At 39.0% G+C, this 110,542-nt stretch carries 96 protein-coding genes and 11 pseudogenes (1 of these 107 cut by a window edge); 47 read left to right on the top strand and 60 right to left on the bottom strand.

Features of this window, described 5'->3' with window-relative positions; genetic code table 11:
* Positions 1-205 precede the first annotated feature (205 nt).
* The gene (cobO, locus tag CA730_RS07200; RefSeq protein ID WP_096665661.1) at positions 206-892 is read left to right on the top strand and encodes a cob(I)yrinic acid a,c-diamide adenosyltransferase; all 687 of its coding nucleotides are present in this window, start codon (positions 206-208) and stop codon (positions 890-892) included.
* Positions 893-1,100: 208 nt separating this feature from the next.
* Here the strand turns inward: cobO and CA730_RS07195 are convergent, their stop codons facing one another.
* The 4 genes from CA730_RS07195 to CA730_RS07180 all read right to left on the bottom strand — a co-directional run bounded on the left by CA730_RS07195 (position 1,101) and on the right by CA730_RS07180 (position 6,387).
* Positions 1,101-1,799, bottom strand: a complete 699-nt coding sequence (locus CA730_RS07195) for a hypothetical protein (protein WP_096665658.1) — start codon at positions 1,797-1,799, stop codon at positions 1,101-1,103.
* 433 nt (positions 1,800-2,232) lie between these two features.
* Positions 2,233-3,216: an RNA polymerase sigma factor, RpoD/SigA family gene (locus CA730_RS07190; RefSeq protein ID WP_096665655.1), complete on the bottom strand. Its 984-nt coding sequence runs from the start codon at positions 3,214-3,216 to the stop codon at positions 2,233-2,235.
* 543 nt (positions 3,217-3,759) lie between these two features.
* Entirely contained in the window at positions 3,760-5,490 is a 1,731-nt protein-coding gene (locus CA730_RS07185; RefSeq protein WP_096665652.1) for a helicase HerA domain-containing protein, read from the bottom strand.
* 102 nt (positions 5,491-5,592) lie between these two features.
* Entirely contained in the window at positions 5,593-6,387 is a 795-nt protein-coding gene (locus tag CA730_RS07180; RefSeq protein ID WP_096665648.1) for a glutathione S-transferase family protein, read from the bottom strand.
* A 399-nt stretch (positions 6,388-6,786) separates the two neighbouring features.
* Here CA730_RS07180 and CA730_RS07175 point away from each other — a divergent pair, with 399 nt between their 5' ends.
* From CA730_RS07175 to CA730_RS07160, 3 genes are all read left to right on the top strand, one after another.
* Positions 6,787-7,434 (top strand): fasciclin domain-containing protein, encoded by a 648-nt coding sequence (locus CA730_RS07175; protein ID WP_096671342.1) that lies wholly within the window; start codon positions 6,787-6,789, stop codon positions 7,432-7,434.
* A gap of 581 nt (positions 7,435-8,015) precedes the next feature.
* Positions 8,016-8,696 (top strand): HEAT repeat domain-containing protein, encoded by a 681-nt coding sequence (locus tag CA730_RS07165; protein ID WP_096665645.1) that lies wholly within the window; start codon positions 8,016-8,018, stop codon positions 8,694-8,696.
* Between the two features lie 386 nt (positions 8,697-9,082).
* On the top strand, positions 9,083-9,649 hold the full coding sequence (locus tag CA730_RS07160; protein WP_096665642.1) for a phycobiliprotein lyase: 567 nt from the start codon (positions 9,083-9,085) through the stop codon (positions 9,647-9,649).
* Between the two features lie 137 nt (positions 9,650-9,786).
* Here CA730_RS07160 and CA730_RS07155 read toward each other — a convergent pair whose 3' ends face one another.
* Entirely contained in the window at positions 9,787-11,265 is a 1,479-nt protein-coding gene (locus tag CA730_RS07155; protein ID WP_096665639.1) for a site-2 protease family protein, read from the bottom strand.
* Positions 11,266-11,650: 385 nt separating this feature from the next.
* Between CA730_RS07155 and CA730_RS07150 the strand changes: the two genes are divergently transcribed.
* Entirely contained in the window at positions 11,651-12,361 is a 711-nt protein-coding gene (locus CA730_RS07150; protein WP_096665636.1) for an MBL fold metallo-hydrolase, read from the top strand.
* Between the two features lie 92 nt (positions 12,362-12,453).
* Here CA730_RS07150 and ctpA read toward each other — a convergent pair whose 3' ends face one another.
* Complete coding sequence (gene ctpA / locus CA730_RS07145) at positions 12,454-13,707, bottom strand: carboxyl-terminal processing protease CtpA (protein ID WP_096665633.1); 1,254 nt, start codon at positions 13,705-13,707, stop codon at positions 12,454-12,456.
* A 99-nt stretch (positions 13,708-13,806) separates the two neighbouring features.
* Positions 13,807-13,929, bottom strand: a complete 123-nt coding sequence (locus CA730_RS25995; protein ID WP_269076505.1) for a hypothetical protein — start codon at positions 13,927-13,929, stop codon at positions 13,807-13,809.
* Between the two features lie 173 nt (positions 13,930-14,102).
* Here CA730_RS25995 and petB point away from each other — a divergent pair, with 173 nt between their 5' ends.
* The 4 genes from petB (at position 14,103) to CA730_RS07125 (ending at position 16,720) form a co-directional block, all read left to right on the top strand.
* Positions 14,103-14,750 carry a cytochrome b6 gene (petB, locus tag CA730_RS07140; RefSeq protein ID WP_027404375.1) on the top strand — a complete coding sequence of 216 codons (648 nt, stop codon included), beginning with the start codon at positions 14,103-14,105 and terminating at the stop codon, positions 14,748-14,750.
* Between the two features lie 182 nt (positions 14,751-14,932).
* Complete coding sequence (gene petD, locus CA730_RS07135; protein ID WP_096665630.1) at positions 14,933-15,415, top strand: cytochrome b6-f complex subunit IV; 483 nt, start codon at positions 14,933-14,935, stop codon at positions 15,413-15,415.
* A 324-nt stretch (positions 15,416-15,739) separates the two neighbouring features.
* Positions 15,740-16,186 (top strand): ATP-binding protein, encoded by a 447-nt coding sequence (locus CA730_RS07130; protein WP_027404377.1) that lies wholly within the window; start codon positions 15,740-15,742, stop codon positions 16,184-16,186.
* Positions 16,187-16,348: 162 nt separating this feature from the next.
* Positions 16,349-16,720 carry a hypothetical protein gene (locus CA730_RS07125; RefSeq protein WP_053540298.1) on the top strand — a complete coding sequence of 124 codons (372 nt, stop codon included), beginning with the start codon at positions 16,349-16,351 and terminating at the stop codon, positions 16,718-16,720.
* Between the two features lie 46 nt (positions 16,721-16,766).
* Here the strand turns inward: CA730_RS07125 and rimI are convergent, their stop codons facing one another.
* Positions 16,767-17,288, bottom strand: coding sequence for a ribosomal protein S18-alanine N-acetyltransferase (gene rimI / locus CA730_RS07120; protein WP_096665628.1), 522 nt, complete (start codon positions 17,286-17,288; stop codon positions 16,767-16,769).
* Between the two features lie 125 nt (positions 17,289-17,413).
* Between rimI and lysA the strand changes: the two genes are divergently transcribed.
* The 3 genes from lysA to CA730_RS07105 all read left to right on the top strand — a co-directional run bounded on the left by lysA (position 17,414) and on the right by CA730_RS07105 (position 20,626).
* Positions 17,414-18,826, top strand: coding sequence for a diaminopimelate decarboxylase (gene lysA / locus CA730_RS07115; RefSeq protein WP_096665625.1), 1,413 nt, complete (start codon positions 17,414-17,416; stop codon positions 18,824-18,826).
* A gap of 100 nt (positions 18,827-18,926) precedes the next feature.
* Entirely contained in the window at positions 18,927-19,880 is a 954-nt protein-coding gene (cdaA, locus tag CA730_RS07110; RefSeq protein WP_096665622.1) for a diadenylate cyclase CdaA, read from the top strand.
* A complete protein-coding gene (locus tag CA730_RS07105; RefSeq protein WP_096665619.1) occupies positions 19,877-20,626 on the top strand; it encodes an isoprenyl transferase in 750 nt (249 codons plus the stop codon). Before cdaA ends, CA730_RS07105 begins: the two co-directional genes overlap by 4 nt.
* A gap of 83 nt (positions 20,627-20,709) precedes the next feature.
* Here CA730_RS07105 and CA730_RS07100 read toward each other — a convergent pair whose 3' ends face one another.
* Positions 20,710-20,976: a DUF3143 domain-containing protein gene (locus tag CA730_RS07100; RefSeq protein ID WP_096665616.1), complete on the bottom strand. Its 267-nt coding sequence runs from the start codon at positions 20,974-20,976 to the stop codon at positions 20,710-20,712.
* Positions 20,977-21,026: 50 nt separating this feature from the next.
* A complete protein-coding gene (locus CA730_RS07095; RefSeq protein WP_096665614.1) occupies positions 21,027-21,497 on the bottom strand; it encodes a J domain-containing protein in 471 nt (156 codons plus the stop codon).
* A 106-nt stretch (positions 21,498-21,603) separates the two neighbouring features.
* Between CA730_RS07095 and CA730_RS07090 the strand changes: the two genes are divergently transcribed.
* From CA730_RS07090 to CA730_RS26415, 3 genes are all read left to right on the top strand, one after another.
* Entirely contained in the window at positions 21,604-21,963 is a 360-nt protein-coding gene (locus tag CA730_RS07090) for a type II toxin-antitoxin system Phd/YefM family antitoxin (RefSeq protein ID WP_096665612.1), read from the top strand.
* Positions 21,964-22,103: 140 nt separating this feature from the next.
* On the top strand, positions 22,104-23,123 hold the full coding sequence (locus tag CA730_RS07085) for a transposase (RefSeq protein WP_053537527.1): 1,020 nt from the start codon (positions 22,104-22,106) through the stop codon (positions 23,121-23,123).
* Between the two features lie 45 nt (positions 23,124-23,168).
* Positions 23,169-23,297 carry a DUF29 family protein gene (locus CA730_RS26415; RefSeq protein ID WP_096671340.1) on the top strand — a complete coding sequence of 43 codons (129 nt, stop codon included), beginning with the start codon at positions 23,169-23,171 and terminating at the stop codon, positions 23,295-23,297.
* Between the two features lie 161 nt (positions 23,298-23,458).
* On the opposite strand, the gene CA730_RS07075 is transcribed toward CA730_RS26415, so the two are convergent.
* From CA730_RS07075 to CA730_RS26410, 3 genes and pseudogenes are all read right to left on the bottom strand, one after another.
* Entirely contained in the window at positions 23,459-24,262 is an 804-nt protein-coding gene (locus tag CA730_RS07075; protein ID WP_096665609.1) for a Uma2 family endonuclease, read from the bottom strand.
* A gap of 161 nt (positions 24,263-24,423) precedes the next feature.
* Positions 24,424-25,143 carry an iron uptake porin gene (locus tag CA730_RS25520; protein ID WP_231940018.1) on the bottom strand — a complete coding sequence of 240 codons (720 nt, stop codon included), beginning with the start codon at positions 25,141-25,143 and terminating at the stop codon, positions 24,424-24,426.
* Between the two features lie 8 nt (positions 25,144-25,151).
* Positions 25,152-25,639, bottom strand: a pseudogene (locus CA730_RS26410) (iron uptake porin); the annotation flags it as partial.
* A 113-nt stretch (positions 25,640-25,752) separates the two neighbouring features.
* Here CA730_RS26410 and CA730_RS07065 point away from each other — a divergent pair.
* Positions 25,753-27,150, top strand: a complete 1,398-nt coding sequence (locus tag CA730_RS07065) for a DUF4135 domain-containing protein (protein ID WP_096665606.1) — start codon at positions 25,753-25,755, stop codon at positions 27,148-27,150.
* A 232-nt stretch (positions 27,151-27,382) separates the two neighbouring features.
* Here CA730_RS07065 and CA730_RS07060 read toward each other — a convergent pair whose 3' ends face one another.
* Both CA730_RS07060 and dnaK read right to left on the bottom strand, forming a co-directional pair.
* Complete coding sequence (locus tag CA730_RS07060) at positions 27,383-28,375, bottom strand: DnaJ C-terminal domain-containing protein (RefSeq protein ID WP_096665603.1); 993 nt, start codon at positions 28,373-28,375, stop codon at positions 27,383-27,385.
* Between the two features lie 124 nt (positions 28,376-28,499).
* Positions 28,500-30,554, bottom strand: a complete 2,055-nt coding sequence (gene dnaK / locus CA730_RS07055; protein WP_096665600.1) for a molecular chaperone DnaK — start codon at positions 30,552-30,554, stop codon at positions 28,500-28,502.
* Positions 30,555-30,819: 265 nt separating this feature from the next.
* Here dnaK and CA730_RS07050 point away from each other — a divergent pair.
* Positions 30,820-31,674 (top strand): annotated as a pseudogene (locus CA730_RS07050) (M28 family peptidase).
* Positions 31,675-32,225: 551 nt separating this feature from the next.
* On the top strand, positions 32,226-32,660 hold the full coding sequence (locus CA730_RS07045; RefSeq protein WP_096665597.1) for a DUF29 family protein: 435 nt from the start codon (positions 32,226-32,228) through the stop codon (positions 32,658-32,660).
* A 90-nt stretch (positions 32,661-32,750) separates the two neighbouring features.
* Here CA730_RS07045 and CA730_RS25505 read toward each other — a convergent pair whose 3' ends face one another.
* The 9 genes from CA730_RS25505 to CA730_RS07000 form a co-directional block, all read right to left on the bottom strand.
* On the bottom strand, positions 32,751-33,089 hold the full coding sequence (locus tag CA730_RS25505) for a type II toxin-antitoxin system HicA family toxin (protein ID WP_231940012.1): 339 nt from the start codon (positions 33,087-33,089) through the stop codon (positions 32,751-32,753).
* Positions 33,090-33,091: 2 nt separating this feature from the next.
* Entirely contained in the window at positions 33,092-33,298 is a 207-nt protein-coding gene (locus CA730_RS07035; protein WP_039201429.1) for a type II toxin-antitoxin system HicB family antitoxin, read from the bottom strand.
* A 213-nt stretch (positions 33,299-33,511) separates the two neighbouring features.
* Entirely contained in the window at positions 33,512-34,207 is a 696-nt protein-coding gene (gene fabG, locus CA730_RS07030; RefSeq protein ID WP_096665594.1) for a 3-oxoacyl-ACP reductase FabG, read from the bottom strand.
* 273 nt (positions 34,208-34,480) lie between these two features.
* Positions 34,481-34,807: a thioredoxin gene (gene trxA, locus CA730_RS07025; RefSeq protein ID WP_096665591.1), complete on the bottom strand. Its 327-nt coding sequence runs from the start codon at positions 34,805-34,807 to the stop codon at positions 34,481-34,483.
* A 126-nt stretch (positions 34,808-34,933) separates the two neighbouring features.
* Entirely contained in the window at positions 34,934-36,241 is a 1,308-nt protein-coding gene (locus tag CA730_RS07020) for a dihydrolipoamide acetyltransferase family protein (protein ID WP_096665588.1), read from the bottom strand.
* Positions 36,242-36,511: 270 nt separating this feature from the next.
* Positions 36,512-38,134 carry an archaeosortase/exosortase family protein gene (locus CA730_RS07015; RefSeq protein ID WP_096665585.1) on the bottom strand — a complete coding sequence of 541 codons (1,623 nt, stop codon included), beginning with the start codon at positions 38,132-38,134 and terminating at the stop codon, positions 36,512-36,514.
* A gap of 1 nt (position 38,135) precedes the next feature.
* The gene (hpsJ-A, locus tag CA730_RS07010) at positions 38,136-38,912 is read right to left on the bottom strand and encodes an HpsJ-like protein, cyanoexosortase A-associated (protein WP_157749926.1); all 777 of its coding nucleotides are present in this window, start codon (positions 38,910-38,912) and stop codon (positions 38,136-38,138) included.
* Between the two features lie 654 nt (positions 38,913-39,566).
* Positions 39,567-40,016 (bottom strand): YlqD family protein, encoded by a 450-nt coding sequence (locus tag CA730_RS07005; protein ID WP_053537811.1) that lies wholly within the window; start codon positions 40,014-40,016, stop codon positions 39,567-39,569.
* Positions 40,017-40,104: 88 nt separating this feature from the next.
* Positions 40,105-42,069, bottom strand: a complete 1,965-nt coding sequence (locus CA730_RS07000; protein WP_096665578.1) for an AMP-dependent synthetase/ligase — start codon at positions 42,067-42,069, stop codon at positions 40,105-40,107.
* Between the two features lie 222 nt (positions 42,070-42,291).
* On the opposite strand from CA730_RS07000, the gene CA730_RS06995 reads away from it, so the two are divergent.
* Positions 42,292-42,528, top strand: a complete 237-nt coding sequence (locus CA730_RS06995) for a hypothetical protein (protein ID WP_096665575.1) — start codon at positions 42,292-42,294, stop codon at positions 42,526-42,528.
* Between the two features lie 177 nt (positions 42,529-42,705).
* Entirely contained in the window at positions 42,706-42,864 is a 159-nt protein-coding gene (locus CA730_RS24185) for a hypothetical protein (protein WP_157749925.1), read from the top strand.
* On the opposite strand, the gene recQ is transcribed toward CA730_RS24185, so the two are convergent.
* Positions 42,861-45,050 carry a DNA helicase RecQ gene (gene recQ, locus CA730_RS06990; RefSeq protein WP_096665572.1) on the bottom strand — a complete coding sequence of 730 codons (2,190 nt, stop codon included), beginning with the start codon at positions 45,048-45,050 and terminating at the stop codon, positions 42,861-42,863. The two genes, CA730_RS24185 and recQ, sit on opposite strands and share 4 nt — an antisense overlap.
* 209 nt (positions 45,051-45,259) lie before the next feature.
* Here recQ and CA730_RS06985 point away from each other — a divergent pair, with 209 nt between their 5' ends.
* The gene (locus CA730_RS06985; protein ID WP_096665569.1) at positions 45,260-45,769 is read left to right on the top strand and encodes a DUF29 family protein; all 510 of its coding nucleotides are present in this window, start codon (positions 45,260-45,262) and stop codon (positions 45,767-45,769) included.
* A 705-nt stretch (positions 45,770-46,474) separates the two neighbouring features.
* On the opposite strand, the gene CA730_RS06980 is transcribed toward CA730_RS06985, so the two are convergent.
* Complete coding sequence (locus tag CA730_RS06980) at positions 46,475-47,980, bottom strand: HEAT repeat domain-containing protein (RefSeq protein ID WP_096665566.1); 1,506 nt, start codon at positions 47,978-47,980, stop codon at positions 46,475-46,477.
* A gap of 146 nt (positions 47,981-48,126) precedes the next feature.
* Between CA730_RS06980 and CA730_RS06975 the strand changes: the two genes are divergently transcribed.
* Positions 48,127-48,411 (top strand): DUF427 domain-containing protein, encoded by a 285-nt coding sequence (locus tag CA730_RS06975; protein WP_096665563.1) that lies wholly within the window; start codon positions 48,127-48,129, stop codon positions 48,409-48,411.
* A gap of 270 nt (positions 48,412-48,681) precedes the next feature.
* Here CA730_RS06975 and CA730_RS06970 read toward each other — a convergent pair whose 3' ends face one another.
* The gene (locus CA730_RS06970) at positions 48,682-49,116 is read right to left on the bottom strand and encodes a TOBE domain-containing protein (RefSeq protein ID WP_096665560.1); all 435 of its coding nucleotides are present in this window, start codon (positions 49,114-49,116) and stop codon (positions 48,682-48,684) included.
* Between the two features lie 110 nt (positions 49,117-49,226).
* Here CA730_RS06970 and CA730_RS25500 point away from each other — a divergent pair, with 110 nt between their 5' ends.
* From CA730_RS25500 to CA730_RS06960, 3 genes are read left to right on the top strand one after another with little or no spacing between them, the layout of a single operon-like run.
* Positions 49,227-49,649 (top strand): DUF72 domain-containing protein, encoded by a 423-nt coding sequence (locus CA730_RS25500; RefSeq protein ID WP_231940011.1) that lies wholly within the window; start codon positions 49,227-49,229, stop codon positions 49,647-49,649.
* Positions 49,582-49,974 carry a DUF72 domain-containing protein gene (locus CA730_RS25495; protein WP_231940009.1) on the top strand — a complete coding sequence of 131 codons (393 nt, stop codon included), beginning with the start codon at positions 49,582-49,584 and terminating at the stop codon, positions 49,972-49,974. Before CA730_RS25500 ends, CA730_RS25495 begins: the two co-directional genes overlap by 68 nt.
* The gene (locus CA730_RS06960) at positions 49,971-50,399 is read left to right on the top strand and encodes a hypothetical protein (RefSeq protein ID WP_096665557.1); all 429 of its coding nucleotides are present in this window, start codon (positions 49,971-49,973) and stop codon (positions 50,397-50,399) included. The genes CA730_RS25495 and CA730_RS06960 overlap by 4 nt, the downstream gene beginning before the upstream one ends.
* 124 nt (positions 50,400-50,523) lie before the next feature.
* Here the strand turns inward: CA730_RS06960 and CA730_RS25490 are convergent.
* The 4 genes and pseudogenes from CA730_RS25490 to CA730_RS06940 form a co-directional block, all read right to left on the bottom strand.
* Positions 50,524-50,853, bottom strand: a pseudogene (locus tag CA730_RS25490) (amine oxidase); the annotation flags it as partial.
* Positions 50,854-51,293: 440 nt separating this feature from the next.
* Positions 51,294-52,067, bottom strand: a complete 774-nt coding sequence (hisA, locus tag CA730_RS06950; protein ID WP_096665554.1) for a 1-(5-phosphoribosyl)-5-[(5-phosphoribosylamino)methylideneamino]imidazole-4-carboxamide isomerase — start codon at positions 52,065-52,067, stop codon at positions 51,294-51,296.
* A 64-nt stretch (positions 52,068-52,131) separates the two neighbouring features.
* Positions 52,132-52,425 (bottom strand): DUF3593 domain-containing protein, encoded by a 294-nt coding sequence (locus CA730_RS06945; RefSeq protein ID WP_027403770.1) that lies wholly within the window; start codon positions 52,423-52,425, stop codon positions 52,132-52,134.
* Positions 52,422-52,757, bottom strand: coding sequence for a DUF2499 domain-containing protein (locus tag CA730_RS06940; RefSeq protein WP_027403771.1), 336 nt, complete (start codon positions 52,755-52,757; stop codon positions 52,422-52,424). The genes CA730_RS06945 and CA730_RS06940 overlap by 4 nt, the downstream gene beginning before the upstream one ends.
* 114 nt (positions 52,758-52,871) lie before the next feature.
* Between CA730_RS06940 and csaB the strand changes: the two genes are divergently transcribed.
* Together csaB and CA730_RS06930 are read left to right on the top strand one after the other, a co-directional pair.
* Positions 52,872-53,918, top strand: a complete 1,047-nt coding sequence (gene csaB / locus CA730_RS06935; RefSeq protein ID WP_096665551.1) for a polysaccharide pyruvyl transferase CsaB — start codon at positions 52,872-52,874, stop codon at positions 53,916-53,918.
* Positions 53,919-53,970: 52 nt separating this feature from the next.
* Positions 53,971-54,543, top strand: coding sequence for a Uma2 family endonuclease (locus CA730_RS06930; protein ID WP_096665548.1), 573 nt, complete (start codon positions 53,971-53,973; stop codon positions 54,541-54,543).
* A gap of 72 nt (positions 54,544-54,615) precedes the next feature.
* Here CA730_RS06930 and CA730_RS06925 read toward each other — a convergent pair whose 3' ends face one another.
* From CA730_RS06925 to purC, 7 genes are all read right to left on the bottom strand, one after another.
* Positions 54,616-55,953, bottom strand: coding sequence for a DNA cytosine methyltransferase (locus CA730_RS06925; protein ID WP_096665545.1), 1,338 nt, complete (start codon positions 55,951-55,953; stop codon positions 54,616-54,618).
* A gap of 12 nt (positions 55,954-55,965) precedes the next feature.
* Positions 55,966-57,132 (bottom strand): lipid-A-disaccharide synthase, encoded by a 1,167-nt coding sequence (gene lpxB, locus CA730_RS06920; RefSeq protein ID WP_096665542.1) that lies wholly within the window; start codon positions 57,130-57,132, stop codon positions 55,966-55,968.
* A gap of 204 nt (positions 57,133-57,336) precedes the next feature.
* Positions 57,337-58,149 (bottom strand): acyl-ACP--UDP-N-acetylglucosamine O-acyltransferase, encoded by an 813-nt coding sequence (gene lpxA, locus CA730_RS06915; RefSeq protein ID WP_096665539.1) that lies wholly within the window; start codon positions 58,147-58,149, stop codon positions 57,337-57,339.
* A gap of 257 nt (positions 58,150-58,406) precedes the next feature.
* Positions 58,407-58,907, bottom strand: coding sequence for a 3-hydroxyacyl-ACP dehydratase FabZ (gene fabZ / locus CA730_RS06910; protein WP_096665536.1), 501 nt, complete (start codon positions 58,905-58,907; stop codon positions 58,407-58,409).
* A 163-nt stretch (positions 58,908-59,070) separates the two neighbouring features.
* The gene (gene lpxC / locus CA730_RS06905) at positions 59,071-59,916 is read right to left on the bottom strand and encodes a UDP-3-O-acyl-N-acetylglucosamine deacetylase (protein WP_096665533.1); all 846 of its coding nucleotides are present in this window, start codon (positions 59,914-59,916) and stop codon (positions 59,071-59,073) included.
* Positions 59,917-60,075: 159 nt separating this feature from the next.
* Positions 60,076-62,436 carry a BamA/TamA family outer membrane protein gene (locus tag CA730_RS06900; protein WP_096665530.1) on the bottom strand — a complete coding sequence of 787 codons (2,361 nt, stop codon included), beginning with the start codon at positions 62,434-62,436 and terminating at the stop codon, positions 60,076-60,078.
* Between the two features lie 51 nt (positions 62,437-62,487).
* Positions 62,488-63,231 (bottom strand): phosphoribosylaminoimidazolesuccinocarboxamide synthase, encoded by a 744-nt coding sequence (gene purC, locus CA730_RS06895; protein WP_096665527.1) that lies wholly within the window; start codon positions 63,229-63,231, stop codon positions 62,488-62,490.
* Between the two features lie 200 nt (positions 63,232-63,431).
* Between purC and metH the strand changes: the two genes are divergently transcribed.
* Both metH and CA730_RS06885 read left to right on the top strand, forming a co-directional pair.
* Positions 63,432-66,974, top strand: coding sequence for a methionine synthase (metH, locus tag CA730_RS06890; RefSeq protein ID WP_096665525.1), 3,543 nt, complete (start codon positions 63,432-63,434; stop codon positions 66,972-66,974).
* A gap of 364 nt (positions 66,975-67,338) precedes the next feature.
* A complete protein-coding gene (locus tag CA730_RS06885) occupies positions 67,339-67,977 on the top strand; it encodes a transaldolase family protein (protein WP_096665522.1) in 639 nt (212 codons plus the stop codon).
* A 925-nt stretch (positions 67,978-68,902) separates the two neighbouring features.
* Here CA730_RS06885 and CA730_RS06880 read toward each other — a convergent pair.
* Positions 68,903-69,616 carry a rubrerythrin family protein gene (locus tag CA730_RS06880; RefSeq protein ID WP_096665519.1) on the bottom strand — a complete coding sequence of 238 codons (714 nt, stop codon included), beginning with the start codon at positions 69,614-69,616 and terminating at the stop codon, positions 68,903-68,905.
* Between the two features lie 172 nt (positions 69,617-69,788).
* Here CA730_RS06880 and CA730_RS06875 point away from each other — a divergent pair, with 172 nt between their 5' ends.
* Entirely contained in the window at positions 69,789-71,174 is a 1,386-nt protein-coding gene (locus CA730_RS06875) for an aldehyde dehydrogenase (protein ID WP_096665516.1), read from the top strand.
* Positions 71,175-71,290: 116 nt separating this feature from the next.
* Here CA730_RS06875 and CA730_RS06870 read toward each other — a convergent pair.
* The 3 genes and pseudogenes from CA730_RS06870 to CA730_RS06860 all read right to left on the bottom strand — a co-directional run.
* Positions 71,291-71,809: pseudogene (locus CA730_RS06870) on the bottom strand (RNA-guided endonuclease InsQ/TnpB family protein); the annotation flags it as partial.
* A 76-nt stretch (positions 71,810-71,885) separates the two neighbouring features.
* Complete coding sequence (gene rpmF, locus CA730_RS06865; protein WP_039202630.1) at positions 71,886-72,062, bottom strand: 50S ribosomal protein L32; 177 nt, start codon at positions 72,060-72,062, stop codon at positions 71,886-71,888.
* Positions 72,063-72,288: 226 nt separating this feature from the next.
* Positions 72,289-72,735 (bottom strand): annotated as a pseudogene (locus tag CA730_RS06860) (hypothetical protein).
* Positions 72,736-73,025: 290 nt separating this feature from the next.
* On the opposite strand from CA730_RS06860, the gene CA730_RS06855 reads away from it, so the two are divergent.
* Positions 73,026-74,873 carry a caspase family protein gene (locus CA730_RS06855; RefSeq protein ID WP_096665513.1) on the top strand — a complete coding sequence of 616 codons (1,848 nt, stop codon included), beginning with the start codon at positions 73,026-73,028 and terminating at the stop codon, positions 74,871-74,873.
* A gap of 71 nt (positions 74,874-74,944) precedes the next feature.
* Here CA730_RS06855 and CA730_RS06850 read toward each other — a convergent pair whose 3' ends face one another.
* Positions 74,945-75,322 (bottom strand): Mo-dependent nitrogenase C-terminal domain-containing protein, encoded by a 378-nt coding sequence (locus CA730_RS06850; RefSeq protein WP_096665510.1) that lies wholly within the window; start codon positions 75,320-75,322, stop codon positions 74,945-74,947.
* Between the two features lie 342 nt (positions 75,323-75,664).
* On the opposite strand from CA730_RS06850, the pseudogene CA730_RS25485 reads away from it, so the two are divergent.
* Positions 75,665-76,077 (top strand): annotated as a pseudogene (locus CA730_RS25485) (SLC13 family permease); the annotation flags it as partial.
* Between the two features lie 917 nt (positions 76,078-76,994).
* Here the strand turns inward: CA730_RS25485 and CA730_RS06840 are convergent.
* From CA730_RS06840 to CA730_RS06830, 3 genes are all read right to left on the bottom strand, one after another.
* The gene (locus tag CA730_RS06840) at positions 76,995-78,761 is read right to left on the bottom strand and encodes a ribonuclease J (RefSeq protein WP_096665507.1); all 1,767 of its coding nucleotides are present in this window, start codon (positions 78,759-78,761) and stop codon (positions 76,995-76,997) included.
* A gap of 209 nt (positions 78,762-78,970) precedes the next feature.
* A complete protein-coding gene (gene dapA / locus CA730_RS06835; protein WP_096665504.1) occupies positions 78,971-79,873 on the bottom strand; it encodes a 4-hydroxy-tetrahydrodipicolinate synthase in 903 nt (300 codons plus the stop codon).
* A gap of 106 nt (positions 79,874-79,979) precedes the next feature.
* Complete coding sequence (locus CA730_RS06830) at positions 79,980-80,993, bottom strand: aspartate-semialdehyde dehydrogenase (protein ID WP_096671336.1); 1,014 nt, start codon at positions 80,991-80,993, stop codon at positions 79,980-79,982.
* A gap of 1,010 nt (positions 80,994-82,003) precedes the next feature.
* On the opposite strand from CA730_RS06830, the gene tig reads away from it, so the two are divergent.
* Entirely contained in the window at positions 82,004-83,413 is a 1,410-nt protein-coding gene (tig, locus tag CA730_RS06825; RefSeq protein ID WP_096665501.1) for a trigger factor, read from the top strand.
* Here the strand turns inward: tig and CA730_RS06820 are convergent.
* The gene (locus CA730_RS06820) at positions 83,383-83,529 is read right to left on the bottom strand and encodes an alpha/beta hydrolase (RefSeq protein ID WP_096665498.1); all 147 of its coding nucleotides are present in this window, start codon (positions 83,527-83,529) and stop codon (positions 83,383-83,385) included. The two genes, tig and CA730_RS06820, sit on opposite strands and share 31 nt — an antisense overlap.
* A 109-nt stretch (positions 83,530-83,638) precedes the next feature.
* On the opposite strand from CA730_RS06820, the gene clpP reads away from it, so the two are divergent.
* The 4 genes from clpP (at position 83,639) to CA730_RS06800 (ending at position 88,407) form a co-directional block, all read left to right on the top strand.
* Positions 83,639-84,316, top strand: coding sequence for an ATP-dependent Clp endopeptidase proteolytic subunit ClpP (clpP, locus tag CA730_RS06815; protein WP_039203649.1), 678 nt, complete (start codon positions 83,639-83,641; stop codon positions 84,314-84,316).
* 30 nt (positions 84,317-84,346) lie between these two features.
* A complete protein-coding gene (gene clpX, locus CA730_RS06810) occupies positions 84,347-85,690 on the top strand; it encodes an ATP-dependent protease ATP-binding subunit ClpX (RefSeq protein WP_096665495.1) in 1,344 nt (447 codons plus the stop codon).
* A 92-nt stretch (positions 85,691-85,782) separates the two neighbouring features.
* Positions 85,783-86,622 (top strand): alpha/beta fold hydrolase, encoded by an 840-nt coding sequence (locus CA730_RS06805; RefSeq protein WP_096665492.1) that lies wholly within the window; start codon positions 85,783-85,785, stop codon positions 86,620-86,622.
* A 636-nt stretch (positions 86,623-87,258) separates the two neighbouring features.
* A complete protein-coding gene (locus CA730_RS06800; protein WP_096665489.1) occupies positions 87,259-88,407 on the top strand; it encodes a homospermidine biosynthesis protein in 1,149 nt (382 codons plus the stop codon).
* Between the two features lie 323 nt (positions 88,408-88,730).
* Here CA730_RS06800 and CA730_RS24175 read toward each other — a convergent pair whose 3' ends face one another.
* Positions 88,731-88,883, bottom strand: coding sequence for an Rpn family recombination-promoting nuclease/putative transposase (locus tag CA730_RS24175; RefSeq protein ID WP_231940008.1), 153 nt, complete (start codon positions 88,881-88,883; stop codon positions 88,731-88,733).
* A 278-nt stretch (positions 88,884-89,161) separates the two neighbouring features.
* On the opposite strand from CA730_RS24175, the gene CA730_RS06795 reads away from it, so the two are divergent.
* The 3 genes and pseudogenes from CA730_RS06795 to CA730_RS06785 all read left to right on the top strand — a co-directional run bounded on the left by CA730_RS06795 (position 89,162) and on the right by CA730_RS06785 (position 90,962).
* Positions 89,162-89,527, top strand: a complete 366-nt coding sequence (locus CA730_RS06795; protein ID WP_096665486.1) for a hypothetical protein — start codon at positions 89,162-89,164, stop codon at positions 89,525-89,527.
* Positions 89,528-89,983: 456 nt separating this feature from the next.
* Positions 89,984-90,157, top strand: a pseudogene (locus tag CA730_RS06790) (Dps family protein); the annotation flags it as partial.
* Positions 90,158-90,194: 37 nt separating this feature from the next.
* On the top strand, positions 90,195-90,962 hold the full coding sequence (locus CA730_RS06785) for a ChaB family protein (protein ID WP_096665483.1): 768 nt from the start codon (positions 90,195-90,197) through the stop codon (positions 90,960-90,962).
* 146 nt (positions 90,963-91,108) lie between these two features.
* On the opposite strand, the gene CA730_RS06780 is transcribed toward CA730_RS06785, so the two are convergent.
* Positions 91,109-91,387 carry an RpnC/YadD family protein gene (locus CA730_RS06780; protein WP_231940006.1) on the bottom strand — a complete coding sequence of 93 codons (279 nt, stop codon included), beginning with the start codon at positions 91,385-91,387 and terminating at the stop codon, positions 91,109-91,111.
* Positions 91,388-91,422: 35 nt separating this feature from the next.
* Positions 91,423-91,914, bottom strand: coding sequence for a Spy/CpxP family protein refolding chaperone (locus CA730_RS06775; protein WP_096665480.1), 492 nt, complete (start codon positions 91,912-91,914; stop codon positions 91,423-91,425).
* A 228-nt stretch (positions 91,915-92,142) separates the two neighbouring features.
* On the opposite strand from CA730_RS06775, the gene CA730_RS06770 reads away from it, so the two are divergent.
* From CA730_RS06770 to dnaG, 6 genes and pseudogenes are all read left to right on the top strand, one after another.
* Positions 92,143-93,345 (top strand): sensor histidine kinase, encoded by a 1,203-nt coding sequence (locus CA730_RS06770; RefSeq protein WP_096665477.1) that lies wholly within the window; start codon positions 92,143-92,145, stop codon positions 93,343-93,345.
* A gap of 24 nt (positions 93,346-93,369) precedes the next feature.
* A pseudogene (locus CA730_RS06765) lies at positions 93,370-94,045 on the top strand (IS66 family transposase); the annotation flags it as partial.
* 28 nt (positions 94,046-94,073) lie between these two features.
* Positions 94,074-94,259 (top strand): annotated as a pseudogene (locus CA730_RS24170) (type ISP restriction/modification enzyme); the annotation flags it as partial.
* A gap of 96 nt (positions 94,260-94,355) precedes the next feature.
* Positions 94,356-95,018, top strand: a complete 663-nt coding sequence (locus tag CA730_RS06760) for a response regulator (protein ID WP_096665474.1) — start codon at positions 94,356-94,358, stop codon at positions 95,016-95,018.
* Between the two features lie 86 nt (positions 95,019-95,104).
* Positions 95,105-95,206, top strand: a pseudogene (locus CA730_RS26570) (protoglobin domain-containing protein); the annotation flags it as partial.
* Between the two features lie 171 nt (positions 95,207-95,377).
* Positions 95,378-97,288 (top strand): DNA primase, encoded by a 1,911-nt coding sequence (gene dnaG / locus CA730_RS06750; RefSeq protein ID WP_096665471.1) that lies wholly within the window; start codon positions 95,378-95,380, stop codon positions 97,286-97,288.
* A gap of 381 nt (positions 97,289-97,669) precedes the next feature.
* Here the strand turns inward: dnaG and CA730_RS06745 are convergent, their stop codons facing one another.
* The 9 genes and pseudogenes from CA730_RS06745 to murC all read right to left on the bottom strand — a co-directional run bounded on the left by CA730_RS06745 (position 97,670) and on the right by murC (position 107,938).
* Positions 97,670-101,026 carry an Eco57I restriction-modification methylase domain-containing protein gene (locus CA730_RS06745; protein WP_096665468.1) on the bottom strand — a complete coding sequence of 1,119 codons (3,357 nt, stop codon included), beginning with the start codon at positions 101,024-101,026 and terminating at the stop codon, positions 97,670-97,672.
* A 71-nt stretch (positions 101,027-101,097) separates the two neighbouring features.
* Positions 101,098-101,415 (bottom strand): annotated as a pseudogene (locus tag CA730_RS06740) (Uma2 family endonuclease); the annotation flags it as partial.
* Between the two features lie 77 nt (positions 101,416-101,492).
* Entirely contained in the window at positions 101,493-102,083 is a 591-nt protein-coding gene (locus tag CA730_RS06735) for a hypothetical protein (RefSeq protein ID WP_096665464.1), read from the bottom strand.
* 5 nt (positions 102,084-102,088) lie between these two features.
* A complete protein-coding gene (locus CA730_RS06730; protein WP_096665461.1) occupies positions 102,089-103,360 on the bottom strand; it encodes an AAA family ATPase in 1,272 nt (423 codons plus the stop codon).
* Between the two features lie 68 nt (positions 103,361-103,428).
* Complete coding sequence (locus CA730_RS06725; protein ID WP_096665458.1) at positions 103,429-104,004, bottom strand: Uma2 family endonuclease; 576 nt, start codon at positions 104,002-104,004, stop codon at positions 103,429-103,431.
* 93 nt (positions 104,005-104,097) lie between these two features.
* The gene (locus CA730_RS06720) at positions 104,098-104,571 is read right to left on the bottom strand and encodes a low molecular weight protein-tyrosine-phosphatase (protein ID WP_096665455.1); all 474 of its coding nucleotides are present in this window, start codon (positions 104,569-104,571) and stop codon (positions 104,098-104,100) included.
* A 247-nt stretch (positions 104,572-104,818) separates the two neighbouring features.
* Positions 104,819-105,166 (bottom strand): YbaB/EbfC family nucleoid-associated protein, encoded by a 348-nt coding sequence (locus CA730_RS06715; RefSeq protein WP_096665451.1) that lies wholly within the window; start codon positions 105,164-105,166, stop codon positions 104,819-104,821.
* A gap of 138 nt (positions 105,167-105,304) precedes the next feature.
* Positions 105,305-106,303, bottom strand: a complete 999-nt coding sequence (murB, locus tag CA730_RS06710; RefSeq protein WP_096665448.1) for a UDP-N-acetylmuramate dehydrogenase — start codon at positions 106,301-106,303, stop codon at positions 105,305-105,307.
* A 174-nt stretch (positions 106,304-106,477) separates the two neighbouring features.
* A complete protein-coding gene (murC, locus tag CA730_RS06705; RefSeq protein WP_096665445.1) occupies positions 106,478-107,938 on the bottom strand; it encodes a UDP-N-acetylmuramate--L-alanine ligase in 1,461 nt (486 codons plus the stop codon).
* A 585-nt stretch (positions 107,939-108,523) separates the two neighbouring features.
* On the opposite strand from murC, the gene CA730_RS06700 reads away from it, so the two are divergent.
* On the top strand, positions 108,524-109,537 hold the full coding sequence (locus tag CA730_RS06700) for a type I glyceraldehyde-3-phosphate dehydrogenase (RefSeq protein ID WP_096665442.1): 1,014 nt from the start codon (positions 108,524-108,526) through the stop codon (positions 109,535-109,537).
* Positions 109,538-109,583: 46 nt separating this feature from the next.
* Here CA730_RS06700 and thiL read toward each other — a convergent pair whose 3' ends face one another.
* Positions 109,584-110,542 carry the 3' portion of a thiamine-phosphate kinase gene (gene thiL / locus CA730_RS06695; protein ID WP_096665439.1) on the bottom strand. The gene runs 109 nt beyond the window's last position, so only the last 959 of its 1,068 coding nucleotides appear in the window; the start codon falls outside the window, past its right edge; the stop codon is at positions 109,584-109,586.

The raw sequence follows: 110,542 nt of genomic DNA, 5'->3' as shown, positions 1-110,542 counted from the left end.
ATGCTAATAAGGAATCACTAGATACTGAATTCGCTCGATATCAAGAAGAATGTCAACGACTTGAAGCAGAATATAAAACAAGTTATTAAGATCGCAGCTAACAGAATTTATGTGATTTCTGGTCTATCATGACTAATGAATTTATCAAAGCAGAAAAATTATACTTCATTCTCTTAGTCTTAACAGTTATTTATCAACAGGGTTTATGAAAAGCGACACACCAGAAGAACTAAATACAAATCCAGCAGATCAAGAGATTTCGAGGTTAATTGATGAGGTGATTTCATCATCCCAAACTGATGAAAAATACCGTCAGAAAATGCAGCGACGGAAAGAAGTCCAAGATCAACGTATAGCTAAAGCCATACCGGAAAAAGGCTTAATTATCGTCAATACTGGTCATGGTAAAGGTAAAACTACTGCGGCTTTGGGAATGGTGTTGCGATCGCTCGGTCATGGACATAAAGTAGCCATAGTGCAATTCATTAAAGGCGCATGGGAACCAGCAGAAAAACGCGCTTTTAGCCACTGGGAAAACCAATTGGAATTTCATGCAATGGGAGAAGGCTTTACATGGGAAACTCAAGATCGTGATCGTGATCTTGATAAAGCTGCTGCTGCTTGGGAAAAATCCCTAGAATTTATCAACAACCCAGACTTTAAATTAGTTCTCCTGGATGAAATTAATATTGCTCTGAAACTGGGTTATTTACAGGTTCAAGAAGTATTAGCAGGTTTAGCTCAAAAACCAGCAGACAAGCACGTAATTCTCACGGGAAGAGGCGCACCACCGGCATTAATTGAAAAAGCCGATTTAGTCACTGAAATGACATTAGTTAAGCATCCTTTTAAGGATCAAGGGGTGAAAGCTCAAGCAGGAATTGAGTATTAATTCAAATTAGTCATTGGTCATTGGTCATTAGTCATTAGTCATTGGTCATTGGTCATTAAATTATTTCTCCCTGCTATATAGCATTTCCTAATCATATCGAGTATATTTATAGCCTCCTCCTCGCTTGCGGGGAGGGGGTTGGGGGTGGGGTTCTTGTACTTCACTAAAAAATGCTATATCCCAATGACAATTATTTACATCCACCTACTTATTTAAAACCATCGCTTCCTTGTTGGCATATCTGCAAAATTTCCCTATCATTAGAACTTACAGAACTCAACTGATGATAGTCTTGTAAAGTTACTGAGTAAGGATAAGTTGTGAACTCATTTTCATTAACTTTAGGGATTGTACTAGCTGTAGCAACCTCCACTGTACCAACTTCACCGGGAGAACTTTTCACCGTCATTGCTAATTCTCCTGACTTAGCCAAAGTTCCTTGAAAACAACTAAATTCAGAGTGAGGAACATACAAAGCACCAATAATTTTACCTTGTTGTTTTTGAAATAGAATGTAACCTTGTCCTAATTCATTTGGTGTGGATGATTGTCCATAAAGATAAGTCCCATCTTGTTCGGGAAATTGGATTTGTCCTTTTCTCCCCAATTCTCTCGTATTTGTAGATAATACTGTGATATTTTCTGTTAACTTATCAGTAGATATCTGATTAGAAATATTCACTGGTGATTTTTGCATAGCTTCCTCTTTAATCACAGCAGGATCAAAGTTAATCTGTCTTTGATTTCTAGGTACTACATAATTAGTAGTTAAGGCTGTTGATGAGAGGAGTTTGTAATGTTGTTGACTAGAATAACTAATACCCAAAATACCAGCCGAAACAATTAGTCCAAGAATGGGAAATTTAAATTGGCTAGAAGTCATTAATTTGGAAATATGATTAAGCATCGGATTTCTCCTGTAATAAAGTTAACTTTTGTTTCCTGGATTTTTGCCATAATAACTGAATACTCATTACTGACGATTCCCTCAAAAGTTTTATCTATATATTTAATTTTAAATTCAGCAAAAACTTACTATTTATGTAAATTTGGAGAATAATCTCAGATTATCATTAGTTAATAAATTTATCCATCACTTCATAAAATCCTCCACCGGAGGGATGTAAAATCGAGATTGAAAATTCTCAGCCTGTTTCATTGTTTAATTCTTGTATTGATCTGCCAGTAGATACAACTTCCCATCTACAGATTTCGCAAAATAAATCAGAAATTTGCAGAACCTTTTCTATTTCTTCAAAAAAAATCGCCCCCTGTTTTGAACTGAGGAGGCGCATCACCAAGAGGGATGTTTTGAAATACGATTTTGCGTGTCCACTTTTCTAGCTGGCAACGTATTCTTTGACATTAGCTCGACGGCGACGTAAATGTGCAAGGGCTTGATGCTCTAATTGACGGACTCGTTCCCGACTGAGGTTCAACCGTTCACCAACTTTCGCCAAGGACATTTCATTTCCATCTTCTAAACCAAAGCGTAAGGCGACAACTTGACGCTGTTGGGGTGTGAGTTCTGCAAGTAAATTATTCAAGTCTTGGCGCAGAAACTCCTGAGTGGTGTAATACTCAGGGGAAGGACCGTCATCTTCCAACATTTCTTGTAATTCGGTATCTTGGTTTTCGCCGACGCGCACATCTAAAGAGACTGGTTGACGCGCCATATTCAGATATTCACGAATCTGAGCCGGTTCTAACTCCAGTTCTTTGGCGATTTCTGTTGGTGAGGGTGATCTTCCCAGCTTTTGCGCTAACTCTCGTTGAACTTTTTTAATTTTGTTCAATTTTTCGGTAATATGGATTGGTAGGCGAATGGTTCGACCTTGTTGAGCGATCGCTCTAGTAATTGCCTGACGAATCCACCAATAAGCATAGGTTGAGAACTTATAACCCCGCATAGGATCAAATTTCTCCACACCCCTTTCTAATCCCAAAGTACCTTCCTGGATTAAATCCAGAAATTCCATATTTCGCTTTTGGTATTTTTTCGCAATAGCTACAACCAAGCGTAAATTCGCTTCAATCATTTTTTGCTTGGCTCGCTTACCTTGTAGCATCAGCTGATTTATTTCTGTTTCTGATTGATTAACACGGGCAGCCCATTCTGATAAACTAGGTTCATGATCAATTTCCTTGCTCAAAGCTTCTTTAGCTTCTATCAGCACCATCATCTGCTGTACTTGTTTACCGTAGATAATCTCTTGTTCACGGCTTAACAAAGGTACACGACCAATTTCTCGCAGATAGGTTCTGACCATATCAGCGGTAAATTTAGCATTGACATTCTCTGTATGATTTTTAACTGTAGGCATTGGTGCTTTTATCCTCTACTCCTTAAACATAATCAATATTTTTTTAACAAAGGCAATTCGTAAGCTTACAATATACATCACTGGATATGAAAAGCTACCATCAAGAATGATATTGATCCAACCTGTATTAAGATTTTGCTAGTCTAAAAATATGTCTCCTTACCCTCTCGATAATTTTGATTTTGGAGTTTTAGCAGAAATACATGAGGCTGGTTGCTAGAATTCTTTCGTTTAAGTTATCTAGTAGTCGTCTTGAAAACGGAGTCAGTATGAGTTTACTTTGGTTTTATGTTACGACAAACAGAGTCAATAGTAAAGTTCCCAGATGATAAATATTTCAGTAATCAAACCCAAAAGTTGATAACTATTTTTCTTTAACTTCCAAAAACTGTTTCGGTATACCCATAGTGACGCGAAAATCCCCTCTAAAGTTGCTTTCAATTAGCCGGATAACCGAACTTGAGCTACTTGGATAATGGAGGGATGTTACGAAATTGTTAGTTGTCCGTTGTCCGTTGTCCGTTGTCCGTTGTTGACTTGAAACTAAAAACCTAAATCTGCTTTTGCTAGTTCAGCAGCAGTGAATACTTCCTCATCTGTTTTTTCTTCCCAATCGATCGCACCAATTTCGGAATAAAAGGTAGAATCATAGGGACGAGTCCGCACGACTACTGGCATAGGAACAGCATGACCCAAAATTAGTGCTTGTTGTTTAGAGTCCAACTTAGCTAAAACTGAGCGTAAACCACCCGCACCAGATACACCTGTAAAAATAGCATCAATATCTTTTTCGTCATTCAGCAAAGCGGTGATTCGAGTCCCAATCTGAGACATGACTTCATTATCTATCCCTGATGGACGTTGATCAACTACCAAAAGCGTGACAAAATATTTTCGTAGTTCTCTAGCAATAGTTCCAAAAATTGTGCTTTGTACCACTCCTGGGTCAAGAAAGCGGTGTGCTTCCTCTATTGTAATCATTAATGGTGTCGGCCGATCCAAAGGATTTTTACTTTGGAGAAATTTATCAGCTTTTTTGACATAATGCTCATGTATCCGTCTGGTAATCATATTCGTCACCAACATATATGAGAGCATATTGGACTGGGAACCAAATTCGATAACTACGTTTTTTCCAGCTTCTAAAGATTGGACGATATTTTTAATATAATTTTGCGGACAAGCACTTCGCATATATTTTAAACTATCTAAGCGAAAAAGTTTCCGCTGTAATGCCATAATTGAGCCTTTGTGTCCGCGTTTTTCGTCACAAAACATCTCAATATCTTCATTACTCATATTTAGTAATTGAATAATCCACGATTTACCCAACTCTGTAAAGAGGATATTAGCATTATCTAAAGCCGCTTCTGAAAGTCCTAAATCACGATTACATAGTTTTATATCTTCAACTTCAACCTGTTCGTAGCTTAGATATAGTTCTTGTGCGTCTCTTACACCTCGGCGTTTAGTTGAATCTGGATCAAGTGTGTAAACTTCTACTTGTCCGGGAAATAGTTGTTTTAAACCCTTGACAGTATTAACGTTCTTTCCTTCGGCGACTGCTTCCCAACCATATTCTGAGTGCATATCAAAAATCAAGTTAACAGCCGCATTTTTACGAATGACCCCGGCTAAAATTAACCGTGTCAGGAAAGATTTCCCAGTCCCCGATTTCCCAAAAATCCCATTACTCCGTTCCACAAAGCGGTTTAAATCAATGCAAATCGGCACATCCATATCTAAGGGTTTACCGATAGAAAAGTTGTTACGTTGAGGGTCATCTTCCCAGCCAAACACCTTGCGGAAGTCCTCCTCATTGGCTTCGTAAACTTGGCTAAAGTGACTAGGAATAGTTTTCACAGGTAATAATTCCATCGTCGTACTGGTTTGGGGTTGAAAGGATGCTAAACCAGTGGACGATGGGATAAAAGAATTAGAAGATTTACCATTGTTAGAAAAGCTAGATTCTGGAGATTCAGGGGTAAACATCAACATCGGTGCTAGGTTGATCATCCCATAAGTACCGCTACCTGCTAATACTTCACGCAGAAAGCTATCTTCCCAATTGGGAGGACTAGCTGTAATGCGGTCATTCGCCATACCCAAGGATACATCTGTTAGCATACAGAAAAAGCGCGATCGCATCCCTTGTACCACGAGAAATTTACCTACCCGCATATCTTCGACAGAAATATCTGGGTGTAATCTGACCTCCAAACCCCCGGTCAGAGAACCTTCAATAACAGAACCTAATGGTAATCCCAAATTCATTTTTGTTTGTTGTCAGTTGTCAGTTGTTATAGCAGGGAACAGGGAGGACAGAGAAAGAAATTCTTACCAATTACCAATTACCAATCACCCATTACCAATTCTTTAATCAATTTGAATACTTGTTGGTGAATTTCCTACGGGTGGTGTGATTCCTGGTAATGGTTTTCTAAATTGAGAGTAGATGCGATCGCGCCAAGCGAAAAATGCTTCATAATCAGGATTATTGGCTATACTCGATAACCCTTTCCCTCTGAGAGATACTGGTAAATCCAAATAAGCGCCTTCGGGGAACTTCAAAAGCATGGATAAACTAGCAACTGTTAAATCAGCTAAAGTTGGTTCATCACCTGTTAAATAAGGACTACCCACCAACAATTGGGTAATAATATCCAAATCTTGTTTTAAGCTAGTAACAGCCGCATTTACCACATCTGGGGTAAAACCGACACCAAAACCCAGCGCCGACAGAAAATCACCAGGAACACCTTCCACAACACTTCTGAGAATATCTGGAGTAGAAATTGGTAACAACGACTTACGAAAACTCTGATCTTGACTAATAGCTGCAAATAGAGCCTTTCTACCTTTAACACCTATAGATTCATCAGCCCAATCTTCCAATAATAAAGTCAAAGCGCCTTTTTTGGGATCTATCGGTATCAGAGGATAATCCGGGTATTCTGAATCTAAATATTTAGCGATTTCTGTAGAATCAGCAATATATCTATTGCCATCTTTTAACACTGGAACTTGCTTTTGTCCAGTTAAACGAAATAATTCTAGCTGGCCAATTCCTGGAGCAACTTCGATTTTGCGATACTCCAGTCTTTTATAATCTAGGAGTAAACGAACTTTTTCGGAAAATTGAGATAGTTCCCACTGATATAGTTCTAGCATATTGTATATTCTGCAACTTGTTTAGTTGTTAATTTTATAATTGTATCTTTAATTCTTAGCATTTTTCCTGTGAATTTATCATTTTCTGGGTTGAGTTGCTGCCCATCAAGTTGAAAATTACTCCAATTTGTGTAACGATTAAATTCGGATTGTTATGCCCGTCAATTGATTTAGCATTTTTCCAGATACTTGAAATTTTCCCAATACTTTATAGCATAAAAGTGTTGAACTTGTTGGATATTATAAATATTCCTACTCCTGACCACCAATTTCTAAATTCTTTAATCACCTTACCTCAATTTTTGCGAAAAATCTTGTTCCTCAGTCAAGAACCTTTTTAGTTGGCAAAATGTAATAAATCTTGGTATAACTTGTATGCAATCAATACAAACAAAATTTATGAACGCTAATTACGGCAAATTATTGCCCAAAATCACTGCAATCATCGGATTAATGAGTATCGGTCTTTTGACTACTATCCCATCTCCAGCGAAAGAAGTCCGCTCCAGACCAAGTATTTTCAATGAACCACCTTACAATCGTGGTAGCAAACCTAGTGAAACCCCACCAGTCGGCGAACCCACCCAGCCAGCAACAGAAGTCCCCCCTGCACCGGTTAGCGAACCTACGCAGTCAACATTAGTGAATTTGCTTAAGAAGAATGAATCCTTTAAAACTCTCACTAAAGCCGTAGAAGCCGCAGGACTTACAGAAACCTTACAAGGAAAAGGTCCTTTTACCATTTTTGCTCCTACAGACGCAGCATTTGCAAAACTACCAGCGGACGCATTAAAGGATTTATTGAAGCCAGAAAATAAGGAAGTATTGGTCAAGATTTTAACCTATCATGTAGTCCCAGGTAAGGTACTCTCCACTGACTTAAAATCTGGGGAAGTAAAAAGCGTAGAAGGGGGTGCTATTAATGTTAAAGTTGACCCCGCTACAGGTGTAACTGTCAATGATGCCAAGGTAACTCAGGCAGATATCCAAGGTAGTAACGGTGTTGTTCATGCAATTGATAACGTAATTCTGCCTCCTGATTTATAGATTTTCGAGATTTGATTGGTAAAAATTCGCAAATTAAAATCCCCGAAACATGAAAAATCGGGGATTTTATTGTAGCCAGCTATCAGCCAAAAGTAGGAACAGCAAAGAAAATGAATACTTCTTATTTTTGAAGTTACAGCCACCTGCATTTTCATCCTGAAAGCTGATAGCTGACGGCTGAATGCTGAAGATACTAACGAGTCTTAGCAGTAGCCTTTCCTTCAGGCTGTTTTGCTTCTTGAACTAACTGCATCATCAACTGTTCTAGCTTTTGTGCTGTCTGTTCTTCTTGTTGACACGTTCCATTAACCCTACGTCTAGTCCGATCTATTCTCTTCTTACTAAAGACACAGTATAGGTGTGAAGTTTTACTGTTATTTAAGTGACGATATCAGACATAGGGAATAAGTCTGAACTATGATTTGTATAATTTGTGTGATTGATTTGATTTGGTTGATTTTGATGATTAATGGGTTTATTGTCGCCAAAATCATCCAAATCATCAGAATCACAAGAATCATAGTTGAGACTGCCCCAATTACGTTAAAGTAAATATAAATTAAGAAATTGCTGTCAAATAAATGGCTGCTCCAAGTTTAGAAGTAATTGCGACTCAGTTAGAAAGTCCAAATTTGCGCGATCGCATGATAGCTCTTGCTAGTTTGCGTCATATATCTGCCGATGATGCAGTCCCTTTAATTAAAAAGGTTCTAGATGATGAATCCCTGCAACTGCGCTCAATGGCAATATTCGCTCTAGGAATCAAAAAAACCCCAGAGTGCTATTCTATTCTGGTAAAAATTTTAGAAACAGATCCAGATTATGGCATCCGCGCTGATGCTGCCGGTGCATTGGGATATCTAGAAGATAATAGAGCCTTAGAAGTGCTATCACGGGCATTTTATGAAGATACGGACTGGCTAGTGCGATTTAGTGCTGCCGTATCTTTAGGTAATATCAAAGACCCTCGCGCCCATGATATTCTCATCCAAGCGTTAAATAGCGAAGAAATAGTCATCCAACAGGCGGCTATTTCAGCTTTGGGAGAAATCCGCGATATAAATTCTGTCACACATATTCTCCGTTTTGCTCAATCAGAGGATTGGTTAGTACGACAACGACTAGCTGAGGCTTTAGGTAATTTACCGACTCCCAAAAGTGTCTCCGCCTTAAAATATCTGGAAAAAGATAGTCATAAAAACGTTGCTGAAGCAGCCAGGATTTCTCTACAAAGACTTGAAGAAACCAACAACCTGAGTTGAACTTAAAGTCGCCTCCTACGTCACCTTCCCATATTTATGTCGCTGGAGGGAGGCTAAAGCCTCTGTCTGGCTTTCATCCCTTACCTAAAGGACAGTTAAGTTTTTCCGTCACGCTCCAAAACTTAACCTCAAGGGTTTTCAGTCTAGTGATCTGTCAAGCTTAAAATTGTCTGTATCCAATTTTGGGAATCTTTGATTTGGGAAGCGATTAAAAACAAAAACAAAATTGACAGATAACTAGTACAACACGGCATAAATAAACCAACCATTCTAAATCGTTAAAAAGCCTATACTGTCTTCGTTTTGACTTTTGACTTCCGCCCTGCAGTACTAGTCTCTTATAATAAAAGGCATTGTTAAAATTGTGATGCAGGACAACTTTATTTATGAACATTGAAGAATTTTTTGAATTAAGTGCTGGAAAGTGGTTTTCCCATCGCACCAGTCACCATTTAGCGTTCAAGCAGTCAGAAGACGGCAAATCAGACATCGTAATTGAGATGTTAGCCGCTGATCATCCAGAAGTAATTAAACTGTGTGAACAGTATGAAATTGCCCCAAATACAGCTTCCTGTGGGGCGCGAGTTACCTGGAATGGCACAATGGAATGGGACGAAGAAAAACATCAGGGTTCGACTGTTTTAGCTACAGTCCCCAATACAGATAACCCAGATGAAGGTAAATTACTCCGAGAAATGGGTTATGCCGAAAAAGCCCCCGTTGCTGGTAGCTATAAAATCGGTGATGATGGTGCTTTAACTCTAATTACTGAGTATGAAACCATGTGGTCTGAAGAAAGGCTATGGTTTGCCAGTCCTAATTTACGGATGCGGGTAAGTGTGCTAAAGCGTTTTGGTGGTTTTAGCATGGCTTCCTTCACTTCTGAAATCCGCATGGGTAGCACAGATGCTTCTAAAAAGGCTACTGAAGCCGCTAATTCACAAAAATCCTAGACTACAATATTGAGGTTGGTAATGGGTAATGGGTAATGGGTAATGGGTAATGGGTAATGGGTAATGGGTAATGGGTCATTAGTCCTTGGTGATTGGTGATTGGTCATTGGTCATTACCTCTTGCCTCCTGCTGTATCTTAAATCTGCAACAAATTGGCTAAAACTTTGGGTAATGGTAAAACAATCAACAGTAGCAAAGCCATTGACATTAATCCCATAAAATCTCGTTGATTATCTAATTCTGTGACATCGTTTAAAGCAGGTTCATCAACTAAGGGAACAAATAATAAAATAATTGCCCAAAATAAAAATTCTTCTCGGATAAACGAAAGCATTAGTAATAATAATCTGGCAACTTGACCAATAATCACAGCAGTTCGTTGTCCAAACATAGCATGGACAATGTGACCACCATCTAACTGTCCCACAGGCATCAAATTTAATGCGGTGACAATTAATCCTAAGAAACCTGCAACTGCAACTGGATGTAAATCAATGGCAGATTTTGCAGTTAATTCACTTCCTAAAGCTAATTTTGAGAGTAAAGCTAATAGAATTGAATATTTAGGATTGAGTGCATTGGGGTTTAATATTCCGGTTTTTTCCGGTAAGGCTACTATTTCTGAATGAGCTAAACCCCAAATTAATAAAGGTATAGTCATAATAAATCCTGCCAATGGACCAGCAATACTCACATCAAATAACGCTTTGCGGTGAGGTATGGGACTCTGAATTTTAATAAAAGCACCAAATGTGCCTAAGAAAAAAGGTATAGGAATAAAATAGGGTAATGTGGTGCGAATTTTGTAGAATTTTGCTGTTAAATAATGACCTAGTTCGTGAGTTCCTAAAATAGTTATTAAGCCCAAAGCATAGGGTAAACCCTGAAAAAATAATGTGAAATCAGATTCTAGTTGGGTGATATTAAAACCCGCAATTTTCAAGCCGATAAAAGTCGTGCTGAATAAAGTTGCCACTAACAATAGTAATGCTAAGACTGGTTCGGAAATTTTTTCTGCGTCTTGTTGGTTATTTGGTTTAACTGCTTGGGGATTGGGAACTAAAACAAAGAAGGGTTTATCATTCATTCCTTCTTGAAATATGACTAAAAAGCGATCGCCAAATTGTCCTTCAATATTGGTTTTAATCTGCTCATAAGCCGCACTAGCCATAGTTCGCAACTGTCCCCGACAAATTACTGCTTGGGGACGATACTCAATATTTTGCAGATAATAGACAGACCAGGGAAAGCAGTTTCGCAGTTGGCTTTCTTCTGCTAAGTCAATGGGACGGACGGGTGCTGTTTCTACAGGAGGAGGATCATTCGATGGTGATAGATTTTCTGGAGATTGATTTTGGGGATTTACGGGTAATTGCCGACCCCGATTAAACAATACCCAATATAATAATAAACAAACTCCCGATACCCAAAGAATGAGCGCTGATGGGGGAGCTTGTTTAGGACCATATATCAGCGTCCAACCAGTCAATACAAATGCAGGTGTCATCAAAACCAACCACAATAACCATACAGGGGTTCTTGTAGCCCGTGCAACGCTTTGTTGCATCATTAAATAAGTCAATGACCCCAGAAGGAGGAGAAACCAAAATGCCATATTATTTTCACTATGTTTGATAGAATGCCTTACAAAAAAGGGAACAGGAAGGAACAGGGAACAGGGTACAGGGAACAGGGAACAGATAAGAGTTTGATGGACTATTTTCTAACTTCACTAAATCAAATTTAGATGAGTCTTAGGTTAGAATGCTTTACTTATGATTTTTGTTACAGATTTCGAGTATAGCAACATTCAAGGTAGTTAAGACATGAATTGATTATGAAACTCCGTCAACAACAGGTTTTTACTCCTCACTCCTGACTCCTGACTCCTGCTATATAAAAAAGACTGCACGCCTTAATTTTTCAATCACAGTTCACAGTCATGGTGAATACACTGTAACCTGATTGTTCACAACTCCTCAGTTTGAGTCTTTTCATTTATGTCTTCTTTTTCCCAGCAGTCGAGTTACAAGACTAAACCACCACGTTCTATCTTGACAAAAAGCCTGTCAACGCCAGAAAATCCTCTGATTTTTACGAATAACAGTATTTTTGCCTTTCCACCTAATCGGGACACTTTAGGAGGGACATCTTACTTCATTATCAGCAATGAAGGAAATATTCTCATAGATTGCCCAGCTTTAGAACAAATAAACCAGGATTTTTTGTCCTTACATGGGGGAGTTCGGTGGTTTTTTATCAGTCATCGTGGTGCTATTGGTAAAGCCGCAGAATATCAGCAAATCTTAAATTGCGAAATTCTTATCCAAGAACAAGAAGCCTATTTATTGCCCGGTTCAACTGTCACCACTTTTACTGATGAGTTCACTCTCAATGCCACAACGCAAATAATTTGGACACCAGGCCATTCTCCAGGCTCTTCTTGTTTATATTATCGTGAATTTGATGGCGTGTTATTTTCGGGGCGGCATTTACTTCCTAGCCAGCATGGTGAACCTATGCCACTACGCACTTCTAAAACTTTTCATTGGCTACGACAACTTAAAAGCGTTAAGTTATTAAGCGATCGCTACACACCACAAACTTTAACTTATTTATGCCCCGGTGCTAATACAGGCTACCTCAGAGGTAAACCCTGTATAGACCAAGCTTACCAAAAAATCACCAACTTGAATTTAGGTGACAGGTGACAGTTAAGAGGGAATAGGGAATAGGGAATAGGGAATAGGGAATAGGGAATAGGGAAAGAAATTCTTGCCAATTACCAATTACCAATTACCAATTACCAATTACCAATTACCAAATTCTTACTCAAAAATTCTACAGCCGCCTGATATTGAGTATCTGTCTTTGTGCCGATTTGTTCCCGGTTAAGTGATGGTTGGGAAATAATTTGATCAGGCTTAATTCCCAACTTATTAATATCTCGATGGTTAGGAGTTTCGTATTTAGCAATTGTCACCGCCAAACCAGAACCGTCTGACAATTCAAACAAAGATTGAATTAAACCCTTACCAAAAGTTGTTTCCCCAATTAATTGGGCGCGATGATTATCTTGTAATGCACCCGCGAGAATTTCGCTGGCACTGGCAGTTCCTTTATTAACGAGAATTACTAAAGGATCTGTGGTTAAAGCCGGTCCAAAGGCTTCATAGGTTCCCTGAATGCCTTGACGGTTGGCAGTGTAAACGATTGTGCCAGAGTCTAACCATAAACGAGCAGTTTCAATTCCCGCTTGTAAGAGTCCACCGGGATTATTTCTTAAATCAAGAATATAGGCAGACGCGCCTTTTTTTTCTAAAATAGAAATAGCTTGTGCCAACTCAGTAACAGCATTGGCACTAAATTGACTCAGGGATAGATAGCCAATCTTGGTTCCTTGGGGGGATAATCGTAAATCAGAAACAACAGGATTTAGCGAAATGCGATCGCGCACCAAGATAACCTCCCGATCCTGTTCTCCTTCCCTGCCAATTAAAAGCGTAACCACGCTGCCTCTTGATCCACGCATCTGCGCTGCCGCCTCATCAAGAGTTAGATTCTCTGTAGATAAACCCTCAATCTTCAAAATGCGATCGCGTGGCTTTAAACCCGCTCTATCCGCCGGAGAATTATTAATAGGTGTAATCACCTCCAAAACACCAGTTTGGGGATTGAGAGTAATTTGTAATCCCACACCAGTTAACTCTCCAGAAGTGCTAACTTGTAAACTGCGATATTTCTCAGGATCAAGAAACCGGGTAAAAGGATCATCTAAACTCTTCAGCATCGCCTGAATAGTAGTATAGGCTGCTTCATGATTAGCAAAATGTCCTTTTAACGCATTTTGTCGCACATCAAGCCAGCTTTGATGGTTAAAAGTTCCATCCAAATAAGAGCGATTAACAATTCGCCATACTTCATAAACTAACTTCTGTTCTGGAGTCAAAGCCGAAGCCGGCGGAACATATCCTGCCAACACCAAACCAAAAAGTAATAGTAGTAAACATCCTAGCCGCCAAAACCCTTTGTGAATGAACCCTAATTTCAGTGCCATCTCAGACTCAAATTCCCTAAAAATTTCTGTAATGCTCAGTTGCTGATGAAATCTATCTCTCGACTATGTTACTTTTTTTATAGAAGAAGTGCATTCTTCTCATAAAGTTGCTAGTCCAACTTGATGAGATGCCCATTCTTCCTGATCAACGATAAAATCATCTTTGGAGTCAACATAGTTAGCGTTGACTCGTAAAGACAAGAAGACAGGAAGATTTATCAACCATAGGGTGAGTTACACCCAAATCTACGCTCGTGGACAAATAGAACTCCATTCTCTTTGGATGAAGCGAGAAGCGAACCCTCTAACTGAGGTTAGTTGAATAGTCATCGCTGACTAGGCTTCGCATAACAAAACTTATCAACCGCAATCTATTTTTAGGACTTTGAGATTGTATGGCTAACGTCTATGACTGGTTCGAGGAACGCTTGGATCTCCAAGAAATTGCTGATGATATCACCACCAAATACGTTCCTCCCCACGTTAACATCTTCTACTGTTTAGGTGGAATTACCCTAGTTTGCTTCCTGATCCAGTTCGCCACTGGATTTGCGATGACATTCTACTACAAACCCACCGTTGCCGAAGCTTTCTCCTCCGTAGAGTACATCATGAATGAAGTCAACTTCGGTTGGTTAATTCGCTCCATTCACCGCTGGTCAGCCAGCATGATGGTATTGATGATGATTCTCCACACATTCCGAGTTTACCTCACAGGTGGCTTCAAAAAGCCCCGCGAATTGACCTGGATCAGTGGTGTTATCCTCGCAGTTATCACCGTTTCTTTCGGTGTAACAGGCTACTCCCTACCTTGGGATCAAATTGGTTACTGGGCTGTAAAAATTGTTAGTGGTGTACCAGAAGCCATTCCCGTAGTCGGCGTTCTCATATCCGATTTACTCCGTGGTGGTTCTAGTGTTGGTCAAGCCACCCTTACCCGCTACTACAGCGCCCACACCTTCGTTCTCCCTTGGTTAATTGCCGTCTTCATGTTGTTCCACTTCCTGATGATTCGCAAACAAGGTATTTCTGGACCTTTGTAATCAAAGTTATTAGCAAATAGGCAAAACTTGTGTTTCCAGATCATCGTAGTTTGTTTTAAACTAAAGAGAAAATAACTTGTAAGTTGTAGACATAAACTACTATCGGAAACTTAAGCTAGTTGTATTGTTGACAGCTTTCACCAAGACTTTAACTTCACTTCAGCCGGAGAGCGCATTTAGAAATGTCAACCCAAAAAAAACCGGATCTGAGCGATCCCAAATTAAGAGCTAAACTTGCCCAAGGCATGGGTCACAACTACTATGGTGAACCCGCTTGGCCTAACGATTTACTCTATATATTCCCAGTCGTAATTATGGGTTCTTTCGCCTGTGTTGTGGCTCTAGCAGTTCTAGATCCAGCTTTAATAGGTGAACCAGCCAATCCTTTCGCTACCCCTTTGGAAATTTTGCCAGAGTGGTACTTATATCCTGTATTTCAAATACTCCGCTCACTACCTAGTAAACTATTAGGTGTGTTAGCAATGGCTGCTGTACCCTTGGGATTAATTCTCGTTCCCTTTTTGGAAAATGTGAATAAGTTCCAAAACCCCTTCCGTCGTCCCGTAGCAACAACAGTATTTCTTTTTGGTACTCTTGTTACCCTATGGTTAGGTATTGGTGCTGCAATGCCGTTAGACAAATCCTTAACTTTAGGATTATTCTAAGGTAGTTACAGTTAAAACTAAATCTAGTAGCGTCTGTGATTTTCAGGAGTATATACAGGATAATATCTGACAAACAAATAGCCGTAATTATTTGATGGTCTAATTGTTACTGGTATTTTAAAACAGATATACTTTTGAAGATCAACAGACGCTAACTGAACTAGAATTGCGGGAAGATTATTTCACATTAATGATGAGGATAGAGTTAAAACCAAAGTATTTAGTTTTATCTCTAATCTAATCATCACCATTCCTAAATGTGAACTTCTCAAATTATAAAAAACACAACTACTGTTCAATTACTTTCTTTTTAAGTCACGGTCAATGCTTAGCATAGTGCAGCAAGACCATAGAACGGTAAGGAGCGATCTTAAGCTCTTAAATCCAGTGCAACAATGGTTTGAAGAATTCTGTCAGCAATATTTACCTAAATATGGCTGGTCAGATAGCCAAATTTATCGTCTCAACCTAGCTTTAGCAGAAGGTTTTACCAACGCAGTTCGTCATGCTCATCATGCTTTACCACCGGAAACAACTATAGAAATTCAAGTCAGTTTATGGACTGATAGGCTAGAAGTGAGAATTTGGGATTACGGAAAACCATTTAATCCTGATGTAATAACCGAGCCAGAACCGGGGACTCTACAAGTGGGTGGATATGGATGGTTTTTACTCCGTCGCTTGGCTGATAAAGTTGTATATGAACGTGATTCAGATAGTAGAAATTGCCTGTTGATTGTTAAATATTGTTTAGAAGAACGGCAAAATTAAAAATTAGTAAGCTAATCGGCATTTAAACATCAAAAGTCAAAATGATTAAAACTTGTAATTATTTTGTGATGTTTGTTATGATTCAGACAAGACTAAAAAATCTTTTTCCCCACGAAGAAATAATATTTAAAGAAGAATTAATATTTTATTAGCAAAATAGACATGACCTTTAAAAACTTGCAATTTAATTTTGAGAAAATCCGCCCCTGGCTAACTCTGTTGGCGATCGCCTGGTTATTAGCATCATTGGGATTAGGCTGGTTAGTTAATTCCTTGGTAATTATTTTGGGGTTATTGTTCCTTTTGCCTGTGATAGCATTCTTTGGGTTTCGCTGGTGGTTACAAAAGAATTTAGTTACTAACCAGTGTCCTGTATGTGGATATGAATTAACAGGGGTAAATAACAGTCAAGTACAATGTGCTAACTGTGGTGAACAACTATTAGTTAAAAACTTTCAATTTCAACGCTTCACACCAGAAGGAACAATTGATGTGAAAGCCGTTGAAGTGCAATCCCAATCACTGGAAGATTAGGAAGTGGTTAGTGGTTAGTGGTTAGTTGTCAGTTGTTCGTTGGAATCTAGAAGGGTGAATTCATGAAAGTTGCCCATTGATCTAGATTTTTGAGAAAATGTGGTTGTTGTAGTTCAGACAGCCAAAGAATCAAAGCATCCTCATTGTTATCTTTGTAATAACCCCGTCGTTTTCCCGCAGTTTTGAAACCAAATTTTTGATACAAAGAAATAGCAACGTGGTTAGAATCGCGGACTTCGAGGGTAGCCCTCTCCAAACCAATATCCACCGCAGTTTGCAGCAGGGAATATAATAGAGCTTTTCCCAGTCCTTGACCATGATATTGGGGATGAACTGCCAAAATTGTAATGTGTGCTTCCTCTAAAATTGACCAAAAGCACCCCATTCCTAACAATTCGGAGTGATTAAAAGGTGAAAATAAACCCAAAAAATGACTATTAGGACTTTCTAACTCTCGTAGGTAGCCTTCCATAGTCCATAAACCATCAAAACAGGCTTTATCTAGTTCTAATAGTTCAGTTAGATTATCTGTGGTTAAAGATTGAATTTTTAAGTCGGATGAAATCACAATTTTTGAGGATTGAGGAAGGTTAATTACCAATTACCAATTATCCATTACCAATGAGAGGGTAAACTGGAAATTAGGACATATACTCATGGCCTGATTTTTCACAAAGACAACTCTTATTAGTTATGGTATCGACTTACCCCGTCGAAGTTCAACTTTCTGGCCGTCAATATTTACAGTCAACAACTGGTGACAGTGCTGATATTTCTCCTAATCAACAACTCTTACCTTTGACAGCGAGAGTTAATGATCATGATCATCTGGAAATCGGTGGGTGTGATGTCACAACCCTAGTTGAACAGTTTGCTTCACCTCTATATATTTTAGATGAGGAAACTCTACGGACAGCTTGTAGGCAATATCGAGATACCTTTAAGGAATATTACAAGGGAGAATCTCAGGTACTTTATGCTTCTAAGGCATGGAATTGTTTAGCTGTTTGTGCCATTGTGGCATCAGAAGGGTTAGGAATTGATGTAGTATCTGGTGGCGAACTTTATACTGCGCTGAATGCAGGTATGAGTCCTGATAAAATTTACTTACATGGAAATAATAAATCTCATGACGAGTTAGTTTTAGCGATTCAGTCTGGATGTACTATTGTAGCGGATAACTGGCATGAATTAGATATGCTGGTGAAGATAGCAGGGGAGAACATGGAAAATTCTTCTCTTTCGCCCATTCGGATCATGCTACGCTTAACTCCTGGGATAGAATGCCATACTCACGAATATATTCGCACTGGACACTTAGATAGTAAATTTGGTTTTGATCCCCATGATTTACAAGAGGTGTTTGCTTTTGTGAGTCAACAGCCTAGTTTAAACTGTGTGGGGTTACACGCTCATATTGGTTCACAAATTTTTGAACGTCAACCACATAGAGATTTAGCGGCTGTGATGGTGCAGTGGTTAAGAGATGCGGCTAAACATGGTTTGCAGGTGACAGAATTAAATGTTGGTGGTGGTCTAGGGATTAAATATACAGAATCTGATGATCCCCCAACTATTGTTGAATGGTCGAAGGCAATTTGTGAAGTTGTACAAGCTGCTTGTATATCGGAAAATTTGCCCTTACCAAAGTTACTCTGTGAACCAGGGCGATCGCTTATTGCCACATCTTGTGTCACTGCTTATACAGTTGGTGCTACCAAGGTAATTCCTGAAATTCGTACCTACGTGGCGATTGATGGCGGAATGTCAGATAATCCGCGTCCTATCACCTATCAATCAGTTTATCGGGTGGTGGTTGCGAATAAAATATCTGCTCCTTGCACCGAAATCGTGACATTGGCGGGTAAACATTGCGAATCGGGAGATATTCTGATTAAAAATGCCCAACTGCCAAAAACTGAAGCAAATGATATTCTCGTAGTTATGGGAACTGGTGCATACAATTACAGTATGGCATCTAACTATAATCGCCTCCCCCGACCGGCAGCAGTTGTAGTGGCAAATGGCGAAGCAAATTTAATTTTGCAGCGCGAAACTTATCAAGACTTGATTCGACAAGATTGCCTACCAGAAAGACTTAAATAGTCCGTAGTCAGTGGTCAGTGGTCAGTGGTTAAAAAATCACAAATGACAAATGACAACTGACGACTGACAACTGACAAATGACTATAAGAATCCAGATGTCATGAGAGATTGGTGGAAGCAATGGCTGATAAACCTGGGAGATTGGTCGCAGTCCTTGCTCCTTGGGACTCTGGATATGATGTTGGTGTTGGCACTGACATACATGATCCTGGTGATTATTAGTGAACGGCGCACATTATGGATGGTGCGAGGGTTTATAGTCTTAATGCTTTGCTCGGCGCTCAGTGGCAAGTTAGGATTACCTCTGCTAAATTTTGTTCTGGAAAAATTGGTGATTGGCTGTGCTGTGGCTATGGCTGTGGCACTGCAATCAGAATTTCGCCGTTTTTTGGAACAATTGGGACGTGGCGAATTTTGGCAATTATTTCAAAATAATGCTAGAGCAATTCCTAAGTCAGATAGTGTAATTGATGAAATTGTTGATGCAATTAAAGAGTTATCAAAAAATCGTATTGGCGCTTTACTAATTTTAGAAACCACAGGGCCTATTGAAGAACAAGATTTTTCAGTCCCAGGAGTGAAGCTAAATGCTGAAGTTTCTAAAGAACTGATCCAAACTATTTTCCAACCAAAAACTTTGTTACATGATGGAGCAACGTTAATTCGTGGTTCGCGCATTGTATCATCTGGTATAATTCTACCACTTTCAGGACGCACAGCGTCGCGGCAGTTGGGAACACGCCATCGGGCGGCAATGGGAATTACTGAAAGGGTCGAAAATTGTATTTGTGTTGTTGTATCAGAAGAAACGGGTTCTATTTCCTTAGCGGAAAAGGGAACTCTATATAGACCACTAACTATTAAAAAGCTCAAAGAGTCTTTAGAGACTCGATTTTCTCCCACTGTAGATCGGGAGGCTCATGCACCTGGTCTTTTAAGTTTAGTTCGTCAACTTGGTGATCAATCACTAAAATTAATGTCCCGGTTACTTGGCTTACCTTGCCTTCGACACGCTACCCGTAGGGGTACGACCGCTTCTCAAGATAAAAAATGAAAACACAACAAACTGAATTGCAATATTTACCTCTTGATTTAAAACAAGAATTACTACCTCAGCACGTCGCGGTAATTATGGATGGTAATGGCCGATGGGCAAAAAGTCGTGGTCTACCCCGCATGATGGGTCATAAGGCTGGTGTCAATGCTCTCAAGGATTTGCTGCACTGTTGCAAGGACTGGGGAATTAAAGCGCTAACTGCCTATGCTTTTTCAACGGAGAATTGGCAAAGACCAGAGGAAGAGGTGGAATTTTTGATGAATCTATTTCAGCGGGTTTTACGGCAAGAACTGCGGGAAATGGTGGAGGAAAATGTGCAAATTCAGTTTGTGGGTAATTTATCGGCTTTACCACAGGCTCTTCAGGCTGAGATTTCCCATTCTATGGATCAAACTAAGGATAATCGCAGTATCCGGTTTACAATTGCGACTAATTATGGAGGTAGGCAGGAGATCTTACAGGCTTGTCGGGCGATCGCTCAAAAGGTCAAGGAAGATTTACTCCAGCCTGAAGATATATCTGAAGAAGTATTTGAAGCTCATTTATATACGGCTGGAATAGCAGATCCAGATTTATTAATCCGCACCAGTGGGGAAATGCGATTATCGAATTTCTTGCTTTGGCAAATGGCTTATAGTGAAATTTATATTTCTGATACTCTCTGGCCGGATTTTAACCGTCATGAATTTCATCGAGCTTTATCTGCTTATCAACAACGAGAACGTCGTTTTGGGAAGGTTTGACGATTTTGGGTTTTAGATGCGGTAATCAATCAAAGAGGGCGCAGGCCCTGCGCCCCTACCTCCTGACTCCTGACTGCTCCAAATTATGGTCCTGAAAAAACCGCTTCTTCGATGTCTTCTCGACTCAAGGAATATTTAAAGGAACGTTGTATATCTTGACGGTTTTCTCCTGATTGAAAATAGCGAACTGTAATTTGTTCAGTGTCTAACCAAAGTTCTGCTTCCCAACTAGATCGTTGGACACGCCAACAATGTAGTTGGGTATCGTCTTGTTGACAACCTTGGTTTTTTAGCCATAGTTCGATTTGTGGTAAAGAGTGACTATATAGGGGTGTATCAGAGGAAAGCATAAGCAATTTAATTCAAAGTTATTCGGTTATTTTAGAGCAGGAAATTGAGTTTAACTGATTACTTGTCCACGGAGAATGGCGATCGCCAGCGCTAACAGCATACAACCAACTATGGTTAACCCCAGAATAAATAATACAAATATTTCCCCAGAAGATAAAGGGCGATCGCTGGCATCCAGATACATTGATTTGGAAAAATCGTAGGGTTTATGCACGGAGTGATTTAAGTCTGGTGGTGCTTGAATGACACCAAACCGGGAATAGCCAATTTTGGCATCATAGTTTAAACGCCGTTCTGGATTACTCAGGGTAGCATAGGCTGTGTTAATTTGCTGAAATTGAGCAGTAGCAATGTTCGCAGGTAATTCCGTTGTATCTGGATGATAGAGTTTGCTCAGTTCTCGATAAGCACGACGGATATCAATTACTGATGCTCCGGGATGGAGTCCTAGCAGGGAATAATAAGTAGTATTGCTGCTTTGTGGGACTTCCCCATGATGATTTACGTTTTTTTGAGTCACTTTGCTCAAATAAGTTTTTTTCTATTCTAAATCTCTTGGGTAGCTATAGCAGAAACAGCCACAAAACATCTTATAATATGTATTATTCAGTATTTTATTAGATGCGATGCAAACTAGAATTAATCTCCAAAATATCCAAACTCTTACCGATTTCAAACGTAACGCCAAAGACTACGTAGAAAAAATTAAGTTGACAAAATCCCCACTGGTGTTGACTGTCAATGGCAAAGCTGAGGTTGTAGTGCAGGAAGCACAAGAATTTCAACAGATGTTAGATCAACTGCAAAACCTTAAGGAAGAACTGCAAAAACTCAAATTAGCAGCTTTACGCAATGAAATTAACATTGGTATTCAGCAACTAGAAAATGGTGAGTACACTGAATATGATGAAGAGTCGCTAACAGATTTTTTTGCAAATATTAAAGCCAGAGTTCAGAAAAGTGAAGTTGAAAGTGATTTTGTATGAGTCAATTTCGCATTTCTAGCCAAGCAGCAGGAGATATTGAGAATATCTGGAACAGAAGTGTTGAATGTTAGGAAAAGATTAAAAAAAAGTACCATAATTTGATACAATCTAAAAAAATATAGATAAAGAATTATCAAATTATGCGCTTAAAGAATTTCCCAGAAGTGGTCAAAACAATATTGAAACCATTGCCCAAAAAAGATTATCCAGTTCTGGACACATTTTCATTTGTATCAGTGTGGTTACAGTATGTCATGGATAAAAGTATAGTGAGTATGAGAGATTTATTTCAAAGACTAAATAATCAAGGGATAGATTTAAAAATATCAAATTTTTCCAAGGCAAGTAAAAAGAGAGATACTCAAGTATTTTTGGAGATAATAACTGAATTAAACAATCAACTGAGAAAGAAAAAAGGAAAGGAAGAAACCCAAGCATTATTTCCTATAGATTCAACAATTATTACATTAACAAGTAAATTATTATGGAGTCAAGGATATCATCAAGTAAAACTATTTTGTGGGTTAGATAGTTTGACATCAGAAGTTGGTGGAATGGTGATTCATTTTGGGCAAGGACATGACCATAAATATGGACAAGAAACAGTAGAAGCAATTCCGTCAAAAGGAGTAGGGATAATGGATAGAGGATTTGCATCCTCCGAAAGAATATCTGAATTAAAACAACAAAAAAATAAAGCTTTTGTCTTAAGAATTAAAAATAATGTCACTTTAGAAATGCTAGAAAATGGTAATTGTAAAGTTGGCAAAGATGAAAGAGAAGTGGAAATTAGAGTAGTAGCATTTTGTGATATAGAAACTAAGAGTGAATTTCGTTTAGCAACAAACTTATTAAATGAAGGAGAAGAGCAAGTTAGTAATCAAGAGATTATGGAAATTTACATACAAAGATGGCAAATTGAATTGTTATGGAAATTCTTAAAAATGCACCTCAAGTTAGACAGACTTATGACAAAGAATGAGAATGGAATTAGAATTCAGATAATGTGCTGTTTAATCGCTTATTTGATATTGCAACTAATAGAAATACCGCAAGAATTTGGCAAAACTTTATTAGATAAACTCCGTTATCTTCAGTCCTATATGTGTCAGGAAATAAGTTATGTTCATTGGTTTAGAAAACTTATTTGGATAAGATGAAAAATAGCACTTATAGGCTAAGTTTATTTCAATATGTAAAGTTTTATTACGCTATTCAACATTTCTGCAAAAACAGGATTAGAGAAAAACACTTTTCCTGAGCAATGTCCTTATACTTTAGAACAGTTAATTAATGATGATTGGTTTTCTAATACTATTAATATTCAATTTTAGGCACTCCATAAATTATGAATGATTTTAATGGTTTTGTGAGATGGTTAAGTTTGATGTTTCCATCAAAAATAATCAGTTCTAAGTCTTCAGTGAAAAATTAATTGAATATTTTAAATGTTGGGTTTCCTTGGGTCAACCCAACTTACACAAAGTGTGTTATTTTACACAATACTAGGATCGATATTCAATTCTCTGAGTTTGGCTGCTAAACGTTCTGCACGTTGAGTTGCTTCTTCTGCGAGTTGGGTTTGTTGTTCTGCACGTTGATTTGCTGCTTCTGTGAGTTGGGCTTGTTGTTCTGCACGTTGGGTTGCTGCTTCTGTGAGTTGGGCTTGTTGTTCTGCACGTTGGGTTGCTTCTACTCCATATTCTTCTGGTGTTAGCATTAATTGTCCTTCTGGCAGAAAATAACGCAATTTACCGTCATGAACACCCAAATATAAATTTAGTTGCTGACTCCATAATAAACCTTGAGGATTGGGTTCTATGGGTTGATATGTTCCACCAAACAAGATAAAACCAGCAAATTCTAAATTTTGCGGATTAAACCAGAAATATTCAGGTGTGCGGAAAATATCTTGATAAATTTGTTTTTTTAACCCTTTATCAGTGGACGCAGTGGAGGGAGAAAGCAATTCTATAATGAGGTTAGGATATTTACCATCTTCCTCCCAGACTACCCAATTATTTCTATCGCGGTTTTCTGTATCCAGCACTAGAAAAAAATCTGGTCCACGAAAATCTTTGGTTTTAATTTGCCGAGGACTATAATAAACAGTCATGTTCCCGCCAACAAAATAATTATTAATTTTATTTATATCTCGCCACCACCAATTGAGACATTGGATTAGTAGTAGCATTTGTTGTAGATGTAAAGATGATTCCAAGGGGGGTTCGTCACTTTCTAGATTACTGGGAGGAAATATTACATCTAAACCGGGTTCAATATTTTGGGTGACGGTCATAGCTGCAAGTTAGTGAGGGATCTACCTTTAGGATAACAGATCCAGGAGTCTAACATGATCGGGCGCAAGGCAGGGAATTTACAGGAGCAACAGTTGAGAAAAAATTTTATGGGATGGGCGTTTTCCTGCCCATCCTGGATAGAATATGTCTACTGTTTAAGCTAAAACGTGAAGGTAGTCCTCACTGTACCAATGACGACATCAGGATTATTACTGGTTTGGTTGGAAGCTACTAGCCAAATTACACCCAGTGTAATGGAAATATGATCATTTAATTTATACTTATAGAAAGCTTCCAAATGCAAGGGTGTAGAGCGATTAGGAATGGTGCTAACTACATCACTTGCACCACCTAAAAATGGTCTATAGAAAGGAATAATACCGGAACGAGTCGCATAGGGAGGAACACCAACGACAATACCTCCTAAGTTACCGTTTTTACCCAAATCAGGAAAAGCTAGAGCGATCGCATAACTGTAAACATCTGCACTTTCATTCTCAGTTCCGGCGGATTTACCTTGTTGATTAGTATACATAAACCAACTATTGACAGTAAATTTGGGAGAAACTCGCCACAACCCCGCTACACCGTAAGCGTTAATTTCTCGTCGGGCATTATCGGCAATTAAACTCGGTGAATTGGCGGAAATTGTTCCCACATCATTAAGGAAAGTCGGTGTTCCTGCGGTATAACCATTGAGGTAAGTTAAACCAAAAGCTAAATTTCTACTAGGTTTAAAGCTTAATTGTGCTAAAGCCGAATAGCGACCATCAAATAAACCTCCAGCCGTTGTCCCATTACTGCTATCGGGAGTTAAACTGTCTGGACTGTTAGCATTGGGAGCTAAATAGCCTAAAGTTAAGTTGATAGCCGGACTCAATTCATAGTGCTACCTGCTTGGAGTCTAATTTTTAGCTCGTCTTGTCCTGTAAAACTACTGGTTAAGTTAAGACGGACTCTGTTAGCAAAGATGGTGCTGTTGGGAGGTACACCAACTCTAAATGGATCACTGTCTCCAGTCAAAACATCACTAATAGCAAAAATCGCTTCACCGGAAAGCTTCGTTGTGGTGGAAAATTGCTGACTTTCTAAAATTTCGGCGCGGTTTTCTACAGCATCCACCCGACCGCGTAAAGTTGCTAATTCAGCGGTAAATTCCCCTTGTAGCCGTTGGGATATCCTGCTACACAACCATACCGTTCTACTAAGGATTGTAAAGCACTAAAAGCCCAGTCTGTGGGTTGTACATCGGACAATTGAGATACAGAAGTTACTTGTGCTAAATCATCATTTTCTGCTATTTCACTACCCCACGCTACTGAAGAAATCAAAACTACTGGGGTTGCTAAGACTAAACCTAAGAAAACTTTTAACATTACATCCTCACTGATACACCCTCATCTGGATCTGCTTTACACAGATTACCAGATAATGATAATTATTATCATAGTTAAGCGATCGCGTAAACACTGAGTAAGTTTCTAAGAAAATGAAAAAAATCAACTGTCAAGATTCCGTTTGGTTTCGTGCTATGTCATTAAAGGAACGGATAGCAGTTAGTTCCGATGAGTTGGTGGATGATGTTGAGTTGGGATTAAAAAGGCTTAAACGGTGGAAATCAGATTACATTTGGGTAAATACAGAATTATTTGCTCAAAAACTAGCTACTGAGGGGATTAATGAAGAGCAATTTTGCCAAATTTTGGGACAAACAGTAGTAACTGTACCATTGACGTGGGTAAAAGAAATTGAGCAAGCTTATGAAAATTTCAATAATCAAGATATTGCAAAGCTGTTATCTAGTTCTAGTTTATCTGCACATCCTTGTTTTGGTTTTTTGAATGTCCTTACTCCTTTGCTTGCTCAAGGTATAATTAAATTAGAAGCTGGATTAAATAATATACAAAATCTTCCTAAAAATTTAAGTAATATTAATGACATTTTATTAGAGGGATTACCAGAACAACTGCTATTAATGGTAAATACAACCTTAGTATTAGAACTGAATGTAGCCAGATTGCAAGGTTTATTAACAGGTGATGATTCTCAATCAAAATTTTCTAGCTTTATACAACGGTTGAAAATTCCCGAAGTGCAACTAGCATTGTGGGAAGAATACCCGGTTTTAGCCAGACAAGTTTTAGAAACAATTAATCGCTGGGTAGAAAATAGCTTAGAATTTATCCAGCATTTTTGTCATGATTGGGTAGATATTTGTTACCAATTTCAACCATCAGCAAACTCTGAAAAATTAGTTAAAGTTAAACGGGGACTAGGTGACAGCCATAATAATGGCAGGTCAGTTATTATACTTGAATTTGCTACCAGTTGGCAGTTAGTTTATAAACCAAGATCATTAGCAGTAGATGTCCATTTTCAAGAACTGCTGTTGTGGTTAAATGCAAAAGGCTTTAACCCAAATTTTCCTACTTTAAAGATTTTAAATCGGAATAATTACGGTTGGGTAGAATTTGTTAACTTTAAAGAATGTCATTCAGCAGATGAATTAAAGAGATTTTATCAGCGTCAAGGTGGTTATTTAGGATTGTTGTATAGTTTGGAAGCTACAGACTGCAATTCTCAAGAAGTGGTAAATTGCCAAATAGGCAAGGTAAAAATGAGATTTTCTGCCTATCCTTACCCTGATTATGGTATACTTGAAGGTGCAGTGAGGTCAATTACGGCAGATGCGATTTTATCTCAGAGTAATAACACAGGAGAATCGTATTTTGAAGTGACAATTGAATCAGAAAAGCTGCATTTGCAAAGAGATTTACAAAAATATCCCATTCAAGCGGGAATGGAAGTTGTGACAGAGATTATTGCGAAGGAAGAGAGTGTATTAACATTTATTTTGAGAAAAACTAGATTATTGACGAATTTATAAAAAGTATGAGGAGGGTTATTTTAACCAGTTTCAAAGATTAAGCTGTCACGCATTTAAATTGCTGGTTGAGATGAGGGAACAGGGAATAGAGAAGAGTTTGATGGCTTATTTTCTAACTTCACTAAATCAAATTTAGATGCTTTCTGGCTGATCACATCTAACCCTCTTCTGCTATTCTCGGAAAACAATAATCAAATTCATCTTTAAATCATGGAAATCCTGATTCTGACAATTAAATTAAATCAGCGCGAGGTTTAAAGGTTTCTATTTCTCGCAATTTTTCATAAAGTTCCCGTTCTTGGGGAGTAATATTTTTGGCAGTTACTATCTGAATTTCTACTAATTGATCACCTCGTTGACCGTTTTCAACTGGGTAGCCTTTATTACCAAGTCGGAATCTTTGCCCAGACCTGACACCAGGGGGAATGGTCATCTTTACTGGTCCATCAAGGGTAGGCGCTTCGACTTGTCCGCCTAATGTTGCTTCACTGGGAGTTACAGGTACTTGACAGAAAATGTTAGCCCCTTCCAGCTTAAATAAAGGATGAGGGTCAACGGTAATTTTTAGGTATAAGTCACCACCACTAATTCCTTGATTTCGTAAGCGGATGGTTTGTCCTGTCACCATAGCTGGGGGCATAGTCACTTCGAGCGATCGCCCATCTTCTAATCTTATCCTTTCATTACCGCCTTGATAAGCTTTTTCCAGTGGTAAAGTTAATCTGGCTTCGATATCCCTGCGAGTGCTACGGGGTGGAGTATTGACAGTATAGGCAACTTTAGTTCTAGGAGTGCGAAAGGGGTCGCTAGTGGTGGTATTTCCTGGAGTATTTTTGGGTTCTTTGCGGTTGCTGACACCAATTACTTGATTGACAAAACTCTCAAAATCATTGAATTGGCTGGGGTCTACATCCTGGCTAGAACGCCCGTTAGCGCGGTTATCCCAACCTTTAGGCTTGGGAGTTTGTTTATTGCCAGCAAAGCCATTTTGTTGCCAATAGCGGCTAAATTGGTCATATTGCGATCGCCTGCTAGAATCAGAAAGGATTTCATAAGCCTCCCCAATGGTTTTAAATTTCTCCTCAGCTTCCTTATTCCCCGGATTCAGGTCAGGGTGATATTGTCTAGCTAACCGCCGATAAACCTTTTTAATTTCTTCGCTTGTGGCATCCTTAGAAACTCCTAAAATCTCGTAATAATCCCGAAAATTTTGCAAATTTTGCATATATTTAAATGTCAGTGGTCAGTGGTCAGTGGTCAGTGGTCAGTGGTGTTTCTACTTGTGACTGACCCTGCAAATCCAATATTGGGAAAGATATTAAATCCCAATTTAAAAATCTAAAATCGAATTATAACCAATCATCGTCATCATCCCAGTTATCCTGGTAGCTGGGGCGTTTGCTGCGGGTGGGACGACTTTCATAATTAGGAGAACGCCCTGTATTGCCATAATCTTTGTTAACACTGCGGCTAGATGAATCTCGTTGCCGATAATTACTTCTGTAAACATCCCTCTCCGGTTCTCTTTCTTTTTCACCCACAAAGATTTCCCGGATAGCGCCAAATAGATCCTCATCTTCATCCTCAGCATAATACTGACGGACTTCTCTATTCAGTTCATACAGAGCATCTTGTAAATCAGCATAAGCCTGATCAATTCCCCGATCTTCGTCAGCTTGTAAACTTTCCCGTAAATTCCGGCAAATATTATCAATGCGTTGACGACGGTTACGGGCAAATTGCATTCCCATTTCCAAGGCCACTTCTCGCAATTGCCGTTCTGCTTGTAATATTAATGCTTCAGCACGGGTACGTTTTTCAACTCGTTCTTTCCGTTCTCTGTCAACATCGGCGTATTTTTGAGCATCCTGAATCATCCGGTTAACTTCTGACTCACTCAAAGTCGAAGCGCCTTGAATAGTAATGCTTTGTTCCCTGCCGGTAGTCCGATCTAGTGCCGTTACCTGGAGAATCCCATTAGCATCAATATCAAAGGATACTTGAACTTGAGGAATACCTCTGGGTGCTGGAGGAATACCATAGAGTTTAAACCGTCCCAAGGACTTGTTATCTGCGGCCATGTCCCTTTCGCCCTGAACCACATTAATTTCTACGCTGTTTTGGTTATTTTCCGAAGTAGAAAAAATATCAGAACGGCGGACTGGAATAGTTGTATTGCGAGGGATAAGTTTTTTCATTACACCACCGATGGTTTCTAAGCCCATAGATAGGGGTGTGACATCCAACAGGAGAACATCTTTAAGTTCACCAGCCAGAATACTGCCCTGAATAGCTGCACCCACCGCGACGACTTCATCAGGATTGACGTTTTCATTAGGTTCAATGCCAATTAAGTCTTGAACTAGCTGTTTCACCATAGGCATTCTGGTAGAACCACCAACGAGGACAACTTCTTCAATATCTACAGGAGAAAGTCCGGCATCTTTTAATGCCCGTTTGACTGGTGTTCTGATTCTACTCAATAAGTCTACACATAAACCTTCAAATTGCGATCGCGTCAGGCGAGTTTCTAGGTGTTTTGGCCCGTCCTCAGTAGCTGTAATGAAGGGTAAATTAATATCGGTGACACTCACGGCAGAAAGCTCTATTTTCGCCTTTTCTGCGGCTTCCATTAACCTTTGCAAAGCTTGGCGATCGCGTCTTAAGTCTACACCCTCTGCTTCTAAAAACTGTTCCGCCAACCAATCAACTACTTTTCTGTCAAAATCATTGCCACCAAGTTGAGTATCTCCACTAGTAGCTTTAACCTCAAATACGCCGTCACCCACCTCCAGCAAGGACACATCAAAAGTTCCCCCACCTAAATCAAACACGAGAATAGTTTCTGTGTAACCTCGATCTAATCCGTAAGCCAAAGATGCTGCTGTGGGTTCATTGAGAATCCGTAACACATCCAAACCGGCAATTCTGCCCGCGTCACGGGTAGCTTGGCGTTGGGAATCATTAAAATAAGCCGGCACAGTAATTACAGCGCCAGTAACAGGTTCACCCAAATAACGACTAGCATCATCAGCTAATTTTTTCAGCACCATCGCCGAAATTTCCTCTGGAGAAAATTCCTTATTTAAACGGGGACAGGCAACTTTAATATTGCCAACTTCATCTTTACGGATAGTGTAAGGTACGCGCTTTGAATCTGGGTTTAATTCGCCATACTTGCGCCCAATAAAGCGTTTTACAGCAAAAAAGGTATTTTGGGGATTGAGAACAGTTTGCCGCCTAGCCATTTGTCCTACAACCCTTTCACCCTCTTTACTAAAGCCAACTACGGAGGGGGTTGTTCGCATTCCTTCTGCATTGGCAATCACCACCGGCTTGCCACCCTCCATGACGGCGACTACTGAGTTGGTTGTACCCAAGTCGATGCCAACTACCTTGCCCATGCGTTACTCGTCTCCTGTTGCGTGTTTTATAAATTTATTATGATATGATAAGACTGCTTTCAGCTTGGCGCTAAATCAGGTCAACAATCCAATAATATAATAGTCGTCATTATTAAATCAGGAATTAGAGGCATTTTAGCAACAGCGGTGCTACCTGCTAAACTAGGATAGCATTTCAAGAGAGGGAACAGGGAACAGGGAACAGGGAACAGGGAACAGGGAATAGACAAAAAATTTACTAACCACTAATCTCTCATTAATTAAGTTGAATTTAAAGCAGCGGTTAGGAAACCATCTTCAGGAAGTAGCGAGAGAACGTGATCCTTATATGGCGACTGCGGGACATTTCTTTGTTCAAGAATACATTCGCCGGCAATTGGCACAATGGGGCAGTGTGGAAATCCACACCTTTGAAGTTAAAGGTAAAAGCTGCAAAAACTTGATTTTAAATTTACCCGCTTTAGCCAAAAACCAAAAGGCAGATTTACCACCTATTGTAATTGGCGCTCACTATGATGGCGTACCTGGTACAGTCGCAGCGGATGATAATGCGACAGGGGTGGTAGTTTTATTATAATTTGCCAGAAGTTTTGCCGAAACTCCCGCGAGATATCCTTTGCGGTTGGTGGCTTTTGATATGGAAGAATATGGTTTAGTGGGTAGCACTGATTATGCAGCTTTGTTACACGAACAAAAGCAACCTCTTCGCTTGATGATATCTTTGGAAATGTTGGGATATCGAGATTCTACTCCTGGTTCTCAAAAATACCCATTTCCTTTAGAGTTATTTTACCCAAATCGTGGTGATTTTATAGCTTTAATTGGCAATTTAAAGACTTTGGGTGATTTAATTAGTTTAAGTAAAAGTATTCACAAAGTTGGTATATTTAGTCAATGGCTACCAGCACCAAATCGTGGTTTATTAGTTCCCCAAACTCGCTTAAGTGATCATGCACCTTTTTGGGATCAAGGTTATCCGGCAATCATGGTGACGGATACGGCGTTTATGCGAAATCTCCATTATCAGAAACCTAGTGATACTATTGCTACTTTGGATTTAGATTTTCTCACGGGTGTATGTGAGGGTTTGGAACAGGGAATTAGGGGGGTTTTAAATTAATATTCTTGTCTGAATCAGGATATCCAGGATTAAAGGATTAACAGGATTAAAACTTCGTTCGGCAATAAGAGATTCCTACGGAGTGCTTCGCGATCGCATGATTCCTCTCTTTTCTAAAGTTTACTGGAGGCGATCGCTAAAGGTCGTTGCAATGACAAGTGGCGTGTCAGACTGTAGGTAAGTGCCGGTTGTCGAAACACCAACAACTGAGATGCGTTCTATTGACCACTTCGGTTCCCCAAATGGGATCAGCAATTGGTCAGGAATTTTAATCTGGACGAAAGGCATTGTCCCAGCTTTGAATTTGAATGTAACGATTATTTATTATCTCGCAAGTGCGTGTTAATTTTCATCTTAATAGTGAATTGTGGTAGATTTTCGCCCAAAGTCCAAGAAATCGCCTCAATGATTATCTTCTAAAGTTTAATGTAGGAGGTTCAAAGGTCAGTGTAGCGATTCCTAGTTCGCGCTTCGCTATCGGCTCTTATCTTAATGGATATAGTAACTAATGCTATAACTACTATATATCCCATTCTCACATCACTAAAGATATGGAAGAACTTTTGACATTAAGGGAATTACTACTTAAAGGTGATATGACTGGAGCTTTGGCAATTGTTGACGAGTTAGAAGAAATGAGCAGAGACGATAAAATCAACAACATTCGTAGCTATGCAGTAATTCTGCTTATGCATCTAATCAAGCAAAAAACAGAAAATCGCACTACGAAATCGTGGGAGCTATCAATTCGCAACTCTATACGCGGTATCCAAACCAAAAACCAGCGACGTAAAGCTGGCGGAACATACCTCAATACCGATGAATTAAGCCTAGCAATTTCTGAAGCTTATACAGAAGCAGTTGATCGCGCCTCCTTAGAGGTTGAAGAAGGACGCTATGAACCCCATGAGTTAGCCAAACTAGTCAACCGTCAAGAGATATGCGATCGCGCCATGATTTTAATCTCTACAAATCTAGAAATTTAAACTGGGTGTTAAGGATTCTAATGGGAGCTTAGGCGATTCAGAAGGTCAGCGTAGCGATCGCCAATACTACAAATAATACATACAATATATTTAAACATTGGCAATAAATTCTTCTACTGTTAACCCAGCAGTTCGTATCAGACCGTGTAAAGTCCCTTTTGCCACCTCATGATGATCAGGAACAGACAAAGTTACCATTTCACCTTCTTTGACCAAAATTATATGACTTGCACTTTGGCGTGCAAATCGCCAGCCCAGCTTTTCAAAGGTACGAACTAAGTAGGTGAACACAATAAAACCAAACTGTGTAAAGAAACGTAAAATCGCTGAAAACTTCTTTACTATTGCCTCTTGCCTTGCTATAACGACAATTTTCAACGTCAACCTACTTACTTCTTGTCCACTCAGACCAGGTAGTTTTGATGCCATAACTATACTAAGACTTCTACTTGTTTAGTTTCAATAGTCAATGGCAAGCCAATCTCTGCCCTAACCTGCAAGCAAGCAAAAATTGCATCTTGAATATTCTCTAAAGCCTCTTCTTTTGTCGCTCCCTGACTAATGCAACCAGGAATACTAGGACATTCAATCATCCAGACACCATCTTCATCTCGATCAATCGTAACATTGAATTTCATACTAAGTTGTAGTTAAGTAATACCTGTATTTTAGCTTTTAAAATTTCGATTATCCAACTGAACTTCCACAGTTTTAGTCTTAATGAAAGATTACCGCAAATTCTCGGAAAAAGTCAATTGCGATCGCTTTAAATAATAATTATAAGTGATACCTGCTGAGTAACAAACAGATACCACTCTCATAATCGTTCTCTTTCTCAGTCGTGGTTTATTTCACAAACTACCATAAACGGGAATGACTGCGCCACGAATATCAATAGCTGCTTCTGAGGCTAAGAAGCAGATAACTTGGGCGATAGATTCGGGTTTTACCCATTTGTCAGCGTTTTCTGCACCCATAGCAGATCTATTGCTGGGAGTATCAATGATACTGGGGAGAATGGTATTAGCTGTAATATTAGTATTTTTGGTTTCATGAGCGATCGCTTTTGTTAAGGCTATCACCCCAGCCTTTGCCGCAGAATAAGCAGCCAAATTTGCCGCAGGTTCAGCACCAGCGCGAGAACCTACAGTTACAATGCGTCCATAGCCATTTTCCAGCATACTTGCAAGGCTATGTTTACAAGTCAAAAAAGTTGTATTTAAGTTTAAATCTATTTGCTGTTTCCAATCATCAAAGCTGTATTTGTGAGTTTTTCCCATCGAAAAACCACCAACCAAATGAATTAACACATCCACTTTTGTCATGCGGCTGACCAGTTTCTCTACTGATGCTTCATCTTCCAAATTAGCAGGAATAAAATGGATTCTCGCAAAATCCGCCGGGGAAATAATTCCTTTGAGCCGTTCTACATCTTGAGGATTACGATAAGGAATAGTTACATCTGCACCTTGGGCGATAACTGCGGGTGTTACACCTAAACCGAGTCCCCCTGTGCCACCTGTAAGTAAAACTTGTTTGCCTTTCATGATAAAGATGCACTCCTTGGATATTCTTTATTCAAGATAGCGTGGATTTTCCAGAATCAATTTCAGGATTTTGTTTCCCACAATCTCTCTTAGAGTTCCCGCAAGGTAGGCGCAAAGGCGCAAAGGAAGAAATACACGAAAACCTGCTGTCATAGAGACGCGGACTTTGGCATCTCTAATTGAAAACAGTGATTGCAGATTAATGAGGTACAGGATCTAAATTTGCAGCCGGAAAACAAGCCAATTTTACCCCTAACTCCTGACTCCTGACTCCTACCGTATCTTAAGCTCTGCCTTTAGATGTTGTACTAGTTGTTCAACTTGCACAACACCTTCAATTTTATTCACAGGTTGTCCTTGTTTAAATAGTACCAAGGTTGGTAAAGCCGCAATGCCATATCGGCTGGCTAATTCTTTATACTTTTCCGTATCAATTTTGACAATCCGCAACTGGTCTTTCAATTGGAGATTCACCTTTTCCAAAATAGGAGTCATCATTTGACAAGGACCACACCAGTCAGCATAAAAGTCTACCAATACGGGTACATCTGAACCAGATAGCATTTCTTCAAAGCTGTTGAATTCTTTTTTAATGGTCATAACACACCAGTTTTTAATTAATTGTTTGTTTTAATGTTAGTTCTTAGAATCTGGAATTTGTATATGTTTATATTTTTTATAGATCCCCGACTTCTTTAAGAAGTCGGGGATCTGAGTATTAGTCCCTTACATTGTCAAAGACTGAGGATTGGTTTCAATCAATTTTGCTAAGTCTTGCAAGAATGCGGCGGCATCAGCACCATAAATGATACGATGATCACAGGTAACAGTTACTTGCATTTGTTGACAGACACCAAATAGGCCGTCGGCTGTGGCTACTATCTGGGGATGTGATGCACCAATGGCTAGGATAGAACCTTGTCCAGGGGGTAAAATGGCATCAAAGGTATCTACACCAAACATTCCTAAGTTGGAGAGGGTGAAAGTACCGCTGTTGTATTCTGCTGGTTGTAGCTGTTTGGCTCTAGCGCGTTCTACTAAGGATTTCCAGTTGCGAGATAAGGAGTAGATATCAGCTGCATCTGCATTTTGTAAAACGGGTGTGATTAAACCACCATGATCCATGGCTACGGCGACGGAAATGTTAATATTCGGGTGATTGACAATTCCTTGGTCTGAGTAGCTGGCATTGAGGATGGGGTGTTTTTGCAATGTCACGGCTACAGCTTTTGCTAGTAGCGCGGTCATTGTTACGCCTTTAGACTTAATTTGTTTGTAAAGTTTATCGAGTCCATCGGTGCTAATTGTGTAACTAACACGGAATACAGGTACGGATAGACTGGCTACCATACCCCGAACTACGGCATTTTGTAAGGTAGTGAATGGTACTATTTGACCGGGAACAGCACTACTAACTACTGGTGTGGTGACTGGTGCGGCTACAGGCGCAGGTTTTGGGGCGGCTACTGGTGCTGGTGCTGGCGCTGGTGCGGCAGTGACAACAGGGGTAGTAATTGGCTGAACTTTACCAACTGCAACTTCTACATCTTCCGCCACAATGCGACCGTAGGGACCACTACCGGTGAGGGTATTTAAATCTACTTTGAGTTCTTTGGCTAGTTTACGGGCGCGGGGTGAAACTACGACTCTGCCCGGTTGATGGTTAGAACCATTTTGATATGCGGTGACAGGGGAGGCAACTGCGGCAACTGCAACTGGTATGGGGGCAGGTGTCGAGGGGGCAGCAGCGTTATCTGCGTTGGCTAGGGACTTGGCTGTGGCTATTTCTGCTTCTGTTTCGGCGATATAAGCGATCGCTGCGCCGACTGGTGCGGTTTCACCGGCAGGAACAATAATATAGGCGAGATATCCTTCATAGAAGGTTTCTACATCCATATCAGCTTTATCTGATTCGACAACCACCACCGTTTCGCCTTTCTCTACTTTATCTCCCGGCGATTTGACCCAGGAGACAATTTTGCCTTCGGTCATGGTGGAACTCAGCGCCGGCATAAATACTTCGTTAATGCTCATGATATGGTGGTTTCAGAATCAATTATATATGGACTTCAATCTACGAATTTTAACAGTTTTGTGATCAAGTGGGTGATTTTTTGGAAAAATCAGATTGATGAAAACTATCTGTTTTTTTGCACAAAACACAACCGCCTACTTCATTGTCAGCGGTTTTGGGGAATTGAATGGATAGTTCTTCCTCGTCATCTCTATGATAACAAATCCAAAATCATTTGTCAACCCCCTAATACTCTATTTTTGCGTTTGTATGGGAGTAAATCTTTTTGTCTAGTTTTTCAACTTCGGGAAATTACCCTGCCAATAAGACAATAAAGCCTGCCAAACAGCCTCCAATTCAGCCTCACTACCATCAGCTTTGGACAAGGAGAGTTGCCCCCAGACACAGCGTTTGTCACGGAGAGTCTGTTTACCGTTGAAGAGATTCAACCATTGAGAGGGATTTAGATAAGGACGATAAAAATAGGCAATGAATTGACTCACTGTCGCTGTACTTTTTCCCATGGAATTAATGCAGGCTGTCAAATAGTTTTTTTCTCCAGAGGAGAACTGTAAATGATAACCTTTAGGGTTAATCTTTTCCAGAGGCTCTATCAGCTTAGGTAAATCTGGCAAAAAAGCCAACGACTTGTAGTAAGATTGAATATTGCCTAAACTAGAACTAGAGGGGATGTAGTAAAAATTCACAGTTAAATCCTGTCCGGTTTTTCGGTAATGATAAATTTGTCCTGATAGGATATCCTCCCTAAGATCGGCTTCCATCTGATAAGCTTCCATATCCCTAGTCTGTTGTGGGAGATTTTGCTCCTTTCGCGGTATAGAAACAGGTTCACTAGAGGTTAATTGCCAACCGGGGAGAGGTATTTGCTGGGGAAAACTATAGGTAGCAACTTCACCCAACTTCGCGCTGTAATAAAACCAAAAATTAAATAAAATGATGATCAAACTAATAGTTACAATTACATTTGAATATGACACTGGCTGGGATTTGCGAGAGGTGACCTTTGACGGTGATAATGGAATTTGATTATCGGGTGATAGTAACAAAATTATCGCTCCAAAACATAGGAACGACAGTACAGCAAAGATATTACCACCTTCATCTCCATGCCAATAATGAAATGCGGGTTTATCTGTCACCACTAATGCCATAATTATTAATCTGCCAATGGAAAAAACCCCACTAATAAGGAACGAAAGGATAAAAGGCAAATAAATATTTCTCAGTAAAAAGGGAGAAAGAATGACAAGCATCATGGAAAGTCTTAATAGCATGAGCAGGAGAGGTATCCCAGTACATGCCTCGTGTACAGAAATGGCGCCACTATTAACATAAACTATAACCCCCTGATTCACGGAATCAAATCCCAAGTACCATAAAACAAAAGAGGTTATTTTCGCAGAGATAAGTGCAACAGGAAACCGACTCAACAATACCGACAATAATCGAGTAATGAGATAGATGAAAGTGGGAAAGATGAAAATAATTGCTAATTCTTTCTGGAATTGTTTAATTCCTTGAAATCCTGATGCTAATAAGGCTAAACCAGTAGCACTAATCAAGGCAATAAAATACCAATAAACCCAGATTGCTTCAACTAAAAAACCCGCCTTGATGTAAGGAATAATAACTAGGCAAAAACCAATGAAATTAGCAGGAAACTTGCTGACAAAAGCAATGTGATTGCGTCTATCGTAAATGTTAAATAAAATACCTATATATAGCAATAGCAGGTATGACCAGTTTTGAACATCTTTGTCAACTAGCGAGTAGAGTGTTAAGTTAATTGCAGAAATCAACCCAAAGATGAATAGGAGTAGGAAAGTATGATCAAGTTTAACTTTCCTGAATCTTCCCATTTTACGTTTAATTGCTAACATTATCTGTAACATTCTAAAAAGCCTGTCCTATTTTGAACCAAACAAATACAAAGGTAAAACAAAGAATAAAGAGAGCAATAATTGTTCTATAACTATTTTTCCATCTATTCCTATGTTGCTGTCGCTTAGCTTGATCTGCCGCTTCGGAAATTCTTCTTTTGGCAATGAGTAAGTTTCGTTTAATTGAATCTTTGATCTGAGAATCTGGTAAATTTAATTCCTTTGGACTCAGGTTGATATTCTTACCAATAAGCTTAAGTTGTGCTGTAGTAACTCCAGAATTCAGACCCTTTTCTATTTGAGCTATTTGTTCAATATTGCTCTTTTGCTGTTCGATAATCTGATTATTTACTGATTTTAATAAACGTCCTGTATTTACAAAAACCAGGGGAATTGCGAGGAAAAATGCGACTCCCATCAATAGGATTATCCAGCGAATAATTTTTTGAAAAATAATTTCTGGAAAGCGGATGTCATATTGATTTTCGCTAAAATAGCGAGTAAAAATAAACCCCAAACCAATCAAAAAAATCCAACTGTGTTCAGTGAATGCTCTAATAGAATTAAGTTCACTTTCAAAGTTTTGGAGTTGGAACTCAGAAAGAACATAGATAAAGTCTATGAATGACATAATCACAAGAGCATAACCGATGATTGGTAATAGACCAGTCAGATCACTACTATTAAATGAGATTCCTATTAATTTAACCCGACGGAAAAATTTGATAAAATTCCTGACTAAAGAGAAAAAGAATAAATTAATGCTTTCTCTAATGTTCTTCATGTTCATGATGTTTACTCTATATAGCGATATAGCGGTATGTACTTGAGTGAGATATACTAAACATGGGTGAGATTTAAACTTTTGCCAAATGACAAAGAACCTAGATGTGTAGGGGTTTAGCAGTGCTAAACCCCTACGTTTAGAATCAAACAATCAAGTCAGTAAATTACGACCTCTGTAGTAGCGTAGCATCGTTTTCGGCTTTGAGAATAACTTATTGAGTAGGGTGGGTCAGATAGAGGAAATCTGTTTTTTACCAAATTATTGGGTCTGACGCACCCTACAAGAAATAAAGTATGCACATAACTTATTGAGTAGGGTGGGTCAGATAGAGGAAATCTGTTTTTTACCAAATTATTGGGTCTGACGCACCCTACAAGAGATAAAGTATGCACATAACTTATTGAGTAGGGTGGGTCAGATAGAGGAAATCTGTTTTTTACCAAATTATTGGGTCTGACGCACCCTACAAGAGATAAGCCAAACTATCCAATTGATTATAAATTGGGTAGTGTATCAAAAATTTCGGTTTTTAGCTATTATTAGTAATATTTATTTTTTAGAGATTCAATATAGTCATTGACTTATCAAATAAGCGATCGCTTCCCCCTGCTTCAAGAAATATCCCCGACTTCTCCAAGAAGTCAGGGATCAAGTTGTTTAGATATCTCCGCGAATTTCTTCGACAATGCCATCACGCAGGACAACTTCCACCTGCATTTTACTAATCAAGTTATCACCCAGTTCGATGCGGAAAAAGCTTTCCATTTGAAATTGGTTGACTTCTTGATCTAATTCCAACAATTGTACTTGCTGGAGGTTTTGCAGCATTTGGTTTTTCTGCTCTAGGAGTTCACTTTTCTTTTGATTGACTTGTAGTTGAATATTGTCAATTTGTTGGAGTGTTTGGGGTCCTGGTGGTTGAACACTTTGCTTTTGAATGGCGCTAATTGCTCTTTGTCCTTCAACGTCTAGTTGTTGCAGTTGTTGGTCAACTTGATTAATCTGAGCTTGGAGTTGCTGTTGTACTTCCTCTTTCCAGAGACTAGTAACTATGGCTTTGACATTAATGGGGCGTTTTAAAAGCAATTGAGGGTTGGAGACATCCATAAAATTTGTACGTTCACTCTTAAATAGTTTGTAGTGTGGAGAGGAGTCAGTAGGGGGTTCCCTGCTCAAGATTTGGGAAATTAGGAAATTATTTAGCAAACATCCCGTCAATAATATCGCAATATCGTTCCACAACAACGTGACGACGGATTTTGAGAGTTTGTGTCATGAGTCCATTTTCAATTGAGAATTGTTCCTCAATCAGTTTGAATGGTCCAATACGATCATCGGCTCGATAGCTGGGACGGTTTTGGACTTCCCGATTTAATTCTTGACGAAACAAATCCTGGACTATTTTACTCTCTAAATCAATCTTTTCGGTATGATTTTGAGATTGGTTCCATGCTGCTAAGGCTTCTAGATTAGGAACAATTATAGCGCCAATGCTACGTTGATCTTGTCCTACTAGCATGATTTGGTCAATGTAGGGCGATCGCAAACAAGCATCTTCTATAGGCTGAGGTTCAATGTTTTCCCCATTGGTTAAAACAATGGTGTCTTTTGCTCTACCTGTTAATACTAGGTCATTTTCAGGTGTCACCCACCCCAAATCACCACTGTCAAACCAACCTTCTGCATCTATAGCTTTGCTTGTAGCTTCAGGATTTTGATAATAGCCCTGCATGATTTGTGGACCCTTGAGCAGCACTAAACCCCGTTCTCCGACTGGTAGAGGTTGACGAGTCTCAGGGTTGACAATTTTTACTTCCGTACCCGGAATTGGTTGCCCCGAAGAACCCCGTAAATTTCGCCAAGGACGACGAGCATTAGTTACTGGTGAGGTTTCTGTCAAACCATAACCTTGTAAAATTTCCACACCAGCAATTTCAAAAAAGTTATCTATATATGTAGGTAGCGCCCCACCACCACTAATGACGTGCTTAATTTTTCCGCCTGTGGCTTCCCGCACTTTAGTATAAACTAATTTTCCACCTAGTATATGGAGTGGTAACAAAGCTAATTCTACTATTTTGGCCTGGGAACGTTCAATAAGTGATGTGTGAATGTGATTTAAACTCAAACCCTTGGAAATACGCCGTGCTTCCACATATTTCTGGCTCATGTTCAATAAAAATTTGACCAAACTTTGTTTTTTGGCTGGTTGTTCGCGGAATTGCTTTTGCACTCCTTCATAAATTGATTCCCATAAACGAGGAACAGCAATCATGTAATTGGGTTTAAATTTCTTCAAATCCCCTTTGACAGACCGCAAATTAGTATAAATTTGGGTACAGCCTTGAGAAAGTAGAAAATACTCACCACTGCGTTCATAACTATGCCATGTGGGCAAAATACTCAGGGCAATATCTCCTTTTTCCGGTTGTACTACTGCTCTTAAACTTTTAACTTGGTGCAGTAAATTTTTGTGAGATAGCATCACACCCTTGGGTTTTCCCGTAGTACCAGAAGTATAAATTAGGGTTGCTAATGTTTCGCCGCTGTATTTAGTCGCTACTAAGGTGTTGTTGCTACCAATGCCTAATAATTGGGAAAAGTTGACCACTTGAAAATTAAGTTCTGTGGGTGGTGTCTCATCGGAAAGGAGAACTACGAGTTTAATCGGTAATTCTTTGAGACCTGATTCTAATTTATTTAGAGTTTTGACATCCTCAACTACCAATGCTGTACTACCACTATGGGAAATAATATAAAGTAATTCTTCTTTGTCTGCTTGGGCGCTTCGGACTGCATTTACCGCTCCAGCAGTCATAATACCTTGATCGGCAATAAACCAGCGAGGACTATTATCAGCAATCAGGGAAACCCGTTCACCATAGGGAAGAGTGTCGCTATTGTGGGTATTGATGCCTAACTTCTGCAAACCAGACGCAAATCTTTGAATTTGATCCCATAACTGACCATAGGTAATTTTTACTTCTGGTTTAGAGTGGGGATTATGTAGAGCAATAATATTCTCAAATTTCTTTGCTGCTAGAGTCCAAATTTCCGGTAATAACTCAATATTTGTGTAATCTACGGAACTCTCTAATGCTAGACGTTCTTGTGCAGAAATGTTATTGGAGAAAGAAGTTGCAGATTGTTTTTTCGTCATAAATGATACTGTTAAATTCAATCAATAACGCTATTTAATATTTAGTTTACACATTAATTGATAAAAATTACTGAATTATTATTCCATCTATAAAAATCTATGCTAAACTAATTTTATATAAACTAAATACTATGGTTGAGTCTTATGACATTTCCATAAATTTTAAGACTAACCAACCTGTTCCTATGTAATTTCGTCGGGGAGTAATTCCCTATAGATTTGATGGATGTATTAATGCTCACCGTCATCAATGCTGGGGCTTGTTTAGCTTTACCCAAGCTGCTGTCTATAATTTTAGTTCGTAAACCTCAACAATCTCAACCTCTTTCCATTGTATCTGATTGCCAACCTGCCAAAATGGGAATAACTAGTTTCCCCTATTGTACAGCCTACGCATTAACTGGTAGTCAATTTTGTAAATTTAGTCCGCGTTTTTGTAATCAATGTTCTCCTAATTGAAGGAGTCAGGAGTAAACTGGCTTTGTTAATAGGTTTCAATTTAGATTTTGTACCTCCTAACTACGCAACCTGCTGTATCTGAGCTTTGGGCGTAGTCCCTGCGCCCCTACTGGATTTCTATTTAATTTACTTATGTAATATCAAAGATATTTAAAAATTCAAAGTTGCTCAAATGTAGTGTTTATCAGGCAAAATGAAGATGTGTTTATCACCAATATTTACAAAGGAGAGTTATTTATGACTTTATTTGATGGTCTGTTTTTCACACTATTGAATGCGGCTATTTGTTTGGTTTTACCTAAGCTGCTATCTCTGGCTTTATCGGCTAAAAACTAAAAGTCAATATCATCTTTAATAGATTTCTGTTTTTCCCGTCGCCATTTTGCTCTAACTAAACGAATTTCATCAAAGCTGTAGCTCTCACCTAAATTTTCTCGAATGGGTGTGAGGGCAATATCACCCACAATTTCCAAGACGTTCCAGATTCTTTTCTGACGTTCTAGGGGGACTAATTTACTCAAGTCTAAAGATTGTTTTTTCTCAATTAAATCTGAGAGATGACGGATAATTGTAGTGGGGCGGATATTGCGTTTTTGGGCGATTTCTTCAATACTCAATCCCTGGTTATATAATTCTAATGTTGTTAATTCTGTATCTGAGGGTGAGTTAGGAAAGGATGAATAATTCCCGCGATTAATTGTCTTTTCTGGTAAACCTTGTTCTTGACGATAGGTTTGAATTTCTGCTAAGAATCTTTCGCCATACTGAGATAATTTATGGCTACCAACGCCGGAGAGATTGCCAAATTCATCTAAGGTTTTGGGTTGGCTTTGTGCCATTAATTTTAAGGTAGAATCATGGAAGATAACGTAGGGTGGCACGGCTTGTTCGTCTGCGAGTTGTTTACGAAGCGATCGCAATTTTTGCATGAGAACTTCCACATCTGCGGATTTGCCACTTCCCTCTTCCCAAGTCATCTTTTTGACTGTAGGAACAGCAATGGAAACTGTGCGTTGTTTTCGCATGACTTCCCAGCTTAAAGCATTTAGTTTTAAAACTGAATAACCATCAGCCGTTTGTTCTATTAATCCTTGATGTAATAAGGATCTACATAACATTCGCCATTCATCTACTGTTTTATCTTTGCCAATTCCATAGGTAGAAAGTTGATCATGTTTATTAACAATAATTCTCTGATTTTTTCCACCTCGCAAAACATCAATAATATGCAGCATTCCAAATCTTTCTTTACACCTAGCCACACAAGATAAAAATTTCATGGCTTCAATTGTCCAATCTTGAACAGGTTTGGGATAAAGACAATTATCACAATTTCCGCAATTGCCGGGAAATCTTTCCCCAAAATAACTTAATTGAATTGTGCGTCTACAATCTGTCCCTTCTGCATAATCAATTACCTGTCTTAGTTGCTGTTTAGCTATTAATTGTTCTTGAGGATCGGTTTTTTGATTAATACTCCATTCTATAGTTTTAATATCACCATAATTGAAAAATAATGTACATTTAGAAGGTTCATCATCTCTACCTGCTCGTCCTGATTCTTGATAGTAACTCTCCAAATTTCGGGGTAAATCAGAATGCACTACAAACCGCACATCAGGTTTATTAATCCCCATGCCAAAGGCAACAGTAGCCACCATGACTCGCACATCATCCCGAATAAACCGAGTTTGATTTTTTGATCTTTCATCATCACTTAAACCAGCATGATAAGGCAAAACAGAAATCTTATCATTTTGGAGTTTTAAAGTTATTTCATCAACTTTTTTGCGAGTTAAACAATAGATAATTCCCGAACCTTCATTTTCTCTAACTATTTCTAATAATTCGGCGTAAGCACGGTTACTTTTAGCCCGGACTTCATAATAAAGATTTTGGCGGTTAAAACTAGCAATATGAATACTTGGTTGTTTTAATCCTAATTGTTCAATAATATCCGCCCGGACTCTATCTGTAGCGGTAGCTGTGAGGGCAACTGTAGGCACATCAGGATAACGTTTTCGGAGTAATCTTAATTGCCGATATTCTGGGCGGAAATCATGCCCCCATTCAGAGACACAATGGGCTTCATCAATAGCAAAGGTGGAAATCCCGACTTTTTCTTTAACTACATCTAAAAGGGGGAGAAATCGGTCACTAACAAGGCGTTCTGGGGCGACATAAAGTAATTTTATTTTACCATTCATGATCGCTTCTTCACGGGAGCGAACTTTATAGGCGTTGAGACTACTATTGAGAAATGTGGCAGAAATGTTATTAGTTCGCAGCGCTTCTACTTGATCTTGCATTAAAGCTATCAAGGGTGAGACTACCACTGTTAAACCGGGTTTCAAAAGTGCCGGTAATTGAAAGCATAGAGATTTACCCCCACCTGTGGGCATGACTACCATTAAATCACGATTTTCTAACGCATCTTCGATAATTTGCCGTTGTCCAGGGCGAAATTGATCATAACCAAAATGATGTTTTAAATATTTTTCTAGGTCTGGGTACTGAAGCATGGTAGATGGCTGTTGCGTGTCTGAGTTGTGATGAATATATTAGAATTTTAACGCACGTTGGGGAATTGGTAGAGGGATAGTAGTTATAATTATAGACACAAGATGGAGGGAAATTGTCTGAGAGGGTAGCGTGGTATAGTCATATCAGGATTTGAGGATGAACAGAGGATGAGAGTTTTATCACCAATTACTAATTATAGGAAATAACTATGACGCAAGAATTAATGGAGTTAAGACAAACTATATTAGAAGGGCGTTATGATGATGCCTTGGAAATTCTTGATGATTTGGAGGATATGAGCAAACAGGGAACTTTGCGAAAAATAGAAGCTTTTTTAGTGAGGTTGGTTATTCATCTGATTAAAAATCAAATTGAACAGCGTTTAACTAATTCTTGGATTGCTTCTATTTCTGATTCTGTGATTCAAATTGCCAAATTGAATATTAAAGATAATCAAAAATCCTATTATATTAAATCTGATGAATGGGGTGAATATTTAGCAGAAGCTGTAGAGATGGCAATTCGTCCAGCTAGTGCCGAGATTTTTGACGGTACGTTAAAACCGAGTCAGGTTTCTCAAAGATTACAAGGAAAAGAATTAATTGATTTTGCAGAAAATCTTTTGTTGTTAACTTATGAATATCAACCTAAAGAGTTAGCAAAGATGATTGATAATTATTTATCACAATTACCAGGAGGTGAAGATTGGTTTGAGTAATTTTGGTAAAACTAAGTTGTTTAAGTATAATGAAGTAATGAATAACCAACTTGGCGTAGATATATGCTTGTGTTGTCTTCATGATGATAAGACATTGAATGAATGAACCACGAAGGAGCGAAGAGCGCAAAGGAAGAAGAGTTTTATAGAGTTTTTGCGTTAGTTCTGGTAAATTGTGCCTGTTGGATATTTTTTTTGCAATAAACTAGGTAAGCTAGTTTTGACAATTACCCAAGGCGACCCTTTTGAATTACCTGTAAATAGTTTTATTCTAGATTTTCCTTCTCTTATTATCAAGCCTAATCCTGAACTTTTATATCCGCTCAAAGAAAGAGTAATATCAACAATTAATCGCTTGGAATTAAATGATTATGACAAGTGTATTGACGGAAGCAGGACTTACGCGACCGGCACATTAGTAGGGTGCGTCAGACTGCATAAATCTTGCAAATAAACAGATTGTTGATATCTGACGCACCCTACAACAGATTTTTAGTGTGACACTTGCGTAAGTTCTAGGAAGATTAGAATGGCTAAAAACTTACTATGAAGATAATTATAGTTTCGACTCTTTAAAAAGGAAAGCTCCATTTATTGCTTATGAATTAGAACGTGAAGGGTTAGTAGAAGTAGACAAGATAGCAAAAATTATGGGTGTGAAAATATAACCCAGCAAAGAGAAAAATGGAAAATCTTTTTGATAAATCAAGAATGATGCCAAGCTTGATAAAATTCTGGATAGGGCATATTTTGGGCGCAATTCCAAATCAAATCATAGTCTTCACTATCTAGTTTATAGCTACGTAAAGCTTGCACCACCAAGAATATATCTTTATTGCTAGTGACTATCTTTCCTAAGCTTTTAGCTGCTAGTTTATGGGTGTACTCATTCTGTGATTTATCCAGAAGTTGCACTAATGCGGCAATAGCTTTTTCATTGTTCATACCTATATTGCCTAAGCTTTCTACGGCGTAGACAATAATTTCATCATTTTCTGATGTATTTATTATTTGTAATAAAGCGGAGATAGCTTTTTCGTTACCAGGATCTATATTCCCCAAACTTTCGGCTACTTGCACAAGGATGTACTCATTCTCTGATGTATCTAAAAGTTGGCATAAAGCAGAAATAGCTTTTGCATCACCTTTGCCTAGTTCTCCTAGTGTGTAAAGGGCTTGACTAATCGCTTCATCATCTTCTGAAACATTTAAGATTTGGATTAAATCGGCAATGGCTTTTTCGTGATCAGGTTCTATTTTCTCTGGAGTTGTGGCCGCTTGGAGAATAACGGCTTTTTCGTGGTTATTGTCTATTTTCCCTAATCTATAACCTGCCAGCCAACGGGTATATTTATTACCTGATGTATCGAGTAATTGTACTAAAGCAGAAATAGCTTTTTCATTGCCAATACCTATTTTTCCTAAGCTTTCAGCTACTTGCCAATAAATAGCATCATTTTGTGCTGTATCTAAAATTTGCACTAATGCAGAAATAGCTTGTTCATTACCATAGCCTATTTCTCCTAAGCTTTCAGTCGCTTGCTTACGGATATCATTATTATCTGATGTAGTGATAATTTTTACTAATGCAGAAATAGCTTGTTCATTACCATAGCCTACTTTTCCTAAGCTTTTAACTACTCGTCTACTGATGTCCTTATCCTCTGACGTATCGAATAGTTTTATTAAAGCGGAAATGGCTTTTTCACTACCAGATCCGATGGTTTCTAAGCTGGTAATGGCGAGAAAAAGGGTAAAATTTTGTTGTAATGTGTTGATTGATTGGACTAAAGTATCTATAGCTTTGGTTTTGTCGGTTTCTTGAAGTCCTACAGTGACTTGCTGTTCAATGCTATTGAAACAATAATAATCTAATTTCCAATTTACCAGTTGTTGAACTATGTTATCAGCTTTTGCAGATTCTGGGAATTGAGCGATCGCTGCTGCTGCTAAAAAATAGGCGCGATAACCATAAAAACCCTTACCCTGATATGATACACAGCCATCTTCAAAATTGACCAAAGCTTGAATAAATGCCTCTTTTGACTCTTGGGGTACATCCTCGCGTCCAAACCAGGATAATATTGCTGGTTGCCATAGGGGGTCAAAAATGCGGTATGCTTGATCGTCTATGGGTTGATTTTGATGGTTTTTGGGCAAGAAGACATCCCAGTCATCAATCACTGTTGTGGTAAGGTCTGCTGGTTTCATAAATTTACTATAAATAATAAAAGTTATTTCGATATTGATAGGTGGTATTTTGAAAAAAAATTACTAAAATTCAGTGTACCACGTTAATAAATCATCATTTTCAATGTAACAATATAAAATATTAACTTTCTTTTCAGACTCAAATCATGGTAAAAGCAATTTGGAATGGTGCTATTTTAGCCGAAAGCGATAATACCGTAGTTGTCGAAAACAATCATTACTTCCCCTCTGATGCTATTAACAAGCAATACTTTAAAGACAGCAGCACTCATACCACTTGTCCTTGGAAAGGTATTGCTAGTTATTACAGTATTGAAGTTGATGGACAAGTTAATAAAGATGCAGCTTGGTTCTATCCTAGCACCAAGGAAAAAGCTAAAAATATCGAAGGTTATGTTGCTTTCTGGAAAGGCGTAAAAGTCGAGGCTTAGACTAAGATTAAATGTAAGCATTCAGCCGGCAGTTATCAGATATCAGCAAGAATTGAAGCCACTATAGCCAGGGAATTTATTCCCTGTCTAATAGCTAAAGTCGGTTTTAACCGACTAATTTTTCTATCTTGTTGAAGTTTGATAAAGTTTACAGCATATTATTGCAGATTAATGAGGTACAGGATCTAAATTGAAAGCCAGATAGCAAGGCATTTTTACCCCTGAATCCTGAATCCTGAATCCTTAATTATGCGGTATTTACATCTATTTCTAATCTTTGGCGATAACAATATCATTAGATTTAATCACAGCATAGGCTTCTGTCCCTTCCGATAATTCTAACTCCTCAGCCGAAACCCTAGTAATCATTGAAGTTAATTCAACTTTATGCACAATTTCTAAAGTTATTTCGGTATTTATACTGCCTGTAGTTACTCGTTTCACAATTCCTTTTAAAACATTACGAGAACTAACTTTTAATGCTTTTTTGGGACTAACAATTTCAAATTCAAGATTTTTTGTTTGTACTTGTTCTGGTGACGTTGATGATGATATAGACGGTGCTGAATATTGTTTCAGTCCCCGGACTAATTCTCGCAAAATTTCGGTTTTAGTCCGTTGGGAACTTTGACAAAATTCTTCTAAAATCTTGCGTTCTTCTTCAGATGCTTGAAATGTCACCCAACCTTGATCTTTTCTTGGCATAAAACTACTAATTTATTTAGTAAGTATAATCTTTATACAATACTATCAATAATCAATGTTTTTTACCTACTTGTACAATTAAAGAGAACATATCAAAGCATTTTAATTTTGTGAACTTTTATATCGGGTGTGCAGTTTGGGCTTATAAGGCTTGGGTGGGTGAACTTTATCCTCCAGGAACTCGCAATGCTGACTTCTTAAATCTTTACAGTCGCCGCTTTAGCACTGTAAAAGGAAATACTACTTTCTATGCCACACCTAATGCAGAAACCGTTACTCGTTGGGCGACAGAAACGCCACCAGGGTTTGAATTTTGCCTGAAATTACCGCAAAATATCACCCACCAAAAATTACTACAACCCCATATTCCCGAAGCCTTAGCTTTTTTGGAGAAAATGCGCCCTTTACGTACTCATTTGGGTCCCCCTATTTGCCCAACTCCCTCCCAGCTATTCTCCGGCTTTAATGGACGATTTGACGGCTTTTTTGATGGCTTGGCAGCGCACAGAGACACCCTTAGCAGCGGTATCTAAGCCAGAGGTGGTTCTCTCCCCAAGCGTTAACTTTCCCTCAGCGGACAAGGTAGTTGCATTACTGCAAATTTTGATTGAGTTTAGTGTAACCGCGCCTTTTACTTTAATTCGTTTTATCTCTCAACCACAGTTGTCAATAAATCAAATACTTATGGAAGAGTGGGTTAGGCAAATTCAAGCATGGTTACAAGCAGGAATAAAAATTTATTTCTTTGTGCATTGTCCCCTAGAATATATGTCTCCTCATAATGCCCGTTATTTCCAACAGTTATTAGAAGAAAGTGGTAATAATATAATACTTATCCCTCTAAGGAGATTTAAATGAATCGGCTGCTTTATGAAAGTTCTGTTGCATATAAAGGATATCTAATTATTCCTTTTGTTTTTAGTAAAGTTGATGATTATGAAATTCATTCATATAAGTTATTAACGGAAGTTGGACATAAAAGCCGTTTTCATGGTTCGGAAAATCCAGCGGCAATGTATAGTAATACTGTTACCAGTATTGTTGATATTGCTAAAGAACATATTGATATAAATATAGACTTTGTTAGTCAAGGTGATTTTTTTCAATCACGCTATGTTTATCGTCATAATCTAATTATTGTTTATCAAAGAAATGGTAGATGTTATTATGACCATTATGCACCAGACTCATTAACTAATATTGCCGCCCCCAAATTATTTTCATCATCTTATGAATGTTTAAATTGGGTGCAAAAAGGTTTAGAGGGAAGAAAAAGAGCCTAAATTATGTAGGTTGGTTTGACGTAAGGAAACCCAACATTATAGCGGTTTTCGTTTGAGTGAAATACAAAAACCCCAACCCCAACCCCCTCCCCGCAAGCGAGGAGGGGGCTTTTTAATTCTTGTTTTATGGCAACCAGAAATTAGGTAAAATAGATTTACCCACATCTCGAAAAACTTCATTGATATTTCTGGCAAATTGGATATGATTTTCGTCTGCTTCTACTGGTAGAATATTGGCTTTTTCCCCAGATTGTAAATAGGAAATAGCTAAATTTGCAGCTTCTAAACCTGTGACATAAGCCTTTTCTTGTTACCATGAACCATGACGATTAATAATCCAATCTCCACTCATAAATAGATTGTTTGAACTTGTTTTTGATGGTAACAGATAACGATAACTACCAGGGGCGAAATGTGTCACTGCATTTGCTAAACGAATCACACTACTATCTATCCGGCATTCCGCACTTCAAAATGTCACATATTTATACTTCAAAAAATGTTACCAAATTAGTATAGTTTTATTAAGTATTAATCCTGATTTTTCCTGGTGGTAATGCGATAGCGAAGCGCTCCGTAGGAATCGCTATCTGACTATTATTAGCCCTATAATGGTAATCTTGGTGTATTACAAAATGAAGTGCGGAATGTGGGATAATGTATCTGATTTCCAAGAATGCTGGATATGATCTAGAAATCCAGTTTGATTTTTGAACAGATAAGTAGATAAGGAGGGTGTGTAAAGCCCATCAAGTATTTGGTGCGTTAAGGATTTCATCCTAACACACCCTACAAAACTAATAAACGAACCACAGAGAACACAGAGAGAGAAGAAATATTTCTCAGAACCTTTGTAGAGAAATTCCAGAGAACATCTCTACAATCTTTTTCATTTTAAGCAATACTAGAAATACCGAAATCGGGAGGAATATCTTGCAGTCTTCCCGGTCCAATAGCTTGTAATCCTTCTTTGAGGATAATATCACCAGTATACAAGGCTTTCCCCACTATCACACCTGTGACACCTTGGGGTTCTAAGGCTAATAAACTTAATAAATCGGTGACGGAACTTACACCACCAGAGGCAATTACGGGTATGGAAATTGCTGCTGCGAGTTCTCGTAATGCGTCTAAATTGGGTCCTTCTAATGTGCCGTCACGGTTGATATCAGTGTAAATGATGGCTACTGCACCTAGTTCTTGCATCTGTACTGCTAGTTGGGTGGCTAATACTGTTGATGTTTCTAACCAACCACGAGTTGCAACTAAGCCGTTACGGGCATCTATGCCAATAATAATTTGTTGGGGAAATTCTTGACAAAGTTCTTGGACTAATTGAGGTTGTTCGACGGCGACAGTGCCGAGAATTGCCCAATTTACACCCAAGTTAAATAATTGTACGACACTGGTGCGATCGCGCAATCCTCCCCCAACTTCAATGGGTATGTCAAGATTATTTCTAATGGCTTCTATGGCGGCTAAGTTGATAATTTTCCCAGCTTTTGCCCCGTCTAAGTCAACTAAATGCAGTCTTGTCGCGCCTTGGTCTGCCCACATTTTCGCTACTTCAACGGGGTTTTCGCTGAATACTTGCGATCGCTCGTAGTCTCCTTTATATAGTCGCACACAGCGACCTTCTAGTAAATCAATTGCGGGGATTACTTCCATTTATTTTTTTCCTGATAAACAATAGTTTTTTCTCACGCAGAGGCGCAGAGAAGAAAGACGGAGTTTAATTTTTGCTTTTTAATTCCTGTACTGCTTGGCGAAAACCTAAGACTAGTAAGATGTTAGCAAGGGTTAAAAAGATTTCTGCACCACCATGTAACCAGTCTACATTGGCTAGTTGTTCTCCGTACTGCACTTTGGCGTAAATGGCGGCGGGGATGGTGATGGCGACAAATACCAATGTGCCGTAAAATCCATATAGGGCTAAACGTGGCATTTGTGGACTGCGGCTAATAAACCACAAGAAACCCAAATAGGGAAAGAGAGAGAGGGCAAAGAGGGTTTCTTTTGATATCATTGTTCTGATTTGATAGATTGTGTCTCAGTGGGCTTTGCAGACTTGGTTGAACGCCAAATTACATAAGCTGCCGCCCAAAGGGTAAAGTTACCAACTAATGTCATGGTAGCTTGTAGGTTGACTAACCATTCTAATGATTCAGAATTGTCGAAATAATGCCAAGTACAAGCACACATTGCGCTAATTAAGGCTGGTAACATGGCAAAGGACAATCCCCACCAACTACGATTTTCTGTAAGTTCACCATATATCCAAATTAGCCAAATTGCGGCTATCCACTCAATGACGCTAGAAATATGAATTATCCAGGTGGGGATTGAAAGTACGTGCATAATTGTTTGTCAGTTGTCAGTTGTCAGTTGTCAGTTGTCAGTGGTAGATAACTAGGTTAAAAAAAATTGGTAGTCCAAAATCTAAAATCTAAAATCTAAAATCTAAAATTCAAAATGGGGAAAATGCGGGTTTTATTGTCTGGGTATTATGGTAAGGGTAATGGTGGTGATGAAGCTTTGTTAGCCACACTTCTGCAAATGCTACCACCTGATGTTACTCCTGTGGTGCTTTCTGGAAATCCTGAAGAAACTCATCGGCATTATGGTGTGGAATGTTACAACCGGATGGCGGTTTTACAGGTTATCAAGGCTTTGCGTTCTTGTGATGCTTTTGTTTGGGGTGGAGGAAGTTTAATTCAAGATGCTACCAGCAGCATTAGTCCTTTGTATTATGGCGGATTGATGGCTTTAGCTCAAGTTATGGGTTTGAAGACTGTGGCTTGGGGACAGGGTATAGGTCCTTTGTTGCATTTCCAAACTCGTTGGTTAGCGAAGGGGAATTTTGCAGGTTGTACTCAAGTGAGTGTGCGCGATCGCTCCAGTTCTCGGTTATTATCAGATTGGAGTATACCCCATATCCTCGCCCCTGACCCAGTTTGGGCATTGGAATCGAAGCCAGTCCCGGAATTAGTAGATTTACCAAAACCCAGAATTGCTGTTACTTTAAGAAATCATCCTCAATTGACAGAAAATAGGTTAGCAAATTTAACTCAAGCTTTAGTTAATTTGCAAAAAGAAACCCAAGCTTTTATTTTATTATTACCATTTCAAAAAAGCGAAGATTTAGGAATTGCGGAAAAAATTCATACTCAATTACCAGATGTGAGTAGAGTTCTTTGTTCCGAAGATCCACAAATTTTAAAAGGTGTATTTCGTGGTGTGGAAATGTCCATAGGAATGCGTCTCCATAGTTTAATTATGGCAGCTAGTGAAGGTTCTCGTTGTTTTGCTTTGAGTTATGATCCCAAAGTCAACCGATTAATGGAAGATTTAGAAATACCTGGTTGGGATTTAAAGGATTTACCAAATGATGTAGATTTAATTAGTAAAACTTGGATTGATTATTATAATAATAGTGCGGCTTTGTCATCTCGTAAAATTCAATCTTTAGTAAATGAGGCTTTTCTGCACCGGGATTTGTTAAAGGAAGCGTTAAAATGAGATTTATTCCATAATTTAGTTAAGGTTGATATCATCCTCAAGGAGATTCATCATGAAAGCTATCACCGTCAACTTAAACCCCATTATCCAACTTACCGACAACCAATTTTATCAACTCTGTCGAGAAAATCCTGAAGTCAAATTTGAACGTAATGCAGACGGAAAACTATTGATAATATCACCTACAGGAGGAATAATAGGAAATCAAAATGCTGAAATTGCAACAGATTTTGCTCTTTGGAATCGTCAGAGTAAATTAGGAGTTTGTTTCAATTCTTCCACTTGTTTTAAACTTCCCAATAGTGCAAATCGTTCCCCTGATGTTGCTTGGATAAGAAAAGATAGATGGGATAAACTTACATTAGAAGAACAAGAAAAGTTTTCACCCATTGCCCCAGATTTTGTTTTAGAATTAATATCACCCAGTGATAGTTTGCAGGAAACGCGAGCAAAAATGCAGGAATATATGAATACTGGAGTTAAATTAGGTTGGTTAATTAATCGGAAAATGGGTCAAGTGGAAATTTATCGTCTTGGTAAACCAGTAGAGATATTAGACTTTCCTCAAGAATTATCAGGTGAAGATATTTTACCAGGATTTATTTTAAATATGGAAATTATTTAGGGATAGATATTATTCATTCATTCGCAACACCAGATATAAATTTCTAGAGAACTTATAAAAAACCACTCCATCTTATCTTCTTATTACCTCTGTGTCCTCTGTGTCTCTGTGGTTCGTTAAATCCGAAAAATTCATTTCTCTTCTAGTTCTCGGTTCTATAACATGGGGGTTTACTCCAAAATATTTTGCTGCTGCTGACATATCAAGTGTTAATAAACTAATATCCCCTAAATCTTGAACACCTTGAGGTTGAGAAGATGTGATATCTAAAACTTTAATAATTTCCCCTGCGACTGCTTGCGCTAGAAGTGGCGGTACAGAATTACCAATTTGTCTAAAACCATGCCATTTTGTCGGATGAAATCTAAACCAATCAGGATAGGAATGTAACCGCGCAGCTTCTCTCACAGTAATACATCTAGGAATAAAAGGATGTATAGGACGAGGAGAAGTAAATGCACCTTTATTACTAGGTGTTCCTGCTCTTAACGTATTACATAAACCATGAGGATCAAGTTTATGAAAACGACTAATTGATTCAATTTTACCATGAGGTGTAGATGCAAATCTATCCATAGATTCTGGTGAATGCTTACTTCTTAAACTTGATGTTAGTAAAGTAGGATCATATTGACGTTTATAGGAATAGTTGTTTTTTGCAGTCGCAAGATTACGCAGTTTTTTAGCATAATTACTAGATTTGCCAAAATCTGTGAATATCCAATCTTGTTGATATAGTTCTTGATAGTTTTCTATTACTGGTAAATCTTGTAATGCTTCCCAAACTGTAGGAGTTAAGACTAATTTATTCGCGGAAGATTGGTTGGATTTTGCGGGGAATGTAATTTCTTCTGGGTATTTCGGTAATTCGATATTTTGACGTGAACCTAGTAAAAATAACCTTTCTCGATTTTGGGGTACTCCATAATTAGCTGCATTTAAAACTTGATAATTTGCATTAACTTGATAACCACTTTCGGAAAATTGACTAATGATTTCAGCGATAAATTCTTTGTGTTTACCGACTGTCATTCCTTTGACATTTTCCAAGACAAAAAACTTGGGTTGTAATTCTACAACTAATCTAATAAAATGGAAGACTAAAGAGTTTCTTGGATCATCAAACGAACGTTTTCCCATTAATGAGAAACCTTGACAGGGAGGACCACCAAAAACTACATCAATTTCTTGATTAGCAATTTGAGAACTATTTCTAATTTCTTCCCCTGTTGTTTCTTCAACACTTTTGCATAACACCGTCCAAAAGGGAAAGTTAAATTGATGAATTGCACAATGAATTGGATCTATTTCCACAGATGCAAGGACATCAAAACCGGCTTGTTCAAAGCCTAATGTCATGCCTCCTGCACCTGCAAATAAATCAACTGCAATTGGTCGTTTTTTTGCCATTTTAACTATTATCTACTTTTTCATTGCTAATATTTCTTTAGCTGTACGATCGCACACTCCCAATTCTCCCAAACAATGGCGCATTTCTTGATAATTGGTCAAAGTTTGTTGTCTTTTTTCAGGATTTAATAACAATTCCATAGCAGCTTGGGTAATATTCTCGGCTGTAGCTTGTTCTTGTAAAAATTCTGGGACAATTTCCCGCATGACAACTAAATTGACTGGAGAAGCAAAAGGAATTGAACCTTTAAGAATATGACGCGCAATCCAAGCTGTAAGAGGATGAAGACGATAAACTACAACTTGGGGGACATTTAATAATGCTAATTCTAAGTTCACTGTTCCCGACTTAGTAATGGCAAAATCAGCCGCTGCTAAAATATCTTGAACGCCTTGTTTTTGAGTTGATACTATTGTAGCTTTTAACCCATATTCTTGAATTGCGGCTGTAATTGGTTCTTTAAATGTTTCCAAGGATAGAGGAATCCAAAAATGTACATTTGGTAGTTTAGATTGAATATTTTGGGCAGCTTGAAAAATTATTGGTAGAAGATATTTTAATTCTTGATGACGGGAAGCTGGTAAAAGAGCGATCGCTATTTCTTCTACTTTAACTCCTAATTTCTCCCTCGCAGTTGTCCGACTAGGCGCGTTTGCCATTCTATCAATTAAAGGATGACCTACCCAAGAAACCTTTGCCCCATTTTGTTGATAATATCGGGCTTCTTCTGGGAAAATTGCTAATAGTTTATCTGTAAAAGCAACAATGCGGTTAGTATTCTGAAAACTCATAGACCATACCCACTCTTGAGGAGCGATATAATAAGCCACAGGCACATCAGGCAAATTTTCCTTCATGAATGTACCAATGCCCAAATTTGGACCCATATAGTCAATGAGAACCACTAAATCCGGGGGATTTTTCTTCAAGTGAGCGATCGCTTGCCGTTGTACTCTTAAAGTAGGAATAACATAAGGCAAAGACTCAATCAAACCCATTGAACCAATACCGCTGGTATTACCCAAAATTTTCGCCCCAGCTTCCGCCATTTTATCGCCACCCAAGGCAATAATTTCCAATGTCAACCCCGCAGCCACAGATTGGCGTTGAAGTGCCTTAATTAATAGCGAACCCTGTAGATCTCCAGAAACTTCACCGGTGCTAATAAATATTCGCATTTTTAGATATTAGATATTAGATATTAGATTTTCATGTCCTTTCCTACCCCATTCCCCCTTAAAAATTACCTATTTTCTTCGTCTTCTTCGTCTTCTTCTTCCTTCGTGTTCTTCGCTTCTTCGTGGTTCATTCAATCCATATTCTGTCCACAAAAACAGAGTAAAATTTGAGGACGGGAAAACCCCGCCCCTACATCTGACTGACTATTCATTGACGGATTTTTTACCTTTTCCGGGAATTAAACCGCGTCTTCCCGGCATTTGGGAAAGTAACAAGAAACGGCGAAGATGTTTTAATTCCTCTGTATCTCCTAAATTTTTCAACTCCTGCAAAGCATCTTTAAATAAAAACTCAGAACGGTAGAGAAGACGGAAAGCCTTTTTAATTAATTGAAAGTCACTTGCAGGCATTCCCGAACGTTTTAATCCTACCAAATTGAGTGATCGCACTTTTGCCGGATTTCCTTCCACCAACATATAAGGAGGTACATCTCTATCAATGCGTGTCATTCCTCCGACCATTGACATTCCCCCAATATGGACGAACTGATGCACACCTAAAACGCCGCTCAGTCTAGCTCGCGATTCAATATGTACATGACCTGCCAAAGCCACAGAATTAGCAATAATGACAGAATCCTCAATCAGGCAATTATGACCTACATGAACATAAGCCATCAATAAATTGCCATTGCCGATTACTGTCGCTTCACCCCTACCAGTAGCGCGGTTAATCGTCACATACTCCCGAATGGAATTATTATTGCCAATTTTTACCCAAGTAGGTTCTCCCACATACTTGAGATCCTGTGGCTGCATACCGATAGCTGCACCGGCGAAAATCTGATTTCCCGTACCAATTTCACAAGGACCCTCCAGAACAGCATGAGCGCCAATTACAGTGTCTGCACCAACTCTGACATTTTCTCCAATCACAGCATAAGCGCCGACTTGCACTGTTGGGTGGAGTTCCGCACTAGTATGTATGACAGCAGTTGGATGAATAAGTGTTTTCAAAGGTGAATCTCCAAAACTAAGTGCTAGTTGTTAATTTATTCAGTTAAGAAATGTGTCGGGCAAAGTAAGTTATGTGTGAGGGCGAAAATTCAGAATTAGCCAAAAGTTGTGTTTAATTTATTTAGGCTTGCTTGAGGTTGCAAGGTATCTAAACATTAGCCATTGAGATTCAATATTCCTCCTACTTCTTTCTTCTTTCTTTCTTTCTTTCTTCCTCCTGACTCCTGACTCCTGACTCCTTGCATTAATAATGACCTTTAACTAATCAGAGAAAACATTAGTTCTCCTTCAGCGGCTAACTGTCCGTCAACTTCCGCTCGTCCTTGCATTTTCCCGAAACGACGCTGTTTTACCCACAACAGTTCCACCGTGATCACCAGTTGATCCCCAGGAACAATTTGCCGACGAAACCGGACTTTATCAATACCAGCAAATACAAACAGTCCTCCTTTGGAGTCCGGCATTTGCGTCATCACAATCCCCCCAACTTGTGCCATTGCTTCAATAATTAACACACCGGGCATGAGCGATCGCCCCGGAAAATGCCCTTGAAATTGGGGTTCATTAAAAGTAACATTTTTAATACCCACAGCCTTCTTACCAGGTACATAATCAATAATCCGATCTACCAGTAAAAATGGATAGCGATGGGGCAAAAGTTCCTGAATTTCCTCAATAGTCAAGGTAGTTTTAATTGTCTGTTTATCCTCACTTGATGTATTTACTTCCTGAGAATTAGGTTCGGTAATAGTGGACATTAGTTGTAAGTTATTTGAATGATTAGACACTAGGAATAGGTATAGCAGGGAACAGGGAGCAGGGAACAGAGAACAATAAATAGAACTAAAAGTATAAATACTATCTTACTTTTTGATTACTGTTTCTCTCTTGCTCTCGGAAACTGCCATCAATTCAGGCATTTTAGAACAACTCTAAAATTTTTCTGGCTAGTTGAATGTGTAAATTATGACTAGCTTTGTACGCCAAAAAATGAGCAACAGGGAAAGTTCCCAGTAAACTTAGATCTCCTACTAGATCCAAAATTTTATGACGGACTGGCTCATTTGCAAATCGTAATGGGGGATTTAGCCAACCTTTAACCCCGCAAACCAGAGCATTATCCAAACTCCCACCTTTAATTAATCCCGACCTTTGCAGATATTCAATTTGATCCTGTAACCCAAAAGTCCGTGCCGGCGCAATTTCTACCGCAAAATCCGCCGCAGACTTTTCCAAACAGGACATTAATAACCAACTGTGCCATTGATTACCAATTGCCGCCAAATTAAAATCTATCCCATAGCTAAATCGAGTGGCCGGTGCAGGTAGAGCGCAAACAAAAGCATCACCCTCATAAATCCAAACTGGTTCAGTAATAACAGGTGCAGGTAAATTATGCGCCATTTGGGCTACTATTCCCACCTCAGCAATTCTTTCACACCAAATCCGCGCCGAACCATCTAAAAGTGGCACTTCCGGTCCATCAATTTCAATTCTGGCGTTATCCACCCCCATAGCCGCCAAAGCTGCCAGTAAATGCTCCACAGTGCGAACACAGACCTCATCCTTACCCAACTGAGTAGAAAGCACAGTCTTACTCACAGCTGCAACCTGAGCAGGAATCATGGGTGAATTTGGTAAATCTACCCGCACAAAAAAGCGGTTACTCTCCGGTGGCGCAGGTAATATTCGCACCTGAGTATTAACACCACTATGCAAACCCACACCAGCTTGGGTAATTTCCCCAGCTAACGTATGTTGTTCCATCGCCCAACAATCCCCATATTGTAGTTAGTATTGCTTATTATTAAGGAACAGGAGTCAGAAGGTAGGGGCGCAGGGCATGCGCCCAAAAAAGATTCAGGAGCCAGGAGTAAAATTCTTAGCCACCGACCACCGACAACTGGCAACTGACCACCGACCAATTTAAAATCTTTCTCCAATCCCAAAATTGATCCGACTATCACCTTCATCAGTGACACCATAATCTATACGAATTGGTCCAAGTGGAGATTGCACCCGCAAACCCACACCATAGCCATAGCCATTACCATTTTTCTTTAACAATTGTGCAGATTGGGTACTACTTCCCAAATCACTACCATAATCAAAAAATAGTGCGCCACTGACCACAGAGAACACAGGGAAGCGATATTCAACCGCAGCTTGGATATACTTACTACCCGTACCCAATCTGCCTTCGTCATAACCCCGAACCGAGTTACTACCACCCAGAGTAAAGGTTTCATAAGGAGGTACATCGCCAAATATAGTTCCGCCTTGGAGGTTAAATGCTAAAGTTTGCGGTTTTTTGCTAAAGCTAATCAATTTAATCGGTAGATACTGACTATAGTTACCTCGTAACCTAGTCATAAAAATACTACCTGAACCCACAGGTACAGATTGATCAACTCCAAAGCTGAGAAAAGAACCGTTTGTGGGTTGTAAGGAATTATTGCGGAGATCCCTTTGTGCGCCCAGCTTGAATAGTAATAAATCATCTTCCCCGGAAGAAGAAAGGGTAAGGGGAATTCTATCACTGATGATTTTACCATTATCATCAAATATTGCCCCTTCCTTCCTTAAATTTCCGTCAGCATCACGACCAGAAACCCGTTGATACTGTAGTCCCGCAGAAGCCAGCCACTCGGAACTTTTGAAAGGATTGGCAGACAGGGGACGAGTAAAGGTAACACCACCACCTAACCGAGTAATCCGGGGGCGATCTTGTTGATTTGTATCAGTAATATTATCAGGATTAAAGGTTTCAATGTTATTATCTTTACCTTCAAAAATCAGAGAAATAGAACGACGACGGAAAATATTTGCTGTATATGAAGTTCGATAAGGATCACCACCAATCCAAGGATCAGTAAAGCGGAGGTCAAATAGTAGTTCCCGTTCTCCTAACTGTACCTCTGTCCCTAATTTTTGGTTTCTTCCTCCCAGGTTTTGCTGCTGATAGCTAACAGTTCCAAATAAACCACTAGCGGAACTGATACCCGCCCCGGCAGCAATAGAACCGCTGGTACGTTCAATCACATTGACTAGCACATTTACTTTGCTGGGGTCACTACCAGGGGCAAGAGATATAGGTTCAGTATCTGGCGGTTCAAACAATCCTAATCCATATACCCGTGCTAAGTCTCTCTGTACTGTATTGCGATTGAATACCGTTCCCGACTTTAATTCTAATTCTCGCGTAATAATATAATCCTTTGTCCGTCCCCGAATTGGGTTGCCTTTGTCGTCTACGTCTTCACCATCTTTGTTACGGAATCGGACTTTCACGCTTTCTACAACCCCTTCGGCAACTTGGAGGGTAACAACTCCATTGTCTGAGACTTTGGGTGCGCCAATTAAGTTAGCCAGCACATAACCTTGATCTTGATAACGCTTTGTTAATTGCTTGATGCCTTCGTTTAATTCCCGCAAGTTGAGAATTTTGCCATATTGATTACTAAATATTTCGTTGGCTGTTCCAGCAGGAAGGACAGAGGCAACTGCTGTGCCAGGATTTGCGTCTAATTCTACTTTGGAGAGAGTGGGATTGGGGGTAACAATAAAACTGACTCGCACACCCAGAGGGGTATCTTCTGGAAATGCTTGGACGTTGGAGAAAAACCCAGTTCTAAAAATCGCACTAATATCTTCTTGAAGTTGGGAACGGGTGGTTGTTTGTCCGGCTTGGGTACGAATTACTTTATAAACTTCGGTTTCTAGTTCGGGGGTGATTTGTCCTGTTTCTGATTTAATTGCTACCTCTGACACCAGTACACGGGCTTCCGTTGCTTCTGGACTAGATTCAGTCGCAGGAGGTTGGGTCGGTTTTGCTGGGGTAGTTACTGTGGGTTGTGGTGTAACTTCAGATTCCGTCTTGATTGTTGAGGGAGTTGAGTTTTTTTGAGTAGGTGTAGCCGCAGGGGGTTGAGTAGTCTCTGGTTGGGGGACTTGTGCGGTAATGGGAACTATTGTGGTTTTTGGGACAATAACAGATGCTTTGTCTACTGCGGCTGAATTGGGCGTGACGACTTTCGCAATCGGAGAAAAGTGATTAGATTCTTTTTCTCCAACTATTGGCAATGCGAGGGCATGGGATGTCAGATTTTCACTACCATCACTTTTAACAGGATGCTGTTTTTCTGGCTGATTTGTTTCTGCTGTCAAAACTTCTGTGGTCTGTGGGTGACTATCAGTAGCTTGGGCGTTTGCTTTGACAGAAATTGCTAAAGGGACTGTCATGGCTACCATAGCCATTAATCCGGGTGTTAAATGTTTTTTAATCATATTTCTCTTCACTACCACACACCATTATTTGTTAATCACTGGAAAAATTACTTACTCAGCTTTGTAGCTTTCTACTACTTTTAATACTCTCTGTAAAACCTCCTGATAGGCATTTTCTACGTTTCCTAAGTCACGACGAAAACGGTCTTTATCCATAACTCGACGGTTAGTATCAGTTTCGGCTATGTCCCATAGACGACAGGTATCGGGACTAATTTCGTCGGCTAAAAGCACTTGCTGTTGTGAATCTACGCCAAATTCCAGTTTAAAGTCCACTAGGGTAATTTGACACTTTTCCCAAAACTGCTTGAGAAATTCGTTGATTTTCAAGGCAAGATGGGTAATTTGAGCAACTTGTTCCGGTGTGGCTAATTCTAGGAGAAATAGGCGATCGCTTGTCAGTAGAGGATCACCTAGACTATCATCTTTATAATAGAATTCCACCAAAGGCTGTGATAACACAGTTCCCAGTGCTAACCCAGTTTGCTGACACAGGCTACCAGCCGCAATATTTCTGACAACCACTTCTAAGGGGATAATTTTTACAGCCTTAACTCTCATCAAATTGGGGGCTGGACTATCAATAAAATGAGTTTTAATCCCCTGCATTGCCAATTGTTGGAATAGTTGACTAGAAATACTACAGTTAATCATGCCCTTGTTTTCAATGCTGCCTCGTTTTTGAGCATTAAAGGCTGTAGCATCATCCTTAAAATCAGCCAACAAAATCTCTGGATCATCTGTGGCATAAAGAATTTTAGCTTTGCCTTCGTAAAGTTTAGAATTAACAGACATGGTAGTAGATACTGTTTTCGGTAATGGACTGCTGAAATCTGAAAGTTTCACTATTTTATTTTTGGTTAATCTGTTGTGGTTCTTGAGTAAGATCACATCACTGCATAATACGCAACAATTGAAGCTAGACTACCTCAGTTTGTAAACGGATAATAAATTAAGTCTAGTATTACAAAAATAACTCTATTCTTTCACACAATATGACCCATCCTTTTCTCAAACACCTCTATAGTCCAGAACGTCCCGTTATCGTCTTTGACGGCGCAATGGGAACCAACCTGCAAGCCCAAAACCTCACCGCTGAAGATTTTGGAGGCGCACAATATGAAGGTTGTAACGAGTATTTAGTTCACAGCAAACCCGAAGCCGTCGCCAAAGTTCACCGTGATTTTCTCGCTGCTGGCGCTGATGTCATTGAAACTGATACCTTTGGCTCTATGTCCATCGTTCTCGCAGAATACGACCTAGCAGACCAAGCTTACTATCTCACGAAAAAAGCCGCCGAACTTGCCAAAAGTGTTGCTGCGGAATTTTCCACTCCCGAAAAACCCCGATTTGTGGCTGGTTCTATCGGTCCAACCACCAAACTTCCCACCTTGGGACATATTGACTTTGACACCATGAAAGCCTCTTTTGCTGAACAAGCAGAAGCCTTATTTGATGGTGGTGTGGATTTATTTCTCGTCGAAACCTGCCAAGACGTGCTACAAATCAAAGCCGTATTGAATGGAATTGAGGAAGTTTTTGCCAAAAAAGGGGAAAGACGCGCCTTAATGGTGTCTGTAACTATGGAAAGCATGGGAACAATGCTGGTAGGGACAGAAATCAACGCCGTAGTTACTATTCTCGAATCTTATCCCATTGATATTCTCGGCTTAAATTGTGCCACCGGTCCCGACTTGATGAAACCACACATCAAGTATTTATCAGAACATTCCCCCTTCGTAGTTTCCTGTATTCCCAACGCGGGTTTACCGGAAAACATTGGCGGTCAAGCCCATTACAAGCTTACGCCCATAGAATTACGGATGGCGTTAATGCACTTTGTTGAAGATTTAGGTGTCCAAGTGATTGGGGGTTGCTGTGGGACACGACCAGCACACATTCAACAATTGGCGGAAATTGCTAAAGAGTTAAAACCAAAAGTTAGACAACCAAGTTTAGAACCATCCGCAGCATCAATCTATACTACTCAACCTTACGAGCAAGAAAATTCTTTTTTGATTGTGGGTGAACGTCTCAACGCCAGTGGTTCTAAAAAATGCCGTGACTTACTCAACGCCGAAGATTGGGATGGTTTAGTCTCAATGGCGCGGAGTCAGGTGAAAGAAGGCGCACATATCCTGGATGTTAACGTTGATTATGTGGGACGTGACGGCGTGCGTGATATGTACGAGTTGGTTTCTCGCATCGTCAATAACGTGACATTACCATTAATGCTCGACTCCACTGAATGGGAAAAAATGGAAGCGGGTTTAAAAGTGGCTGGAGGTAAGTGTTTACTCAATTCCACCAACTACGAAGACGGTGAACCACGATTTTTGAAAGTTTTAGAATTAGCCAAAAAATACGGTGCTGGTGTCATTATTGGCACAATTGATGAAGATGGTATGGCGCGGACAGCAGAGAAAAAGTTTCAAATTGCCCAACGGGCTTACCGTCAAGCTGTAGAATATGGGATTGCTCCTACAGAAATATTCTTTGATACTTTAGCTCTACCGATTTCTACTGGGATTGAAGAAGATCGGGAAAATGGCAAAGCCACCATTGAATCCATTCGCCGCATTCGCCAAGAACTGCCCGGATGTCATGTCATGTTGGGCGTTTCTAATATATCCTTTGGCTTAAATCCCGCCTCCCGCATAGTCTTAAACTCAATGTTTTTACATGAAGCCATGAATGCGGGCATGGATGCAGCAATTGTCAGCGCGAGTAAAATTTTACCCCTGGCTAAAATTGAACCTCAACATCAAGAAGTTTGCCGACAATTAATTTATGATCAACGCAAATTTGATGGTAATGTCTGCGTTTATGATCCTTTGGGAGAATTAACCACAATTTTTGCCGGAGTCAAAACCAAACGGAACACAGGAATTGATGCCAGTTTACCAATTGAAGAACGTTTGAAACGGCATATTATTGACGGTGAACGCATTGGTTTAGAAACTCAATTAACAAAAGCTTTAGAACAATATCCTCCCTTACAAATCATCAATACTTTCTTATTAGACGGAATGAAAGTTGTCGGTGAATTGTTCGGTTCTGGACAAATGCAATTACCTTTTGTCTTACAATCTGCCGAAACCATGAAAGCTGCGGTTGCTTATTTAGAACCGTTCATGGAAAAGTCGGAATCTGGCAATAATGCGAAAGGAACTTTTGTGATTGCTACTGTCAAAGGTGACGTTCACGATATTGGTAAAAATCTTGTAGATATCATTTTATCTAACAATGGTTACAAGGTAATTAACCTGGGAATTAAGCAATCTGTAGAAAACATCATTCAAGCTTACGAACAGTATCAACCTGATTGTATTGCCATGAGTGGATTGTTAGTAAAATCTACCGCTTTCATGAAAGAGAATTTACAGACTTTTAATGAAAAAGGAATTACTGTGCCGGTAATTTTAGGTGGTGCAGCTTTAACTCCTAAATTTGTCAATCAGGATTGCCAAGGAACTTATAAAGGTAAAGTTGTTTATGGCAAAGATGCGTTTTCTGATTTGCATTTTATGGATAAGTTAATGCCTGCAAAAACAGCAGGTAATTGGGATAATTTACAGGGATTTTTGGATGAAGTTGTAGAAAATGGACATCAATCTGTTGAGGAAAATAGCAGGCAAGGTTCCCACCCCACAATAGATAATTCTGATCTTAAAAAAGAGGTTGATACTCGGCGTTCTGAGGCTGTGGCTGTAGATATTGAACGTCCGCAACCACCTTTTTGGGGAACGCAGTTTTTACAACCTGATGATATTTCTTTGGAGGAATTATTCTGGTATTTGGATTTACAAGCTTTGGTAGCTGGACAATGGCAATTCCGCAAACCCAAGGAACAATCTAAGGAGGAATATCAGGCGTTTTTAGCTGATAAGGTTTATCCGGTATTAGAAGAGTGGAAACAGCGAATTATTGAGGAGAATTTATTACATCCTCAAGTAATTTATGGCTATTTTCCTTGTCAATCTGAGGGGAATAGTTTATTGATTTATGAAACGAACCACAGAGGCGCAGAGGACGCAGAGGTAAGAGCTAGTTTTGAGTTTCCGCGTCAGAGGTCTTTTAATAGGTTATGTATTGCGGATTTTTTTGCACCGAAGGAGTCGGGAATTATTGATGTTTTCCCTATGCAAGCGGTGACTGTGGGGGAAGTTGCAACGGAGTTCGGACAAAAGCTATTTGCCGATAATAAATACACGGACTATCTGTATTTTCATGGTATGGCTGTACAGGTAGCGGAGGCCTTGGCGGAATGGACTCACGCCAGAATCCGCCGGGAGTTAGGTTTTGGTGATTCTGAACCGGACAATATTCGGGATATGTTGGCGCAGCGCTATCAAGGTTCTCGGTATAGTTTCGGCTATCCAGCTTGTCCGAATATCCAAGATCAGTATAAGCAGTTGGAGTTGTTGGGAGTTGATAGGATGAAGATGCACATGGATGAAAGTGAGCAATTATATCCTGAACAGTCGACAACGGCGATTATTACTTATCACTCTGCGGCGAAGTATTTCACGGCTTAATCTATCCCTCAGAAGGCTTAAAAGCCTAATTTTATATTGGTTAGGACTTACGCATTGACAGGATCAACCAAATATGAGGTATGGGTTTCGGGCATTTTAACGTGATTTTTTGATGATTTTTAAGCGATAGCGAAGCGCTGCTGCAAGCAGTTCGCTATTGAGCAGAAGTTAATCACCAAAAGCCTGAAACGACGGATTTTCGTTCATCCACATCATCGTGAATTTGTACAGTGCGTAAGTCCTATTGGTAATGAAAAGAAAGACTCTATGCGGTTAAAACCGCAGGATTCGCTTGTATCTCAAGTCTAAAGACACTGAGCTTTACGCTTACCGAATGCTCTTGTAAGAATTTATCAGGATGATTATGGCACTTTATTTAGATTCAGCTATTGCCGCAGAAGCCGAAATCGTTAAACATTGGGGTTGGGTTAAAGGTATTACCACCAACCCCACATTATTAGCGCAAGCTAACACCCCACCAGCAATCACCCTCAAAACCTTAGTTTCCTTAACTTCGGGTCCTGTATACTACCAACTCCTGGCTTCAGATAAAGAGAAAATGATAGCCGAAGGGAGAAAAGCCTTTGAAATTATTGGTTCTCAAACCATCTTGAAAATTCCCGCTACACCGCTAGGATTTGAGGTAGTAGCCATCCTTTCTTCGGAAATTACCTGTTCCGTCACTGGCATTTACAGCCCCGCACAAGCCGCTGTAGCTAAGGAAGCGGGGGCAAAAATTGCGATCGCCTATGTAAATCGGGCAGAACGTTTGCTAGGAGCCGGTATTGCCTTAGTCCGCGATATGTCCAGCATCCTCAAAGGCAGTGATGTGGAAATTTTAGCAGCTAGTATCAAGTCACCAGCAGAAGCAGCCGCATCTCTTCAAGCCGGTGCAAATCATCTCACCTTACCTTTGACAATGTTGCAAGCGATCGCCACCCATGAATTTTCCCATCAAACCGTGATTGATTTTGCGGCTGGAGGAATTGGTTTAACAATTTAACTTGATCTCACTTCAATCCTATATAGAGAAGACTCTTAGTGAATCAATGAAGGGTTTCACCCCTCATCCTGAAAACCTGAATTTTGCATAATTAGAATACTTTAAAATCGGGTTTATAGTCATAGACAAAATGCCTTTAAAACCAATGAAATCAAGCTATGTCAGGGATGATGGGTGTGACCCCCTATTAATTATTCTCGAAAAATATAGGTTAAAAACTGTTAGAGATTAACAAATAACAAAAATAAAAATAAATGCCAAATTGGCAACCACGATGAAATTATCCAAGCTAAATTATATTAGACAAGCAAAAACAAGAGAGTTGTTAAAACGCTGAATCAATTAACAAAAGACTCTTGTAGAGGTTGTCTAAAAAATAAATAGAATTAGTATTTGCTGCATAGGAATACCTGCTAAGTATAGACGTTATCGTTAACCTGCAAATTACCCCCCTAATTAGCGGTTTTTGTCTATATGAATAAAGTTCCTAATCGCTTCAGCAGCAAATGGTAGAGTGGGAGAGAAAGGCGCTTGGTAATGCCTCCTCCCACTCTCTTTTTTTTGGGTACTTTTTCCTAAGCTGTCACGCATTTAAATTGCTGGTTGAGATAAGGGAACAGGGAACAGGGAATTTTCTTCTTCTTTCTCCTGACTCCTAACTCCGAACTCCGAACTCCTATCTCCTGCTATTAAAACATCTTTGTTGCAGCAATTGAATTGACTATACAACTTTTTCTATTTTAACAGGCTTAGAAATATAGTCATCCATGCCAACAGATAAAGATTGATCTCTATCTGATGGCATGGCATTAGCAGTCACGGCATATTTGTCCTAATTACAGAAATCCCTCTTCTATATTTTATACGTTATCAGAGAAGAGGGAGCATCAGTAGATGATGGGGAATTTACTTAGATTAACTTTTATTAAGCGGCAACTTTTTCCTCAAGGGGTTTAAAAGTTTTCTTGGTTGCACCGCAAATAGGACAATGCCAATCTTTAGGAATATCTGCAAATGCAGTACCTGGTGCAATTCCTGAATCGGGATCACCTGTCACAGGATCATAAATCATGCTGCATTGTCTACAAATCCATTTCTGGGTTTGCGGATCTTCACTGACAACTCTAGTCACAGCGTCTCCACCGTTCAAGACTTCTAAGGCTTCAGTGTAGCGATCTGCGTGATAATTTTCAATGAATTTAAGCAACCCAAATCGGTGAGCGGCGGTACGAAATGTGTTAGCGTGATCACTAGATTCTTGAGCTTGCTGGAGAAATTCTGCCGCTGCGGGATGATCTCGATCATGTTCAGCAGCAGCAGCGAATTCAGGATACATGGTTGTGTATTCATAGGTTTCACCTGCGATCGCTAAAGATAAACAACGAGAGATGATTTCCCTTTTTTGTTCATCAGTTAAAGCTGCTGCATCTTCAACAACAAGTTCTGGATGTAATAATTCAAAATGTGCGAAAGCGTGTTCAGTCTCTTGATCTGCTGTTTCTTTAAAAAGTTTTGCTAAATCGGCAAAACCTAGTTTACGTGCGACTGCTGCAAAAAATAGGTATTTACGATTAGCCATTGATTCCCCACCAAAGGCTGATTCTAAATTTTGTAATGTAGTAAAATTGGATAAATCCATAATTTGCGAATCTCAATGAGAGGTTGTTGCCTAATATTAAAACACATTCGTAAGAATTCAGAAGTATAGCTAACGCCACGCTGCGCTATCAGAATGAAGCATGAAAAACATTTTTCTTTTATCTTCCCTGTTCCCTGAATCATTACACACATTCTTTAAGATTTGATTAACAATGATTACCAACGAATTACCAAGATGCGTCGAGATTATTGCCAAACAACGCCAGTTTTTCCAAACTGGTAAAACTAAAAATGCTACTTTTCGTATTGCCCAACTTAAAATACTAAAACAACTAGTAATTGAGAATAAAGCAGCAATCATTCAAGCCTTAAAAGCTGATTTACATAAACCTGAATTTGAGAGTTATGCTACGGAAATCGGTGTGAATAAAGAAATTGATTATGCCCTCAAACATATCAATACTTGGACAAAACCCAAAAAAGCAGCCGTTCCTTTAGATTTATTTCCATACTCGGCTAAGATATATCCAGAACCGTTAGGAGTAGTTTTAATTATTGGTCCTTGGAATTATCCCTTTCAGTTAATTATCTCACCTTTGGTTGGGGCGATCGCTGCGGGAAATTGCACTATTATTAAACCTTCAGAACTCGCACCGCATACTTCGGATTTAATTATAAAACTTATTCATAAATACTTTGATCCAGAATATATTACAGTTGTCCCTGGTGCAGTAGAAGCTAGTCAACAGTTACTAGCAGAAAAATTCGATCACATCTTTTTTACCGGTGGTACAGCCATTGGTAAAATAGTGATGGAAGCTGCTGCCAAACATCTCACTCCGGTAACTTTGGAATTAGGGGGGAAAAGTCCTTGTATCATTGATACAGACATTAATCTAGAACATACCGCCAAACGCATCACTTGGGGTAAATTTATTAATGCTGGACAAACTTGTATTGCCCCGGATTATTTGTTGGTAGATGCAAAAATTAAACCAAATTTAGTCAATGCTTTACAAAAATGTCTGCAAGAATTTTATGGAAAAAATCCAACTACTAGTCCTGATTATGCCAGAATTATTCACCAAGAACATTTTGACAGATTAGCTAATTTACTCAAATATGGTGAAGTGATTATTGGTGGAGAAACTCACCGTGAACAACTTTATATTGCACCTACTTTGTTAGAAAATGTTTCTTTAACAGATCCGGTAATGCAAGAGGAGATTTTTGGTCCAATTTTACCCATCATTGAATATACAGATATCAATGAAGCTATTACCTTGATTAACTCTAGACCAAAACCCCTGGCTTTATATTTATTTTCTCAAAACAAAAACCTGCAAAAACGTATTTTACAGGAAACATCATCTGGGGGAGTATGCATTAATGACACAGTCATGCAGGTTGCTGTTTCTTCTTTACCATTTGGGGGTGTGGGTGATAGTGGGATGGGTAGCTATCACGGTAAAGCTGGTTTTGACACCTTTTCCCATTACAAAAGTGTCTTGCAAAACACATTTCGTTTGGATATAAATTGGCGATACGCACCCTATCAAGGTAAATTACCGCTGTTGAAAAAAATTATTGGTACTTAATCAAAATGGCTAAATTATTTGATCCTCCATGCAGGGGTTTAGCACTGCTAAACCCTTACACATTCGGGTTTTCAGTAATTTTTTGACACTCCCCGTCTCTTTAGAGACGGGGATTCTTAAATCAAAGACATGACTTGCTCGGACAGGATTTCTCCAGCACGAGTAGAGGACTTATCTCCTAAAGCGTTGCTCATGTCTAGCATGAAAGTTACCGTATGCCCTACGGTACTCAATCCTCGACTCAGGATAATTAAGGCTGCATTTTCATCTCTATCCATCACACAACCGCATTGACAAATATGCGTTCTAGTGGATAGAGATTTTTTAACAATTTCACCACAGTTAGAGCATTCCTGGCTCGTGTATTGCGGATTAACCGCTACCGTGACCCTCTTGAATACGAGTCCGAAATATTCAAGCCAGACACGAAACTTATACCAGGATGCGTCGTTAATAGACTTATCTAGACAATGATTTTTCACCAGATTTTTAATTCTCAAATCTTCATAGGATATCAAGTCGTTGGGCCGAACTACGCACCGTGCTAACTTCACAGCATGGTCTTTACGTTTCCTATTTATTTTGAGGTGGCGTTTTCCTAAAATCTGCCTAGCTTTGCCTCTATTTTTTGAACCTGTAAAAATTCAAATCTCAGTCGTCACGAGTATAAATTTGTTCTAACTCCTGAATTGGAGACTACTGAATTTTTCTCTAAGATTCTTCTGTTTCTTCTTCCTCAATTGCTGGATAGACGAAGTTTGAACGACCACTTAAAATTGATTTACCAAGGGAGATAGCTTTTTGCGCTTCCACAGCAGCTTTGTGTCTCCAGGTAGCGCGGCGTTTATCTCGTTTAGATTTTGATGTTTTCTTCTTAGGAACAGCCATGACAGCGGTATATCGTGTTTCTTGACAACCTTCCTATTGTAAGCGATTAATTGACTTTTGACCGGAAATTTTAGATTTTAGATTTTAGATTAAACAAGTTGGCATGGGTTCCCGTTCCTTGAGAACGGAAAAGTCTTAAATCCCAAATTTTCCAACTCTACACTTGAGGGTGGAGTCAATCCAAAATCGAGTGACTTGGGCAAAAGCGGTACGGGAGTATGTCACTCTACTGATCAATTAACAGTAATAAGCGGGCTGTTTTAAAATAAGTTGTCCAATTTTGGGGATCTGGTAGTTTTTGCCATTGAGGACGACTGACTTCTAATGATAAAATTGGGGCGATCGCTCCCCGATTTTGTGCTGAAATAATAAAGGATACTTATGTAACTAAAATATCTTGATCAAAGCTGCGTTGAGTTGCGGCTCTAGCGGTTGATTCTGCCCTTCTTAGAACCGTTCCGTAGCTTTCCTCTGATAAACGGTCTAGCAGTAAATCTACTCTAGCTGTGTAAGCTTGGACAATCTGCGGAGCGATCGATTCTGTCATTAACCATAAAGGAACTGCTAATAACAGCCACACTCCACTATGAATAACCTGGATTTTTTTGCCAACTTGGCTAATAATTGAAAAGGGGATCACGGAAAATGATTGTTTTGCATCAATCCTGAACATAATCTTCTAACTCCTGAATGACCGATCATGGAAATCGAGTGGAAGTATTTTACGATTATTTATGTTATGTACACTACAACTAATTTCAGCAATAAGTGAAAATTAACTAAACTATAGCAACGGACAAGGTGCAAAAGGACATCAATTGACAATGAACCGCTGTCTACAAGAGGCTTTTACTTCCTTCTTCCTCCTCCTGACTCCTCCTACATAAGTTAGCTGTGTGGTTAACGCCGCGTGCTAAGGGCAATTTTCAGCAAACAAACAACAAACAACCGACTCATAGCGGGATGGTAAATTACTGGGCGATCGCCATCGGCATTGATCAATATCAATTCTTTCAACCTCTCAGTTGCGCTCAAGCCGATGCTGAGGCAATTAAGGATTTTTTGGTAACAGAAGCAGGTTTTCTCCCCGAAAAATGCTTGTTAATGACAAATACCTCGCCCCCCATAGGAGAACAATCCTCCTATCCGACAAAAGAAAATATCCTCTTGTTGCTAGAAGAATTAGCAGCGACACTTTGGCAGCCAGGGGACTACCTATGGTTATTCTTTAGCGGCTATGGGGTTAATCACAAAGAACAAGATTATTTAATGCCAATCGCCGGCAATCCCGATCAAGTTCCCGAAACTGGTATAGAAGTGCGATCGCTCATCCAGGGTCTACAAGTTACTGGACTCAATATCTTACTCATTTTTGATATTAACCGCGCTTTTGGGACTCAAGCAGATGCACCAGTAGGACAGGAAATTATTGAACTAGCCCAAGAACTGCAAATGGGCGCAATTATTTCCTGTCAACCCGAGGAATTTGCCCATGAAAGCACGGAATTAGGTCATGGTTTTTTCACAGCAGCATTATTAGAAGCCTTGGGTTCTGGAAAAGGATACAACTTCGCCGATTTAGCCGCCTATGTAAGTTATCTTACCCCCAAACTTTGTCAACACCACTGGCGACCAGTCCAAAACCCCATGACTGTCATTCCCACGACCCAGCCAGCTATTTTACCCACGTTGACACTAGATGAAAACTCAGAAGCCCTAATTTTCCCCGCCGAAAGTTTTGCTATCACCCGCACCGCACCCCCACTAGAAAATAGTTCCTCTAGCAGCACAGACAGGGCTTGGTGGACGGAAAATGCCTCAGTTGAGACCACTTTAACCCCAACAACAACCGAGGAAAATTTAGTCTCCCCACCCATATCAAAGTCACTTGTTAGCAGCAATCACACTTTAACAATTTCCCCAGAATCCCAGTCCAGTGGCAGATTTATTCCCGCTCTTACCACAGCCAATACCTATACTTCACTGCAATCTCAACCACCAATTTGGCAACAATTTATCATTTGGGGTGGCGGTACGATGGTGATAGTAGGTATAATCGCTACATTTTTACTCCGTAATCCTGAAAGTTTTCGGTTTAAAAATTTCTCAAAAACAGTATCTAATAATCAGACTAGCAAACTGCAATTTCCCCAAATATTTAAAACTTCTCAAAATCCTAGTAACGCCCAAATTAGTGCCAATACAGACTCTAAAAAACGTAATCAAGCGATTTTAGAGCTACAAAAAATGTTGCTTGTCCCCACACAACCAAATCATTTAAGTATTGCGATCGCTAAATCCCAAAGAATTCCCCCAAATTCACCACTATACGCCAAATCTCAGGAAAATATTCAGGTCTGGTGTCAAATGATTTTGGAATTAGCACAGGCACAAGCTCAACAAAAAAAACATACAGCCGCCATCACAATTGCCAAGTTAATCACCACAAAAGATCCGCTTTATTCCCAATCTCAAACACTTATTCAAAAATGGCAACTAGAAGCCAAGCAATATGTAAGTAATAAAACTCTCTTAGATGCAGCTAAAAATTTAATTATTCCTGAACAAGCATCAACCTATAATCGCGCCATCGAAGTTGCTAAAAAAATTCCCAAAGGACAACCTGGGTTTGAAATTGCCCAAACATTAATTAACGAATGGAGTGAAAAAATTCTAGATTTAGCCAAAATTCGTGCCACTCAAGGAGATTTTCAAGCTGCTGTCGCCACCGCCGCATTAGTCCCACAAGTAACGATTGCCTACGAAGATGCTCAGGATGCTATCCAAAAGTGGCAACAGCAAAAGAATTAGTCAGTTGTCATTGGTCATTGGTCAGTTGTAAAACTACTATCTATTACCTATTACCTATTACCCATTACCCATTAGCAATACTGAGAAATGTCTTCGCCACAGGTATCAGCTAGATAGCACATTGCTTTAAATCGCAAACCTACTACTTCTTCGTATAAAGGATTAAGTTTACACATTGGCGGAATGTGAAACAGTGTTTTACCAAATACTTTGACATCACGCTCAAATGGACACTGAGCCGGAATGTATTTACAGAGACGATGAGCTAATAGGCGATCGCGCACCTGAATATTATCTAACCAATTACGCAAAGGACGTAAAAAGTCCCAAGCCGGCTGGGCTGCAACATGGTGTAACGGAGTCATATTAGCTTCACTAGCGTCTACTGGATGTAGAGAAATCCAACTTGTTAAAAAAATCTTCTTCTGAATATTCTTAGATACCTTCATGGTAATTCCTCTCTTCCTTTGAGGGTATTCACCTTACTGATGAATATACAATATGACAAGAACCTGAAACGGAAAACAGTATTATGACGGAAATTTTATCAAAGTTGTAATTAACTGCTTCCTATGATTGAATCTATATGTTAATATGTCGCTTTGACCATAATTTCCCAAAAAGCAATACTGTGTTCATTCAATTTTACTAGTAACTTGGCACAGTTAAAATTTTAGTGAAGACATCTGCCTTTGGGTGTGATTTCTGTTAACTGCAACAAAACTTATTATAGCAATAATTATCAATAAATAGGATTAGGAAAAATACTCTTAAACAGCAAACTTTAGACAGTGATTCTTGCTAAATTTGCCATTTACAGCGCATTATCTTTAACCTAACTAGGTTTAGCTCTCAGTTACATCCCATACCTATGGATAAACCGTACCACTATTGCCTTAGTCGGCGCTGCTGTGTTGATAGCTTTGGGTGTCCTGAATTTGCAGGAAGCTTGGTATTCCATAGATGCCAACATCATTGTATTTTTGTTAAGCATGATGGTGATTAACGCCAACCTGTCCTATGTCGGCTTTTTCCGCAAAGCACCGACATTGCTACTGAGATGTATCCGTAGTCCTCTAAGCTTATTGATAATTATTACTTTCGGCTGTGGCATCTTCTTTGCTTTCTCAATGACACCATAGACCTAATTTTTACACCCCTCACTTTAAGTCTAACTCTATCTTTAGGCTTAAATCCCATTCCCTAGAACTTTTGCGTATTCTTGCTACAGAGACAGTAAATTAAAGAATAACACTTTTATAATTACTTACTAGTATCTAAACTCCAGTCAATTCCGGTGCTTCAATATCTATCTTTAGATGGATTGACATTGATTTTAGTTTTTGCGTGCTTCAAATTTATACCATTTTAAAGAATTTTTTCTGAAATTGGCTGTTTGAAAAGGTTAGTAATTTTTTTACATAAGGCTACAACCCAGTTATACTATGACTTCCAAAATTGTTATTAACGAAATTTCCTTAACTTCGTTAAATTCGCACATACTGAATTACTGGTCTGATATAACTTGGAAAAAACGTTATCCCATTAGAGAGTGTTTTAAAAGTTGTATCCCGTAATTTTCATCACATTTTACCCCCCTTTCCCCTTATGAAGGCTACGGTGTACACACAAGTGGTATCTGCAAGGGTTTCAGGCTTTATAGACCCCTGAAATTGTCATTACGAGCGCAAGTAATTACATAATCCGGTGGTTTTTGCGATTCCTACGGAGTGCTTCGCTATCGCTTCGTTATTCCTCCTCTGTGGGAGACGCTATGGGAAATGTACCCTTAACAGATCAAGCTTACAGCTTACAAATTAAATATGATCCATTTTAACAAAGGTAAAGTCGGCACTGTTTTTGAGGGTAAATCTCAATTTAATTTAACTCTAGAACAGGTCTTGCAAAAACAAGCTAAGTTCTAAGGTAACACCAAAAAATAAATTACCCAATTTTGTGGGATGGGCATCCTGCCCGTCCTTGATGATTAGCGGGATCTTCGTCCCGCACCACAAGAAATTTTTGGGTATTTTTTTAATTGGAAGTCCCTAAGTTCGGCTGAAAAGCGCAAAGATGCTGAATAACACCTTTGCGCCTCTGCGCCTTTGCGTGAGCTAACTCTTAAGAAGCAACCGCAGTAGAACGAGTGCGTCGTCTTCTACCATCGGAAACCTTCACAGCAGGTTCTTCAGGAACTTGCATCAACAACGTCAAAGAAGGTTGGCATTGCAACTCTCTCCGCATAGAACGCGCCAATTCCCGTTCTAGGGTTTCCTGCAATCCACCCCAATCTGTATCAGCGGGCTGTCCTTCTACGGGAGAAAACTCTGTCCAACGGACGGCAAGAATCTCTTCAATGCGTTGTTGTACCCATTTTTGCAAGAGCGATCGCTCGATGCTTGTCACCACACCCTGCATATGAATTTCCGTTTTTGCCATTAGCTTACCACTCCAGTCAATAGCAGCAGCAATAGTCACAGTCCCTTCAGAAGCCATCCGTTGGCGTTCTTGCAACACTTTAGAACTCACCATACCCGAACTAGAAGTATCCACCAATTCAATCCCCGCTGGCACTTTTCCAGCCACACGGATAGAATTTTCGGTTAACTCGATGACATCCCCATTTTGGATAATCACCATATTTTCTGCCGGAATCCCCATACTTTGAGCAGTTTCCGAATGCTTCACCAACATCCGATGTTCACCGTGAAATGGCACAAAGAACTTCGGACGAGTTAAAGCAATCATCAGCTTTTGTTCTTCCTGGCAACCATGTCCAGAAACGTGAATCCCTTTATCCCGTCCATAGATCACCCTTGCTCCCTGAATCATCAATTTGTCAATGGTATTGACCACAGCAATTGTGTTACCAGGAATGGGGTTAGCGGAGAAGAGAACCGTATCTCCTTGGCGAATTTTAATATGGGGGTGTTCTTTATTGGCAATTCTCGTCATCGCTGCCATTGTTTCACCCTGAGAGCCTGTGGTTAAAATCAGCACTCTCTCATCTGGCATACCCCGAACCGTATGCAACGGTTGAAATAGGCTATCTTCACACTTGATATAACCTAAATTCCGCGCATGGGCGATTAAATTCAGCATAGAACGCCCAACAATTGTCACCACACGATTATGTTTTCTTGCTAGTTGCAAAATCATGTTGATGCGATGGACGCTAGAAGAAAAAGTCGTGACAAATAAACGTCCAGTAGCGTGAGAAAATTCTCGGTCAAGGTTAGGAAAAACAGCCCGTTCGGAAGGTGTAAATCCTGGTAATTCTGCATTAGTGGAGTCACTCAATAGGCAAAGTACGCCTTTTTCACCATGTTCTGCCAGACGTTGTAAATCGAAAGTTTCACCATCTACGGGAGTATGATCAATTTTAAAATCTCCTGTGTGGATAACTATGCCTATTGGTGTATGAATAGCTACAGTGAAGCTATCAGCGATGGAGTGGGTGTTGCGGATATATTCGACAAAGAAATGTTTACCAATTCTCACCACGTCACGGGGAAGGACTTTTCTTAATTCTGTGCGATCGCGGACCCCTGCTTCTTCTAGTTTACCCTCTAGCATTGCCATTGCTAGTCTAGGTCCATAAATTACCGGAATATCAAATTGCTTCAAGTGAAAGGCAATTCCCCCGATATGGTCTTCATGACCATGAGTAACGATCATGCCCTTAATCTTGTGGCGATTTTCTCGTAGATAAGTTGTATCTGGCAATACAATATTTACCCCGTGCATGGCTTCTGTGGGAAATGCCAATCCTGCATCTAACAGGATAATTTCGTCCTCATATTCAAAAACGCAAGTATTTTTACCTATTTCGTGTAAACCGCCCAAAGGAATAATTTTGAGAGCGGGATTAGATTCGTTTTTAGACATTTTCTCCTGGAGATTTTTGTTAGTTGTGAATCAGTTGATAGTTCGGTTTCTTGTATGAAAGAAAAGACCAAATTTTCTGTTTAAATTCAGCTTCTATAAAGTCCTATTTGATTTCGTTGACATCAAACTGAATGATTTTTATATTGTTCAGTTGTAGCACAAGTGTTAAGACGATAATCTAGTCACCATTTGTACACATTATTTATAAATCACTCACCTATTGGGGCTGAGATTAAATTCAGCTTTTGCATTACTGACTCTAATTTTTTCGATACATCCGTATCAGCTTCATATAAGGGTAGACGAGTTGAACCTACTTCCCAACCTTGTAGTTTGAGTGCTTCTTTGACAGGAATGGGATTTGTAGTTAAAAATAGAGCTTTAAACAATGGAAACAATTGCAAATGAATATCAGTAGCAAGTTGAGTATTTCCCACTTTCCATGCCTGAATCATTTTTTGGATGTGATTACCCACTAAATGAGAAGCTACACTGACTATGCCTTGAGATCCTATGGCTAACATTGGTAGAGTTAAAGAATCATCTCCAGCGTAAATCTGAAATTCTTTTGGTGTCAAGCGACGGATTTCACTCACTTGATCTAAGTTACCACTAGCTTCTTTAATGGCGACAATGTTATCAATTTCCGCTAATCTCACCACTGTTTCGGAACTGAGGTTTTGACCCGTGCGTCCAGGAATGTTATACAACATCATTGGCAGGTCAGGACAGGACTGGGCTATTGCCTGAAAGTGTTTGTATAATCCAGCCTGTGGCGGTTTGTTGTAGTAGGGAACTACTTGTAAAGAACCATGTACTCCTATTTTAGCTGCTTTTTGGGTAGCGGCGATCGCTTCTTTGGTGTCATTAGAACCAGAACCAGCAATTACTTTAGCTTTACCTGATACAGTTTGCAATACCTCAACAAATAATTGATATTCTTCGTCCCAAGTCAGGGTTGGAGATTCCCCTGTTGTTCCACATACTACTATTGCATCTGTACCATTTTTAACCAGATAATCTGCTAGTTTGGCAACTACATCATAATTAATACTACCGTCTGTCTTAAACGGCGTAATCATAGCAGTTACAACTGTTCCAAAATATCCCACACTCTTTTCTCTCCTAATTTGTTAGTTGTCAGTTGTTAGTTGTTAGTTATTGATTACCTGTGATTCATGACAAATGACTGAATTTAAACTTATATTTTAGTAAATTTTAGTAAATTTTTTCTACTAATAATTCAGCAATTTGTATTGCATTTAAGGCTGCACCTTTACGGATTTGGTCGCCGCATAGCCATAAGTCTAAACCACAAGCATGAGATATATCCTGGCGAATTCTTCCCACCAAAACCTCATCTTTACCACTAGCATCTATAGGCATAGGAAAATAATTTGCTTGCCAATCTTCTACTAATTTCACCCCAGGGGATGTTCTTAAAATTTTTCTAGCCTCATCTGGATCAAAAGGTGTTTCAAATTCTAGATTAATGGCTTCAGAATGGGCGCGGAGTACGGGAACCCGTACACAAGTTGCGGTAATTCTGATTTCTTGATTACCAAAGATTTTGCGAGTTTCGTTCACCATTTTCATTTCTTCCTCACAATATCCCCAAGTTGTCATGGGAGAATTATGGGTAAATAAATTAAATGCCAATGGGTAAGGTAAAATCTCCGCTACTGGTTGCTTTCCTTGTAGTATAGCCTCACTTTGGATTTTTACTTCCTCCATTGCCTTCGCGCCAGCACCACTAGCCGATTGATAGGTAGCAGCGACAATCCTTTTCACTGGTTTAACTTGATGTAATGGCCAAACTGCCAAGGACATGAGAATTGTCGTACAGTTGGGATTGGCAATAATTCCTTGGTGAGTAAAGGCGGCTTGGGGATTTACCTCTGGAACTACCAAAGGGACATCCGGGTTCATGCGAAAGGCGCTGGAATTATCAATTACCACTGCTCCTTTTTCTACCCCTACACTCGCCCAAGTTTTGGAGATGCTACCCCCAGCACTGGCTAATACTATATCTAGATTTGCCAAACTGCGATCGCTCACCGCCTCAATCGGGATATCTTCCCCTTTGAATTTGAGTGTTTTTCCCGCACTGCGTGGCGATGCCAACAACTTTAATTCAGCCAGAGGAAAATTTCGGCTTTCTAGTAATTCCAGCAACTCAGTACCTACAGCACCAGTTGCTCCCAAAATAGCTACACGATAGGACTTAGACAAACTCGACTCCTCCTTTAAGAGGTAACTAGCACTTTTTTTAGGACAACTTAAAAAATCATACGTTTCTGTTGTTCCTGTCAACAGCAGATTTTAAATAGTAAAATTTGCATATCTTTGCGATTATATCTCAATTTTTGATGACTATTGAGAAATTTGAGACTCTGTTCTCTATATCGCAGTTAAAATTAAGTGATATTGTAGTTCACAGCTATGGAAGTCATAGCAACTAAATCATCATACTACATTATTATCGTATAATATCCTAGTTATACAGCAAACTGCAAAAAAAGAAAACCAATAACGATTAACATTTGGGTATTTTCCAGAAGTCCTACCTGTAAAGTTATGTTAGCGGAACTGAGTCCACTATGTTGAAAGAATATCCTCAGTAACCCAGCCCTAAATGGACTGGGCTTGCAAGAGTAATCAAGCAAGCCGTACTGACCAGACCACCCTAAGCATAGTCTAAGGGTAGCCGTTATTTGAGTCACGACACCCCGGAATGCGTAGCTAGTTCCCTGCTCTGTCGCTTGTGATTAAACAGTTCTAAGGTAACAGGAACAGTGTTGCAAGCTCAAGCAAGCTCTTATAACAGGTCGTTCGCGCAGCGTGCCGTAGGTATCAGCTAACATTACCCCAGAAATGGGAGGCTATGAGTGAGCAAAACATTATGCGTACAGAGTTGGGAATTTTGAATCGGTAATTGTCCCGTTGAAAGTACATCACAAAAGTACCCCGAATTTCCCAACTCCAAGGCGGTAATGAAAAAGTTTTCAATGCGGTTAAAACCGCCCGTGCAGCTTCCCTCTCAGGTCTAAAGCCTCTGAGTTTTCCACTTACCGGATATCCTTATGAAGTGTTCAGTCCTTTACTTTTTGCAGTAAACTTCTCGAAGACAACGCGTTAACTTAGGTTGGGATAACCGATCCTATACCCCCGTAGAAGTAAATGTCTAGACTTGTCTAGTATTTAGATAGCAGATTAAAGTACCAGAAAAATAGAAACAAAGCATGAAAGTTACCCAGGAAAAACTTCCCGCCAGTCAAATTGGTTTAGAAATAGAAATTACACCGGAAATTACCAAACAAAAATACGAGCAAGCTATTAGAAAATTAACTAATACCGCCAATATTCCTGGGTTTCGCAAAGGCAAAGTACCCCGGCAAATATTAATACAACGTATCGGTAATATTCGCGTCAAAGCAACCGCCCTAGAAGAAATGTTGCAAGAAGGTATTGACCAAGCAATTAAACAAGAAGCGATTAGCGCCCTTGGTCAGCCCCAATTAAGTTCTTCCTTTGATGAATTAATTGTCAATTATGAACCAGGACAACCCCTGACTTTTGCCGCTACTGTAGATGTTTTCCCAGAAGTCAAGTTAAACCAATACACTGGTTTAGAAGCCAAAGCAGAAGAAATCAAGTATGATCCTACCCAAGTAGATACAGTTATTGAAGCCCAAAGAGAAAAGTCAGCAACTTTAGTCCCCGTAGAAGGACGTGCGGCCCAAATCGGTGATATGGCGGTAATTGACTTTAAGGGTGTAATTGCCAAAACTGAAGGAGATGATCCTGATAGTGAACCCAAACCAATTCCCGGTGGAGAAGGGACTGATTTTCAAGTTGAATTACAAGAAGATAAGTTTATTCCCGGCTTTGTCTTGGGTATAGTGGGCATGAACCCCGGAGAAACCAAAGAAGTATCTGCCCAATTCCCAGATCCTTATGGTAATGAGGAGTTATCTGGTAAAGCGGCTATGTTTACCATTACCCTCAAAGAAATTAAAACCAAAGAACTGCCAGAATTGGATGATGATTTTGCCCAATCAGTCAGCGACTTCGAGACCTTAGCGGAATTGCGGGCATCCTTAGAAGAACGGTATCAAAAAGAAGCCGCAGATAAAACCAAAGACAATCAGCAAGAAGCTTTAGTCACAGAACTACTCAACCATGTGGAAATAGATTTGCCGACAACACTAATAGATCAAGAAATTGATGCTATGCTGTCACAGACGGCCATGAAGTTGTCCGAGCAAGGAATAGATGTGAGAAAGCTATTCACTCAAGAAATTATTCCCCAATTACGCGATCGCTCCAAACCTGAAGCTATAGAACGTCTGAAACGGAATCTATCTTTACAAGAAATTGGTAAACGTGAATCTATCGAAGTAGCAACGGAAGAAGTGCAAGCTAGAGTCGCCCTATTGATGGCAGAATATGCTGATCAAGATTTGGATGAAAATAGATTGCGTGCAGTGGTTAAAGAAGAACTTTTAACCAAAAAAATCGTTGATTGGTTGCTAGAACGTTCATCTGTGGAACTACTCCCTGAAGGTTCTTTAACTCCTATAGAAGAAACCGAAACAGATTCAGAAAGTGCTGAAGCCGTTCAGGAAGAGAAAACCAGTAATCCTGGGTAATGGGTAATGGGTAATGGGTAATGGGTAATGGGTAATGGGTAATGGGTAATGGGTAATGGGTAATGGGTAATGGGTAATGGGTAATGGGTAATGGGTAATGGGTAGTTAGGAAACATCTGCCCCCTGCTCCCTGCTCCCTGCGCCCCTACCTGCTGAATTCTGCCATATAGGGCATAATGGTTAACAGTTCACAATTTCATGCCATTTATTTTTAAATATTCTAGTATGCTTGTATCGCAGTCGGGAAATTACCCAATCAACAGCTTGAGTCCTATTGGTACTAGTGGCAGTTCTAGCAGCCCTAGTAACATTGTGCCAATGGTGGTAGAACAGTCTGGGATGGGAGAAAGGGCATTTGATATCTACTCCCGCTTACTCCGCGAGCGGATTATTTTTTTGGGAACTCCCATAGATGATGTTGTAGCTAATTCGATTGTTGCCCAATTGCTTTTTCTCGATTCGGAAGACGCGGAAAAAGATATTCAATTGTACATTAATTCTCCTGGTGGCTCTGTCTACGCGGGTATGGCAATCTATGATACAATTCAACAAATACGTCCCGATGTTGTAACTATCTGTTTTGGACTGGCAGCGAGCATGGGGGCATTTTTATTAACATCTGGAACTGCTGGAAAGCGGATGTCTTTACCTGACTCCCGGATTATGATTCACCAACCCCTGGGTGGCGCTCAAGGACAAGCTATTGACATTGAAATTCAAGCGCGAGAAATTCTTTACATTAAGGGCGAATTAAATCAATTAATGGCCAAGCATACTGGTCAACCCTTGGAGAGAATTGAGGCTGATACCGAGCGCGACTTTTTCATGTCAGCAGAAGAGGCGAAGAATTATGGTTTGATCGATCAGGTCATTTCTAGACAAAATCTTCCCACAGCAGGGTAAATCGTCGTCATTCTGAAATAAGAGGCTGATATGTCTAAGTACGACTCCCATTTAAAATGTTCATTTTGTGGTAAGTCTCAAGAGCAAGTACGTAAATTAATCGCAGGTCCGGGAGTCTACATCTGCGATGAATGCGTTGACTTGTGTAATGAAATCCTCGATGAGGAATTGCTGGATACCACTGCTGCGGCTGCATCACAACCGGCGCAAAAGTCAGAACCAACTGAAAAACGTCGTACCAGTTCGTCTAATCTCTCGTTTAATCAAATCCCTAAACCGAGAGAGATTAAAAATTATTTAGACGAACACGTTATCGGCCAAGATGAAGCCAAAAAGGTGCTATCTGTGGCTGTTTACAATCATTACAAGCGATTGGCTATTCTTCAGTCTAAGGGTAATGCCAAGGCTGGGGCAGATGATGCGATCGAATTACAAAAGTCCAATATTTTACTTATTGGACCGACTGGTTGCGGTAAGACTCTATTGGCACAAACTCTGGCGAAAATTCTGGATGTTCCCTTTGCTGTTGCTGATGCTACAACCCTGACGGAAGCTGGGTATGTGGGTGAGGATGTAGAAAATATCCTGTTGCGGCTGTTGCAGGTGGCGGATTTGGATGTAGAGGAGGCTCAACGGGGTATTATCTACATTGATGAAATTGATAAAATTGCCCGCAAAAGTGAGAATCCCTCTATTACCAGAGATGTTTCTGGGGAAGGGGTACAGCAAGCTTTGTTGAAAATGTTGGAGGGGACTATTGCTAATGTTCCACCTCAAGGCGGACGTAAGCACCCATATCAAGATTGTATCCAAATTGATACGAGCAATATTTTGTTTGTCTGTGGTGGGGCGTTTGTCGGTTTAGAAAAGGTTGTAGATCAGAGAGTGGGTAAAAAGTCAATTGGCTTTGTGCAACCTGGAGATGTGCAAACTAAGGAAAAACGGGCTGCTGATACCTTACGTCATCTGCAACCGGATGATTTGGTGAAATTTGGCATGATTCCTGAGTTTATTGGGCGGATTCCGATGGTGGCTGTGGTTGATCCTTTGGATGAGGAGGCGCTGATGGCAATTCTGACTGAACCACAGAGTGCTTTGGTGAAACAGTACCAAAAACTGCTGAATATGGATAATGTCCAGTTAGATTTTAAACCAGAGGCGTTAAAGGCGATCGCTCAAGAGGCTTATCGGCGCAAAACTGGAGCGCGGGCTTTACGCGGTATTGTGGAAGAGTTAATGCTGGATGTCATGTATGAGTTACCCTCTCGCAAGGATGTGACTCGCTGTACAATTACTAAGGAAATGGTGGAAAAACGTTCTACTGCTGAACTGATAGTCCATCCTTCTTCTTTACCTAAACCAGAGTCGGCTTAATTGTCAGTTGTCAATTGTCAGTTGTCAGTTGTCAGTTGTTAATTGCCAATTGTCAATTGTCAATTGTTAGTTTTTAATTTTTAATTCTTGCAATGACTTATATAAATGTTCGGGGTGTAGATCATTATTACGAATGGATGAAAAAACCATCAAATGTTATGAAACCGGTGATGGTTTTTTTGCATGGTTGGGCTGGTTCAGCGAAATATTGGCAAAGTACGGCTGAGGCTTTATTAGATAATTTTGATTGTTTACTATATGATTTACGGGGTTTTGGCCGTTCTCAATGTCAACCCCAAAATGACGGGAATTTAAGTTATGAATTAACAGAATACGCAGAAGATTTGGCGGTTTTATTAAATGAGTTAAATCTTGACCGTGTTTATGTTAATGCCCATTCTATGGGTGCTTCTATTGCGACTTTATTTTTTAATCGTTATCCCGAAAAAGTTGCTAAGGGAATTTTAACTTGTAGCGGTATTTTTGAATATGATGAAAAGGCTTTTTCTGCTTTTCATAAATTTGGTGGTTATGTGGTGAAATTCCGCCCGCAGTGGTTAAGTAAAATTCCTTTGGCTGATAAAATGTTTATGGCTAGATTTTTACATCGTTCTATTCCTAAAGCTGAAAGTCAGGCTTTTTTGGAAGATTTTGTTAATGCCCATTATGAAGCGGCTTTAGGGACTATTTATACTTCTGTGAGTAAAGAACAAGCGGAAACAATGCCGGAAGAATTTGCAAAATTAACTATACCAACTTTGCTAATTGCTGGGGAACATGACATTATTATTCCGGCTGAATTGGGGAAAACGGCGGCGGCTTTAAGTGATAAAGTTCAATTAAATATTATTCCGAATACGGCGCATTTTCCGATGTTGGAAGACTCAGAAACTTATTTAGCAATAGTCAAAGAGTTTTTAAGTTGTTCGTAATTGCTAGGATTAGATCCCCGACTTCTGATATTAATGTATAATTTATTTACAAGATTAAAAAAGAAGTCGGGGATCTTGAAAACCTAGATAGGGCTTGCTGAATAAAGCTAAAACCGTTTATTTATAAGGGTTTTGCGGATTTTCCGAACAAAAAAGTGCAAGGTTTTGGCAAATGGAGTCTCAAAACAGTTGCATTTTTCCCTGTCGGATATGGGAAATTGAGGATATCCAGATAGCTGAAACTGTTCCCTGTTCCCAGTTAAGAGTTCCCTCCCCTCACAGAAAACTTTTATGGCTTACGCCACGCTACGCTATCAGCAAACCCTAGATATATTAAGAGTTGGTGGGTTAAAAAAGTGAATCAGGTGCAAGGAATTAGCATTGAAACTTTTGATTTACCGATCATGTTTCAGATTCGAGACTATTCTTATCTCCTTATAATTCTTTCTCCTGACTCCTGACTCCTGACTCCTAGCCCATGACTTACGTCACGCTGCGCTATCACTAAAAGACTTTTTCAGCAACCCCTATGTATTGCCGCTAATTTATATCGCTACATAATATTTTAGAAACTTCCGTACATTTGAATACGATAACATTATATTCAGTGTATTTGCTATTCAGGATTTCCTAAAAATGTCACAAAAGCCAGGTAAGAAAATTGCACCTATTCCCATGTCTAACAATGTTAGCGTGGTTGACTTGATTGATACCTATTTTACCGCTTACAACTCAGCCCGGTTGCGGGAAGCCTGTCAACTGCTGACTAAGGAAGTGTTTCAAGAGGGTGTAACTGTGGGCGTTAGCCTTTCCGGGGCGATGACACCGGCAGGTTTTGGGGTTTCCGCCCTTGCGCCCTTAATTCGCAATGGTTTTATTGACTGGATGATTTGCACTGGTGCGAATCTTTACCATGATATGCACTATGGTTTGGGTTTTGAACTATTTGCTGGTAGTCCTTTTTTAGATGATGTCAAATTGCGGGAAGAGGGGACAATTAGAATTTATGACATTGTTTTTGGTTACGACGTACTACTAGAAACGGACGCTTTTATTCGCAAAGTTCTCCAAGCTGAACCTTTCCAAAAACGCATGGGAACGGCTGAATTTCACCATTTGCTGGGTAAGTGCGTCTGGGAAATAGAAAAGCAATTGGGGGTCAAAAATTCCTGCTTATTGGCGACAGCTTATGAATGTGGCGTACCTATTTATACTTCTTCTCCTGGGGATAGTTCTATAGGAATGAATGTGGCGGCTTTGGCTTTAGAAGGTTCAAAGCTAATAATAGATCCGTCCATTGATGTCAATGAAACAGCAGCGATTGTCTATGGGGCGCGAGAAAACGAGGGTACAAGTGCGGCGGTAATTATTGGTGGTGGTAGTCCTAAAAACTTTTTGTTACAAACACAACCGCAACTTCACGAGGTTTTAGGATTGGAAGAACGGGGACATGATTTCTTTGTGCAGTTTACCGATGCCCGTCCTGATACTGGTGGTTTATCGGGTGCGACTCCGGCGGAAGCTGTGAGTTGGGGTAAGATTGACCCAGATGAGTTACCTAGCGCTATTGTTTGTTATACCGATAGTACGATCGCTCTGCCTTTGGTGACAGCATACACTCTTAATCAGTGTCCACCACGCCCCCTAAAACGGCTGTATGATGGACGAGAAGCTTTGTTAAATACTTTGCAAAAGGATTATCTAGCGGTTAAGGACAAACCAGCGAGTGAGGGTAATGATCCCAAAGCAGCTACTTATCCTTGCGGTACACCAGTGAAAGGTTAGGATTTTATTATCATATTGTAGGTGTTGTGAGCGATAGCTAATCAAGCTGAATCGCTCCTACATTTTATTACTCAAGTGTCTATTTACTACTTTGTTGTGTGATTGCCTGTTTCACTACTTCGATATCTAACTCAAGTATCCGAGCAATTTGTTCTACAGTTAGCCCTTCATTTAAGAGTCTAGGAATTGTTTTTAACTTAGCAGGACTTACGCAACTGGCACATTGGTAGGGTGCGTCAAATATCAACAATCTGTTTATTTGCAGGATTTATGCAGTCTGACGCACCCTACAACAGATTTTTGGTGTGACACTTGCGTAAGTCCTACTTAGTTTCTTCTTCAACTTCTTGATAAAATCGGGTTTTTTGCCATTCTGTTAATCCCAACATTGCTTCTAACTCCTGACGACTATAGGATGAAAATTTGTAAACCAGCATTCTTTCTACTAATTCTAAAAGATTTCGACTGTAGTTCAAATAACACGCTGGGAAGATTTTGAAGTAATGTGTAAAATATCGTGTCTGTCTTCATTTTATAGCTGGAAGCTGAAGTTAAGCAATATGTTCTCAAACATTATAGCGATCGCTCTCCATTGCCGACTTATTTAAATCGTATCAATCCCCAGAGTGATTTTTATCTAAATTAGCTAATTACAAATTCAAGCAAATTATCTCTGAAGATTGATTACAAAAATATTTAATTAAATTATTATTCAGTATTGATTGAATGACAAAATAGATTTAAAAAATATCAAATGAAAATTCTTGATTTTGCTATATCTAGATGGCAGTTAGCATCCAGACTTTTATTTGTGGCTTTTGCCTGCGCTTTTCTATTTTTTACTACTGCTTTTCCGGCTTTAGCTATCAGTAGTTATCAAAGTAATCCTAAGGAAGGAACAACACAACTATTAGAAACCCAACGTCAAACCGATAAAGCTGCTAAAGCTCCACCGTTGGGACTAAAAGAAACTCAAGAAAAAACCAAGAGAGGACTTAACGAAGTTCAGGGAGATGCTGATATTGATAAAATGAAACGTCCCGAAAATTCAAAAAGTGCAACTTCAGTCCCAGAGGAAGTAGAAGGCTTTTTAGAAAAAATTACAGGTAACAAGAAGTAAATATCATTTATCAAGAATAAGCTCCGTATCCCCATTTTTCAAGAATTTGGGGATATGAAAAATTTTCCACATTAGCTTGATGATCAGAGAAAATAACAGCATATTCCTAAATAGATAAAAATAAATAAACATTAATCTTACCTTTGATTGATGTAGATTATGTCTATATTTTGAGAACTTATATTTAAGAGGACGTTTGAAAAGTTTTTGATGTATAAATAAACCCCTCTCCAAACCTCTCCCCGACCCGGAGATAGGCTTTGAAACCCCATTCCAGCTAAAAAAGTTTTTCCGCTTCCCTCTCCTTTTAGGAGAGGGCTAGGGAGAGGTAGGAAAGGGGGGTTAGGTTTCTGGAGATTATCGGTTTCATCTAATACTTTTCAAACAACCTCCAAGGTATTTACTTGCTAATCAGGAAGAATAATTATGACCATACATAAAATCAACATTGGGTTAATAGATCAGTGTAGTGAAGAATTTCATGATCAAGGTTCTGCTGAATTTTTAACTGAGTTGATGGAAAAACATGAAGAAATGGCTTGGATGTTGCGTTCATTTATTGAAGGAGAAGCCGTAGAACCGGATGGTCAAAAACAACCAGGAGGAACTAAAGTTCCGGTGGGTGTGTAATTGATCATTTTCAACACAAAATATTAGGAGTAAACAAGTGCCAGAAATATATCAAGCAGAACGTACAATCTCCGCTGTATTTAAAGAAGAAAAACAAATTGATACTGTAATTCGACGGTTATTAGATAGAGGTATTCCCAAGGATCATGTTTCGGTGATGGGGAGAAATTTCCAATCAGAAACGCGGATTTCTGGTTTTATTACCAAGCGAGATGTGATTCTCGGAGGTTTGAGAACAGGAGCAATTTTTGGTTCTTTGTTTGGTTCGTTCTTGAGTTTGTTAACAGGTGTAGGTGTATTGTTTGTTCCCTTTGTCGGGCCAATTGTGGCAGCCGGTCCAATTGGGGCGATATTATTGGGGGCTGCAAGTGGTGCGATCGCTGGTAGTGCTGGTGCAGGTTTAGTATCAGTTCTCACTGCTTTAGGAATGCCAGAAGATAAAGCTACACTGTATCAAACCCGTTTAGAAGCCGGTGAATTTTTAGTGATGGTAGAAGTACCGAGTGATCGCAGTGGCGAATTTCAGTTAATTCTCGAAAGTGCTGGTGGTGAAGAAATTAACATAATTGAAAAAACACTACCTCACCCTTGTCCAGGAATCTGCAACAGTGCAGATGATTTATCTCCTGAAGTTCGCACCCATCTTTCCCCAGAATCCCAGCGGGTATTCATGCAACGTTATAATATTGCACTGAATGAAAATATGGACGAACTTACTTCTGAACAAATGGCTTGGGATGAAGTTCACAAACAATTTGATGAAGATGAAAATGGAGTTTGGTCAAAAGTTAAAGTTTTGCGCTAGAGATATGCAAACAACAAATTGTACAATCTAGCAAAAAATATTTACCCAGTTATTAATCTGGAGAAATACTTTTGTGGTGCGGGCATCTTGCCCGCTATTTTGACCTAGTAACAGGTTAATCACCCCTACATTTATTTATCAAATGTCTATTTACTACTTTGCTGTTTAATTGCTTGTTTTACCACTTCGATATCTAACTCAAATATCCGAGCAATTTGTTCTACAGTTAGCCCCTCATTTAACAGTCTAGGAATCGTTTTTAACTTAGTTTCTAACTCAGTCTCTTCTTTTACTTCTTGATAAAATCGAGTTTGCTGCCATTCTGTTAATCCAAACATTGCTTCTAACTCCTGACGGCTATGTGCCATAGCTCTTAATTCATTGAAAAACATCTGCACAAAAATAGGATCAGCTTTTATACCCATCCATCGTGTATTAATCTTATTTGAATAGTTAAAAATTATTGAGGTTTATTTTGTAGACGACGAGAACGCATATTTTCCCGCATTTGCTTAATTTGCGCTTTCTGTTCAGGAGTTAATACCGCGTCCATTTGTTGTTTTGATGACTCTCTAATTCCTTTCATTTTAGCTTTTTGTTCAGTGGATAAGCCTAATGAAGCAAAAATATCACCTTTTTTTCCACGTCCTTCTCTGCGTTGCTCTTGTCCTTGTTGACGTTGTGCTTTATATTCTGCCATTGCAGCTTGTAATTTAGTTTTTTGTTCGGGTGTCAAAACAGCTTCAATTTGAGTGCGGGTATTGCTACGAATTTCTTTTATTTTAGCTTTTTGCTCAGGGGTCAAATTCAACTTTTTAAATAGACCTTCTTTTTGCCATTCCTGACCAGGTTGGGGTGAAGATGAATTTTGTTCTGCTTGAACTGCAAAGGGTGTTGCAGTTAAAGTCAAAGCCAGAGTACCCGCAATTAGTGATAATGTCTTCAGTTTCATAGTTACCTTTTGGTTGTGTTTGGTTATGTTGGTTTTCTATCCTCTTATCATAGAGACTAACACCCAGTAACCACATGAGGTAAAAGTCACGTCTACACCCATTACTTTAGTCATGACATTAGCATTCAGATATCTTACGCCTGCTCCATTTTAATTTAATCGTGATACAAATATTTTAAGTTAGGTTGAGGATTTCAGCCTTGTAACTATATCAACTATCAATCAATTATGAATCGTCCTATTCAGTTTAATAATCATCCTTTTCGATTTCTTTTGTATTTAGAATGGCTATTATTGGGATTTTCAGCGTTAATGGCATTAATGCCATCTCCCTCACCGCGCTTTTCGGCAATGTATCCAGAGTTGACAATTTGTAGTTTAACGATTTTTGGTTTAATGGGGTTAAGATTGCCTACTTTCAATAAAAATAATAAAATTATTTATACGGCATTGGAAGTTATTTTAATTTTAATTACTGGTTTTTTCGGTGGTAGAAGTGCCAGACTTTTTCCCTTTCTTTATTTAATTTTGGTAACTCGTAGTTGTTTAATTTTTCAACTTCCAGGACGATTAACAGTTACTTTATCTTCATTTATTTTATTTCTATTTACCCTGAGACAACGGATGCCTCCTGGAAAATTTTCACCAATAGCGCAGGAAAGATTTAGATTTTTTAGTTTTAGTTTGGCAGTTCTATTTGGTTTAAGTTTAGTATTTGTTTTAATACTAATGAATACTGTTTTGGCTGAACGGCAAAGTCGAGATAAACTGCAAGCTGCCAACGAAAAACTTCGTCAATATGCTTTGAAAATTGAAAGTCAGGCAACCTTGGAAGAACGCAACCGCATTGCTAGAGAAATTCATGATTCTTTAGGACATTCTCTAACGGCTTTAAACTTGCAATTAGAAACTGCTTTAAAGTTATCAAAACATGATATACCTAGAGCAATGACCTTTTTAGCCACTGCTAAAGAACTCGGTTCAAAAGCCTTACAAGATGTCCGGCAATCGGTTTCTACGATGAGATCCCATCCTTTACAGGGACAAACCTTAGAAGAGGCAATTAGGATTCTCGCGGCGGATTTTCAGCGTTATAATGGCATTTTACCTAGTTGTCAAATTTCTATTATTTCTCCACTGTCTATGGAAATCAGCACTCCTATTTATCGAATCATTCAAGAATCATTAACGAATATTTCTAAATATGCCCAAGCTACAGAAGTTAAATTAGAATTAATAACAACTTTAGCCGGGTTAAAGTTAATTATTCAGGATAATGGCAAAGGTTTTGAAGTGGGGCAAAATACTACTGGATTTGGTTTACAAAGTATGCGCGATCGCATTTTAGCATTAGGAGGAGAATTTGAAATTAACACTCATCCAGGTGCAGGTTGTCAAATTATTGTCCAAGTTCCTTTACTGAACTATTAAACTGTTTTACTCTCAAAATAATGCTGTGGTCAAAGGGAATTCCATAGCGAGCCAATAAAAATAGAAACACAGCAAGTGGCACAGTTGGTGGAGCGACCAATTGAAATAGTAGAATATCAAAGATATACGTGCATTTGCAGCGAATGCGGGGAAACACAAACGGCAGACTGGTCACCAGAGATAGTACCAGGACAAGATATAGGAGTGAGACTGCAAGCTTTTTTGGGATGGATAAATAATTACGGACATTTATCCTACGAAAAACAGCAAGAACTGTTGTGAGAACTGGGTGAGATAGAAATTGGGATGGGAACATTAGTAGCCATAAATAAACGAATAGATAGTGCAGTGGCTAGTAGTATTGACCAGATCAAAGAGTGGATTAAACTTACCCAGCCCAATATCCATGCGGACGAAACACCTTGGGTAGTCAAAGGTGTAAAAGAATGGTTATGGATTTTTGCTGCACATACCGCCTGATAATAATTTAGCCGAACGAACATTACGTTTAGCCGTGACAAAACGAAAAGTCAGTGGTGGTTCGCGCTCTATGGAGCGGTTTCAAGATACTGCCAACTTATTGACGGTTATACAAACTTGTCGTCGTCAAGGACGTTCTGTGATTGAGTTTTTCGAGCAAGCTATCAAAGCTATGGTTAATCCTAATATGCAGACCCCGAATTTAATCCCTCAAATTTAGACCTAAATCCTTACATCAGAACTGTTATTTTTCAGGGGTTTCTCCAATAGTGTGGGAATTTAAAATTGGTGGTTATCAAGTATTAGATAAATGGTTAAAAGACCGAAAAAGTGCTAATATAGATTTATCTAATGCCGAAATTACTCATTATCAAAAAATAATTATTGTCGTCATAGAAACAATTAAATTAATGACAGAGATAAGAGATAGATGATATAATCCCTCGGTTTACTATTATATAAACACCCCAAAATTCAGATTCCCGAATTATTAGAAAAGTCGGAAATCCAATTACTAATTACCAATTACCATGATCACAATTTTAATTGTAGATGATCAAAGTTTAATTCGTCAAGGTCTAAGAGCCTTATTAGAATTAGAAGTAGATATAAAAATTGTCGGAGAAGCAGAAAATGGTCAAATTGCAATTAATCTAGTTAAAAAATTACAGCCTAACGTAATTTTAATGGATATCAGAATGCCTATAATGGATGGAGTTGCTGCTACCAAAGAAATTAATCAGCACTTTCCTCACAGCAAAATTCTCATATTAACAACTTTTGATGACGATGAATATGTGAAAGCCGGATTACAAAATGGCGCAATGGGTTATTTACTCAAAGATACACCCTCAGAAGAGTTAGCAGTTGCCATTCGTGCAGTTGATAAAGGATATTCCCAATTAGGTCCAGGAATAGTCAAAAAACTAGTTACTCAATTTCCGGCTACCTTACCCCAACCTGTATTAGCTGTACCACCGAACCTCACGGAACTTACCCCCAGGGAAAAAGAAGTTTTGCGGTTAATTGCCATTGGTGATAATAATCGAGAAATTGCCAAAAAACTGTATATTTCCGAAGGTACAGTCAAAAATCATGTCACCAATATTTTGAATCGGCTGAATTTACGCGATCGCACACAAGCTGCTATCCTAGCCAATAGTTTTTTGACATACTTAGAACAAGATATTTGAAGTGCTTAATGATTGCCCAACGAGGATTGGCAGTTGTGGTTGATAAAGTCGGTAAAAAACTCAAAGCTGATGGCAAATCAGATGAATTAAAAGATGCCTTGGCTAAAGTTTGCATGATTGATTTAGCTTTTATTTAACAAGCTTATGTAGAAGTTTCTTCTGCTGCGGTACTTAAAGAAACTGGTTGATCAGCAGCTTTATTCAGACGTTTGATTGCTACTGGTGCATCTGATATGTAATGTCATAGGGAATAGGGAATAGGGAATAGGGAATGGGTTTAGCACTGCTAAACACCTAGTTAATCGGTGACTCCTGACTCCTGCTATATAATGGATGTCAGTTCTCACTGTTGACTCCTCATGCAAATTCCTCGTTTACATCCAGATACTATCGAAGAAGTTAAACTCCGGGCTGATATTGTTGATGTAGTCTCGGAGTATGTAGTCTTGCGGAAACGGGGTAAAGATTTTGTCGGTTTATGTCCTTTTCATGATGAAAAAAGCCCTAGTTTTACTGTCAGTCCTAATAAGCAAATGTATTATTGTTTTGGCTGTCAAGCTGCCGGTAATGCTATTAAGTTTGTCATGGACTTGGGAAAGCGGCAATTTGCAGATGTGGTACTAGATTTAGCAAAACGTTATCAAGTCCCAGTTAAAACTTTAGAACCTGAACAAAGACAAGAATTACAACGGCAGATATCTTTACGTGATCAATTATATACTGTTCTCGCTTCCGCTGCCCAATTTTATCAACACACTTTAAGGCAATCTCAAGGACAAAAAGCATTAGAATATTTAGAAAAAACTCGTCAATTTCAACAAGGAACAATTCAACAATTTGGTTTAGGTTATGCTCCTGCGGGTTGGGAAACTCTTTACCGTTATTTGGTGGAAAGTAAACATTATCCGGTGCAATTGGTAGAACAAGCGGGATTAATTAAACCCCGGAAAGAAGGGGGCGGATATTATGATGTATTCCGCGATCGCCTAATGATTCCCATTCGTGATATTCAGGGCAGAGTTATTGCTTTTGGTGGCAGAACTTTAACAGATGAACAACCGAAATATCTCAATTCTCCAGAAACAGAATTATTTAGTAAAGGGAAAACATTATTCGCTTTAGATGAAGCCAAAGACGGTATTTCTAAAGTTGATCAAGCGGTAGTTGTAGAGGGGTATTTTGATGCGATCGCTCTCCATGCAGCCGGCATTAATAACGCTGTTGCTTCCCTGGGTACAGCTTTAAGTATAGAACAAGTTCGGCTACTATTACGTTATACTGAATCTAAACAATTAATCCTCAATTTCGATGCAGATAAAGCCGGAACAACCGCCACAGAAAGAGCAATTGGGGAAATTGCTAATTTAGCTTATGCAGGGGAAGTCCAATTAAAAATTCTCAATTTACCTAATGGTAAAGATGCTGATGAATATCTACATAGTCATACCTCAGCCGATTATCAACAACTATTAACAAATGCCCCACTTTGGCTAGATTGGCAAATTCAAAATATTATTAAAAATCGAGATTTAAAACAAGCTACTGACTTTCAACAAGTCACCCAACAAATTGTTAAACTATTGCAAAATATCGTTAATAGTGATACACTTAATTATTATGTTTCCTCCTGTGCAGAAATCCTGAGTTTAGGAGATACTAGACTGATACCTTTAAGAGTTGAAAATCTCTTAACTCAAATTAAACCCGGTAGTATAAAACCCTCAATTCCGCGCACAAGTAAACCGCCGACTAAAACTCCAAAGCTATCTTTAGTCCACACAGAACGCAGTTTACTAGAACGAGCCGAAGCATTATTATTAATCATTTATCTTCATTCTCCCCAGCAGCGGCAAATAATTATTGAAGATTTAGAAACCCGCAATTTAGAATTTAGTCTTTCTCATCATCGCTTTTTGTGGCAACAAATGGCAGAATTCACAGTTGATGAAGTTGATTTAATTTCTAGTGTGCAAAATAGATATTTAGAATTAGGGGAAGAATTAGACATAGTTTCTCATATATTTCATCTCAATGAAAAAAATAAAACAGAAATATTGCGAACTCCTCACGTTATCCAAGCAGCACTAGCTTGTATGGAAAGGGTATTTAGAGAAAAACGCTATCGTTATTTTATGGAACAATGGGAAAAAATAGATCCTGAAACCGAACCAGAAAAAGATAAATATTATGCTGAAGCCATATATATAGAAAAAATCCATTTACACGACCTCGAGAAACAGCGACAATTTTCTATTACCGATTTAATTTAGTAGGTTGGGTTGACGCAAGGAAACCCAAAATTTTCATGATTGTCTGAATCAGGATACTCAGGATTTCAGGATTTACAGGATTTTTGTTTTCATAATGATTTAGCGGATTTTATCATTTAAATAATTGTCTGAATCAGGATTTACAGGATTTCAGGATTTACAGGATTTTTGTTTTCATAATGACTTAGAGGATTTGATCATTTAAATAATTGTCTGAATCAGTTTATTATCATTTTCAAAATTAGAATGTTAACATAATTTCGGTGTTATTAAAAATATTAATTTCTTAATCCTAAAAATCCTGAAAATCCTGATTCAGACAAATATTTAATCTCTTAATCCTGAAAATCTTAAAATCCTGGATATCCTGATTCAGACATATTATCTAGAAATCGGCATTCTTGGTGGTGCTGTTTTCCACATTAAATCAATTTCTGCTGGTGTGAGTTGATAAGCTTGATTAACCAAATCAGAAAGACGATGTTCTAATTTTAAAGCTTCATTTTTCCGACTTTTAATTTCGGGAACATAATCATTATGTGCTTTACGTAAAGCTGTAAATGCTGGGATACTTAAAGGATCTGAAGATTTTTTAGTAGTTTTTGATTTTGGCATTCTTTTTCTAACTTCCTCTACAAAATCGGTAAATTCCAAAGCAGCAAAATCTTCTAGTTTATTTCCCAGTTTTTCAATTTTGTATTCTATTTGCAACCAGTCGAGAACATCTTTATAAACTTGTCCGTTGAGTTTGGTAATTTCAATTAAACGAGTGACAATTGTTTCTACTTCTGCGCGGATTTCTTCTGTAGGTTGTGCAATGGGTAAGGTTTCCATTAACTGACCAACAGGTGTTAAAGCCTCATCTTTCATGTGTGGTAAATATCGCCAATTATGCCACCAAATAAGAGGAGAATTTAAAACTCCAAGAATATATAGATCAGCCTTTGGTAATATAAAGCCTTTATTATTTGTAAAATAACCTTCTGTATCATAGCTATAAGCTGGATGAAATTGTATTTCCTGATAAATAAGTTTAGGTTGTTCAAAAAGATAATAAAATGATGGTGATGCTTGCCATTGCCACCATAACTGTTTACCGGCTCTAGCTTCTAACTTATTTCTATAAATTTCTAAATGTTGTTTAATAACAGGATATTGTTCTATATCTATATCTTTGTGAGCAAAAATGATCCAAAGTTTATCCCATTCAGGAATCCATCTTTTAATATCTTGACCTCTCAATAATGGTTTAATAATTTCCGCACATTTTGGGTCAGCTTGAACTAATTTATTCTTAGTAGCATCATCTATGAAAAAAGCCTCATTAAAACCTGTTTTTATTCCACATATCGGTTTAACTCCAGCAAACTCCTTTAATGGAACTCCTACCCGTTGAATTTTCCGCATTAAATCATCAACCGCAGGAGGTTCTAAACTCCAAGCATTAGCAGTAAACCGCGACCAAGGAATAGTGTAACTGTTTTCTTGATTCTGCACATATTGAATGAGGTTAATATTTTTCAACTCCTCACGAGGAACAGAACAAACTAAAACTTCCTCCTCCTTCTCCCTCCTCGCACCCCCCTCAGTCCCCCCGCTACGGGGGGAAGATGAGGATAAACTTTTGATATTCGAGGGTTGGGGTGGGGTGATTTTCCTTGCTGCGATAATACAGGGAAACGTATCCGCGTCTTCAAAAATTGGTGCGTGTCCAAAATCAATAATTTGTTCAAACACACTTGACTGAGAAAAGAACCGTCGCAAAGGTTCACCATAACCAGAACGTAACCATTTATTAGTGACAATATAAGAAAGAATTCCTTCTGGTTTGAGAAGATTTAAACCCTTCTCATAGAAATAAATATAAATATCTGCAACTCCATCATAAGTTTGATAATTTTCCTGTAAATAAGGTTTAAATGGTGATAATAACTCCTGACGAATATAAGGAGGATTTCCAATTACCACATCAAAACCACCTTCACTAAACACTTGAGAAAACTCACTTTCCCAAATAAAAGGTAAATCTGTAAATTGTGAATCAGCAACTATGGAATTACCGATTTTAACATTATCATCCAAATAAGTTAAAGTTTTTCCTTGAGTTGCAGTTTTTAACCACAAAGATAACTTAGTAATTTCTACAGATTCAGGAGATAAATCAACGCCAAACAGATTATTTATGAGAATAGTTTTATCTAATTCAATATTTTCTATAGTTTGATGTTTCAAAAACCGCAAATTATCATTAACTCGTTGATACTGACTTGCAAAATAATCAAAAGCCGCAATTAAAAACGCACCCGAACCACAAGCAGGGTCAATAACTCGCGTTTTTACTAATACTTCATCTCGGTAACTTTCCCAAAATTCAATTTCCCGTTTTTGATTTTCTGCTGTATCTGCGGATTCCTCTAATTTAAACTTTTCTCTTAATTCATTTTCTCGCTTTTGTAAATATCCGCCAATTGCAACTTCAACAATATATTGAGTAATATAAGCAGGAGTGTAAAATACGCCTAACTTTTTCCGCTTACCTTGTTTTTTATCAAATTCCTGTTTAGCAACATCCGCTTTTAATTCTTCTAAATCTGTAATTGACTGTTCAAAAATTCGTCCTAGAATATCTACAGAAACTTCCGAATCAAAATCAAAACGCGTCAGTTGTTTAAGTTTACTACATAAAGAGTCGGGAATATTTAATTGTGCATCTAAAATTTGATCATATTGGAATAATCCACCATTGTAACCGGGAATTGGGGGATCTTCATTACCTTGGTCAACCCAACGAAAAACTGCTTGATAATTGTCCCAAATTGGTCGAGGATTATAAGCATCTTTGCTATCATGAGCTTTGCTAATTGTTTTTTCTGGTAATAGTCCTCTATCCTCACAAAAAGCAATAAATAAAATTCTGTCTAATGTCTTTTGTGCTTTTTCAATTAATACTTGGTCAAAATTAGGAATATCCAACTTACTAGCAAAGCGAAAACGAAAATCTCTAACTATATTTAATCTAACTTGTTTATATTCTTCATAAAGCCGTTTAGTAACCTCTTCTTGTGCTTCCTCAGAAGTCGCTAATAACCTATCAATAGTAGATATATCTTTAACTGGTAAAAAACTTGGCCGACAAAGCAGAAAATAAAATCTTTTAAATTCCTCTAAATCTGCTAAATCAGTTAATAGGAATTGTTCATAATAAGCCGGAGTTTTATTAGTATGATATAATCGTAATTCTCGATAATTAGAAATAATAATCCAATGACAATCAGGAGTATAGTTAGCATAACGCCAACCCTGATCAACTGCGGATTCTTTTCTGCCTGGTTCGGGTCTATCTAAATCATCTTTTGTCCCTTTTAACTCAATTGGTGCAACAACTTTACCCTGTAATTTTACCTTACCTTTGTTATTTTCGGTCGCGGTAAAAAATCCTAAAGCTGCGTCAGCAGAACCACCACCATCAGCAATTGTTTGTTCAGCGTGAATTTCCCAAACTTTACCACCACCTGCAATAATCGAACAATAACCCAAAACATCTTGAAATATATCTTTGAGAAAATCACCATGCAAAGAAATCTCCTTTACTTGGTTAAGAGTACCTGAATTTAAAGCCTCAACCCATTTTTTAATAATTTTGTGCCGTGCTTCTAAATCTGAAGGAAATTTAAAATTACCCAAAGCATTTTTTAACGCCTTTTTCTGAAATAAAGCTTTAGAAACTTGTTGACTCATAACTATAATTTCTCAATGTATGTAAATTAATTAGATCCCTGACTTCTTTGAGAAGTCGGGGATCTGGATAATCACTTTTCACAAGGAGGTAACATATCAGATAAACGAATTTGCAAATCAGGAAACTCTAAAGGTGAAACAGTCCCATCTTCGCCAATAATTAGCTCACTTTTATAATAACCGTTTTCAGTCGGTTTTCTAAAAATGTGTAATTCACGTTTCACCACATCTAACACCCAATAATATTGAATTCCTGCCAAAGAATAAGCTTTGGCTTTAGTTTCACAATATAATTTTAAACTACTATCTGCAACTTCAATAATTAAATAAACTTCCGATGGTGTAGGATGATGATCTGCATAGTCCAAAGGATCAATTTTCACAACGGACTTTGAATGAAATTTGCCACAGGTATCAATTCACAGCTTAATATCGAGAGAGTTTTTTTTACACTATCAGCGACTTTTCAATCCACATCCTCTAAGGGAGAATTAGCTTGTTGTTTTCTAATTGCACGAGCAATCAAAGGAGCTTTGTTTTCTAATCCTGTTAGGGTAATATCACCATCAATATATAACTCATACCATACTCGACGCTGACGAAGAACTCTTTCATCATCCTGTAAAGGTAATTTTTTTAAAGTAAGTTCAGCCTTTTGGCGTTTTTCTTCTGGTACTGCATCAGTTATTACTAATTGTAGGGAAGGTAACAAAATTTCAAACCAATCATCTTCAACTTCAAATGGGTCAAGAATCTGGTTATCAAGAGTACCTTTACTACTATTAATCCAACCAGAAGCAAAACGGTAATTACTCCATTCATAAGCTAAATGAGGATGATTTTTAAACGAGAGAAAATGCTCTACATTCCCCACAGGTTCATACATAACAGTATAACCACAAAGATTACCAAAGCCATCAGCTAAATCACTTTTAAAATTTGACCAATAATCTTTTGGTCTTTTTTTATCTGGATTTTTTTCTAACCAATTATTACCTGGTTGTCGTACTTTTGCATCAAAATTTTCTGGTTCTGCTGGAGGATTAAACTTTAACATATTTACTATGAGTCTGATGATTTTTGATTTCTTCTTTCTGCTGTAACTATCCAACGTGGCCAAAATGGATCATGTCCCGGTAAAAGTCTTTGCAATTCCTGATGAATTTCTGATTGTGTTCTCAAATGTTCAGGAAAAGTATTCATATCATCATTACGCATCCACGCTTCTGCTGCTTCAATAGCGGTTTCTGATTCTTGAGAACGTGCTTGTTTTAGTCCAAATATTTCTGAAGTTAACCATCCTACAGTATCTCCCTGTTTAGTCCAGAACATTTCATTTAGTTCAACCTCTTTTCCTTGTAGTTCAAATAGAAATAATTTATCTTGTTCTTCATCAAATATTGGTTCTAACGAAGCTAAAACAAGGGGAGAATGAGTAGTAACTAAAGCTTGTATTGTGATATCTGATTTTAACTGATTGACTACTGATAAAATAGACGGTAAAATCGCTCTTTGCCAGCGAGGATGGAGATGAGACTCAATTTCATCTATTAATAAAACTATTTGATTCATTGGTTCTTGCTGCGTTAGTTCACAAGCTTTTTCGTGTTCATACCAAGTCCATACTAATAAATAAGCAAGTCCCAGAATCCTCTTCATTCCTGCTGATGCTTGGGTAATGGGAATATTACCATAAGGAAGATTAATTGTCGGAATATCACGCACATCATCCACAGATACTCGCGTGGGTTCTCCTATTTCTATCCATTCATCAGGATGAGGTGCAAGTTTTTTAATAACATCTGATAAAAATTGAAATGGCGTTTTTTGGGGTTGATTTTGCCATGTTACCCAATCTTGAATAAGACCGTTAGAAATAACTTTTCCTTTTAATTTTAACCCATTCCAAAGTGTATCAGGGGTAAAATTATAGGCATTTTTATGGTTACGAGCAGGATCAAAGACAGAAAAACTTCCATCAACACGAACAAAAATAACTACTCTTTTTAAAATCTTTAAAAAATCACCTAAATGCGATTTATTCTGCCATTTCTGCTCGGAAAAATCAAATTGACTCTGAACATCTATTTCAGAAAAAAGTAAGCCGCTATTTTGTATGTTAAGTTTGGATATAATTGTGGGTAATTGACTTGTATTTCTTTGCGGATAAGCGGGTTGTTCTACCCAGTTTCCAGTAAGTACCCACCAAGCAACATCTAGTAAAAAGCTTTTACCTAATCCATTATCCCCAGTAAAAATGTTGACTCTATCAGCAAATTCAACATCAAATTGAGGAGATGATCCTACAGACCTTAAATGAAGTTCTTTTAGCATTTAACTACTTCTCCACTGTATTTTTATTTACTTTAAACTAAATTTTAAACCTCACCAATAACCACAGTTTAACAAGGTGGTAACATATCAGATAAACGAATTTGCAAGTCAGTAAACTCTAAAGGTGAAACCGTCGCATCTTCGCCAATAATTACTTGAATTTCATAACCGGTTTGAGTCGGTTTCCTGAAAATGTGTAACTCACGTTTTACCACATCCAAAACCCAATAATCTTGAATTCCTGCCAAAGAATAAGCTTGAGCTTTAGTTTCATAATCTAATTTTAAACTACTATCTGCAACTTCAATAATTAAATAAACTTCCGATGGTGTAGGATGATGATCTGCATAGTCCAAAGGATCAATTTTTACAACGGAAATATCCAGTTGTGGTTCAGACCTATCATTCAATTTTACTGGGTCTTGAACACATATTAAAGCCCGATTTTTTAAACAATCTTGTAGTAATCTATCTATTCTTCCCACTGCTGAACGGTGCGCTGTTCCTTTTGCAATCATCCAAATAATCCTCCCCTCTAATAGTTCCACCCGTTCATCTGGTGCAAAAATACCCGCTTCATTCATGCGGTGATATTCTTCCACAGTCCACAAGCGCAATTGTAGATTTGTTTCTGTACTTTGCATAGCGGCTTTTGAGGTTGACTAGATATAGTTTAAATATATTAGATCCCCGACTTCTCAAAGAAGTCGGGGATCTGAGAATGATAATATTTATGATTACTTCTGGGTGATATGTTTTAGCAACCCTTCACAGGCATCCATTAGTAAATCAATCACCTGATTAAATCCTTCAACTCCGCCATAATAGGGGTCTGGAACTTCCTTAAGGGTGTGTGTAGAGCAAAAATCGCACATCAACCTAACTTTGGAATGATATTGCCCAGAACGGTCAACAGCGAGGATATCATCATAATTATTACGATCCATTGCCAAAATCAAATCAAACTCTTGAAAGTCACGGATTTGAAATTGCCGAGCTTGGCCAATGAGTTTAAATCCTAACTTATTCTCTGCTGCGGCGCTCATGCGTCTATCCGGCGCTGCACCAATGTGATAACCAGCAGTACCGGCAGAATCGCAAAGAATTGTATTATTTAAACTGGCTTGGTCAATCAGATGATTCATAATATTTTCTGCCGATGGCGATCGGCAAATATTCCCAAGGCAGACAAACAGTAACTTATAAGGCATAATATTTTGATTTAAGTTTTGTGTCAGTTGCCAGTTATTTTACACTACTGACCACTGACCGGGAATTTTAGATTTTAGATTTTAGATAAAAAAATTTGGTACGAGTCCCCATCCTTGAGAACGGAAAAATACTCGCTGCGCTGCGTACGCTTCGCTAACGTCAATTCCAAATCCAAAATTTTCGAGCTTCTACACTTTAGGTTGGAGTCAATCCAAAATCCAAAATCGTAAATCCAAAATTGAGTGACTACATTCCAGGTAATTCCAGTCCACTGGTTAGGTCTTCCATCCGTTCTCGCATGGTTTCGGTGGACTTTTTATAGGCATCTTTCATTGCCGCTGCGACTAAATCAGAAAGCACTTCTGGACCTTCTGCTAAAGCAGATGGAGCAATTTCTACTCGTTTGGGTTCTTGGTTGCCACTGACAATAACTTTAACAAGTCCACCACCAGATTCTCCGAGAATCTCCATTTGCTCCAATTCTTCTTGAAGACGCTTTGCACCTTCTTGAACTTGTTGCGCTTTTTTAAATGCTTCGGCTAGTTCTTTCATTTTGCCTAAGCCAAAGCCAAATCCCTGTCCTTTTTCTGCCATAACTGGTTATCCGCTGTACGGTTGTTTAGAAATCAAATTCAATTATAGATGCGATGAGTCATTGGTGATGGGTGATTGGTAATTGGTAATTGGTAATTTAATTACTCTTGCCTCTTGCCTCTTGCCTCTTGCCTTTATTTAGCAACCTGCTTGAAACTCACCCAACATTTTCACTTCTGGTTCTAGCCAAATTGACCAGCGTTCTTGCACCTCATTTTGAACATGACGAATGAGGGAGAAAATATCACTGGCTTTAGCTCCTCCCCGATTGACGATAAAATTAGCATGAAGTTGGGCAACTTGCGCTCCTCCTAATTGATAACCCTTGAGTCCGGTTTGTTCAATTAACCAACCAGCCGTATAGGGTTTAGGATTTCTAAATACACTGCCACAACTAGGATAGCTGTAAGGTTGGGTGCTAAGTCGGTGTTTTTTATGTTCCTTAGTTCTAGCTGTCACTTGCACAGGATCTGCTCCTGGTTGCAGTTGGAAGGTGGCTTGAGTGACAATTCGCTTACCACCTTGTAGCTGTGAACTGCGGTATGTATAGCCTAATTCCTCTGGGGTGAGAGTTACCAAAGTTCCATCGGGGGAAAGAACTTGAGCGCTAACTAACATATCTGCGATACAGCTACTATGCGCTCCAGCATTCATTACCACTGCACCGCCTACAGTTCCAGGAATACCCACAGCCCATTCTAATCCTTCCCATCCTAAAGCGGCTGCGTCCCATGCTAGAGTAGGGATGGGTTCGCCGGCGGATACAGTTAATTGACCTGTAGCTGGGTTAAAGTTTTTAGACCGGAGATGCCGAGTGGCAATGACTAAACCGGGTATGCCGCGATCGCTCACCAACAAATTAGAACCAGCGCCCAATACTGTGATTGCTAAATTATTTTCTTTTGCGTACTCAATACTTACTTGTAACGCTTCTAGATCATAGGGAGAAACATAGTGTTCAGCTTCTCCACCAACTCGATAAGAAGTAAACGCTGACAAAGAAGTATGGGTTTTTAAAGGACAATTCGTCCCTGGTAAGTAAATTAATTTACTATTATCCACATCATTTTCTGTTTGCAGTTGTGGAGTGAAATTAGAAAATTCGCAGATTTTGCCAAATCCCTGGGAAGTTATCATCTTTACTTCAATTTAGTGAATTTTTGACATTTGTTATTTATAGCAACGGACAAAGTAGTGAAGACATCAATTAACTGTGAAACTCAGCCTCAAAAAGGGTTTTACTCCTGACTTGGTGAATCTTGCCAGATGGCAGCGAATTGATGAAAATACTACTGAAGTGCAGTTCTTAGCCTAAGAAGTGGCGATCGCTGGTTCACTCATCATGGTAATCAGTTCGGGAATAGCCTGATTTAAGTTACCCGCACCTAAAAACAGCGCCAAATCCCCCGGACATAAGGTTTGCAGTAAAAACTCACTAACCAAAGATAAAGTTTGTTGATAAACCACTTCAGGATTGTGTTTACTAATCGCAGTAGCTAAATCCTGTCCACTCACTTGTCCTAAATCCGGTTCACCCGCACTATAAATATCCGTCAGCACAACCAAATCAGCATGAGTAAAGGACTCAGCAAACTCTTCTAAAAACGTTAATGTCCGCGTATAACGATGGGGTTGGAAGATAGCAACTACCCTTTGTCCCGGTCTAGCTTGCAGACGAGCAGCGGCTAAAGTAGCACGAATTTCACTAGGATGATGAGCATAATCATCAATAAAAGTCACCCCAGCCGCTTCACCTCGGAACTCAAACCGTCGTCTTGCACCTTCAAATGTAGCAATACCTTGGGCAATTTCTCCAAATTCTAATCCCAAAACTCTACCCACAGCTACTGCTGCTAGAGAATTGCTGAGGTTATGATGACTCAATAGCTGTAAATTTAATAAACCCAAAGCTTTACCCTTTTCCCATACCAAAGCTGTTGTGCCATCAGCACGATAATCTATATTGGTAACGGTGTAATCAGCACCTTTATCTGGGTAAAGACTATAGGTAATGGTTGGTTTAAACCTATCACGCACTGTCTCACAATCAATGCTACCCACCAAAGTTTTGCAACCTTGAGCAAAGGTTTGGAAGGTATCAACCACCTCTTCCAATGTCTCATAGTGGTCAGGATGATCTAATTCAATATTAGTAATAATACCAATCTCTGGAGCGTGTTTTACCAGAGAACCATCGGACTCATCTGCCTCTGCTACTAAATAACGGCTTGCACCCATTCTAGCATTACCTTCCCAAGCCTTAACTTCACCACCGACCAAAATTGTCGGATCAAGCCCAGCTTGCAATAGCATATAACCAATCATACTACTAGTAGTCGTCTTGCCATGAGTTCCTGCTACAGCGATACTGTAGTAATCAGCAATCAAAGCCGCGAGAACATCAGAACGATGCCAAATGGGGCAACCTAATTCTAGAGCCGCTTTATATTCCAAATTACTAGCATTAATGGCTGTAGAACAAATCACTTGGGGTAAAGTGGTTTTCACAGCAGAAAAGTTTTCAGGAGAAGTTAATGGTACGGTATTAGCCGCTACTTCGGGCAGAAAAAATTCCAAATTGTTGGCTTCTTGTTTACTGAAAATGTGAGCGCCCAGGGATTCTAACTTGTGCGTAATATGGTTAGCACGTAAATCTGAACCGGATACTGGCAATTGGCGTTTAGTTAGAACATAAGCCAAAGCAGACATTCCAATCCCACCAATCCCAATGAAATGAAATGGTCTGCCACTAAAATCTATAGAATTACTCATTTTTATTTACCTCTTACACCACACCAGAACCACATAAGACACGCGTATCATAACAGGATTTTGATTGTTACATATCCTAACTATGCCATCCAAAATATTCATCCCTGCTGAATGATTAAATTTTGACTTTCGTTTTGCTCTGTGAGCCAGATTACCCCCCGGTCGAAAATTCTTGCTGTTTTTAATCTGCCCATAAGATTATTCTGAAAATTTCTGCTACATCGGGAAAGAAAATTGTGTAAATTTAAATACATTTTGTTGTGATTGTTTTAGAACTAAGTAGCATAGACTAAGATATAGCAACTTGCATCACTTACCAAAAGCCTCTGTCGGAATTGACTACAATAGTACATCGGTAGTGAAATTATTGTGCAATTTATAAAAATCGTCATTAGTCAGTGGTCAGTTGTCAGTTGTTAAGAAGTTTTCCCTGCCCTCTGCCCCCTCGACTCTCATAGTTTATAAATAAAATCTGGATTTTTTTGTTGATCTAAAACTTTCTGGTTATAAATAGCCGCCCCCTTTGCGATATGATTGGGGTCAACGATATCAACTTATAGGCATAAATACAGAGGGCAAGACACTGTGATTAGAGTTGCAATTAACGGTTTCGGGCGCATTGGACGTAACTTTGCACGCTGCTGGGTGGGGAGAGAAAATAGCAATATTCAACTGGTTGGGATTAATGACACATCCGACCCTAGAACTAATGCTCACCTGCTTAGATATGACTCCATGCTGGGCAAGTTAAAAGGTGTAGATATTAGTGCTGATGATAACTCCATCACAATTAATGGTAATACAATTAAATGCGTATCTGATCGCAACCCAGACAACTTGCCCTGGAAAGAATGGGGAATTGACCTGATTATCGAATCAACAGGCGTTTTTACCAGCAAAGAAGGAGCAATGAGGCACGTAAATGCCGGAGCTAAAAAGGTTCTGATTACAGCCCCCGGTAAAAATGAAGATGGTACTTTTGTCGTTGGTGTAAATCATCATGATTATGACCACAACAAACATAACATCATCAGTAATGCTAGTTGTACAACCAACTGTTTAGCTCCCATTGCCAAGGTATTAGATGAAAAATTTGGTATCATTAAAGGTATCATGACAACTACCCACAGCTACACAGGTGATCAGCGTTTATTGGACGCTTCCCACCGTGATTTGCGTCGGGCTAGAGCAGCAGCTATCAACATTGTTCCCACTTCTACAGGTGCGGCAAAAGCAGTAGCTTTGGTACTTCCTCAGTTGAAGGGTAAGTTAAATGGTGTCGCTTTGCGCGTACCAACCCCTAACGTTTCCATGGTGGACTTTGTAGTGCAAACTGAAAAGCGCACTATTGCCGAAGAAGTTAATCAAGCACTGAAAGAGGCTTCTCAAGGTTCTCTTAAAGGCATTTTGGGTTACACTGAATTGGAACTTGTATCTTCTGACTATCAAGGTACAGATGAATCTTCTGTTGTTGATGCCAGCTTGACTCTTGTTATGGGCAATGACATGGTGAAAGTTATGGCATGGTATGACAATGAGTGGGGTTATAGCCAACGTGTTCTTGATTTGGCGGAATTAGTAGCTGCAAAATGGGCGTAATTGTCCTTTGTCAGTGGTCAGTCGTTCTTTGTTTGAAGACCACTGACTAATGGAATGGGCGGGGAAACCCCGCCTGAGCAAAATGTTGAAATCCCTGGCTGAGGCTTAAAACCTGGTCGGGGATTTCTGCTTTTTCGTGGTGTAAAATCACGTTTGAGCCTGGGGTAATTGTGCCAATGATGGCTGCACCTGTTCCTAGATTTTGTACTAATGCTAATGCTGTTTCTGGTGGTAAACACAGGACTAATTCAAAATCTTCGCCACCGTAGAGGGCATATTCTAATGATTTTTCTGGTGTTAGCCAGTTTTTAAAGGCTGATGATAAGGGGATTTTACTAAATTCTATAACTGCACCAACTTGACTGGCTCGGCAAATTTGTAATATTGCATCTGCTAAACCGTCGCTGCTATCCATGCCAGCAACGGTAATTTTAGATTTTAGATTTTGGATTTTGGATTGGGATTCTACAATTTTCCACAAAATAGGTAAGACATCTAAACGGGGGTTGGGGCGTTGATGAGCGGTGATTAAGGCTGCCTTGGCTTCAGTTTTGAGGTTTTGACCTATTTCTGGATTTAAGAGTAATTCTAAGCCTGCACGGGACGCTCCATGTATACCTGTGATGACAATAGCATCTCCTACTTGGGCAGTGGAACGACGGATGATGAAATTGGGGTTGGCTTGACCAAAGGCGGTAATTGCTAAAGTGGTAATGGGCGATCGCACTATATCACCACCTACTATGGGAACATGATATTTTGATAAGCATTCTGTCATGCCCTGATATAGTCTCTCTACCCAACTTACAGTTACATCTGCTGGTAAACCTAGTCCCACAGTTATTCCCACTGGAGTCGCCCCCATTGCTGCTAAATCGGACAAATTAGCCGCCGCAGCCCGCCAACCTGCATCCTCTGGAGAGGTGGTAACATCGCTAAAATGCACGCCGTCAATCAGCATATCTGTGGTGACAATTAAAGATTGATTTGGTAAAGTTTCCAATA

Source organism: Dolichospermum compactum NIES-806 (assembly GCF_002368115.1).
GTDB classification, from domain to species: Bacteria; Cyanobacteriota; Cyanobacteriia; order Cyanobacteriales; family Nostocaceae; genus Dolichospermum; species Dolichospermum compactum.
Note: the sequence above shows the minus strand (reverse complement) of the source record. Positions and strands in the feature narration are given on the sequence as shown.

Coding starts and splice junctions, on each gene's coding strand:
- cobO (WP_096665661.1), top strand. CDS start 206: ATGAAAAGCGACACACCAGAAGAACTAAATACAAATCCAGCAGATCAA.
- CA730_RS07195 (WP_096665658.1), bottom strand. CDS start 1,799: ATGCTTAATCATATTTCCAAATTAATGACTTCTAGCCAATTTAAATTT.
- CA730_RS07190 (WP_096665655.1), bottom strand. CDS start 3,216: ATGCCTACAGTTAAAAATCATACAGAGAATGTCAATGCTAAATTTACC.
- CA730_RS07185 (WP_096665652.1), bottom strand. CDS start 5,490: ATGAATTTGGGATTACCATTAGGTTCTGTTATTGAAGGTTCTCTGACC.
- CA730_RS07180 (WP_096665648.1), bottom strand. CDS start 6,387: ATGCTAGAACTATATCAGTGGGAACTATCTCAATTTTCCGAAAAAGTT.
- CA730_RS07175 (WP_096671342.1), top strand. CDS start 6,787: ATGAACGCTAATTACGGCAAATTATTGCCCAAAATCACTGCAATCATC.
- CA730_RS07165 (WP_096665645.1), top strand. CDS start 8,016: ATGGCTGCTCCAAGTTTAGAAGTAATTGCGACTCAGTTAGAAAGTCCA.
- CA730_RS07160 (WP_096665642.1), top strand. CDS start 9,083: ATGAACATTGAAGAATTTTTTGAATTAAGTGCTGGAAAGTGGTTTTCC.
- CA730_RS07155 (WP_096665639.1), bottom strand. CDS start 11,265: ATGGCATTTTGGTTTCTCCTCCTTCTGGGGTCATTGACTTATTTAATG.
- CA730_RS07150 (WP_096665636.1), top strand. CDS start 11,651: ATGTCTTCTTTTTCCCAGCAGTCGAGTTACAAGACTAAACCACCACGT.
- ctpA (WP_096665633.1), bottom strand. CDS start 13,707: ATGGCACTGAAATTAGGGTTCATTCACAAAGGGTTTTGGCGGCTAGGA.
- petB (WP_027404375.1), top strand. CDS start 14,103: ATGGCTAACGTCTATGACTGGTTCGAGGAACGCTTGGATCTCCAAGAA.
- petD (WP_096665630.1), top strand. CDS start 14,933: ATGTCAACCCAAAAAAAACCGGATCTGAGCGATCCCAAATTAAGAGCT.
- CA730_RS07130 (WP_027404377.1), top strand. CDS start 15,740: ATGCTTAGCATAGTGCAGCAAGACCATAGAACGGTAAGGAGCGATCTT.
- CA730_RS07125 (WP_053540298.1), top strand. CDS start 16,349: ATGACCTTTAAAAACTTGCAATTTAATTTTGAGAAAATCCGCCCCTGG.
- lysA (WP_096665625.1), top strand. CDS start 17,414: ATGGTATCGACTTACCCCGTCGAAGTTCAACTTTCTGGCCGTCAATAT.
- cdaA (WP_096665622.1), top strand. CDS start 18,927: ATGAGAGATTGGTGGAAGCAATGGCTGATAAACCTGGGAGATTGGTCG.
- CA730_RS07105 (WP_096665619.1), top strand. CDS start 19,877: ATGAAAACACAACAAACTGAATTGCAATATTTACCTCTTGATTTAAAA.
- CA730_RS07100 (WP_096665616.1), bottom strand. CDS start 20,976: ATGCTTTCCTCTGATACACCCCTATATAGTCACTCTTTACCACAAATC.
- CA730_RS07090 (WP_096665612.1), top strand. CDS start 21,604: ATGCAAACTAGAATTAATCTCCAAAATATCCAAACTCTTACCGATTTC.
- CA730_RS07085 (WP_053537527.1), top strand. CDS start 22,104: ATGCGCTTAAAGAATTTCCCAGAAGTGGTCAAAACAATATTGAAACCA.
- CA730_RS07075 (WP_096665609.1), bottom strand. CDS start 24,262: ATGACCGTCACCCAAAATATTGAACCCGGTTTAGATGTAATATTTCCT.
- CA730_RS07065 (WP_096665606.1), top strand. CDS start 25,753: ATGAAAAAAATCAACTGTCAAGATTCCGTTTGGTTTCGTGCTATGTCA.
- CA730_RS07060 (WP_096665603.1), bottom strand. CDS start 28,375: ATGCAAAATTTGCAAAATTTTCGGGATTATTACGAGATTTTAGGAGTT.
- dnaK (WP_096665600.1), bottom strand. CDS start 30,554: ATGGGCAAGGTAGTTGGCATCGACTTGGGTACAACCAACTCAGTAGTC.
- CA730_RS07045 (WP_096665597.1), top strand. CDS start 32,226: ATGGAAGAACTTTTGACATTAAGGGAATTACTACTTAAAGGTGATATG.
- CA730_RS25505 (WP_231940012.1), bottom strand. CDS start 33,089: ATGGCATCAAAACTACCTGGTCTGAGTGGACAAGAAGTAAGTAGGTTG.
- CA730_RS07035 (WP_039201429.1), bottom strand. CDS start 33,298: ATGAAATTCAATGTTACGATTGATCGAGATGAAGATGGTGTCTGGATG.
- fabG (WP_096665594.1), bottom strand. CDS start 34,207: ATGAAAGGCAAACAAGTTTTACTTACAGGTGGCACAGGGGGACTCGGT.
- trxA (WP_096665591.1), bottom strand. CDS start 34,807: ATGACCATTAAAAAAGAATTCAACAGCTTTGAAGAAATGCTATCTGGT.
- CA730_RS07020 (WP_096665588.1), bottom strand. CDS start 36,241: ATGAGCATTAACGAAGTATTTATGCCGGCGCTGAGTTCCACCATGACC.
- CA730_RS07015 (WP_096665585.1), bottom strand. CDS start 38,134: ATGTTACAGATAATGTTAGCAATTAAACGTAAAATGGGAAGATTCAGG.
- hpsJ-A (WP_157749926.1), bottom strand. CDS start 38,912: ATGAACATGAAGAACATTAGAGAAAGCATTAATTTATTCTTTTTCTCT.
- CA730_RS07005 (WP_053537811.1), bottom strand. CDS start 40,016: ATGGATGTCTCCAACCCTCAATTGCTTTTAAAACGCCCCATTAATGTC.
- CA730_RS07000 (WP_096665578.1), bottom strand. CDS start 42,069: ATGACGAAAAAACAATCTGCAACTTCTTTCTCCAATAACATTTCTGCA.
- CA730_RS06995 (WP_096665575.1), top strand. CDS start 42,292: ATGGATGTATTAATGCTCACCGTCATCAATGCTGGGGCTTGTTTAGCT.
- recQ (WP_096665572.1), bottom strand. CDS start 45,050: ATGCTTCAGTACCCAGACCTAGAAAAATATTTAAAACATCATTTTGGT.
- CA730_RS06985 (WP_096665569.1), top strand. CDS start 45,260: ATGACGCAAGAATTAATGGAGTTAAGACAAACTATATTAGAAGGGCGT.
- CA730_RS06980 (WP_096665566.1), bottom strand. CDS start 47,980: ATGAAACCAGCAGACCTTACCACAACAGTGATTGATGACTGGGATGTC.
- CA730_RS06975 (WP_096665563.1), top strand. CDS start 48,127: ATGGTAAAAGCAATTTGGAATGGTGCTATTTTAGCCGAAAGCGATAAT.
- CA730_RS06970 (WP_096665560.1), bottom strand. CDS start 49,116: ATGCCAAGAAAAGATCAAGGTTGGGTGACATTTCAAGCATCTGAAGAA.
- CA730_RS25495 (WP_231940009.1), top strand. CDS start 49,582: ATGGACGATTTGACGGCTTTTTTGATGGCTTGGCAGCGCACAGAGACA.
- CA730_RS06960 (WP_096665557.1), top strand. CDS start 49,971: ATGAATCGGCTGCTTTATGAAAGTTCTGTTGCATATAAAGGATATCTA.
- hisA (WP_096665554.1), bottom strand. CDS start 52,067: ATGGAAGTAATCCCCGCAATTGATTTACTAGAAGGTCGCTGTGTGCGA.
- CA730_RS06945 (WP_027403770.1), bottom strand. CDS start 52,425: ATGATATCAAAAGAAACCCTCTTTGCCCTCTCTCTCTTTCCCTATTTG.
- CA730_RS06940 (WP_027403771.1), bottom strand. CDS start 52,757: ATGCACGTACTTTCAATCCCCACCTGGATAATTCATATTTCTAGCGTC.
- csaB (WP_096665551.1), top strand. CDS start 52,872: ATGGGGAAAATGCGGGTTTTATTGTCTGGGTATTATGGTAAGGGTAAT.
- CA730_RS06930 (WP_096665548.1), top strand. CDS start 53,971: ATGAAAGCTATCACCGTCAACTTAAACCCCATTATCCAACTTACCGAC.
- CA730_RS06925 (WP_096665545.1), bottom strand. CDS start 55,953: ATGGCAAAAAAACGACCAATTGCAGTTGATTTATTTGCAGGTGCAGGA.
- lpxB (WP_096665542.1), bottom strand. CDS start 57,132: ATGCGAATATTTATTAGCACCGGTGAAGTTTCTGGAGATCTACAGGGT.
- fabZ (WP_096665536.1), bottom strand. CDS start 58,907: ATGTCCACTATTACCGAACCTAATTCTCAGGAAGTAAATACATCAAGT.
- lpxC (WP_096665533.1), bottom strand. CDS start 59,916: ATGGAACAACATACGTTAGCTGGGGAAATTACCCAAGCTGGTGTGGGT.
- CA730_RS06900 (WP_096665530.1), bottom strand. CDS start 62,436: ATGATTAAAAAACATTTAACACCCGGATTAATGGCTATGGTAGCCATG.
- purC (WP_096665527.1), bottom strand. CDS start 63,231: ATGTCTGTTAATTCTAAACTTTACGAAGGCAAAGCTAAAATTCTTTAT.
- metH (WP_096665525.1), top strand. CDS start 63,432: ATGACCCATCCTTTTCTCAAACACCTCTATAGTCCAGAACGTCCCGTT.
- CA730_RS06885 (WP_096665522.1), top strand. CDS start 67,339: ATGGCACTTTATTTAGATTCAGCTATTGCCGCAGAAGCCGAAATCGTT.
- CA730_RS06880 (WP_096665519.1), bottom strand. CDS start 69,616: ATGGATTTATCCAATTTTACTACATTACAAAATTTAGAATCAGCCTTT.
- CA730_RS06875 (WP_096665516.1), top strand. CDS start 69,789: ATGATTACCAACGAATTACCAAGATGCGTCGAGATTATTGCCAAACAA.
- rpmF (WP_039202630.1), bottom strand. CDS start 72,062: ATGGCTGTTCCTAAGAAGAAAACATCAAAATCTAAACGAGATAAACGC.
- CA730_RS06855 (WP_096665513.1), top strand. CDS start 73,026: ATGGTAAATTACTGGGCGATCGCCATCGGCATTGATCAATATCAATTC.
- CA730_RS06850 (WP_096665510.1), bottom strand. CDS start 75,322: ATGAAGGTATCTAAGAATATTCAGAAGAAGATTTTTTTAACAAGTTGG.
- CA730_RS06840 (WP_096665507.1), bottom strand. CDS start 78,761: ATGTCTAAAAACGAATCTAATCCCGCTCTCAAAATTATTCCTTTGGGC.
- tig (WP_096665501.1), top strand. CDS start 82,004: ATGAAAGTTACCCAGGAAAAACTTCCCGCCAGTCAAATTGGTTTAGAA.
- CA730_RS06820 (WP_096665498.1), bottom strand. CDS start 83,529: ATGTTTCCTAACTACCCATTACCCATTACCCATTACCCATTACCCATT.
- clpP (WP_039203649.1), top strand. CDS start 83,639: ATGCTTGTATCGCAGTCGGGAAATTACCCAATCAACAGCTTGAGTCCT.
- clpX (WP_096665495.1), top strand. CDS start 84,347: ATGTCTAAGTACGACTCCCATTTAAAATGTTCATTTTGTGGTAAGTCT.
- CA730_RS06805 (WP_096665492.1), top strand. CDS start 85,783: ATGACTTATATAAATGTTCGGGGTGTAGATCATTATTACGAATGGATG.
- CA730_RS06800 (WP_096665489.1), top strand. CDS start 87,259: ATGTCACAAAAGCCAGGTAAGAAAATTGCACCTATTCCCATGTCTAAC.
- CA730_RS06795 (WP_096665486.1), top strand. CDS start 89,162: ATGAAAATTCTTGATTTTGCTATATCTAGATGGCAGTTAGCATCCAGA.
- CA730_RS06780 (WP_231940006.1), bottom strand. CDS start 91,387: ATGGGTATAAAAGCTGATCCTATTTTTGTGCAGATGTTTTTCAATGAA.
- CA730_RS06775 (WP_096665480.1), bottom strand. CDS start 91,914: ATGAAACTGAAGACATTATCACTAATTGCGGGTACTCTGGCTTTGACT.
- CA730_RS06770 (WP_096665477.1), top strand. CDS start 92,143: ATGAATCGTCCTATTCAGTTTAATAATCATCCTTTTCGATTTCTTTTG.
- CA730_RS06760 (WP_096665474.1), top strand. CDS start 94,356: ATGATCACAATTTTAATTGTAGATGATCAAAGTTTAATTCGTCAAGGT.
- dnaG (WP_096665471.1), top strand. CDS start 95,378: ATGCAAATTCCTCGTTTACATCCAGATACTATCGAAGAAGTTAAACTC.
- CA730_RS06745 (WP_096665468.1), bottom strand. CDS start 101,026: ATGAGTCAACAAGTTTCTAAAGCTTTATTTCAGAAAAAGGCGTTAAAA.
- CA730_RS06735 (WP_096665464.1), bottom strand. CDS start 102,083: ATGTTAAAGTTTAATCCTCCAGCAGAACCAGAAAATTTTGATGCAAAA.
- CA730_RS06730 (WP_096665461.1), bottom strand. CDS start 103,360: ATGCTAAAAGAACTTCATTTAAGGTCTGTAGGATCATCTCCTCAATTT.
- CA730_RS06725 (WP_096665458.1), bottom strand. CDS start 104,004: ATGCAAAGTACAGAAACAAATCTACAATTGCGCTTGTGGACTGTGGAA.
- CA730_RS06720 (WP_096665455.1), bottom strand. CDS start 104,571: ATGCCTTATAAGTTACTGTTTGTCTGCCTTGGGAATATTTGCCGATCG.
- CA730_RS06715 (WP_096665451.1), bottom strand. CDS start 105,166: ATGGCAGAAAAAGGACAGGGATTTGGCTTTGGCTTAGGCAAAATGAAA.
- murB (WP_096665448.1), bottom strand. CDS start 106,303: ATGATAACTTCCCAGGGATTTGGCAAAATCTGCGAATTTTCTAATTTC.
- murC (WP_096665445.1), bottom strand. CDS start 107,938: ATGAGTAATTCTATAGATTTTAGTGGCAGACCATTTCATTTCATTGGG.